We start from the raw sequence: 115,343 nt of genomic DNA, 5'->3' as shown, positions 1-115,343 counted from the left end.
ACAGATCGCTGGAGCCCGACAGGCGGTAGCCCATCTCCCGCACGTCCGGCAGCGCGTGCCGCCAGAAGTCCCGCACGGCGTTGCGGTACCGGTCGTTCCACTCCGTCCACAGCGGGGGGAACGCCCCCACCTGGTAGCCGCCCGACCCCACGTCCCACGGCTCGGCGATCAGTTTCACCCGGCGCAGCACCGGATCCTGGGCGATGACCGCCAGGAACGGGGAGAGCATGTCGACGTCGTGCATGGAGCGGGCCAGCGCCGCCGCCAGGTCGAAGCGGAAGCCGTCCACGCCCATCTCGGTGACCCAGTAGCGCAGCGAGTCGGTGATCAGGCGCAGCACGTGCGGCTGGACCACGTGCAGGGTGTTGCCGCAGCCGGTGTAGTCGGCGTAGCGCCGGGGGTCGTCCTGGAGGCGGTAGTAACCCCGGTTGTCGATGCCCTTCAGGGACAGCGTCGGACCGAGCTCGCCCGCCTCCGCGGTGTGGTTGTAGACGACGTCGAGGATGACCTCGATCCCTGCCGCGTGCAGGGCGCGCACCATCCGTTTGAACTCGCCGACCTGCTGCCCGGCCGTCCCCGAGGCCGCGTACCCGGCGTGCGGGGCGAAGTAGCCGATGGAGTTGTACCCCCAGTAGTTCCTGAGACCTCTGCGCAACAGGTGGTCCTCGTGCGCGAACTGGTGCACCGGCAGCAGCTCCACCGCCGTCACGCCCAGCCTGACCAGGTGCTCGATCGCCGCCGGGTGCGCGAGACCGGCGTAGGTGCCGCGCAGCTCCTCGGGTATGCCCGGGTGCAGCCGCGTGAAGCCCTTGACGTGCAGCTCGTAGATCACCGAGTCGGCCCACGGCGTCTTCGGGCGGCGGTCGTCCGCCCAGTCGTCGTCGTCCTGGACGACGACGCCCTTCGGCACGTACGGCGCCGAGTCGCGGTCGTCGCGCACGGTGTCGGCGACGTGCTGCTGCGGCCAGTCCCGGACGTGCCCGTACACCTCCGGCGGCAGACCGAAGTCCCCGTCCACGGCGCGGGCGTACGGGTCGAGCAGCAGCTTCGCCGGGTTCCAGCGGGCACCCGTCCAGGGGTCCCAGCGGCCGTGCACCCGGAAGCCGTAGCGCTGTCCGGGCAGCACGCCGGAAACGAAGCCGTGCCAGATCCCGTGGGTCAGCTCGGCGAGCCGGACCCGCGCCTCCTTGCCCGCCTCGTCGAACAGGCACAGCTCGACGCCCTCGGCCCCGCCCGCCCACAGCGCGAAGTTGGTGCCCGCGACCCCGCCCGGACCGACCCGGAACCGGGCGCCCAGCGGGGTCGGCGCGCCCGGCCACGCGGGCACGGTGGGCGGCGGCGCGGCCCTGCGCGCACCGTTCACGGCGGCGGCCTGGCGCCCGTTCCCGGTGGCCCGATGACCGGCCACCGCCTCCTGCTCGGCTGCGCTGGACACCTGTCAGCCTCCCACCGGCTCGTGGGACGACGGGGGACAGAGGGGTGCGGTCCTGTGCTGCGGCCCGGGTCGCGGCTCCCCTGCGCGTCGTCCTCCCCACTGTTCTGCCCAGAGCTTGGGTCGCACTCACGTTTCCCCGGGGGCGGGCATGGTCGTTTCCCGGGGACACGACCGGTCGTTGGGCACCGCGTGAGGCACGTACAAGGGCGCGCGCGGCGCGCGAGGGCCGCGCTGGCCGCCGTAGTGACATGGGCAGGACTCCTCGCCGGGGCCGCGGGGTGCACCTCGGAGGACGCGGACGGGATCACCGGGGCCCCCGGCGCGCCCCCGGCGCCCGAGGACGTCATCAAGGTCTCGCCCGGCGACGGCAGCAGGGGTGTGCGCCCCGACAGGGAGCTGCGGGTGCGCGTGCCCGACGGCCGGCTCGAGAAGGTGAAGGTCGTCAGGTCGCAGGACGCGCAGGAGACCCCGGTGCCCGGGCACCTCTCCGACGACGGCCTGACCTGGGAACCCGACGAGGAGCAGCTCGCACTGGCCGCCAAGTACACGGTCGACGCGGTGGCCGTGGACGGTGACGGGCGCCGCTCGGCCCGGCACACCACCTTCACCACCTACGTCCCCGAGGAACGCTTCATCGGCTACGTCGCCCCGGAGAACCGCTCCACGGTCGGCACCGGCATGATCGTCTCCCTGGAGTTCAGCCGCCCGATCGCCGACCGCGCCGCCGTCGAACGCGCGGTCCGGGTCACCGCCCGCCCGGCCGTCGAGGTCCGCCCGCACTGGTTCGGCAGGACCCGCCTCGACTTCCGCCCCGCGGACTACTGGAAACCCGGCACCCGGGTCACCGTCGCTCTGCGGCTGCGCGACGTCGAGGGCGCGCCCGGGGTCTACGGCCTGCAGCACAAGACGCTCTCCTTCACCGTCGGCCGCAGCCAGGTGTCCGTGGTCGACGCCGCCGCGCACTCCATGGAGGTCCGGCGCGACGGCGAGCCCCTGGCCACCGTGCCCGTCACGGCGGGCGCGCCGATGCACACCACGTACAACGGCAAGATGGTGGTCACGGAGATGCTCGACGTCACCCGGATGAACGGCGCCACCGTCGGTTTCAAGACGCGCGACGGCAAAGGCGAGTACGACATCCCCGACGTCCCCCACGCCATGCGCCTGACCGAATCCGGCACCTTCCTGCACGGCAACTACTGGGCGCACCACTCGGTGTTCGGCCGCACCAACGTCAGCCACGGCTGCATCGGACTGCGCGATGTGAAGGGTGGCAGTTCGGACACCCCGGCCGGCTGGTTCTTCGACCGCAGCCTCGTCGGGGACGTGGTGGAGGTCGTCAACAGCAATGACAAAAAGGTCTCTCCCGACAACGGGCTCGGAGGATGGAATATGAGCTGGAATGCATGGAAGGCGGGCAGTGCCGTGAAGTAACAGGACACTGGGGTGCGTTGGCCTGTGATCCGTTGGGACCGAACGGTGACATTCGCGGGCCGCCGGTGCCCGGTGCCATGTGGTTACTATGCGCCGACGCGCGGGGGACGCGCGGGGTGCGGGCCTGACCAGGCCCTGGGAGGGGAGAACCACGTGAACGGGCGACCGATATCGGGGGCGTCGGTTGGGCGCAGGAACGGAGTGCTCGCGTCGGCGATCGGCGTGCTGCTCCTCGCCGTCACGGCGTGCGGCGGCGGGGGAACCGGCTCCGGTTCCGGCGAGGGCGACAACAAGGGCAGGGACTCGGGCACCGCGCAGAGCAAGCAGTCCGAGGCGGTCGTCGGCATCACCCCTGAGGACGGGGCGAAGTCCGTCGACACGAGCGGTGCGCTGAAGGTCACCGCGGCGAAGGGGAAGCTGACCGAGGTCGAGGTCAAGGACGCCGAGGGCAGGAAGGTCGAGGGCGAGATATCCGGGGACGGCGCCAGCTGGACGCCGTCCACCCATCTGGCCGGTGCCACCAAGTACACGGTCCACGCGGTGGCCAAGGACTTTGAGGGCCGCACGGCCGCGGAGGACGCGGACTTCACCACGCTGACCCCGGAGAACACCTTCACCGGCACCTTCACCCCCGAGGACGGGTCGAAGGTCGGCGTCGGGATGCCGTTCTCCATCCGCTTCTCCCGGGGCATCACCGCACCGGAGGACGTCGAGAAGGCCATCCGCATCAAGACCGAGCCGGCCGTCGACGTCGAGGGCCACTGGTTCGGCAACGACCGCCTCGACTTCCGGCCGGAGAAGTACTGGAAGCCCGGCACCAAGGTGACCGTCGACCTGAACCTGGACGGCGTCGAGGGCCGCTCCGGCGTCTACGGTGAGCAGGACAAGACGGTGAAGTTCACCATCGGCCGCAACCAGGTCTCCGTGGTCGACGCCAAGAAGCTCACGATGAAGGTCATGCGGGACGGGAAGACCATCAAGACCATCCCCGTCACCACCGGCCAGCCCGGCATGGAGACCTGGAACGGCCAGATGGTCATCAGCGAGATGCTCACGGTCACCCGGATGAACGGCGAGACGGTCGGCTACGGCGGTGAGTACGACATCAAGGACGTCCCGCACGCCGTCCGCCTGACCACCTCCGGCACCTTCCTGCACGGCAACTACTGGGCGAGCGGCGCCTTCGGCAACTACAACGCCAGCCACGGCTGCATCGGCCTGCGCGACGTGCGCGGCGGCTGGGACAAGAAGGTGCCGGCCGCGTGGTTCTTCAACCACTCGATGATCGGTGACGTGGTGGTCGTCAAGAACTCCGAGGACCGGATCGTCGCCCCGGACAACGGGCTCAACGGCTGGAACATGTCCTGGGAGAAGTGGAAGAACTAGGTCTCATCCGCGTACGCCATGAGGGCCCCGGCCGGTGTGACCCACCGCACCGGGGCCAATCCTGTTAGCCCCCGTTAACCTGCTGCCATGACCGTCTCTCTCGAAGTCGCTGAAGGCGTCGGCACGATCCGTCTCGACCGCCCGCCCATGAACGCGCTGGACATCGCCACGCAGGACCGGCTGAAGGAACTCGCCGAGGAGGCCGCGCGGCGCGAGGACGTCCGGGCGGTGGTGCTCTACGGCGGGGAGAAGGTGTTCGCGGCCGGCGCGGACATCAAGGAGATGCAGGCGATGGACCACACCGCGATGGTGCTGCGCTCCCGCGCCCTGCAGGACTCGTTCACGGCGGTGGCCAGGATCCCCAAGCCGGTCGTCGCGGCCGTCACGGGCTACGCCCTGGGCGGCGGCTGCGAACTCGCCCTGTGCGCGGACTTCCGCATCGCCGGCGAGAACGCCAAGCTCGGCCAGCCGGAGATCCTGCTCGGCCTGATCCCCGGCGCCGGCGGCACCCAGCGCCTGGCCCGCCTGGTCGGGCCTTCCAAGGCCAAGGACCTCATCTTCACGGGCCGGATGGTGAAGGCCGACGAGGCCCGCGAGATCGGCCTGGTGGACCGGGTCGTCCCCGCCGACGAGGTGTACGCCCAGGCGCACGCCTGGGCCGCGAAGCTGGCCCAGGGCCCGGCGCTCGCGCTGCGGGCCGCGAAGGAGTCGATCGACACGGGTCTGGAGACGGACATCGACACGGGACTCGCGATCGAACGGAATTGGTTCGCGGGTCTGTTCGCCACCGAGGACCGCGAGCGCGGGATGCGCAGCTTCGTGGAGGAGGGGCCGGGCAAGGCGAAGTTCCTCTGACCTTCCCCCAGGGCTTGCAATTGACGTGGTGTCTGATCCGGGGTCCCTCGAAGGGGCGGTTTATGGGAGCCTTAAGGCAACCTTAAGCGTGCCGGAACGGGAGAGTCCGGCGATTACTCCGGAATTCCACGTTCCAGCAGGTCGGGCGGGGTGTCGATGGCTTCGAAATGCCCGCGGTATATGACGGATGATCGCCGGTTCGCCTTCTGTTCCCCGGGGCGTATTCCCCGGGAACGGCCCCGTCGGGCGCTGCGGGCGGCCATGATGGGGGCATGGCGGGGCTGGAGGGTACGGGACAGCCGCGGGGACACGCACATGCGGCCGCGGCGCGCTGGTCGCCGACCGTCGAGGACGAACACGCGCTCAAAGCGCTGGAGTTGTACGGCAACCCGACGGAGGCCGAGGTCCCGCTGCCCTCCCGCCCGGAGTCCGCTGCCACCGCGAGACGGCTCACCCAGGTCGTGATCCTGCGTCACTGGGGGCTCACCCCCAAGACCACCGAGGACGCGGTCCTGCTCGTCTCCGAACTGGTGGGCAACGCCGTACGCCACACCGGTGCCCGTGTCTTCGGGTTACGTCTGCACCGACGCCGCGGCTGGATCCGTGTCGAGGTTCGCGACCCCTCCCGCGGGCTGCCCTGCCTGATGCCCGTCCAGGAGATGGACATCAGTGGCCGTGGCCTTTTCCTCGTCGACAAGCTGGCCGACCGCTGGGGGGTCGACCTCCTGCCCAGGGGCAAGACCACCTGGTTCGAGATGCGGGTCACCGACCGCTGAGCACGCCCGATGCCTCACCCGGTCGCCGGACGGACGAATCACGCGTTTCCCTCCGGGACGCCCATTAAATGGTGCAATGCGCCCCCATCTCCTCAAGAGCACCCTGGTCGCGGGTGCCGTCCTCGCCGTCCTCGCCGCCTGTGGCACCACTGGTGGGGAACGGGCCCCCGAGGCACCCGGCACCAAGGCCGCCGTGCCCCTCCCGCCCGAGAAGAAGCCCGTGAACGGCCTGCCCGGCATGCCACCCGTCCTGGACCCCGAGGACGTGTACGCGGCCGACCGCCCGAACAAGCTGTCCCCGGTGGTCAGGGACTTCCCGTCCCGGGTCTACGTCCCCAACACCGAGTCCGACACGGTCACCGTCATCGACCCGAAGACGTACGAGGTCACCGAGACGATCCGGGTGGGCCGCCAGCCCCAGCACGTCGTGCCCTCCTGGGACCTGAAGACGCTGTGGGTCAACAACAACCGCGGCCACACCCTCACCCCGATCGACCCGAAGACCGGCAAGGCGGGCAAGGAGGTCGAGGTCCACGACCCGTACAACCTGTACTTCACGCCCAACGGCAGATACGCGGTCGTCATGGCCTCCCTCGACCGCGAGCTGGTCTTCCGCGACCCGCACACCATGGAGATCAGGAAGACCGTCCCGGTCTCCTGCTACGGCGTCAACCACGCCGACTTCTCCCTCGACGGCCGCTACTTCATCGTCTCCTGCGAGTTCAGCGGCGAGCTGCTGAAGGTCGACACCGAGAAGATGGAGGTCGTCGGTCAGCAGCGGCTGCCGTTCCAGGGCGCCATGCCGCAGGACGTGAAGGTCTCGCCCGACGGCAAGAGGTTCTACATCGCCGACATGATGGCCCACGGCATGTGGGTCCTGGACGGCGACAAGTTCACCGAGCCGACCCTGATGCCCACCGGCAAGGGCTGCCACGGCCTCTACGTCAGCCGCGACTCGCGCGAGATGTACGTGACCAACCGCGGCGAGGGCACGATCTCGATCTTCGACTTCACCCAGGGCAAGCTCACCAAGAAGTGGCAGCTGCCCGACGGCGGCAGCCCCGACATGGGCGGCGTCTCCGCCGACGGCAAGGTGCTGTGGCTGTCCGGCCGTTACGACGCCGAGGTGTACGCCGTCGACACCCGCACCGGCACCCAGCTGGCCCGCATCCCGGTGGGCAGCGGCCCGCACGGCCTCGCGGTCTACCCCCAGCCCGGCCGCTACTCCCTCGGCCACACGGGCGTCTTCCGGTGAGGAGCGTCCGGGCCTGTGCGGCCCGTGATCCGGCAGCGCATCGACGAACGCACCCGGGTCCCTGCCCGGTTGCTCGACCGGCTCGGTGACCTGCACGGCCGGACCCACCCGCCCGCAGTTCCGCTCGCCCGGTGCCGCCGCGCCGGAGGCGGCCACGGCCGGTTAACCTGACCACCGTCAGACCTGCGTCACGAGGACGCACAGCACGAGATGAGGGGCGGATCGGTGGCGGACATCGAGGAAGCACGCAAGCAGTTCGAGCGGATCGATACGGACGGTGACGGATTCATCACCGCTGCCGAGTTCAAGGCCGCCCTGGCCCGGTCGGGCGACTGGAACGTCACCGAGTCGGTCGCCGAGGTCGTCATCAAGACCCGTGACCTCGACGGTGACAAGCGGCTGAGCTTCGACGAGTTCTGGTCCTACCTGAACAAGTAGACGCACCGCTCGCGTGCTGTGAGCGAAGGGGCCCGGTCCACGATCTCGGACCGGGCCCCTCGCCGTACCCCGAACACCCCTTCACCTGCCCGGAATAGCCCGCACTCTCCGGCGGTTGACCCAGGTCACGAGAGTCCACCAGGCGCTGTTCATCCCCGGAAGGGCGAGGCGAGGACATGAAGATCGGCATCATCGGAGCGGGCAACATCGGCGGCAACCTGACCCGGCGGCTCACCGCCCTCGGTCACGACGTGTCCGTCGCCAACTCCCGCGGCCCCGAGACCCTCACGGCCCTGGCGGAGGAGACCGGCGCGACGCCCGTGACCGTCGGGGAGGCCGCCCGGGGCGCCGATATCGTCGTCGTCACCGTCCCGCTGAAGGCGGTGCCGGACCTTCCCTCCGGCCTGCTCGACGGCGCGGCGGACGGCGTCGCGGTCATCGACACCGGCAACTACTACCCCCGGCAGCGCGACGGCAGGATCGCCGGGATCGAGGACGACGGCCTCACCGAGAGCCGCTGGACGGAACGCCGGATCGGTCACCCGGTCGTCAAGGCCTTCAACGGCACCTACGCACAGGACATCCTGGACCGCCCCCTCCCCGCCGGCGACCCCGGCCGCATGGCCCTGCCGGTCGCCGGCGACGACGAGGCGGCCAAGCGCAAGGTGCGGGAGCTGATCGACGCGCTCGGCTTCGACACCGTGGACGCGGGCGGCATCGACGAATCCTGGCGCCAGCAGCCCGGCACCCCGGTCTACGGCCTGCGCGACGGCGTGGAGGCCGTCGGGAAGGCCCTCGCGGAGGCGTCCCCGCAGCGCACGCCGGAGTTCAGCGGCTGAGGCACCCCGCCGCTCAGGCGTCCGCGGCCCATCTCCGCAGCGCCGCCCTGCTGTCGAAGGCGGCCACGTTCTTGTCCAGCGGGTCGTCGGTGTACTGGTGGAAGCGCCACCTGGCCTTGATGCGGGGCTTGCCCGCGGCGACGTAGTCGGCGATCCACAGGCCGTCGCCCGCGTAGGAGGTCGTGTCGACGTTCAGCCAGAAGTCTCGGTTGGCGTAGAGGATGACCCGGTTGTCCGGCCGCAGTTCCTTCAGTTTCCGCAGGAACCGGTCCTTCTCGGCGTTGCTCGCGTGCGTCCCCTCACCGGTCCTCTCCCAGTCGACGGCGAGGATGTCGCCCGGCCGGTCCGGGGCCTTGCCGACGAAGTACTCGGCCTGGGCGGTGAGGTTGCCCGGCCACAGGAAGTGGTAGAAGCCGACGACCAGCCCGGCGTCCCGCGCACGCTTCGTCTGGGCGGCCAGTTTCGGGTTGACGTAGGACCGCCCCTCGGTCGCCTTGACGAAGACGAAGGAGAGACCGTCGGTGCTGTAGGAGGAGGACTGATAGGCGCTCACGTCGATGCCGCGCAGCATGGGGGCTCCCTTGGTGCAAGTGGGGCTGAAGTCCCAGCGGGCCGGGGGATGTTGTTATGCCCTGTGACGGTGGCCGTACGCCGGGCGCGAGGGGGCTCGCGCCCCGGCGGTGGTGAGCGCCGGTCGGTCCGAGGGGCGGTGTCAGGGGGTGGGGGAGCCCGCCGGAGCCCGGCTCGCGTCGGCGGCGGGGTCGGTCTCGCGGTCGTCCAGACAGACGTGCTTGGTCTCCTTGCCGAGCAGGAGCGCGATCAGCGTCAGCGCCGCCATCGCCGAGAGGTAGACGCCGACCAGCCAGGGCGAGCCGTCTCCCGCCTCCCACAGCGCCACGGCGATGAACGGGGCGACCGCCGCCCCGAGGATCGAGCTGACGTTGTACGCGATGCCGGAGCCGGTGTAGCGCACGCTGGTCGGGAAGAGCTCGGGCAGGAGCGCACCCATCGGTCCGAACGTCATGCCCATCAGGGTGAAGCCGAGGACGAGCCACAGCACCACGCCGAGCGTGCCGAGACCGATCAGCGGAACCCAGACCAGTCCGAAGACCATGATCGCGGCGGTGATCCAGACCAGCGTGGTGCGCCGCCCGTACCGGTCCGCGAGCGGGCCCGAGACCAGCGTGAACGCGGCGAAGAACAGCACACCGAAGATCATCATGAGCACGAACGTGGTGTAGTCGTACCCGAGTCCCGGCACGGCGGCGTCCTTCGCCGTACGTCCGTAGCTCAGCGAGAACGTGGTCATCAGGTAGAAGAGCACGTAGGTGGCCAGCATGATGAAGGTGCCCAGGACCAGTTGCCTGCCGTGGCTGCGCACCACCGTGACGAGCGGCAGCCGCCGCACCCCGCCCGCCTCGCGGGTCCTTGCGAAGACCGCCGACTCCACGAGCCGGGAGCGTACCCACAGGCCGATCGCGACCATCACCGCGGAGAACAGGAACGGCACGCGCCAGCCCCAGCTGACGAAGGCGTCCGAGGGCTGCGAGGGGTCGGCGCCGGCCGCGGACGGCAGCAGCGCGCCCATGACCAGGAACAGGCCGTTGCCGATGATGAAGCCGAGCGGGGCGCCCAGTTGCGGGAAGGTGCCGTACAGGGCGCGCTTGCCGCTGGGGGCGTTCTCGGTCGCGACCAGGGCGGCGCCGCTCCACTCACCGCCGAGCGCGAAGCCCTGCGCGAGCCGCATCAGCACGAGCAGCGCGGTGGCCGGCCACCCGGCCTGCGCGTACGTGGGCAGGACACCGATGAGGAAGGTGGCGATGCCCATGGTCAGCAGCGAGACGACGAGTGTCTTCTTGCGGCCGAGCCGGTCGCCGAGGTGCCCGAAGACGACGGCGCCGACCGGACGCGCCACCATCGCGGCGCCGAAGACCGCGAAGGACGACAGCAGCGCGGTGGTCGGGTCGCTGCTCGGGAAGAACAGCTGGGGGAAGACGAGCACCGCGGCGGTCGCGTAGATGTAGAAGTCGTAGAACTCGATCGTCGTGCCCATGAGGCTGGCGACGAGCACGCGGGACCGCGGGTTGACGTGCGTGCGGGCGGAATCGGTGGCTGGCATCGCTAGGTCTTTCACGTGTGAAGCATGGGTGATGCAACGATGTCAGCCGTCTTGTTTTCCGGTATCAACGTCTCGCATGCTGAGATGGTCAGCTGGGCAGCCACGCGTCGACGGCGGCCGCCAGTCCGTCCTGGCCGGTGAAGACGTGCCCGTCCATGCCGACGGCCTGCGCCGCGCGGACGTTCTCCTCGCGGTCGTCGATGAAGAGGAAGTCGGCGGGCGCGGCCCCCAGGGCGATGACGCAGTGCCGGAAGGCGGCCGGGTCGGGCTTGGCCGCACCGATCTTTCCGGAGAAGGCGACGTGGTCGAGGTCGTGCAGCCACGACTGGGCGGCGAGGAAGGCGTCCGCGTGGTCCGCGGGGATGTTCGACAGCAGGGCGACCCGGGCGCGCTCCCGCAGGTTCCGTACGTAGGTGACCATGCGCTCGTCGACGCGGGACCAGCTGTCGATGTCGGTGAGCCGCAGCTCTTCGATCGTGTCGGCGTCGGCGGGGCGGGACAGGGCGTGCAGGACGTCGGTCCAGTACGCGGACGCGGTGTGCCGGCCGGCGTCGTAGGGCGGGCGGTGGGTCCAGTAGGCCGTGGTGAAGGCGTCGAGGGCGGTGTGGCAGCGGGCGGCCATCTTCTCCAGGGCGCCCGGGCGTTGGTGGCGGGCTATGACCCCGAAGAGGTCGAAGAGCACGATGCGGCGGCGGTCGGTGGACATGTGGGTGCCGGTTCCCTTCCGGGCTCGGGGTGTTCGGGTCAGTGGCGGTGGGGCAGGGCGCGGGCGAGCGAGTCGAGTGCGGCCAGGGGGTCGGGACCCGCCGGAGCCAGGACGACGCTGGTCGCACCGGCCGCATGGCGGGCCTCGATCGCCTTGCGGGCCTGGGCGGGGGTGCCGGCGATGCTCAGCGCACGGCCCCAGTCGGCGGGCATCGTCCGGGCGAAGTGCCCGGCGTCGGGGCTCGATGCGCGGTGTGCGCGCAGTTCCTCGGCGAAGGGCAGGGGGTCGATGTGCGCGGCCCACTGCGGCTCGCCGACCGATTGCAGGGCTGTGCGGACGCGGGCCAGGGCGGCTTCCTCGTCGTCGTCCACGGCGGCGGCGTCGTAGACGACGATCTCCGGAGAGCCCGCGGAGGCAGCGGAGCCCAGGTTGCGCAGGGAGGCGGTGATGTAACCGGGTGCGGCGGGCTCGGCCAGGAGGAGCCCGTCGGCGACCTCACCCGCCACGGCCTGCGACTTGGGGCCGCGGACACCCAGGATCACCGGGGGGACGAGGTCCGGGATCTCGGTGAGGACCACGCCTTCGCAGCGCACGTACCGGCCGTTCTCGGGGCCGGGCTCACCGGCGATGAGCAGGCGCAGCGCTCTGGCGTACTCCTTGATCAGCGTCAGCGGGCTGGCGGGCCAGGACCCGGCCTGGCGCATCCAGCCGGGCATGCCGTGCCCGATGCCCGCGATGAGCCGGCCGGGATGGAGCTGGGCGAGGGTCGCCAGTTCCATCGCGGCGAAGGCCACGTTGCGTGCGCCGGCGGGCATGATCCCGATCCCGACGGTGAGGTTCGTGGTGGAGGCCAGGACGGTGGCGGCCTGGGCGACACCGCCGCGCCACCCGAGGTCCTCCACCACCCAGACCTGGTCGAACCCCAGTTCCTCGGCGCGCCGGACATACGGCAGCACCTCGCCGACGGGGAGATCGAGCGGCAGCATGACACCGACGCGGCCGGGGGCGGGGCGTGAGAGGGACTCGGGCATCGGGGACTCCTACGGTCGGCTGAGAGCGTGTTCGCCCCGGGCCTCGGGTGAGGCCCGGGGGAAAGAGAGCTTGTGCGGCACGGCTGTCAGGGACCGTGCCGCACAAGCGGTCAGTGGGTGCCGGCCGCCATCTCGGGCCGGCGGGTGCTGTCGTCGGATCCGGTGCGCAGGACTCCGGCGCCCGCGGCGGTGGTCACGCACAGCAGGGTCAACAGCACGAAGGAGTGGTTGAGGGCGACGACGTGGGTCAGCCAGCCGATCACGGCGGGGCCGGCGAGCATGCCGACGTAGCCGAGTCCGGCGACGCGGGAGACGTTGGCCCCGGCGGCGGCGGGATCGGCATGCCCGGCCGCGCTGAACAGCTGCGGGACGCAGCCGGACAGGCCCAGACCGAACAGCGCCCAGCCGGTGAACACGGCCCACATCCCCGGGCCGAGGACCACGAGGGTGATGCCGGCGGCGGCCATGAGGGCGCCGTGGCGCAGGATCGCAAGGGATCCGAACCGGGTGGCGAACCGGTCGGCCAGCAGGCGGCCGACGGTCATGGCCGCGGCGAAGGTGCCGTACGCGAAGGCCGCGGCACCGGCGGACGCGCCGAGCACGTCCTTCATGTGCAGGGCGCTCCAGTCGTTGGCGGCGCCTTCGCACAGCATCACCATCAGCGCCAGGACGGCCAGCAGCCAGACCCGGCCCGCTGTGCCGCCGCGCTCGACGGCCGGTGACGTCCCGGTCTCCTCCGCGAGGCCGGGGCTCTCGACGGCGGGAGCGGCGGGCAGCAGGGCACGTGCCGAGACCAGGGAGATCACCACGCCCACGGCCCCCGTGGCGGCCATGCCCAGGGCCGGGTGCAGTCCGGCGCTCGCCGCGCCCGCTCCGGCGAGGGCGGCCAGGACACCGCCGACGGAGAACGTGGCGTGGAAGCCGGACATGACGGGGCGGCCGTACGCCTTCTCCACGTGCACGGCGTGGGCGTTCATGCTCACGTCCAGGCAGCCGTTGCAGAGCCCGAAGACCAGCAGCGCACCGGCCAGCGTCCACGGGTCCTGGGCGAGACCGGGCAGGAACAGGGTCGCGCCGCAGAGCACGCCGCCGGCGGGCACCACGACGCGGGTGCCGAGACGGTCCGTCAGCGGACCCGCCACCTGCATGCCCACGAAGGCCCCGAGACCGAGCACCACCAGCAGGCCGCCGAGGGTGGCGTGGCTGATGCCGACGCGTTCCTCGATCGCGGGGATGTGCACCACCCAGGTGCCCAGCAAGGTGCCGTACAGGACGAAGTAGACATAGGTCGCCACACGGGCGGCTCGCAGGGAACGTTCCATACCGCCCAGCGTAACGAACATGTGTGATGTTCGGAAATCGTCTTAACGAACAAGTTTGTTGTTCATTTACGGGTGGTGTTCAATCGCGGTATGAGCAACGCAGACCGGCACGGGCTGATCGCGAAGGCCGTCAGGGACTCCGGGGGCGCGACGGTCCAGGAACTCGCGCAGCTGACCGGCGCCTCGGAGATGACCATCCGGCGCGACCTCGACACTCTTGCCGCCCAAGGCGTCCTGGAACGCGTCCGCGGAGGGGCGCGCACCCTGCTGCTCCGGGGCGAGGAGCCCCCCTTCGCGCTGCGCGCCCACGAGTCGATCGACGCCAAACGCCGGATCGCCGCCCGGATCTCCGCCCTCATCGCCGACGGCGAGAGCGTCCTGCTGGACAGCGGCACCACCTGCCTGGAGGTCGCCCGCCTCCTGCGCGAGCGGCCCGTCACCGTGATGCCCCTGTCCCTGCAGGCCATCCACCTGGTCGGTGAGACACCCGGCCCGGCCACCCTGGTGGTGCCCGGCGGACAGCCCCGGGCCGCCGAAGGAGCCCTCACCGGCCCCCTCACCCTGGCCTCCCTGGCCGCACTGCGCTTCGACACCGCCGTCATCGGCTGCTGCGGGCTGACCGCGGCCGACGGCCTGACCGCCTACGACCTCGACGACGCCGCGGTGAAGAAGGCGGGCATCGCCTCCGCCCGCCGCGTCGTCGCCGCCGCCGACGGCAGCAAGCTCGGCCACACCGCCTACGCCCACGTCGGTCCCGCGTCCCTCCTGCACACCCTCGTCACGGACACCACCGCGGCCGCCGGTGAGGTCGCCGCACTCGAGGACGGCGGCACCCTCGTCCAGACCGTCTGACGGACCGTCCGCTCCGCAGGCGCCCGCCGCCCGTGCGGCCGGAATCCCGGCTGCACGGGCGGCGGACGCCCACGGACGTGACGCCGTGTCAGAGGTGCTGCTCGGTGGCGCGGATGCGGTCGTACTCGTCCTGCCGTTCGTCGGTGATGTACGCCGGGATCGGGAAGTCCCACCAGCCGGGCACCCAGGGGCCCGCCGCGTCACGGTCCGTGGGGACCTCGACCAGGGCGGGCGCCCCGGACTGGACCGCCTTGCGCAGCGTCGGCTCCAGGGACGCGGCGTCGTTGACCTTCCACGACTCGATCCCGAAGGCCCGGCCCATGGCCGCGAAGTCGGGGCTGTACGGCGAGCCGTCGGGGTGGGAGAACTCGGTGCCGATGTGCCGCGAGGTCTGCTTGCGCTGGCCGCCGCGGATCGACATGTAGCCCGCGTTGTTCTGGACCACGAAGATCACCGGTGCGTCGGCGGTGACACTCAGGGCGATCTCCTGGGCGGTCATCAGGAAGTCGCCGTCGCCCAGGACGCACACCACGGGGCTGTCGGGCCGGGCGAGCTTGGCGCCGACGGCGGCCGGGACGGCCCAGCCCATGGAGGAGAAGCCACCGGAGGTGAGGTGGGTGCGCGGTGAGTAGACGGGGAAGGTCTGCTTGACCGCTCCCTGGGTGTTGCCCGAGCCCGCGACGATGATCGCGTCGCGCGGGAGCACGTTGCGCAGGGCGCCGAGCGGGCGCTGGGAGGTGAAGGGGAAGCGGTCGCTGTCGCGGCGGCCGGCGAGCTTGTCCTCCCAGTCCTGCTTCAGCTGTGCGAGTTCGGCGAGGTACTCGGAGCGGTCGGCGCCCTTGGAGGGGAGGGAGTCGACGATGGCCGCCACGGCGCGCTGCGCGTCCGCGACGATGCCCACCTCGGCGGGGTAGTTCTTGCCGATCTCGTGCGGGTCGATGTCGATGTGGATCAGCTTCGCGGGCGGGATGGAGAAGCTGACGCCCTTGGCGTAGCTGGAGGCGGACCAGTCGGTGAAGCGGCAGCCGACCGAGATCACGACGTCGGCGGAGCTCGCGATCGCGTTGCCCGTCATCGTGCCGGTCTGGCCGACGCTGCCGGCGAACAGCTCGTGGTCCTCGGGGAAGGCGCTCTTGCCGTTCCACGTGGTGACGACCGGGATCTGCCACTTCTCGGCGAGCGCGAGGACCTGGTCGGACGCCTCGGACGTGATCGCGCCGCCGCCGACCACGATGACCGGCCGGGTGGCCGCGCGCAGCACGTCCACGGCGCGGTCCACGGCCTCCGGGTCGGGATGCTGGCGGCCGACCGGGATGCGCCGCTCCAGGTCGTGGAGGTCCACGTTCGCGGCCTCGGCCTGTACGTCCATGGGGACTTCGAGGTGCACCGGGCCCGGGCGGCCGGTCAGCATGGAGTTGAAGCAGCGGTGCAGGACGAAGGGGAGCTCCTCGACCCGGGTGACGACCCAGTGCCGTTTGCTGACCGCCTCGGCCACCTTGGGGAAGTCGTTCGCCGTGTAGCGGTCGAGTTCCTGCAGCAGTCCGTGGCCGCGCATGTGGGTCGGCGGGCCGCCCGTGACGACGAGAACGCTGGTGGAGTCCGTGAACGCGGTGCCCATGCCGATGACGGTGTTGCTCGCGCCGGCGCCGATGGAGGTCACCGCGGCCTGCGGGCGGCCGGTGACGCGGTAGTAGCCGTCGGCGAGGTGGACGGCGCTCTGCTCGTGGAAGGTCTGGATGAAGGGGATCTTCGACTCGTCGTCGAGGAAGGCGTCGGTCAGTGACCAGATGCCGTGGCCGGGGATGCCGGCGACGACGTCGACCCCGTAGTTGCGCAGGGTCCGCGCGACGATCTGGCCTCCGGTGAGGACAGGCATGGTGTGCTCCCAATCAGCTCGGTTCGAAGGGGGGTCAGGCGTCCTGACGGGCGGCCCAGGCGAAGCCCTGGGTGCACAGGCGGGTGACGTCCGGGTTCTGGAGGTCGTCGAGGTCGTGTCCGACCGCGCTGTAGAAGACGCGGCCCCGTCCCCAGGTCCGGGTCCAGGCCTGGGGGATCGTCTTCCCCTCCAGCCACGGCAGGTGTTCGCCGGTGAAGGTGGACTCGGCCAGGACGTGGTTGTTGGGGTCGACCGACATGTAGTACTGCTCCGAGGCGACCCGGAAGTCCCTCACACCGGCGGTGATCGGGTGGCCGGTGTCGGTGAGGGTGACCTCGTAGGGGTACTTCACGCCTTCGCCGGCGGGGTGTTCGAGGAAGCTGCCGCCGATGAGCCAGTGGTACTTCAGGCTCGTGCGGAACGCGGCGGCCGCGCCGTGCCAGGCGGCGATCCCGGTGCCGCTTTCCACCGCCCCCAGCAGGTTCGACTCCTGGGCGGCGGTCAGGCCCTCGGACAGCAGGGCGTTGTTCCAGTTGAGGGCGATGAGGTCGTAGCCGGTGAGGTCGGCGTCGAGGGAGAAGATGTCGTTGGTCTCGTCGACGTCGAATCCGAGGCTCTTGAAGATCGGGAGGGCCCATTCCTCGGCCACCTGGTAGGGCTTGTGCCCCGGCCAGCCTCCGTACAGATACAGAACGCGGGTCATGCGGTGCTTCCTCCGGTCGTACGGGACAGGGCTGCGGCGCGGCTGCGCAGACGCTCGGCCACCTCCATGGCGTCGCCTTCCGGCGCGGTGGACTTCCGCTCCGGCTTCATGACCAGCAGGTACACCAGGCCCACGGCCGAGACGACGAGGAAGCCGACGAGTGCGATCCAGCGGTCCAGGAGCGGGGTCGAGGAGTCGCCGGTGGGCATGGCGAGCAGAACCATCCCGAGCACGCCGTAGACCAGGGCCGCCACGTTGACCAGGAAGCCCCAGCGGCCCAGCGTCCAGGCTCCGGCGGGACGCCAGCCCTTCAGGCGCATCCGCAGCGCGGCCAGTACGACCATCATGAACGCCGCGTATCCGGCCAGCATCTGGAACGCCGCGATCTTGGTGAGGGAGTCGGGCGAGTAGTAGACGAACACGAAGAGCAGCAGCGGAAGGACGTTCACGGCCAGCAGCGCGTTCAGGGGAACACGGTGCGTGCGGGAGATCTTCGAGAAGACGCGGGATCCCGGGAACATGTCGTCGCGGGCGAAGGAGAAGACGATCCGGCTCGCGGCGGCCTGCTGGCTCATCACACCCGCGATGAAGGACGTCATGATCACCGCGAGCACCACCTTCGTGCCTATGGTGCCGACCGAGCTCTGCAGGATCGAGGGAATCGGGTTCGTGTCCTTGCCCGAGAGGATCGAGGCGAGGTCCGGAGCCGCGAGGGCGTAGCCGACGAACGCGAGCAGCGCGGCCACTCCACCGACGGCCACGGTCAGCTGCATGGCCCGCGGGATGCTGCGGGAGGGGTTGGGAACCTCCTCCGCGATCTCGCCGCACGCCTCGAAGCCGTAGAAGAGGAAGAGGCCGACGAGCGAGGCGGCGATGAAGGCCATGACGTAGCTGTCATGGGTGGAGCTGCTGGCCTCGAAGAAGATCGAGACGGAGTTGTGCCGCTCGAAGACCAGCAGGTAGAGGCCCACGACGACGATGCCGATCAGTTCCGCTGCGAGTCCGATCTTGGAGATCAGGGCCAGTGTCCTGGTGCCGAAGCAGTTGCAGATCATGCAGACCACGGTCACGCCGATCGCGATCCACAGGCGCTGCGCGGGGGTGGAGCTGATGGCGGGCTCGGCAGCGGTTCCGGCGAAGAGGCTGGCAGCGAAGTCCGAGCTGAACAGTGCGGTGCTCGTGATGCCGATGGTGATGCAACAGATGTACGTCCACGCGTTGAACCAGGCATAGCGCCCGTTCCAGAGCCTTCGGACCCATTGGTAGAGCCCGCCCGCGAGCGGGAACTGCGAGACGACCTCTCCGAAGACCAGCGCGACCAGGAACTGCCCGGCCCCGACGATGCCGATCCAGAAGATGGACGGTCCGCCGGCGGTCGCCAGACCGATCGCGAAGAGGGCCACGACGCCCACGAGGGGCGAGAGGTACACGAAGCCCAGGGCGAAGTTCCCCCACAGGCTGACCTTGCGGTCGAACTTCTGCTCGTAGCCGAGTACGGCGAGCATTTCCGCGTCGGCGGCCGACGAGACGGGACTCGGGGCCCCGCCCGAGGGGCCGCCGGGGGTGGATGTGGGCGCCGCGTGCGCCTCGTTGTCCGTAGCTGACATGACGATCTCCGTGGGTCGAGGGGGAAATGCTCCTTGTCGAACGGCTGCCGTACCGCGTCCGCGGTCCGGCATAAGTCGCGATGGGTCATCGCGGTTCAGCTCTGCTCGAAGGTGTGGTCGGTCCAGTCCAGCCGGGCCGATCCGTAACGCGCGGCGCGGACGTCTCCCGAGCGCGCGTGTCCCTCGAAGTTCTCGATGCGCGAGGCCCTGCCACAGATCTCGCCGAGCCGGGCACTGGACCCGGAGTCCCTGATCTCCTGATAGGTCATGGTCTTGAGGTACTTGCCGACCCAGAGGCCGCCGGTGTAGCGGGCCGCCCCCAGGGTGGGGAGCACGTGGTTGGTGCCGATGACCTTGTCGCCGTACGCGACGCACGTCTTGTCCCCGAGGAACAGGGCGCCGTAGTTGCGCATCCGGTGCAGCGCCTCGCGGGGCTCGGCGGTGAGGATCTGGACGTGCTCGCTGGCGTACTCGTCGGCGAGGGCGTAGGCGGCGTCCAGCGTGGGGACCACGATCACCTCGCCGTGGTCGCGCCAGGCGGGCCCGGCGACGTCCCCGGTGGGCAGGTCGGGCAGCAGCTTGTCCACCCAGGCGATGGTCTGCCTGCCCACCTCCTCGGACGTCGTGATGAGAACCGTCGGGGAGTCGGGTCCGTGCTCGGCCTGGGACAGCAGGTCCGTCGCCACCACGAACGGGTCCGCGGTGTCGTCCGCGACGATCAGCACCTCCGTCGGTCCGGCGAAGAGGTCGATCCCGACCTCGCCGAAGAGCTGGCGCTTGGCCTCCGCCACGTAGGCGTTGCCGGGGCCGGCGAGCATGTCGACCGCGTCGATCGTCTCGGTGCCCAGCGCCAGGGCGGCCACGGCCTGGACACCGCCCATGACGTAGATCTCGTCGGCGCCGGCGAGGTGCATCGCGGCGATGCTGACGGGCGGCGGCGCGCCCCGGTCCGGCGGAGTCGTCGCGGCGACCCGCTCGACCCCTGCGACCTTGGCCGTCAGGACGGTCATGTGGGCCGACGCGGTGAGGGGGTAGCGACCGCCGGGCACGTAGGCGCCGGCCGCGCCGATGGGGATGTTGCGCTGCCCCAGGTACACGCCGGGCAGCGTCTCCACCTCGAAGTCGGTGAGGGAGTCCCGCTGCGCCTGGGCGAAGCCGCGGACCTGCTTCTGGACGAACCGCAGGTCGTCCAGGACCGTCTCGGGGACGGCGGAGACGACCGAGGCGATCCGGTCCGGACCGAGACGGTAGGACTCCGGGCTCCAGTCGTCGAACTTCTGCGACCAGCGGCGCACGGCGGCGTCGCCGTTGGCCCGTACGTCGGCGATCACGTCCGCGACGGTCTCGACGATTTCCGGACGGCTGGTCCGCGACGTCTTCACGGCGACAGGAGCCTTGATGGTCTTGTGTTGTGCTGACACTGCGCACTCCTTGCACGGGGTCGTGCCTGCGGGCTTGCCCTGAAGTCTGGGTAAACGCGAGGTAGGACGACAGGCACAGTGTGTGCAATATTGGCCGGGCATTCTGCACACACCGAGGTCGTGGATCATGGCTCAAGTCCTCACTGTTCGCGCCGCACTGCAGCTCGAGGTGTTCACGCGCACCGCCGTGCGTGTGTATGCCGGGGAAAGGAATCTGGACCGTCCTGTGCGCTGGGTGCACACCGGTGAGATCCCGGACATCCACCGCTTTCTCACGGGTCAGGAGATGCTGCTGACGGCCGGCCTCGGCATGGGCGCGACGCAGCTCGAGCAGCGTGCCTTCATCCGGCGGCTCGCGGACGCCCACGCGGCCGTCCTCGTCGTCGAACTGGCCGGGCGCATGTTCGACTCCATGCCGGAGGCGGTGATCGAGGAGGCGGAGGCGGTCGGCCTGCCCCTGGTGGGACTCGCCGACGAGATCCCCTTCGTCGAGACGTCGGCCCAGGTCCACGAGGTCCTGGTCGGGATGCGCGTCAAGCAGCTGATCGCCGAAGAGGCCACCAGCCAGGCGTTCATGGACCTCCTCCTGGCGGACGAGGACTACGTCGGCGTGGTCAGGGAACTGGCCCGTCGCACCGGGCACCCCGTGGTGCTGGAGGACGTCGCCCACCAGATGCTGGCGTACGGAGGCGCGACGCAGGAGGCCGACCGGATCGTGGACGAGTGGAGCGCGCACTCCAGGGCGATCCACGAACGCCACACCTCGCTCGCGGCGCAGCGCCCCGAGGTCCCGACCGCCTCGGCGGCGTCGTTCCGCGAGGTCGCGCCGTGCGCCCGTCAACCCGTGGTGCTCCGGGGCGAGTCGTGGGGGTGGCTGCACCTCCTGCACGGCGGGAGGCAGCCGAGCCCGCCCGAACTGCGCACGCTGGAACGAGCGGCCGCGGCCGTGGCGATCTCGCTGCTGAGCGAGCGGGAGAGCGGCGCCCGTGCGTCCCAGCGCCAGACGGCGCTGCTCAACCGGCTTCTCCTCGGCGACGTCACGGGAGAGCGGTTCGTCACCCTCGGCCTGGCGCTCGGCCAGGACCTGCGCGGGCGCGAGCTGATCGTCGTCACGGCATGGGCGGGGGACGAGGAGCCCACGAAGGACCACCTCCTCGCCCGCCTCCTGGAGGAGGCCGGCTGGCCCGCCGTCGTGGGCGACACCGGAGACTTCGACGTGGCGGTCGTGGGCCTGCCCACCCGCGCCGACGCCGGCCGGGTGCAGACCCTGCTGGCCGATCACGGGGTACGGGGCGGCATCAGCCGCATCGTGGAGCCGGCGGTGCTTCCCCTGGCGCTGCGCCAGAGCCGCAGCGCGGCGTCCGTCGCCGCGGCGGCCTCGACCACGGAAGTGCGTCACTTCGACGATCTGGGAGCCCTGCGCCTGCTGGTCGCCCTCTCCGAAGGCCCCGAGCTCAGGCGTTACGTCGAGGACGAACTCGGTCCGCTCCTGGAGCACGACGCACTGGCGAAGAACCCTCTGCTGCCCACCCTCCGCACGTTCCTCGACTGCGGTGGCAACAAGGCGCGGGCGGCGGAGGAACTCTTCATCCAGCGCCGCACCCTCTACCACCGCCTCGACAAACTCTCCGAGATCCTCGGCCTCGACCTCACACAGGTCAGCAATCAGCAGCGACTGCAATTGGCCGTGCGCGGAAACGACCTGCTGCGCAAGCCGACGCTGCGGCGGACCTGACCCGCGGCGGGCCGGGCCGCTGCGGCGTCAGTCCTTCGTCGCCCTGGCGAGGGACGGGGCGATGCGCAGGGCGTTCGCCCCGATCGTCAGGGCCGGGTTGAGCGCCGCGGAGGACGGGAAGAACGACGAGTCGGTCACCCAGAGGTTGTCGACGTCATGGCTGCGGCACAGAGGGTCCAGCACACTCTCCGCCGGGTCGTGACCCGCCACCGCGGTTCCGCACATGTGGGAGTTGGTCTCGATCCCCATGCGCTGGGTGAAGATCAGCGGATAGCCGGCCTTGCGGACCGCCCGGGTCACCCGGCGGACGAGTTCGTGGTGGGGCGCGAGGTTGGTCGGCGTCCAGTCGATGAGAATGCGGTCGCCGTCCACGCGTACGCGGTTGTTCCGGGACGGAAGGTCCTCGGTCGTCAGGTAGATGTCGAGGCTCCTGGCCGCCATGAACTTCAGGGCCCAGGTCGGTGCCCAGGGCCGCGCGGGCTTGAGCATGGGGGCCTGCAGCTTGCCCAGCATCTGGAGGTTGCCGAGCGGGAAGCGCGTGCCCGGTCCGGCTTCGTAGAAGTCGTTCAGACCGAGGGTCTTCTGCCACTGCGTGGGATTGGTCCGCAGCGGGTTGACCCCGACGAAGAACGTGCTGTTGTGGACCATGTAGTTGCGGCCCAGCAGTCCTGAGGAGTTGCCGAGACCCTCCGGGTGCGCGTCGTCGGCCGAACGCAGCAGCAGCGCGGCCGAGTTGACCGCGCCTCCGGCGAGGGCGAAGGTCCTGGCGTTGATCCGGACGGTACGGCCCGCGTGCCGGGCCTCGGCGGCGACGACCCTGCGGCCGTCGGGGGAGGTGATCAGGCGGGTGATCTGCGCACCCGTGAGGATCTTCACGCCGTCGCGCAGCGCGGGCAGGAGGAGCCGGTTCTCGGCGTCGGACTTCATGCCCGTCTCGTCCGGACAGCCGTCGGCGGCCGTCACGGCGGCACGGTCGGCCTGCGTGCTGATGTTCAGGGCGTTCGGGGTGTGGAACGGGTGCAGACCCTGTCCGCGCAGCGACCGGGAGAACCGCTCGATCTCCGGTTCGTGCTGAAGCGCCGGGTAGGGGTACGGCTTGGAGCGGGGCGGCTCGGTCGGGTCCTCGCCGGTCTGCCCGTGCACCTGGAGCAGCTGCTCCATGACGGTGTAGAAGGGCTCCAGGTCGTCGTAACCGAAAGGCCAGGCACGCGAGACGCCCTCGTGGTGTTCCACCTCGGTGAAGTCACTGCGCCGGAAACGGGGCAGCATGGCTCCGTAGAAACGGGTGTTTCCGCCCACCCAGTAATACACACCCGGTGCGAACGGCTTTCCGGTGCTGCCGTCGTACCAGTAGCCGGCGTTCTTGTACCGGCCCTTGATATACATCTCGGCCGGCTGCGAGTTCTCCGGTTCACGGGGAAGGAAATGGCCGCGTTCGGCGACGAGTACGTCGAGACCGGAGTCCTTCAGCGCCCAGGCCAGCGAGGATCCGCCCATGCCGGAGCCGATGATCAGGACATCGGTGCTGATCTCCTCGGCGGTGCCGACTGAAACGAGGGACTCGGGCCGGAGCTCCGGGGGAGTGTAATCCTGACGGACCGGGTGGGACATGAGTCGGAATCCCCTTGGGTGCTCGGGTACGGCGGAGGTTCGAGGAGAGCCTAAACAGCGGCATGAATGCAGCACATGCACGGAATGGGTAATGACTGCCGCCCCGGTTGCTCACTTCGTGCATGTGCTGAGCGGGCCCGGCGTCTCTAGCCTCTCCAGGAACCAGCTCCAGGGAGGCGCAATGGGCAGGGAATCGTATGACTACATCGTCGTCGGGGCCGGCTCGGCCGGCTGTGCGCTGGCGGCCCGGCTGTCCGAGGACCCCGATGTCACGGTCGCGCTGATCGAGGCGGGGCCGCCGGCCAAGGGCCGCCTCTTCGAGATACCCGCGCTGTTCTCGCAGCAGCTCAAGACGGCGTTCGACTGGGACTTCGAGACGGAACCCGAGCCGCGACTCGGCGGGCGCCGCGCCTACCTGCCCCGCGGCCGGGCGATCGGCGGCACCAGCTCGATGAACACGATGCTGTACGTCCGCGGCCACCGCTACGACTACGACACCTGGGAGCGGCTGGGGAACCCGGGCTGGGGGTACGACGACGTCCTGCCGTTCTTCAAGAAGTCCGAGGACAACGAGCGCGGCGCCGACGACTTCCACGGCGTCGGCGGCCCCCTCACCGTCAGCAACCCCCACTCCGTCCACCCCCTGCTGACGGCATGGGTCGAGGCGGCTCAGGACGCGGGCCACACGTACAACTCGGACTTCAACGGAGCCGAGCAGGAGGGCGTGGGCTACCACCAGGTCACGCAGCGGAACGGCCTGCGGTGCAGCAGCGCGATCGCGTTCCTGGAGCCGGCCGCGGGGCGACCGAACCTCACCGTGCTTCCCTCGACGACCGCTCTGCGCCTGAGCTTCGACGGCTCACGGGCCACCGGCCTGGAGGTCGATCACCTCGGCACCGTACGGACGATCCACGTCGACCGGGAGATCGTGCTGTCCCTCGGGGCCTACAACTCGCCCCACCTGCTCCTCCAGTCGGGCGTCGGGCCCGCCGACGAACTGACCGCGGGCGGCATCACCCCCCTGCACGACGTGCCGGACGTCGGCAGGAACATGCAGGACCACACCGGGTGCTTCATCAGCTTCTTCAGCGACACCCAGCCGCTCCTCGGACCGGACACCACCGCGGAGGAGCGGCTGCTGCGCGAGCAGGGCACCGGCCCGATGGCCTGGAACGAGACCGGCGGCTTCTTCAGCTCCGGCGACGACGTCCCGGCCCCGGACATCCAGGTGCACGCCGCGCTGGGCATCGTCCGTGACGAGGGTCTGGCCGCGCCGCTCGAGCCCGGAATGTCGTTCGGGCCTTACGTCGCACGGCCCGCAAGCCGGGGCTGGGTGCGGCTGCGGCACTCCCACCCGTACGCCAAGCCGCGCATCTTCCACAACTACCTGGACGACCCCGACGACCGCCGGCGGCTGCGCGAGGGCGTCCGCCTGTGCATGCGCATCGCCCGTGAGCAGCGGCTGACGTCCCTGCTGCGGTCGGACCTGCGCGGGGCGGCCGACGCCGGTCTCGCCCCGCTGTCGGACGGCGACCAGGCCATCGACGACTTCATCCGCACGCAGTCGTTCTCCTTCTACCACCCGTCGGGCACCTGCATGATGGGCAAGGTCGTCGACCACGAGCTCCGGGTCCGGGGGCTGGAGAACGTCCGGGTGGCGGACACGTCGATCATGCCGACCCTCGTCACCGGGAACACCAACGCCCCCGCCATCATGATCGGGGAGAAGGCCGCCTCGTTGATCCAGGCGTCGGCAGGCTGAGCCCGCCCCTCAGCACTCGATGATGTTCACCGCCAGCCCGCCCCGGGCCGTCTCCTTGTACTTGACGGACATGTCGGCGCCGGTGTCCTTCATCGTCTTGATGACCTTGTCCAGGGACACCTTGTGGGAGCCGTCACCGCGCATGGCCATGCGGGCGGCCGTGACGGCCTTGACCGCCGCCATGCCGTTGCGTTCGATGCAGGGGATCTGCACCAGGCCGCCGACCGGGTCGCAGGTGAGGCCGAGGTTGTGCTCCATGCCGATCTCGGCGGCGTTCTCGACCTGCTCGGGCGAGCCGCCGAGGACCTCGGCGAGGGCGCCGGCGGCCATCGAGCAGGCGGAGCCGACCTCGCCCTGGCAGCCGACCTCGGCGCCGGAGATGGAGGCGTTCTCCTTGAAGAGCATGCCGATCGCGCCCGCGGCGAGCAGGAAGCGGACCACCCCTTCCTCGTCGGCGCCCGGTACGAAGTTCACGTAGTAGTGCAGGACCGCCGGGATGATGCCGGCGGCGCCGTTCGTGGGCGCGGTGACGACCCGCCCGCCCGCGGCGTTCTCCTCGTTGACCGCCATGGCGTAGAGGGTGATCCACTCCATCGCCAGGGCCAGCGGGTCGCCCTCGGAGCGCAGCTTGCGCGCGGTGTTCGCGGCCCGGCGGCGCACCTTGAGACCGCCGGGCAGGATGCCCTCCTGGGACAGTCCGCGCGCCACGCAGTCCCGCATCACCTGCCAGATCTCCAGCAGGCCAGCGCGGATCTCCTCCTCGGAGCGCCAGGCCCGCTCGTTCTCCAGCATCAGCGCGGAGATGGACAGGCCGGTCTCCTCGGTCAGGCGCAGCAGCTCGTCACCCGTGCGGAAGGGGTACTTCAGGACGGTGTCGTCGAGCTTGATGCGGTCGGCGCCGACCGCGTCCTCGTCGACGACGAAGCCGCCGCCGACCGAGTAGTACGTCTTCGTCAGCAGCTCCGCGCCCGAGGCGTCATGCGCCCACAGCGTCATGCCGTTGGCGTGGTAGGGCAGGGCCTTGCGGCGGTGCAGGACCATGTCGTCGTCGAAGGAGAACGCGGTCTCGTGCTCGCCGAGCAGGTTCAGCCGGCCGCCCGACTTGATCGCCTCCACCCTCTCGTCGGCGCTCTCCACGTCGACCGTGCGCGGCGAGTCGCCCTCCAGGCCGAGCAGCACCGCCTTGGGCGTGCCGTGGCCGTGGCCGGTCGCACCGAGCGAGCCGTACAGCTCCGCGCGGACCGAGGCGACGGACCCGAGGAGCTCCTCGTTGCGCAGCCTCCGGACGAACAGGCCGGCCGCCCGCATCGGGCCGACGGTGTGGGAGCTGGACGGGCCGATGCCGATCGAGAACAGGTCGAAGACCGAGATGGCCACGGGGGAACTCCTGACTACGGGGGTGGTGCAGAGGGGGTGGGTGCCGGGCCCGCTTGTGGCGGGCCCGGCACCCGAAAGGTTTCTTCTTTACTTGTTCAGACCCGGGTACAGCGGGTGCTTGTCGGCCAGGGCCTTCACCCGGGCCTTGAGGGCATCCGCGTCGTAGGACGGCTTCAGCGCCTCGGCGATGACGTCCGCGACCTCGGCGAAGTCCTCGGTCTGGAACCCGCGGGTGGCCAGGGCCGGCGTGCCGATCCGCAGACCGGACGTCACCATCGGCGGACGCGGGTCGTTCGGGATGGCGTTCCGGTTGACGGTGATGCCCACCTCGTGGAGCCGGTCCTCGGCCTGCTGACCGTCCAGCTCCGAGTGGCGCAGGTCGACCAGGACGAGGTGCACGTCCGTGCCGCCGGACAGGACGTCCACGCCCACGGCCCGGACGTCGTCCTTCACCAGACGCTCGGCCAGGATGCGGGCACCGTCCAGCGTACGGCGCTGGCGCTCCTTGAAGTCCTCCGAGGCCGCGACCTTGAAGGCGACCGCCTTGGCGGCGATCACATGCTCCAGCGGGCCGCCCTGCTGACCGGGGAAGACGGCGGAGTTGATCTTCTTGGCCAGTTCGGCCGTGGAGAGGATCACACCGCCGCGCGGGCCGCCGAGGGTCTTGTGGGTCGTGGTGGTGACCACGTGCGCGTGCGGCACCGGGTTGGGGTGCAGCCCCGCCGCCACGAGCCCGGCGAAGTGTGCCATGTCGACCATCAGGTAGGCGCCGACCTCGTCCGCGATCCGCCGGAACTCCGCGAAGTCCAGCTGCCGCGGGTAGGCCGACCAGCCGGCGACGATCAGCTTCGGCCGGGACTCCTTGGCCAGCCGCTCCACCTCGGCCATGTCGACCCGGCCGTCGTCGCCCACGTGGTAGGCGACGACGTCGTAGAGCTTGCCGGAGAAGTTGATCTTCATGCCGTGGGTCAGGTGCCCGCCGTGCGCGAGGTTCAGGCCCATGATGGTGTCGCCCGGCTTGAGCAGCGCGAACATCGCCGCGGCGTTGGCCTGGGCGCCCGAGTGCGGCTGGACGTTGGCGTGCTCGGCGCCGAACAGTTCCTTGATGCGGTCGATCGCGATCTGCTCGACCACGTCGACGTGCTCGCAGCCGCCGTAGTAGCGGCGGCCCGGGTAGCCCTCGGCGTACTTGTTGGTGAGGACCGAGCCCTGCGCCTCCATCACGGCGACCGGGGCGAAGTTCTCCGAGGCGATCATCTCCAGCGTGGACTGCTGGCGGTGCAGCTCGGCGTCGACCGCCGCGGCGACGGCCGGGTCGAGCTCGTGCAGGGGTGTGTTCAGGACGGACATACGGCTCCCTCAGCCCGCGGAGAACGCGGTGTACTCGTCGGCGGAGAGCAGGTCGCCCGGCTCGTCCGTGACCCGCACCTTGAACAGCCAGCCGCCCTCGAAGGGGGCCGAGTTCACCAGCGACGGGTCGTTCACCACGTCCTCGTTGACCTCGGTGACCTCACCGGAGACGGGGGAGTACAGGTCGGACACCGACTTGGTCGACTCCAGCTCGCCGCAGGTCTCACCGGCGGACACGGAGTCACCGACCTCGGGAAGCTGGACGAACACGACATCGCCGAGCGCGTTGGCCGCGTGCTCCGTGATGCCGACCGTCGACACGCCGTCCTCGGCGGCCGACAGCCACTCGTGCTCCTTGCTGTAGCGCAGCTCGTTGGGGTTGCTCATGGCCTGGATTCTCCTGTACGCGCGGGAGTGCTGTGGAAGGGGGGACTGCTGGTGAGCTGGGACGACGGGCACGGGGTCACTGCCGCGGCCCTTCGGCCAGTGTCTACTTCTGGCGCTTGTAGAACGGCAGCGCCACGACCTCGTACGGCTCGTGACTGCCCCGGATGTCCACGCCCACGCCACTCGTGCCGGGCGCGGCGTGCGCGGCGTCGACGTAGGCCATCGCGATCGGCTTGCCGAGGGTGGGGGAGGGAGCGCCGGAGGTGACCTCGCCGATCACCTCGCCGCCGGCGACGACCGCGTACCCGGCCCGCGGGACGCGGCGGCCCTCGGCGACGAGCCCCACCAGGACGCGCGGCGGGTTCTGCTCGGCGCGGGCGGCGGCCTCGCGCAGGGCCTCGCGCCCCACGAAGTCGCCCTCCTTCTCGAACTTCACCACCCGCCCGAGCCCGGCGTCGAAGGGAGTGAGGGAGGTGGTCAGCTCGTGCCCGTACAGCGGCATGCCCGCCTCCAGGCGCAGCGTGTCGCGGCAGGAGAGACCGCACGGGACCAGGCCGACGCCCTCGCCGGCCTTGGTCAGGGCCTGCCACAGCTCGACGGCGTGCCCGGGCTTCACGAACAGCTCGAAGCCGTCCTCGCCGGTGTAGCCGGTCCGGGCGATCAGGGCCGGGACGCCCGCGACCGTGCCGGGCAGCCCGGCGTAGTACTTCAGGCCGTCGAGGTCGGCGTCGGTCAGGGACGCCAGGATCCCGGGCGACTCCGGGCCCTGGACGGCGATCAGCGCGTAGGCGTCCCGGTCGTCGCGCACCTCGGCGTCGAAACCGGCGGCGCGCTCGGTCAGCGCGTCCAGCACCACCTGGGCGTTGGAGGCGTTGGCGACGACCATGTACTCGGTCTCGCCCAGGCGGTAGACGATCAGGTCGTCCAGGATGCCGCCGTCGGCCCGGCAGATCATGGTGTAGCGGGCCCGGCCCGCCTTCACACCGCCGATGTTGCCCACCAGGGCGAAGTCCAGCAGGGCGGCGGCCTGCGGGCCGGTGACGGTGATCTCGCCCATGTGGGAGAGGTCGAAGAGGCCGGCCTTCGTGCGCACGGCGGTGTGCTCGTCGCGCTCGGAGCCGTAGCGCAGGGGCATGTCCCAGCCGGCGAAGTCGGTCATCGTCGCGCCGAGCGAACGATGCAGGGCATCGAGCGCGGTGTGACGGAGTTCTCCTGTACTGCTCACGGTCGGTCGTCTCCCAAGGCAAGGACGGGCGAGGTCGTTCCTCCCCATCTGTCATCGGAACCTGAGAGGTTCGCCATGACCGCGGGGGCCCTGACTTGCACCTTGGGTGGGGCCACGCCTCCGGTCGCACAGAGGGACGGCCCGCTTTTCAGATGTGCCTCGCCCGCGCGGTAACGGGGCCTGAGAGATTCAAGGGAGGGACTTGCTCCTTCGGCGCCCCAGCGACCACTGCTGCTGGGGACTCTCCCGCGCGGATTCAAACGGCCGGTATGCAGTTGGCGCGCACATCATTGCACGCATCCTTCCGGCGCGGCAGGGGGACCTTTTCCATGGAGTGCACGAGTCCCTCGCGCCGGACGCAGTGACCTGTAGCAGCCCTGTTGCAGGACGGGCACGTAAATGAGAGGCCTGCGGGATTACCTTCTCTTTACACTCGGCGGGGATGGGACTCCGTACCTGGCCCCAGGGGAGGACGATCACGGTGAACAGGACCACCGCGTACGCGACGACGGGCATCGCGCTGCCCGAGCAGCCGACCGCACCGGCCCGGGCGGTCCGCGCTCCGGCACCGGCGCCGGTCGTCCGCGATCTGCGCGACCGGGCCGGCCGGAGCCCGCAGGCGCTGCTGTTCGGCCCCCGCGACCTCGTCGTGGTCACGGGCCTGCCGGGCAGCGGCAAGTCCACCCTGATGCGGCGCGCCGTGCCGGGCCGGCGCATCGACTCCCAGGACACCCGCGACCGCTGGGCCCTCCGCATGCCGCGCGCCCTGCCGTACGCGCTCTACCGCCCGCTCGTCCGCCTCTCCCACTACGCCGGGCTGCGGCGCGCCCTGCGCACCGGCGAGGGCGTCGTCGTGCACGACTGCGGCACCCAGGCGTGGGTCCGCCGCTGGCTCGCCCGCGAGGCCCGCCGCCGGGGCGGCACGCTCCACCTGCTCCTCCTCGACGTCACCCCCGAGCAGGCCCTCGCCGGCCAGCGCGACCGCGGCCGCGGCGTCTCGCGCTACGCGTTCCTGCGCCACCGCGCGGCGAGCACCCGCCTGCTGCGCGCGGTGGAGCGCGGCGACCTCCCCGCCGGCTGCGCCTCGGCCGTCCTGGCCGACCGGGACGCGGCGAACAGCCTCCGCAGAATCGGCTTCACGGGCTGAGCCCGCGCGGTCGTCCACCGGACCGGCCTTCCTCCTGCCGCCCGGCGTCCGTCAGCCGTTAGCCTTTTGAGCCTCAGCAGTGGTTCCAGGCAGGCGGTAGGCAGATGGACATCCCGGCGGACTTCTCCGCGGACTTCCCGGCGCAGACGCAGATCCACCCGCACGGCGGCTGGCCCGGCAACGAGCTGGAGGAGGTGCTCTCGGCCTCCCTCGGCGCGGGACCGGCGGCCGGCGGGCGGATCGTCGAGGTGCTCGGCCGGAGCTTCGTGTGGATCCCGCTGCCCAACGGCGGCGGCCCGCACAGCGGCCCCCTCGACCTGCCCGGCATCGAGATCGACGGCCAGGCCTTCGTACCGGTGTTCAGCTCCGAGGAGCAGTTCCGCCAGGTCGCCGGTTCGCACATGTCGTACACCATCGCGCCCGCCGTGGAGTTCGCCCGCGGCCTGCCCCCGCACGCGGGGATAGCCGTCAACCCGGGCGGGGTGGTCGGCATCCCGCTGCCGCCGCCGGCCGTGGCCGAGCTGTGCCGGGCGGGCCGGACCCCGCTGGACGGCCCCGCGAGCGGCGGCCGGGTCCGCCTCTTCGAGCCCGACTGGCAGGACGACCCGGTGGACTTCCTCGCCGCCGCCTCCGCGGAGTTCGAGGCGACCGGCGTCGTCGTCACCGCCCGCCGCTGCCTCGCCGCGATCGAGACCGCCGACCCGGTGATGTTCGTCGGTGTCGAACTCTCCCAGTGGGAAGGCGACCTGCGCGTCCTCCCCCTGGACGCACTCACCCGCGCCGTCACCGCCGCCCCGGCCCCCTGGCCGGTGAACCTGGTGCTGCTGGACGTGACGGACGACCCGGTGGGCACCTGGATGCGGGACCGGGTCCGGCCGTTCTACCAGCGGTAGGGCAGCGCCTCAGGGGCGTGGGGAACTGCGCGACAAGCCAGAAACGGACCCGCACCCGCCGAACGAGGGCAACCCTCCACCCGGTGGGCGGGCTTAAGCTAGGGCACCGTCGAGGCGTTGTACGAAGGGGCGGTAAAGGTGAGCGCGAGCGGCACGGCCGCGGCCGGACAGGTCGAGCACATGCTGCGCCAGGTCACGCCCGGGCGTTACGACGCCTACGAGGCGCTCCTGCGCGCGCTCGCGACCCCGCACACCGGCCAGATCTGGATGCTCCTGTGGCACGGCCAGGCAGGCTCCCCCGACGCCCAGTACGGGAACATGGACGTCGACGGCCACGGCTACGCCCCCTGCGTGACCTCCGCCCAGGAGCTCTCCGCCAGCGGCTGGAACCGCTCGTACGAGGTGATCGACGGACTCGACGTGGCCCGCGCCCTCTACCCCGACCACTACGGCCTCTGGCTCAACCCGCACGCTCCCGGCGGCGGCGTCGGCATCCCGTGGCTCGACCTGCGCCGGATCGCCACAGGCCTGGACCGCCAGCCCGCCGGGCCCCTGCGCCTGTCCGAACCCGCCATCGAGGTCCCGCAGTTCTACGCCCTGCTCGCGCAGAACGCCCACCGCACCCCGGCCGTCCGCTCGCTGCGCCGGGCCTGGGTGCAACCCGCGCTCGGGGCGCCGTACCTCGCCGTCGGACTGGACGTGTACGACACCTCGCCCCCGGCCGTGGACTCGGTGCGCGCGATGATGCAGCAGTCCCTCGGCGCCGTACCGGACGGGCTGCCCGTGTCGACCGTCGCCATGTCCGACGAGCACGACCCGGTGGCGATGTGGCTGCGCGAGAACGCGCGCCCCTTCTACGACCGTGAGGCTCACGCCACCGCCCCGGTCCAGGCCTCGGGCTACGGCTACCCGCCGGTCCAGGGCCGGTACTGACGCTTTCGGTGCCGACCGTCGCTCTGCCGGCCGGTCGGTCGTGCGCGGATGACAGGCGGTATGGCGCGCACTATGTGCGTTTCAACGCCGTATCGTCCGGACCACGCGCCCGCGTGTCCGGATAACGGAATCCCCCAGTCGGCATCACGGTTGCGCATACTTTCTCCACCAGGCCTGGCGTGTGATCGTGAGCGCGTTGAAGACTCGCCTCTCAGGCGAAAGGCCGTCGATCCTGTGAGCGATACCGAGCTGAGGATCGACCTGACGGTGGCCGCATCATCTGCGGACGCCATGTCGAGAGCCACAGTGGATGAAGCCGCCGAAAACGGTGAGCAAGGGGGCCGGTGACCACCGGCGAGAAGGGGCAGGGCACTTGTGACGGCACCGATCGAGACCACCGGATCGCAGGCCGAGGCCCAGCCGGAGGCCGTGCTGGCGGGCGTGAAGTCCCAGCAGATCGAGGGCCGGTCCCTCGGGCAGATCGCCTGGACCCGTTTCAAGCGTGACAAGGTGGCCGTGGCCGGCGGCGTCGTGGTCGTGCTGCTCATCCTGACGGCCGCTCTCTCCCGCCCGCTGCAGTCGCTGCTGGGCCTCGACCCCAACGCCTTCCACCAGGACCTCATCGACCCCAACACCACGCTCCCCAAGGGCGACTTCGGCGGCATGAGCTGGGATCACCCGCTCGGTGTGGAGCCGAAGTTCGGGCGCGACATCCTCGCCCGCATCCTGGAGGGCTCCTGGGTCTCCCTCGTCGTCGCGTTCGGCGCGACGATGCTGTCCAATGTGATCGGCACCGTGCTCGGCCTGATCGCGGGCTACTACGGCGGGCGCGTCGACGCGGTCATCAGCCGGCTCATGGACACCTTCCTGGCCTTCCCGCTGCTGCTCTTCGCCATCGCCATCTCGGCGACGCTCCAGGGCGGCGCGTTCGGACTCGAGGGTCTCCCGCTGCACATCCTCGTGCTGATCTTCGTCATCGGCTTCTTCAACTGGCCTTACATGGGCCGCATCGTCCGCGGTCAGACGCTGGCGCTGCGTGAGCGGGAGTTCGTCGACGCCTCCCGGGGGATGGGCGCTTCCGGGCCGTACATCCTCTTCAAGGAGCTGCTGCCGAACCTGGTCGCACCGATCATCGTCTATTCGACGCTGCTCATCCCGACCAACATCCTCTTCGAAGCCTCCCTCAGCTTCCTCGGCGTGGGCATCCAGCCGCCGCAGGCGTCGTGGGGCGGCATGCTCAACCAGGCCGTCGACTTCTTCGAGGTCGATCCGCAGTACATGCTCGTCCCCGGTCTCGCCATCTTCATCACCGTACTGGCCTTCAACTTGCTCGGTGACGGCCTCCGGGACGCTCTCGACCCCCGCAGCCGCTGACGTCTGCGGTCGCGGCCGGTGCCGCGTCCAGCCCAAGTGTTCGACTTATGAAGGGGAATCCGACCATCATGCGAAGGTCAGCAATTGCCGTCGCCGCGGCCATCAGCAGCGCCAGCCTCGTGCTGGCGGGCTGCAGCAAGGCCGACGACAACGGCGACAACGACGGCAGCAAGGCCACCGCCGATGCCGCCACGAAGTCGGTCGTGAACGCCTCTACGGCAAAGGGCGGCACGGTCACCTACGCGATGTCCGACGTGCCGGACTCGTTCGACCCGGGCAACACGTACTACGCGTACATGTACAACTTCAGCCGCCTCTACGCGCGTCCGCTTCTCACCTTCAAGCCGGCCCCCGGCGAGAAGGGTAACGAGATCGTGCCCGACCTCGCGGAGTCCAAGGGCAAGTCGTCCGACGGCGGCAAGACCTGGACGTACAAGCTCCGCCAGGGCGTGAAGTACGAGGACGGCACCGAGGTCACCTCGGCGGACGTCAAGTACGCGGTGGAGCGCTCCAACTTCGCCCGTGACGTGCTCTCCCTCGGCCCGAACTACTTCGCCCAGTTCCTCGACGGCGGCGACAAGTACAAGGGCCCGTACAAGGACAAGAGCGACAAGGGCCTGGCGTCGATCGAGACGCCGGACAAGTACACGGTCACCTTCAAGCTCAAGCAGCCGTTCACGGACTTCGACTACCTGGTCACCGCCCCGCAGACGGCCCCTGTGCCGAAGGCCAAGGACACCGGCGTCGACTACACCAAGAAGATCGTCTCCTCCGGCTCGTACAAGTTCGAGAGCTACCAGGAGGGCAAGTCGGTCACCCTGGTGCGCAATCCCGAGTGGAGCGCCAAGACCGACCCGCTGCGCAAGCAGTACCCGGACAAGATCGTCGTCAACCTGAAGGTCAACCAGGCCACGATCGACAAGGACCTGATGGCCGGCACCACCACCGTGGACCTCGCGGGTCGCGGCGTGGACACGCAGACCCAGGCCCAGCTGCTCAACAACAAGGACCAGAAGGCCAACACGGACAACACCTACGGTGGCCGTCTCGTCTACGCGGCGCTCAACACCACGGTCAAGCCGTTCGACAACGTCGAGTGCCGCAAGGCCGTGCAGTACGCCATCGACAAGGTGGCCGTGCAGACCGCGCAGGGCGGCCCGGTCCGTGGTGACATCGCCTCCACGGTGCTGCCGCCCGACGTGATCGGCTACCAGAAGTTCGACGCGTACCCCACCCAGGGCAACAAGGGTGACGCCGCCAAGGCCAAGGAGCACCTGAGCGCCTGCAAGCAGCCGAAGGGCTTCAAGACCTACATCTCCGCGCGCAGCGACCGTCAGCAGGAGGTCGACGCGGCCACGGCGATCATCGACTCGCTCAAGAAGGTCGGCATCAACGCCGAGATGAAGCAGTACCCGTCCGGCAAGTACTTCACGGACTACGCCGGTGTGCCCGCATTCGCCAAGAAGCAGGGTATCGGCATCATCATGATGCAGTGGGGCGCCGACTGGCCCACCGGCTACGGCTACCTGAACCAGATCCTCAACGGCAAGGCCATCAGCGCCTCCGGTAACACCAACCTGTCGTCGTTCGACAACGCCGAGGTCAACAAGCTGCTCGACCAGGCCATCCAGAACCCCGACGAGTCGGCGCGCAACGCCTCCTACGCCGAGGCCGACAAGAAGACGATGGACGAGGCCGTCATCGTGCCGCTGACCTACTTCAAGGTCTTGCTGTACCGCTCGCCGAACGCCACCAACGTGGTCTCCTCGGCCGCCTGGAGCGGTCAGTACGACGTCCTCAACCTCGGTACGACGAAGAAGTAGCGCGAAGAGCAGCCCTGGAAGGCAGGTGAAGGCATTGGCGCCCGCGGGATTCACCCCTCGCGGGCGCCGGCGCCGGTCCCCGTGATCTCGTACATCATCCGCCGGTCGATCGCGGCAGTGATCCTGCTGCTGGTCGTCACCGCGGTCACCTTCGGCATCTTCTTCCTGCTGCCGAGACTCGCCGGGCAGAGTCCCGACCAACTGGCCGCCCAGTACATCGGAAAGAACCCCTCGCCCGAGGACATCCTGGCGGTCAAGCAGAACCTCGGGCTCGACAAGCCGGTCTACGAGCAGTACTGGGAGTTCATCAAGGGGATCGTCTCCGGCGCCACCTACAACCTCGGCCCGAGCACGGTCAAGTGTGAGCTGCCCTGCTTCGGCTACTCCTTCAAGAACCACATCGAAGTCTGGCCCCAGCTCGTGGACCGGCTGCCGGTGACCGTCTCCCTGGCCGCGGGCGCCGCCGTGCTGTGGCTGCTGTCGGGTGTCGCCGCCGGTGTGGTCTCCGCCCTCAAGCCGGGCTCGATCTTCGACCGCGCCGCGATGGGCGTGGCCCTCGCCGGTGTATCGCTCCCCATGTTCTTCACCGGCCAGCTGGCCCTGCTCGTCTTCAGCTATCAGCTGGACATCTTCGGGCGGACCTATGTGCCGTTCACCGAGAACCCGTCCCAGTGGGCCAACACCCTGTTCCTGCCGTGGTGTTCGCTGGCCCTGCTGTACTCCGCCATCTACGCGCGGCTCACCCGGTCCGGCATGCTCGAAACCATGAGCGAGGACTTCATCCGCACCGCACGGGCCAAGGGCCTGAAGGAGCGCAAGGTCGTCGTCAAACACGGCCTGAGGGCGGCGCTCACGCCGATCGTGACGGTCTTCGGCATGGACATCGGCCTGCTGCTCGGCGGCGCGGTGATCACCGAGTCGGTGTTCTCCCTGCCCGGCATCGGCCAGTACGCCGTCCAGGCCATCACCGACAACGACCTGCCGCCGATCCTGGGCGTGACCCTGCTGGCGGCCTTCTTCGTCGTGCTCTGCAACCTCGTGGTGGACGTGCTGTACGCCACCGTCGACCCGCGCGTGAGGCTCTCGTGACCGAACTGACCAAGACCGGAGCCGCTATGGGCGAGCCGACGCCCGGCGAGGAGGTCCCCCGGGCATTCCTCGATGTGCGCGACCTCAAGGTGCACTTCCCGACCGACGACGGCCTCGTCAAGTCCGTCGACGGGCTCTCCTTCCGGTTGGAGAAGGGCCAGACGCTCGGCATAGTGGGCGAGTCCGGCTCCGGCAAGTCGGTGACCTCGCTGGCCATCATGGGCCTGCACCGCCTCGGCAACCGCGGCAAGAACGTCCGGATGTCCGGCGAGATCTGGCTGGACGGCAAGGAACTCGTCTCGGCGAGCCCCGACGAGGTACGCCGGCTGCGCGGCCGCGACATGGCGATGATCTTCCAGGACCCGCTGTCCGCGATGCACCCGTACTACACGGTCGGCAACCAGATCGTCGAGGCGTACCGTGTCCACCACGACGTCGACAAGAAGACCGCCCGCAGGCGCGCTGTCGAACTCCTCGACCGCGTAGGCATCCCCGAGCCGGGCAAGCGGGTCGACAGCTACCCGCATGAGTTCTCCGGCGGTATGCGCCAGCGCGCCATGATCGCCATGGCGCTGGTCAACAACCCCGAGCTGCTGATCGCGGACGAGCCGACCACAGCGCTCGACGTGACCGTGCAGGCACAGATCCTCGACCTGATCCGGGACCTCCAGAAGGAGTTCGGCTCCGCGGTCATCATCATCACGCACGACCTCGGCGTGGTCGCCGAGATCGCCGACGACATCCTCGTGATGTACGGCGGGCGCTGCGTGGAACGCGGACCGGTCGACACGATCTTCTACCAGCCGCAGCACCCCTACACCTGGGGCCTGCTGGGCTCGATGCCGCGGATCGACCGTGAGCAGACCGACCGGCTCATCCCGGTCAAGGGCCAGCCGCCCAGCCTCATCAACGTCCCCTCGGGGTGCGCGTTCAACCCGCGCTGTCCGTATGCGGACGTCCCCAAGGGCGGGATCACCCGCACCGAGCGGCCCGAGCTGCGCGAGGTGGGTGGCAGGCACTTCACCGCCTGCCATCTGTCGCAGGAGGACCGCACCCGGATCTGGAACGAAGAGATTGCGCCGAAGCTGTGAGCGAGACCGACACCCCGGCAGGGACGACGGCCGTGACTGACGACGATGAGAAACCGCTGCTCAAGGTCGAGGGACTGGTCAAGCACTTCCCCGTCAAGAAGGGCCTGCTGCAGCGGCAGGCCGGGGCGGTCAAGGCCGTGGACGGCATCGACTTCGAAGTGCGCCGCGGTGAAACCCTCGGCGTCGTCGGCGAGTCCGGCTGCGGCAAGTCGACCATGGGCCGCCTCATCACCCGGCTTCTCGACCCCAGCGGCGGGAAGATCGAGTTCGACGGTACGGACATCACACACCTGGGCACGAGCGGCATGCGCCCGCTCCGCCGTGACGTGCAGATGATCTTCCAGGACCCGTACGGCTCGCTGAATCCCCGGCACACCATCGGCACCATCGTCTCGGCGCCGTTCAAACTGCAGGGCGTGGAGCCCGAGGGCGGCGTCAAACGGGAGGTCCAGCGCCTCCTGGAGCTGGTGGGCCTGAGCCCCGAGCACTACAACCGTTACCCGCACGAGTTCTCCGGCGGCCAGCGGCAGCGCATCGGCATCGCCCGCGCACTGGCCCTGAAGCCGCGGATGGTCGTGGCCGACGAGCCGGTCTCCGCGCTCGACGTGTCGATCCAGGCGCAGGTCGTGAACCTGATGGACGACCTCCAGGACGAGCTCGGCCTGACGTACGTGATCATCGCGCACGACCTGTCGGTGGTCCGGCACGTCTCGGACCGCATCGCGGTGATGTACCTCGGCAAAATCGTCGAGCTGGCCGACCGGGACTCGCTGTACGCCAGTCCGATGCACCCGTACACCAAGGCCCTGCTGTCGGCGGTGCCGGTCCCGGACCCGCGGCGCAGGGCGGCCAAGAGCGAGCGCATCCTGCTCAAGGGCGACGTGCCCTCGCCCATCGCCCCGCCGAGCGGCTGCCGCTTCCACACCCGGTGCTGGAAGGCGACGCAGATCTGCAAGACGACCGAGCCGCCGCTGGTGGAGCTGCGGGCCGGACAGCAGGTCGCCTGTCACCACCCGGAGAACTTCGAGGACCAGCAGCCGCAGGACACCCAACTGCTGTCGTCGGCCGCCGAGGTGGCCGCCGACAACGGCGTGGACAAGACCGCCGGCAACGGCACCGCACCCGCCGGGAAGTGAGCCCGGCCGAGCCCCCGCCCTCGCACATCAGGGCGGGGGCTCACTCGTAGGGGAAAATGCCCGTGTGCTCCAGCAACTCTTCAGCCCCTCCGTCCAGCACACGCTCGACCTGATCGGCATCTTCGTCTTCGCGATCTCCGGTGCCCTGCTGGCCGTGCGCAAGAACTTCGACGTGTTCGGCATGGCCGTCCTCGCGGAGGTCACCGCGCTGGGCGGCGGGCTGTTCCGCGACCTGGTCATCGGGGCCGTACCGCCGGCCGCCTTCACGGACCTGGGGTACTTCCTCACCCCGCTGCTCGCCACCCTCCTCGTGTTCTTCCTGCACCCCCAGGTGGAGCGCATCCAGATCGCGGTGAACGTCTTCGACGCGGCCGGTCTCGGTCTGTTCTGCGTCGCCGGCACGATCAAGGCGTACGAGTACGGGCTCGGCCTGACCGCGTCCGCCGGTCTGGGGCTGACCACCGCCGTGGGCGGCGGCGTGCTGCGGGACGTCCTCGCCAACGAGGTCCCCTCCCTGCTGCGCTGGGACCGAGACCTGTACGCGGTCCCGGCGATCGTCGGCTCCGCCCTGGTCGCCCTGTGCATCCGCTATGACGCCCTGAACCCGCTCACCAGCGGTGTCGCGGTGATCACCGCCTTCGTGCTGCGCCTGCTCGCGATGCGGTACCACTGGCGAGCTCCGCGGGCCTGGCACCGGCGGTCGACGGTGAGCGAGGAGGAACAGCCCGTCCTGCCATGACCCGGCCGATGCCCATCTGCTGGGTCAGCCAGCGGAACGCCGGGACCACCTGCGGCCGCCACAGCGCCATGTTGTGTCCGCCCGCGCTCTTCGGGATGTACACGACGTGCACGGTCGTAGGCGCCTTCGCGGCCCGTTGCATGGCCACGGCGTCCTCGTAGCCGTCGTGCGGCTGGCCGGAGAGGTACAGCGCGATCCGCGGCGGGACGGCCGACCTGCGCAGCATCAGGAGCGGGTTGTTGGCGGAACGCAGGGCCGGGCTCTGCGCGGTGAGCGAGTCGCGCTCGCCGCTCGGGTCGTTGTAGCCGGACATGCTGACGGCGGCCCGGTAGCGGTCGGGATGGGCGACGGCGAGCCTGGTCGCGCAGTGCGCCCCGGCCGAGTAGCCGGCGACGGCCCAGCCCTGCGGCGCGGGCTGGGCGCGGAAGTTGTCCATGACCATCCTGGGCACGTCGACGCTCAGCCAGGTGTCGGCGTCGACCGTGCCCGGGACGTTGGCGCAGCCGGTGTCCACCGCGGCCAGCAGGTTCGTGCGGGGCGCGACCAGGATGAACGGGGCCACCCGGCCGTCGCGCATCAGCGGCTGAAGCTGCTCGTGCGCGTCCAGCGAGCCGAACCACGCCTTCGCCGAGCCGGGGTAGCCGGGCAGCAGCTCCACGACCGGGAACCGGTGGTGCCGGTAGGCCGGTTCGCCGTACTGCGGCGGCAGCCAGACGTAGACCTCGGCGTTCACCCCCGACACCCGGCCCGCGAGCTGGGTCACCCGCACCCCGCCGGCCGCGCCCATCCCGGGTCCGGTGGCCGGCTCGAAGGTCTGGTGCACCTTGGGCAGCCGCGTGAGCGCGATGCCGCCGGTGCCGTCGGCGCCCAGATCCGCCGCCTGTTCCACGTGATCGCCGGTGCCGAGCAGGTCGGCCCAGTTGTCGTACAGGTTGTCGGCGTTGTTCACCAGGGTGAAGACCAGGGCCACGGCCGTCCCCTGCGCGAACAGCAGCATCAGCGCCCGGGCCGCGAGACGCACGGCCCGGTGCCCGCGGATGCGCGACCAGAGGACCAGGGGCAGCACCAGGGCGGCGACGGACAGGACGACCAGCGTGCAGAGGAACGGAGTTCCGGTGAGGCTCATGCCCCTACAGAGGAGCGAAGGCGTACGGGGGTTGACGGATGAGTCCGACACTTACCGAGAAATTGCCCGTGTCTCACCAAGGCGGGACCCGATCCGGGAGGGGAGCCCGTGTCCCGAGCGCCCGGTGAAAAGCTACCGCTTAGTAGTAAGTTCTTGTACTGTTCAGCCATGCCAGAAGCAGCCACCGCCCCGGCCGCCCGGGCCACGATCGGCGACAGCGAGTTCGACCGCGACACCGCGCTCACCCGCCGCGCGCCGGGCGTCTACGACATCGACCTCTCCGCCGGCTGGACGATCATCAGCGCCGTCAACGGCGGCTACCTGCTGGCCGTCCTGGGCCGCGCCCTCGCGGACGCCCTGCCGCACGCCGACCCCTTCACGATCTCGGCGCACTACCTGACCGCGTCCCAGCCCGGCCCGGCGGTCGTCCGCACGGACGTCGTCCGCACCGGTCGCACCCTGTCGACCGGCCAGGCCTCCCTCTTCCAGTACGACGAGGAGGGCCGCGAGATCGAACGCATCAGGGTCCTCGCCTCCTACGGCGACCTGGACACCCTGCCCGACGACGTGCGCACCACGGCCCGGCCGCCCGCGATCCCGCCGATGGAGCACTGCTTCGGCCCGGAGGACGGGCCCGCTCCCGTCGACGGCAGCTCGGCGATCACCGAGCGCCTGATGCTCAAGCTCGACCCGTCCACCCTCGGCTGGGCCCTCGGGCAGCCCTCCGGCAAGGGTGAGATGCGGGCCTGGTTCGGGCTCAGGGACGGGCGGGATCACGACCCGCTCTCGCTGCTGCTCGCGGTCGACGCCCTGCCGCCCACCGCCTTCGAGCTCGGCCTGAAGGGCTGGGTGCCGACCGTCGAGCTGACCGTGCACGTCCGGTGCCGCCCGGCGCCGGGCCCGCTGCGGGTGTCGATCACCACGCGCAACCTCGCCGGCGGCTTCCTCGAGGAGGACGCCGAGGTGTGGGACAGCGCGGACCGGCTGGTCGCGCAGTCCCGGCAGCTGGCGCGGGTCCGGCTGGGCTGAACTCCGCCTCGCCGGCATGCGGGCACCCGGGGGGGGGGAGAGAGAGCGGTAAGGCGCCACAGGCGCAGGAAGACGAGCCCGGCTCACCCGGGCACGGCGGGGGCGGCGCGTCCGGCGAACGGGCGCGCCGCCCCCGTCTGTCGTAAGGGTGTCAATCCAGCCAGTGGTGGCGGCCGAGGCCGATCAGCCGCATCTGGCGGGTCGCCAGCTGCGTGACGTGCCGGGTCCGGGCCGGGCGCTCCTCCTCCGGCCCCTCCAGGGCCTCCAGGAACAACGACGCCGTGCTCAGCATCTGGTCGACGTAGAGATGCGCGAGCATCAGCAGGTCGTCCTCGCTCCAGCCCTCCGAGACCGGGTCCTTGGCCAGCTCGTCCTTGACCTCCTGGGCGAACCGGGCCAGTTGGCCCCTTATCGCCTCCCGAACCGGCTGAACTCCGCCATGTCGTTCACGAGCGATGAAACGGACATGGGCGGGGTACCCGTCGACGTGACGGGCGATCAGGTCGATGGTGCGCACGATGCGTTCCTCGTGGTCGCCCGTCGTGGACACCGTCGTCCGGATCATCGGGTGCAGGCTGCCCAGCGCCTCCTCGACCAGGGCCACGCCCAGATCCGCCGTGGAGCGGAAGTGGCGGTAGAAGGCGGTCGGGGCGACACCGACGGCGCGGGTGACCTCGCGCAGTCCCAGGCTGCTGAGGCTCTGCTCCTCCAGCAGTCCGAGGGCCGCGTCGAGGAGTGCCTGCCGGGTCTTCTGCTTCTGGGCCTGCCGGATGCCGAGGGTGTGACTCATACCATGCAGTTAACAACTGTTCTCTGGAATTGGAAAGTCATGAGAGGCGTTAGACTGGGAAGTCAGTGAACAACTGTAACCACAATGGTTCACCGGAACCCTGGGGGTTGTTTCCCATGCTGTTCATCGTCGCCGCACTCCTGCTGCTGGGAGTCGTCCTGGGCACCGTGGCCCACGCGCCGCTCACCTTCTCCGTCGCCGTCGGCGCCGTCATCGCCGTCTGGCTCGGCATCTTCGCGCTCCGCGAGCGCGGCCGCCGACGCCACACGCAGGCCCACTGACGCCGCCCACCAGCCCTTCGATCCGACCTCGGGAGTCGTTCACCATGCAGCTCACCGCTCCGGCCTCGCGCCGCACCGGTATCCGCGACACCGACGGCATGGCCGTCGCGTCCTTCATCCTCGGCCTGCTCGGCCTCCTCGTGCTCAACCTCTTCCTCGGCCCGATCGCCATCGTGCTGGCGAGTGTCGCCCTGTGGCGCGGCACCGAGCGCCGCGGCCGCGCGCTGCTGGGTCTGGGCCTGGGCGTCGCCGACCTGCTGGTCCTCGCCGCCTTCATGGAGTTCGACAGCACCATCTCGTGGAGCTTCTGAGCCGCCGTCGGACGACCGTCCGCCGGCACGCCGCGGCCGGGCCCGGGGACGACGGGCCGTCGCCGCGCCGGAAAGCGGTTCACGATCGGCCGGGCTTGCTCTGAGACCGGTCGAAGGGGAGCCGTAGAATCGGGCTCACCATGGCTTACCTCGACCACGCCGCGACCACCCCGATGCTCCCGGAGGCGGTTGAGGCGTTCACCGCCCAGCTGGGTGCCACCGGCAACGCGTCCTCCCTCCACGCATCCGGCAGGCAGGCCCGCCGCACCGTCGAGGAGGCCCGCGAGACCCTCGCCGAAGCACTCGGCGCCCGCCCCAGCGAGGTCGTCTTCACCTCGGGCGGCACGGAGGCCGACAACCTCGCCGTCAAGGGCCTGTACTGGTCACGCCGCGACGCCGACCCGGCCCGCACCCGCGTCCTCGCCAGCCCCGTCGAGCACCACGCGGTCCTCGACGCCGTGCACTGGCTCGGCGAACACGAAGGCGCCACCGTCGAGTACCTGCCGGTCGACCCCCACGGCCGCGTCCATCCCGACGCCCTGCGCGAGGCGATCGCCCGCAACCCCGACGACGTGGCCCTCGCCACCGTCATGTGGGCGAACAACGAGATCGGGACGATCCTGCCGGTCCGTGAACTCGCCGAGGCGGCAGCCGAGTTCGGGGTTCCGCTGCACTCGGACGCCGTTCAGGCCTTCGGCCAGGTCCCGGTCGACTTCGCCGCCTCCGGCCTCGCCGCGATGACGGTCTCGGGCCACAAGATCGGCGGCCCCTACGGCATCGGCGCGCTGATCCTCGGCCGCGAACACACCCCCGTCCCCGTCCTGCACGGCGGCGGTCAGGAGCGGCACGTGCGCTCCGGCACCCTTGACGTGCCCGCCGTCGCCTCCTTCGCCGTCGCCGGACGTCTCGCCGCCGAGCAGCGCGAGTGGTTCGCCCGGGAGATCGGCGCCCTGCGCGACAGCCTCGTCACCGCGGTCCGCTCGGCCGTGCCGGACGCTATCCTGGGCGGCGACCCGGACCCGCACGGCCGCCTCCCCGCCAACGCGCACTTCACCTTCCCCGGCTGCGAGGGCGACTCCCTGCTGCTCCTGCTCGACGCCCAGGGCATCGAGTGCTCCACCGGCTCCGCCTGCACCGCCGGCGTCGCCCAGCCCAGCCACGTCCTCCTCGCCACCGGCACCGACCCCGACCTGGCCCGCGGCACCCTGCGCTTCTCCCTCGGCCACACCTCCACCGAGGCCGACGTCGAGGCCCTGGCCAAGGCCATCGGCCCGGCGGTGGAACGGGCCAGGGCGGCGGGACTCACCTAGGGACACGGCGCCGACGGGCCCCGGACTCAGGCCGGGCTCGTACGCGCCCGGCGTATCAGGCGCATGTACTTCTCCCAGTCCCAGTGCTGCCCCGGGTCCGTGTGGTCCGTGCCCGGGACCTCCACGTGGCCGATGATGTGCTCGCGGTCGACGGGTATGTCGTAGCGGGCGCAGATCCGGGCCGTGAGCCGGGCCGAGGCCTCGTACATCTCGTCCGTGAGGTCCTGCGGGCGGTCCACGAAACCCTCGTGCTCGATGCCGACACTGCGCTCGTTGTAGTCGCGGTTGCCCGCGTGGTACGCCACGTCCAGCTCGCGGATCATCTGCGCCACACGCCCGTCCTGCCCGACGATGTAGTGCGCGGCCGCCCTGTGCCCCGGGTCCTGGAAGGCCTTCACCGCGCTGTCGAAGCTGCCCTGGGTGACATGGACGACCACCATGTCGATGCCGTAGTCGTCCGGCCGGTCCGCACGGCGCCAGTTCGCCTCCGACGCCGCCACCCAGCGCGCGCCCGCGTAGTCGACCTCGCCCTCCTTGCGCGGCTTCTCCACGCCCGGAGTCCGCCACCACAGACGCGCCAGCTCGTCCCGGGCGAGCACGGCGGAGCCCGCCGCGGCCACCGTGCCGCCGATCAGCAGCGCGCGGCGGCCGACCTTCCGGTCGCCGTCCCTCGAAGCCTTCCGCTGTCCCATGTGATCGACAACGGATACCCGGCGGCCCCGGTTCCCGCGCCCCGTACCCTGGAAGGGTTATGACTGAGACCCCGCAGCGCCCCCGCACCCTCCGCGTCCTGGCCGCCATGTCCGGCGGAGTCGACTCCGCCGTCGCCGCCGCCCGCGCGGCCGAAGCGGGCCACGACGTGACCGGCGTCCACCTCGCGCTCTCCGCCAACCCCCAATCCTTCCGGACCGGCGCGCGGGGCTGCTGCACCATCGAGGACTCCCGCGACGCCCGCCGCGCCGCGGACGTCATCGGCATCCCGTTCTACGTCTGGGACCTCGCCGACCGCTTCCGCGAGGACGTCGTCGAGGACTTCGTCGCCGAGTACGAGGCCGGCCGTACCCCCAACCCCTGCCTGCGCTGCAACGAGAAGATCAAGTTCGCCGCGCTCCTCGACAAGGCGCTCGCGCTCGGCTTCGACGCCGTCTGCACGGGCCACTACGCCCAGGTGATCGTGCGCGAGGACGGCACCCGCGAGCTGCACCGCGCCTCCGACATGGCCAAGGACCAGTCCTACGTCCTCGGGGTGCTGGACGACCGGCAGCTCGCCCACGCGATGTTCCCGCTCGGCGACACCGTCACCACCAAGGACGAGATCCGCGCGGAGGCCGAGCGCAGGGGCCTGGCCGTGGCCAAGAAGCCCGACTCGCACGACATCTGCTTCATCGCCGACGGCGACACCCAGGGCTTCCTCGCGAACCGGCTCGGCCGCTCCGAGGGCGACATCGTCGACGAGTCCGGCACCAAGGTCGGCACCCACGAGGGCGCGTACGGATTCACCATCGGCCAGCGCAAGGGCCTGCGCATCGGCACCCCGGCCCCCGACGGCAAGCCGCGCTACGTCCTCGACATCTCGCCGGTCGACAACACGGTGACCGTCGGTCCGGCGTCCGCCCTGGACGTCAGCGCGCTCACCGCGATCAAGCCCCGCTGGTGCGGCGCCGCCCCCGCCGGCCCCGGCACCTACACGGCCCAGCTGCGTGCCCACGGCGGCGAGACCCAGGTGACCGCCGAGGTCGTGGACGGCTCCCTGGCGGTCACCTTCACCGAGCCCGTCCGCGGCGTGGCCCCCGGCCAGGCGATCGTGCTGTACGACGGCACGCGCGTGGTGGGCTCGGCGACGATCGCCTCGACCACCCGCGCGACGGCCGGCGTGGCCTGATCCGGTGCGCGGGGCCCGGGGGCCCCACGCACCCGTGCCCGTGCCCCTTCTCGTAGCGGGGGCGTGCCCCGCCTCCCCGTGCCGCACGGCTGGCGGGCGCGTGTCCCGCGTCCCGTGCCGAGTGCGGTGTCCCCGCGCCGCCCGGCTCAGTCCCGGCTGAAGAACTCGGTGAGCACCGGCGCCAGGACGTTCGGCTCGACCATGTGCGTCTGCCCCTGGAGTGCGCGGTAGGTGCCCTCGGGGACCGATTCCGCGATCGCCCGGGCCGCCTCGCGCAGCCACTCGGGGCTCGCGTCGCCCGCCACCGCCAGGACGGGGACCCCGACCGAGCCCAGCCGGGAGCGGGGGACGGTGCCGTCGCCCATCACGGCGTCGTCGTAGGCGAGGCTCGGGGCCATCGCCTCCATCCCGGCCCACATCGGCGACTGGCGGGCGCCCCGGATCATGCTCTCGGCGAGACCCGTCAGCCGCAGGAACAGTTCGACCGCGTCCCCGCGCCGGCCCTCGCCGAGCGCCTCCGTCAGCCGCCGGGTGTATTCGGCACGCTCCCTGGTGCCCTCTTCCGTCATCGCGAACGGCGTCTCGTACACGGCCACGCGCCGCACCGGCAGCCCGCTCGCCGCCGCCCGGAGCGCCAGCGCGCCGCCCGAGGAGATGCCGTAGAGCAGCGCCTCCCCGCCCACGGCCTCGATCACGGCGGCCAGGTCCTCGACCTCACGCTCCACGGCGTAGGGCGCGGTGTCACCGCTGGCGCCGCGGCCCCGCCGGTCGTACACCACGGCCTGGAAACGCTCCGACAGCGACACGGCCAGCGGCGCCAGGGTGCCGCCCGTCGACATCGCGCCGCTCACCAGGACGACCGCGGGGCCGCGTCCGGTGCTCTCGTAGGCGATGCGGGTGCCGTCGCGCGAAAGGATCTTCTTGTCCATGCTCACGCAGACTGCCGCACGGCGCGGTGTTCATCGGTGAAGCGGGCGGCGCGTCAGCCGATCAGAGCACTTCCACTTCGTAGAAGCACAGGTGGTCCTTGATCTCGGCGACGTCCGGCTTGGGGTCGGGATACGCCCAGACGAGGTCCGCCGCGTCCGGCAGCGACCAGTAGGACGCGGTGCCCTTGAACGGGCAGTGGGTCTGCGTGCCGGACGGTGTCAGCAGGTCCAGGCGCACGTCCTCGGCCGGGATGTAGTACCGCTCGGGACAGCCCGTCTCGCGCAGCACCAGCGACCGGTCGCTCTCGGCCAGCACCTGCCCGCCGTGCACCACGCGCACGCGCCCGCCGCTCCGCTCGACGGTGATGCGATGTCCTCGGGTCACGATCGCCCTCCTCGGGTAGCCGACTCCACCGGTACAGCGCAGGCTGAAGCGGAGTTCTTCCCTCGCCGCAGGAGGCACCCATGCGCGCCACGGAATCGGCCGGAAACCGCTCCCGCCTGCTCCACCAGGTCCGGTACGCCGTGCGCCACCCCGAGCGCGTGCCCGCGCACGCCCGGCGCGCGGTGCGGGACGCCTGGCTGCGGCTGCGCCACCCCGACCACATCGCGTACTACCGGGCCGTCATGGCCTCCGACGCGGCCCGCAGCCCCGAGGCGGCGGTGGGACACAACCCCTCGCGTGAACAGTGGGCGCGGATCGGCCGCATGCAGTTCGACTACCTGGTGGGCCACGGTCTCCGGCCGCACCACCGGATGCTGGAGATCGGCTGCGGCAACCTGCGCGCCGGGCGGCTGTTCATCGACCACCTCGACACCGGGCACTACTACGGCATCGACATCTCGCCGCACATCCTGCTCGCCGCCCAGGAGACCCTCGTGGCCGAGGGGCTCCAGCCCAAACTGCCCTACCTGGCGCTCGCCGGCGACCTCACCTTCGCCTTCCTGCCCGACGCCCACTTCGACGTCGTGCACGCGCACAGCGTCTTCTCGCACTCGCCGCTGCACGTCATCGAGGAGTGCTTCGCCCACGTCGGCCGGATCCTCGCGCCCGGCGGTTTCTTCGACTTCACCTTCGACCGCACCGAGGGCGAGGAACACCAGGTCCTGCACGAGGACTTCTACTACCGGACGCGGACCCTCACCGACCTCGCCGCCAGGAACGGGCTGGACGCCCGGTTCATGGACGACTGGGAGCGCCTGCCGCACCGGCAGTCGAAAATGCGGGTCACCGCGACGGGGGACCGGGCCCGTACGGTGGGCTCATGAACATCTGTGTCTTCCTGTCCGCCGCCGACCTCGACGAGCGCTACACCCGCCCCGCGCGGGAGTTCGCCGAACTGCTGGGCAAGGGCGGCCACACGCTCGTCTGGGGCGGCTCCGACGTCGGCCTCATGAAGGTGGTCGCCGACGGAGTGCAGGAGGCGGGCGGCCGGCTGGCCGGTGTCTCCGTTCAGTTCCTCGCGGCCAAGGCCCGCCCGGGCGTCGACGAGATGGTCGTCGCCAAGGACCTCGCCGAGCGCAAGAAGCTGCTGCTGGAGAAGGCCGACGCCGTGGTGATCATGGTCGGCGGTACGGGCACGCTCGACGAGGCGACCGAGATCCTGGAGCTGAAGAAGCACGGGCACACCGACAAGCCGGTGGTCCTGCTCAACACCGCGGGGTTCTACGACGGCCTGAAGGAGCAGTTCCGCCGCATGGACACCGAGGGCTTCCTGCCCCGGCCGCTCACCGACCTGGTGTTCTTCGCCGAGGAGCCGGTGGGGGCGCTGGCGTACCTGGAGGAGAGCCAGGGCATCGAATGAGCCGTCCGGGGTGCGCGCATCGCGGGCGGACCCGGGTGTCGCGTGAGTCGTCCGTGATGGGCGCAGGGCGGGGGCCCGGGTGTCGCGTGAGCCGTCCGGGGTGCGCGCATCGCGGGCGGACCCGGGTGCCGCGCGAGCCGTCCGTGACGGGCGCAGGGCGGGGGCCCGGGTGTCGCGTGAGCCGTCCGGGGTGCGCGCATCGCGGGCGGACCCGGGTGCCGCGTGAGCCGTCCGTGAGCGCGCACGGTGGGGGAGCCGGGGCACCGGGGAAGGCGGTGCCGATGCGAGCATGGCGGGCATGGCTACTCATGTGATCACCGGAGCCGGCTCCGGCATCGGCGCGGCCGTGGCCCGCCGCCTGCACGCGCGCGGGGACGAGCTCGTGCTGCACGCGCGTGACGCGGGCCGCGCCAAGGAACTGGCGGCCGAGTTCCCCGGGACCAGGACCCTGGTCGGAGACCTCGACGACCCGGACCGGCTCTCCTGGGCCTTCTCCCACCAGTCGCTGCCGGACCGCGTGGACTCGCTGCTGCACATCGCCGGCGTCGTCGACCTCGGCCCGGTCGGCGAGCTCACCCCGAAGACCTGGCGCCACCAGCTCAACGTCAACCTGATCGCCCCCGCCGAGCTGACCCGCCACTTCCTGCCCCAACTGCGCGCCGCCCGCGGCCATGTGCTCTTCGTCAACTCCGGCGCCGGCCTCAACGCCCACGCCGGCTGGTCCGCGTACGCCGCCTCCAAGCACGGCCTGAAGGCCCTTGCCGACTCCCTGCGCCACGAGGAGCACGGCAACGGCATCCGCGTCACCTCGGTCTACCCCGGCCGCACCGCCAGTCCCATGCAGGCCAAGGTCCACCAGCAGGAGGGCAAGGAGTACGACGCCTCGCGGTGGATCGACCCGGAGTCGGTCGCCACGACGATCGTCATGGCCCTGGACCTGCCGCGCGACGCGGAGGTCAACGACCTGACGGTGCGCCCGGGAGGCTGACCCCGGCGCAGGCGCTGCGTAGGCTTCTCCGGTGAGTGAAAACAGCCAGTTCAGGTTCGGCGGCGCCACCGGTGTGGGATCCATGCCGGGCGGCGCCCGTGAGGCCGCCAAGACCGTCACCGGCACCTTCGAGGACTTCCCCTTCCTGCCCGAACTGCCCGCCCGGGGACCCGGCGCGGACATGATCGGACGGACCGCCGGCCTGCTCGTCGAGCTGTACGCGCGCGTGGAGCCCAGCGGATGGCGGATCGGGGACCGGCCGGGGCGCGACACCAAGCGGGCCCGCTCCTGGCTCGGTGAGGACCTCGACGCGCTGGAGGAGTTCACGCAGGACTACGAGGGGCCGCTGAAGGTCCAGGCCGTCGGCCCCTGGACCCTCGCGGCCAACCTGGAGCTGCGGGGCGGGGAGGCGGCCCTCTCCGACCCCGGCGCCTGCCGCGACCTCGCCGCCTCCCTCGCCGAGGGACTGCGCGAGCACCTGGCCGAGGTGCGGCGGCGGATCCCCGGCGCGCAGCTCGTCCTCCAGCTCGACGAGCCGTCCCTCACCGCCGTGCTGCGCGGCCGGGTGAGGACCGCCAGCGGCTACCGCACCCACCGGGCCGTCGACCGGCAGGTCGTCGAGCAGACGCTGCGTGACCTCGCCGGGGTGCACGGGGCGGGGCCGGTCGTGGTCCACTCCTGCGCCCCGGACGTGCCGTTCGCCCTGCTGCGCCGGGCCGGAGCGGCCGCCGTCTCCTTCGACTTCTCGCTGCTCACCGAGCGTGACGACGATGCGATCGGGGAGGCTGTGGAGGCCGGGACCCGGCTCTTCACCGGTGTCGTCCCGGGCACCGAGGGTCCATTGTCAGACCCTGCCGGTAGCGTCATGGGTGTCAGGACGCTGTGGCGCAGGCTGGGGCTGTCTCCGGGGCTTCTCGCGGAGGCGGTCACGGTCACCCCGGCGTGCGGACTGGCGGGGGCCTCCCCGGGGTACGCGCGCACGGCTCTCGCGCACTGCGCCCGGGCGGCGAGATCCCTCGCGGACAACCCAGAGTAACGGGAGGACGACACGGTGGCCGGCGACAAGCAAGCGGAGACGACGACGGTGCCCGCCGAGGCACGGGAGAAGCACGCGCGCCTCGCGGAGCAGATCGAGGAGCACCGCTTCCGCTACTACGTGAAGGACGCTCCCGTCGTCAGCGACGCGGAGTTCGACCAGCTGCTGCGTTCACTGGAGGCGCTGGAGGAGGAGCACCCGGAGCTGCGCACCCCGGACTCGCCGACCCAGAAGGTCTCGGGGTCCTACGAGACGGAGTTCACGGCGGTCGAGCACCGCCAGCGCATGCTCTCCCTCGACAACACCTTCAACGACGAGGAGATGGCCGCCTGGACGGAGCGCATCGCCAGGGAACTGGGTGAGCAGGAGTACCACTTCCTGTGCGAGCTGAAGGTCGACGGCCTCGCCGTGAACCTCACCTATGAGCACGGCCGCCTCACCCGCGCGGCCACCCGCGGTGACGGCCGCACCGGCGAGGACATCACGCCGAACGTGCGGACGGTCGCGGAGATCCCCGACCGCCTCAAGGGCGACGACGTCCCCGACCTCGTGGAGATCCGCGGCGAGGTCTACTTCCCGATGGAGAAGTTCCAGGAGCTCAACGCCCGTCTGGTCGAGGCCGGTGACAAGCCCTTCGCCAACCCGCGCAACGCGGCGGCCGGTTCCCTGCGCCAGAAGGACCCGCGCGTCACCGCCACCCGGCCCCTGCACATGGTGGTCCACGGCATCGGCGCCCTGGAGGGCTTCACGGGCCTGACCCGCCTCTCCCAGGCCTACGACCTGCTCAAGACCTGGGGCCTGCCCACCTCCCGGCACAACAAGGTGGTCGACGGCCTGGCAGGCATCCGGGAGTTCATCGCCTACTTCGGCGAGAACCGCCACTCCGTGGAGCACGAGATCGACGGTGTGGTCGTCAAGCTGGACCAGATCCCCCTCCAGGGCCGCCTCGGCTCCACCTCGCGCGCCCCGCGCTGGGCCATCGCGTACAAGTACGCGCCGGAGGAGGTCAACACCAAGCTGGTCAACATCCGCGTGGGCGTGGGCCGCACCGGCCGTGTCACCCCGTACGCCCAGGTCGAGCCGGTCACGGTGGCCGGCTCCGAGGTCGAGTTCGCCACGCTGCACAACCAGGACGTGGTCAAGGCCAAGGGTGTCCTCATCGGGGATACGGTCGTGCTGCGCAAGGCCGGTGACGTCATCCCCGAGATCCTCGGCCCCGTCGCCGACCTGCGCGACGGCACCGAGCGCGAGTTCGTGATGCCGAGCGAGTGCCCCGAGTGCGGCACGGCGCTGCGGCCCATGAAGGAGGGCGACGTCGACCTGCGCTGCCCCAACGCCCGTACCTGTCCGGCCCAGTTGCGCGAGCGCCTGTTCTACCTCGCCGGTCGCAAGGCCCTGGACATCGAGCACTTCGGCTATGTCGCCGCGGCCGCCCTCACCGCCCCGCTGGAGCCCGAGACACCGCCGCTGGTCGACGAGGGCGACCTCTTCGACCTCACCATCGAGCAGCTGCTGCCCATCAAGGCGTACGTCCTCGACCCGGACAGCGGCCTGCCCAAGCGCGACCCGAAGACCGGTGAGGAGAAGATCGCCACGATCTTCGCGAACCAGCAGGGCGAGCCCCGCAAGAACGCGGTCGCCATGCTGGAGAACATCGCGGCGGCCAAGGAGCGCCCCCTGGCCCGCGTCATCACCAGCCTGTCGATCCGTCACGTCGGGCCCGTCGCCGCCGAGGCACTGGCCCGCGAGTTCCGCTCGATCGAGCGCATCGACCAGGCCACGGAGGAGGAGCTGGCGGTCACCGAGGGCGTCGGCCCGACCATCGCCGCCTCCCTCAAGCAGTGGTTCGCCGAGGACTGGCACCGCGACATCATCCGCAAGTGGAAGGCCGCCGGCGTCCGTATGGAGGCCGAGAGCACCGGCGAGGACGAGGGGCCGCGCCCGCTCGAAGGCCTCACCGTCGTCGTCACCGGCACGCTCGATCACTTCACGAGGGACGGCGCCAAGGAGGCGCTGCAGAGCCGCGGAGCGAAGGTGACCGGCTCGGTTTCGAAGAAGACGTCGTTCGTCGTGGTCGGTGACAGCCCCGGATCGAAGTACGACAAGGCGATGCAGCTGAAGGTGCCGGTCCTGAACGAGGAAGGGTTCGGCGTCCTGCTGGAGCAGGGACCGGACGCGGCGGCCGAAGTCGCTCTTTCGGCCGAGGAGTAGCGGTTGAAGGCCACCCGTTCGGCGCATACCAGATGCATACGGGTGGCCGGGGCGCATTCGGGCAACCGTCGGCGACCGCCGCCCGAGGAAGCCTTCTGCGGCCTAGTGTTGAGATGTGCGCCTGCCGTGCCCAGCTGCGGTCGGGGCATCTTCGTGCTCGCACGGAGCGCGGGGAGGAGTTTTCCGACGCGGGCCGCCCAAGGGTTGTCGGGCACCGGGCCGCGGGGCGTGGGGCACCGCCGGCTGTGAGAGGGACGGGAATGGAACCGACCGAGAGCGCCGCGCCGGGCTCACGGCCGCACCTGCGCCGCATGGCGGTCGCATGGCGTGCGGTCCGTGGGGCCGTGTGGTCGGCGGGGCGTCCGGGTGCGGAGGGGCGCGCCGTCGGACAGTACACCCCCGACGGGGGCGGCGGCGCGGGGCGCGCCGCGGACGGCCCCGGGGCACAGCCGACCGTCGAACACACCGCCGGATCTGCCGGCGCGGGTCCGGACGCGGACGGCGAGCGGCACCAGTCCTGGCCCGCGCTGCCCGCGGCCGTCGTCGCGGCGGCCGGGTTCGTCCTGGGCGCCGGCTTCTACCGGGCCTTCACCGGCGGCCACGCGCTCTTCCCGGCCGGCACGGCCGGCTGGTCGCTGGCCGTGCTCACCGGCATCATCGTCGGTCACCTCGTGATGCTGGGCCGCTCCCGCTGGTGGGGCGGCACCGGTTCGGGCGCCGCCCTCACTCTCGCCGTGCTGCTGCTCTACGGCTGGGTTCCGGCCGGCATGGTCAGTCTCACGGTCGTCGTGCTGGTCGGCACGGCCCGCCGCAACCGCTGGCGCCAGGGCGTGCTGCACGGCGCGGTCGACCTCCTCGGCATCGGCGCCGGCGCGCTCGTGCTGGGCGTCTTCGGCACCGTGCCGTCCGTCGAGTCCCCGGCGGAGCCCGCCGCCTGGACCCTCGCCACCGCACCCCAGGTCGTCCTGGTCGCCGTCGCCTACCTGATGGTCACCCGCGTCCTGCTCTGGTACCTGCACGCCCCGCGCCCCGGCCTGCCCACCGTCGCCCGCACCGCCCTGGTCCGGCAGGGCCTGGTCGCCGTAGCGCTGCTGGGTATCGCGCCGCTGCTCTGCGTGGTCGCCGTGGCCAAGCCCATCCTGCTGCCGTTGTTCTCCATCCCGCTGATCGCCCTGGACTCCACCCTGTGGATCGCCCGGGCCCGGGCGGAGGAGCAGCTGCGGGACCCGTTGACGGGGCTGCCCAACCGCCAGTGGCTGCTGGAGCGCATCTGGACCGCGCTGGACGACGCGGAGCGGATCGACGCCCGGGCCGCCCTGATGCTGATCGACCTCGACCGCTTCCGGTCGGTCAACGACACACTCGGTCATCTCGCCGGTGACCGGCTGCTGTTGCAGATCGCCGACCGGCTGCGGGTGGCGCTGCCGCGCGGGGCGGAGGCCGCCCGGCTCGGCGGGGACGAGTTCGCCGTCTTACTCCCGGTCGCCGACTCCACGACCTCCGCGACCCGGATCGCCCGCAGCCTCGTGGCCGCCCTCAGTTCTCCCCTCGACCTCGACGGCCTCACGCTCGTCCTGGAGGCCAGTGCCGGGGTCGCCGTCTTCCCCGACCACGCCCTGGACGCCGAAGGGCTGCTGCGCCGGGCCGACGTGGCGATGTACCAGGCGAAGCGGGACCGCACCGGCGTCGAGGTCTACGAGTCCAAGCGCGACTCCAACACCCCCGACCGCCTCGGCCTGCTGGGCGATCTGCGCCGCGCCCTCGACGCGCACGAGGTACATCTGCACTACCAGCCCAAGGTCCGCTTCGACGGGCAGGTCGCGGGCCTGGAGGCGCTGGTCCGCTGGGTGCACCCCGAGCGCGGCAAGGTGCCGCCGGACGAGTTCATAGCGATCGCCGAGTCCTCGGGCCTGATGCCCCACCTCACCGAGTACGTGCTGGAGACGGCGCTCGGCCAGGTCGCCCGCTGGCGGGACCAGGGCCTGTTCGTCCCCGTCGCGGTGAACGTCTCCCCGCGTGACGTGCACACCCCCGGCTTCGCCGGCTCCGTCGCGGCCCGGCTCGCCCGGCACGGCGTCCCGGCGGGAGCGCTCCAGCTGGAGATCACGGAGCACGTGCTCCTGGAGGACCCGCAGCGCGCCGCCGACACCCTCAACCAACTGACCGCGCACGGCGTGAAGATGTCGCTCGACGATTTCGGCACCGGCTACTCCTCGCTCGTGCACCTGCGCCGGCTGCCGGTGAGCGAGCTGAAGATCGACCGTTCGTTCGTGGCCCGGCTCGCGGTCGACGCCGAGGACGCGGAGATCGTGCGCTGCACGGTCGACCTCGCCCATTCCCTGGGCCTGCTCGTCGTGGCCGAGGGCGTCGAGGACGACGAGACCTGGGAACGTCTGCGCGACCTCGGCTGCGACGCGGTCCAGGGCTGGCTGGTCGCTGCGGCCATGCCCCCGGAGGAGACCACGGCGTGGCTGCGGGCGCGGGGCCCCCGCGGGTGGCAGCGGCCGCGCGCCGCGCTGCCCGCGGCGACGGCCGACGAGTAGGGCCGTACGTCCGCCGGTCCGCCGGCCCGCCCGTGCCACCGCCGGGCGGCACGGACGGCGGGCCCGCGGGGAACGCCGCCCAGGACCTGCCCGGCCCGGTTCCCCTCGGAAAAGCGCTCAGTTCCTGCCGGACGGCACGAAGTGGCCGATCAGCAGGGCCAGCCGTTGCTCATGAGCCTCCTCGGGCAGCCGGCCACTGCGCATCAGGGTGACCAGCCCGTGCAGCCCGGCCCAGTACGTCTCCGTCAGCAACCCCGTGTCCTCACCCTCGGCCGCGATCGGCCGGACGGCCTGCACCAGTTCGCCGAAGGCCTCCTGCAGGGCCGCCGGCGCCTCGGGGGTGGCGAAGGGCAGGTCGACGGCGAGCGTGAACATCGCGTCGTAGAGCGCGGGCCGCCGCCGGGCGAAAGCGGTGTACGCCCCGCCCACCGCCGCCAGTGCCTCGCGGGCGCTCCCGGCCGCCGTGCGCGCCGCACGCAGCTCGACGGCCATGTCCGCGCAGCCCTGCACGGCCACCGCCGCCATGATCGCGTCCTTGCCCTTGAAGTGGCTGTAGAGGACCGGCTGGCTGTACTCGATCCGGTCGGCGAGCCGGCGCGTGGTCACCGCGTCCCAGCCTTCCGCCTCCGCGAGTTCCCGTGCGGCCGTCACGATCAGCCGCTCGCGTTCCGCTCGTTCGCGCTCCCGGCGCGTCTGGATCGTCATGCCAGAAATCCTAGCACCGCTAGCGTTCCTGTCGAAGCTCTGCTAGCTTCGCTCTTGTTCCTAGCACCGCTAGGACCCGTTCGGCGGGGAATGGCCTGCCGGACGTCGCCTGCCGGACACCGCATGCCCGAATTCGAGGAGAGCCATGACCATCACCGCGTACACCCTGGCTGTCGTGCTCAACGTGTTCTGCCTGTTCCTGGGCTACCGGTTCCTGTTCCAGCCCGCCGCCGCGGCCGCGGGTTACGGCGTCCCGGCCGACCCCGGCGGCGACGCCGGCGCCTATCTGACGATCAAGGGCGTGCGGGACGGCACCTTCGGGCTGGTCGGTCTGGCGCTGCTCGCCTTCGCGGGGGCCCGGGCGGAGGCCTGGTTCATGCTCGCCGTGGCCCTCGTGCCGCTCGGCGACACGCTGATCGTGCTGCGCCACGGCGGCACGAAGGCGGTGGCCTTCGGGATCCACTTCGCCACCGCGGTCATCGTCCTCATCAGCGCCGGACTGCTCTTCGCGGTCTGAATGCGCCCCGGGAGCCCCCGGGGAGGCCAAACCGTTTCACGGGCACGGCCCCACGCCCCATAGGATTGGGCCACACCACATTCACTCACCCCAGAGGATCGCTGCATGCCTGGCATCACGCGCGAGGAGGTCGCCCACCTCGCACGGCTGGCGCGTCTGGAGCTGAAGCCCGAAGAGCTCGAGCACTTCGCAGGACAGCTGGACGACATCATCGGCGCGGTCGCACGCGTCAGTGAGGTCGCCGACCAAGACGTACCGCCGACCTCGCACCCGCTCCCGCTGACGAACGTCATGCGCGTGGACGAGGTCCGTCCGTCGCTCACCCCCGAGCAGGCGCTCTCCGGCGCCCCGGCCCAGGAGCAGCAGCGTTTCAAGGTGCCGCAGATCCTGGGGGAGGACTAACAGCCATGACGGACATCATCAAGCTCACGGCCGCCGAGACCGCGGCGAAGATCGCCTCGGGCGAGCTCACCGCGGTGCAGGTCACCGAGGCCCACCTCGCCCGCATCGAGGCCGTCGACGAGAAGGTGCACGCCTTCCTGCACGTCGACCGCGAGGGCGCCCTCGCCCAGGCCCGCGCCGTGGACGAGAAGCGCGAGCGCGGCGAGAAGCTCGGCCCGCTGGCCGGCGTCCCCCTCGCGCTCAAGGACATCTTCACCACCGAGGGCATCCCGACCACCGTCGGCTCGAAGATCCTCGAGGGCTGGATCCCGCCGTACGACGCGACCGTCACCCAGCGCCTGAAGGCCGCCGACGTCGTGATCCTCGGCAAGACCAACATGGACGAGTTCGCCATGGGCTCCTCCACCGAGAACAGCGCGTACGGCCCGACCGGCAACCCCTGGGACCTGACGAAGATCCCCGGCGGCTCCGGCGGCGGTTCCTCCGCAGCGCTCGCCGCGCACATGGCGCCCCTGGCCATCGGCACCGACACCGGCGGCTCCATCCGCCAGCCCGCCGCCGTCACCGGCACGGTCGGCGTGAAGCCGACGTACGGCGCGGTCTCCCGGTACGGCATGGTCGCCTTCTCCTCCTCCCTCGACCAGGGCGGCCCCTGCGCCCGCACGGTCCTGGACGCGGCCCTGCTGCACGAGGTCATCGCCGGGCACGACCCGCTCGACTCCACCTCCATCGACGAGCCCGTCCCGGCGGTCGTCGAAGCCGCACGCAACGGCAGCGTCGAGGGCATGCGCGTCGGCGTCGTCAAGCAGTTCCGCGGCGAGGGCTACCAGGCGGGTGTCATCCAGCGCTTCGACGAGTCCGTCGAACTGCTCAAGGAGCTGGGCGCCGAGATCGTCGAGCTGGACTGCCCGTCCTTCGACCTGGCGCTGTCGGCGTACTACCTGATCGCGCCCTCGGAGTGCTCCTCCAACCTCGCCCGCTTCGACGGCCTGCGCTACGGCCTGCGGACCGGCGACGACGGCGGCCACTCGGCCGAGGAGGTCACCTCCCTCACCCGTGAGGCCGGCTTCGGTCCCGAGGTCAAGCGCCGCATCATGCTCGGCACGTACGCCCTGTCGAGCGGCTACTACGACGCCTACTACGGCAGCGCCCAGAAGGTCCGCACGCTCATCAAGCGGGACTTCGACACGGCGTTCGAGCAGGTCGACGTGATCGTCTCCCCGACGACCCCGACCACCGCCTTCGCGATCGGCGAGCGCGCCGACGACCCGATGGCGATGTACCTCGCCGACCTGTGCACCATCCCGACCAACCTGGCGGGCAACGCGGCCATGTCGCTGCCGTGCGGCCTCGCTCCGGAGGACAACCTCCCGGTCGGCCTGCAGATCATCGCCCCCGTCATGAAGGACGACCGCCTGTACAAGGTGGGTGCCGCCGTCGAGGCCGCCTTCGTGGAAAAGTGGGGCCACCCGCTGATCGAGGAGGCTCCGTCGCTGTGAGCGCACTGTCCAAGGCCAAGGGCTTCAAGAAGTCCAGGTCCGGTCTGTACGTGTCGATGGCCACGTCGGCGTTCGGCGCCGTCGGTGTCTACAAGCAGATCAAGAAGGCCCGCGGAGACAACGACACGCTGCGGCTGCTCGACGCCGTCGTGACCGGAGCCGCCGTCGTCACCAACCTGGCCATTCTCTACCGCGAGCTGAAGCGGCTGGGCGACGACGACGTCCTGCTGGGCTGAGAGGGAAGTACTCACCGTGACCACCACGACCGACCTGGTGTCGTACGAGGAAGCACTCGCCTCGTACGACCCCGTCATGGGCCTCGAGGTCCATGTCGAACTCGGCACCAAGACCAAGATGTTCTGCGGCTGCTCGACCGCCCTCGGCCAGGACGCCAACACGCAGACCTGCCCGGTCTGCCTCGGCCTGCCCGGCGCGCTCCCGGTCGTCAACGCGACCGGCGTCGAGTCCGCGATCAAGATCGGCCTCGCGCTGAACTGCGAGATCGCCGAATGGTGCCGCTTCGCCCGGAAGAACTACTTCTATCCGGACATGCCGAAGAACTTCCAGACCTCCCAGTACGACGAACCGATCGCCTTCAACGGCTACCTCGACGTGCAGCTGGAGGACGGCGAGACCTTCCGCGTGGAGATCGAGCGCGCCCACATGGAGGAGGACACCGGCAAGTCGACGCACGTCGGCGGCGCCACCGGCCGTATCCACGGCGCGTCCCACTCCCTGCTCGACTACAACCGCGCAGGCATCCCGCTCATCGAGATCGTGACCAAGCCCATCGAGGGCGCCGGCGAGCGGGCCCCCGAGGTCGCCCGGGCCTACGTCCGTGAGCTGCGCGAGGTCATCAAGGCGCTCGGCGTCTCCGAGGCCCGGATGGAGATGGGCCAGATGCGCTGCGACGTGAACCTGTCGCTGCGCCCGAACGGCACCGAGAAGTTCGGCACCCGTTCGGAGACCAAGAACGTCAACTCGCTGCGGTCCGTGGAGCGCGCGGCCCGTTTCGAGATCCAGCGGCACGCGGCCGTGCTGTCCTCCGGCGGCACGATCATCCAGGAGACCCGGCACTTCCACGAGGACACGGGGTCGACGACCTCGGGCCGTGTGAAGGAGGAGGCCGAGGACTACCGGTACTTCCCGGAGCCCGACCTCGTCCCGGTGGCCCCGTCCCGTGAGTGGGTCGAGGAGATCCGGGCCGGGCTGCCCGAGCTGCCGCTGGTCCGCCGCAACCGGCTCCGCGAGGAGTGGGGCATCAGCGGCACCGACATGCAGGCGATCCTCAACGCCGGTGCGCTGGAGCCGATCGTCGCCACGATCGAGGCCGGGGCGGACGCCGCCTCCGCCCGCAAGTGGTGGATGGGAGAGCTGGCCCGCAGCGCCAACGAGTCGGGCACGGCGCTCGACGAGCTGGCGATCACGCCGCAGCAGGTGGCCCGGGTCACCGAGCTCGTCGCGAAGGGCGACCTGAACGACAAGCTGGCCCGCCAGGTCATCGAGGGCGTCCTCGCGGGCGAGGGCACCCCGGACGAGGTCGTCGACAAGCGCGGTCTGAAGGTCGTCTCCGACGAGGGCGCGCTGACGGCGGCCGTCGACGAGGCGATCGCCGGCAACCCGGGCGTCGCCGACAAGATCCGCGGTGGCAAGGTGGCCGCGGCCGGAGCGCTGGTCGGCGCGGTCATGAAGGCCACGCGCGGCCAGGCCGACGCGGCTCGCGTCAAGGAGCTGATCCTGCAGAAGCTGGGCGTCAGCGAGGGCTGACCTCCCGTGCACCCGAGGAGGGGGGGACGCACCGGACCCGGTGCGTCCCCCCCCTCGTCATGCACTCAGAGGCGGCATGCGCTCAGAGACCGTGCACTCACAGGCGGCGGCCGACGATCCGGACGAAGCCCAGCGTCTCGCCCCGGTCGAGGCGCAGCATCTCGGCGCACTGGCCGGCCATCCGGACGTGCCACTCGTCCGTGTGCTCCTCGGCCACGATCTCGCACCAGCGCAGCCAGTCGCGCCAGCCGTCCTCCAGCCAGTCGGCGGTCTCGACCTCCACGGCCCCGCTGCGCGTCCAGTGGCGTCGCCACCAGGCCGCGGTGTGGAAGCACCAGAAGTCGGGCTCCCAGTACGGCTTGAGGTGCTCCGGCGGCTCGACGCCGTCGATCTCCTCGCGCAGCGCCGGTACGACGACACCGATCCGCCCGCCGGGCTTGAGCAGCCGCGTCAGGTGGGGCAGGTACAGGTCGTCGGTGCCGAAGTAGTGGTAGGCGTCGACCGAGACGATCGTGTCGAAGCTGTTTTCGCCGAACGGCAGGTCGTGCGCCTCGGCGAACACAGGCAGGACGCGGTCGGCGACGCCCGCCTCGGCGATGCGCCCGGCGTTCTCGTCGGGCTTGATCCACAGGTCGGCGGCGGTGACCTGGGCGTCGTACTCCCTGGCGAGGAAGACCGACGTCATGGCGCGGCCGCAGCCCAGGTCGAGCACGCGGGAGCCGGGGCTCAGGGTGTCGAGCCCCAGGGCGGGGGCCAGCCACTCCAGCAGCCACAGTGCGTGCGGGCCCATCTGGTTGTCGATGGTCCAGCGGGCGTCGTAGCCGTTGCTGCGGGGGTAGCCGGGGTGGCTCACACGGTCAGTGAGGGGGTCGTTCGAGGTCCGGGAAGTGATGTCCGACATCGGTGGACGGGCTCCTTGAGTCCTTGAGGAGGAAAGGGGATGCGTAGGAGCTCGGTCGGACCGTCAAACAATGCACCTGCTTCGGCCGGGCGGCGGGAGGCCGCGGGCATTCCTCGGACGAGCGGACGCTAACAGCCGGCCTCCCGGCCCCGCATCCGGTTTTCCCCGGGGGCGCGCTACCGTCACGACCATGAGTGGACGCCCCGATTCCGACACCGATCCCGAGACGGCGGACTCGGAGGCGGCCGCCGGGCAGGGCGAGGCCGGTGATCCGGCGGAGAACGAGGAAGCCGCGCGCCGGGCCCGCTGGACGGCGGCCGCCACCGGTGCCGCGCTGACTCTCGCGGGGCTCGCCGCGGCCGTGCTCCGCCTCACCCGCCCGGCGCCGGCGCTCGTCCCGGCCGCCTACGCGAGCGGGGCCGCCGTGTGCGCTGCCGCCGCCGTGCTGGGCTCCCGCGGCCGCACCCGGCGGGCGCTGTGGCTGCTGATCGCGGGCGTGATGGTGATGGCGCTGGGGGACCAGTTCGACTGACACCGGCCGCTGTGAATAAGCCCACGAAACCGACAAATGATCTCGTCCGTTTGTAAGAGTGGCAGCGCATTGCTCATGCGTTCTTTGCTGGCTGTTCAGTTCATGCACGACTGTTCCCGGTCAAAGATCCACACAAGGCAACTCCGGGAGCACGTTCCGTGGCAGCCCTCGCACGCTGGTGTGTCCAGCGCCGTCTGCTAAGCGTCCTGCTGTGGCTCCTCGCTTTCGCGGGGGTCGCCGCGGGCGCCGCCGTCGCCGGCACCACGTACTCGAACGACTACCAGGTCCCCGGTACCGAGTCGGGCCGCGCCACCGAGCTGCTGCACGAGGGCTTCCCGCGGCTCGGCGGCGACAGCGACACCGTCGTCTGGCACACCACGTCCGGCAGCGTCCGCGCCGCCGACGTCGAGCAGACGATGACCCGCATCCTGGACCGGATCGAGAACCTCCCGGGCGTGGCGTCGGTCACCAGCCCCTACGACGGGCCGGGCACCGGCCGCATCAGCGAGGACGGCCGCACGGCGTACGCCTCGGTCATTTTCGACGACCGGGCCGAGGACATAGCCGAGGGGGAGGCACAGGCGGTCGTCGACACGGCGAAGAGCGCCGGGACCGACGGGCTCCAGGTGGAGCTGGGCGGCAGCGCCGTCGCACTCACCGAGTCCTCCGGCGGGCACCTCGCCGAGATCGTCGGCGTGCTCGTCGCCGCGGTGGTGCTGTTCCTCGCCTTCGGCTCGCTCGCCGCGTCCCTGCTGCCCATCGCCACCGCCCTGGTCGGCGTGGGCACCGCCTACGCCGGGATCGTGCTGCTCGGGCACGCCATGACCGTCGCCGACTTCGCACCCATGCTGGGCATGCTCGTCGGGCTGGGCGTCGGCATCGACTACGCGCTGTTCATCGTCACCCGGCACCGGCGCGGGCTGAAACGCGGGCTGTCCGTCACCGAGGCCGCCACGAACGCCGTCGCGACCACGGGACGGGCGGTCGTCTTCGCGGGTGCCACGGTGTGCATCGCGCTGCTCGGCATGCTGATCCTGCGGCTGAGCTTCCTCAACGGCGTCGCCATAGCGGCCAGCCTCACCGTGATCCTCACCGTCGCCGCCTCCGTGACCCTGCTGCCTGCCCTGCTGTCGTTCATCGGCATGCGCGCGCTCAGCCGCCGTGAGCGTCGCCGCCTCGCCGAGCACGGCCCGGAACCCGAGATGCCCACCGGCTTCGCGGCCCGCTGGTCGGCCTTCGTGGAGCGCCACCCCAAGGTGCTCGGCGCGGTCGCCCTGGTCGTCATGGCCGTCCTCGCGCTGCCCACCCTCTCGCTGCACCTGGGCACCTCCGACCAGGGCAACGGCCCGGAGACGGCCACCACCCGCCAGGCCTACGACCTGCTGGCCGAAGGATTCGGCCCCGGCGTGAACGGCCCGCTCACCCTCGTCACGAAGGTCGGCGGCGCCGACGACAAGCTCGCCCTGGACAACCTCGACGGCACCCTCCGCGGCACCGAGGGCGTCGCCTCGGTGACGCCGGTGACGTTCGACTCCGGCGGCCACACCGCCTACCTGACCGTCGTACCGGAGTCCTCCCCGCAGTCGAAGCGGACCAGCGACCTCGTCGACCGGCTGCGCGAGGAGGTGCTGCCGCGCGCGGAGGCGGGCACCTCCCTCGACGTGCAGGTGGGCGGCATGACGGCCGGCTACGACGACTTCGCCGACGTCATCGTCTCCAAGCTGCCGCTGTTCGTCGGGGTCGTCATCGGCCTGGGGTGTCTGCTGCTCCTGCTCGCCTTCCGGTCGATCGGTATCCCGCTGAAGGCCGCCGCGATGAACGTCGCCGCCGTGGCCTCCGCCTTCGGGGTGGTGGTCGCGATCTTCCAGTGGGGCTGGGGCAGCGAACTGCTCGGCCTCGGCAGCGCCGGGCCCATCGAGCCCTTCCTGCCCGTGATCATGGTGTCGGTGCTCTTCGGCCTCTCCATGGACTACCAGGTCTTCCTGGTCAGCCGGATGTACGAGGAGTGGCTGGAGACCGGCGACAACCGGCGTGCCGTGCGCGTCGGCCTCGCCGAGACCAGCCGGGTGATCAACTCGGCGGCCGTCATCATGATCTCCGTCTTCCTCGCCTTCGTGCTCAGCGGCGACCGGGTGATCGCCATGTTCGGCATCGCCCTGGCCGCCGCGGTCGCCCTGGACGCCTTCGTCCTGCGCACGCTCCTCGTCCCTGCCCTGATGCACCTGCTCGGCGGGGCCAACTGGTGGCTGCCCCGCTGGCTGGACAAGCGCATGCCGCGCATCAGCATCGAGCCGCCCGAGAGCCGTGCCGCCCATGAGAGGCTGGCCGCCGCGACGGACGCCGAGGTGGCGGACGTCCTGGCGGAGGAGGAGCGGCAGCGGGATGTACGCGATATCCCTGGGTGACGACGCCGAGCTGAGGCCCCTGGAACCCTGGCACGCCGGGGAGTTCCTGGCCCACCTGGAGCGGGGGCGGGAGTTCATCGGTCAGTACATCCCGTTCGGCACGACCGAGACGGACCTGACCTCGGCCCGCGCCAAGCTCCAGCGCTACGCGGACATGCGCGCCGCCGACACCGGCTCCCTGCACGGCCTGTGGCTGGAGGGGACCCTGGTGGGCGGGGTGCTGTTCCTGAACTTCGACGCGGCGACCGGCAACTGCGAGGTGGGCTGCTGGCTGGAGCCCGCCGCCACGGGCCGGGGTCTGGTCACGCGCGCGATGCGGGTCCTCATCGACTGGGCCGTCGAGCAGCGCGGCATCCACCGCGTCGAATGGGTCGCCGCCTCCCTCAATCAGCCCAGCCTGAACGTGGCGCGCCGACTCGGAATGACCCGCGACGGCGTACGACGCGAGGCCCACCCCTATGGTGGCGTACGGCACGATCTCGAAGTCTGGTCGGTGCTGGCGCCCGAGTGGCGCGCCGCACGCGCGCGTGCGGCTCACGGCGATCATTAAGAGACTTCTCAGACAGCGACCCTACGGTGCGAGACATGGCAACGAACGCAGTGGACGAGACCGAGGCCACGAAGGCCACGACCGATGAGAAGGCGGTGGACACCACCGAGTCCGACGAGGTGCCCCGGACCGAGGTCCCGGCCGCGGCCGATGACGCGCCCGCCAAGGAGGAGAACCCCTCCGGCGTCGGCCAGGGCGCTGCCGCCGTGGTCTCCGCCGCGCTGGGCGTCGTCTCGCTCACCGGCAGCTGGATCGGCACCGTCGCCTCCGCGCGCCAGAACCTCGTCGGCCAGCTGGAGACCGCGCAGAACGCGGGCGTGGCCCAGCAGATCCAGGCGGTCTACGGCGACGCCTGGCAGACCACCGCCCTGTGGGGCGGCCTGTTCGCGCTGATCGCGCTGGTCGTCGGCGTGGTGACGCTGGCCCGGCCCGCCTTCGGCACGCCGGGCAGGGTCCAGGCCCCCTGGATCAAGTCCGTCGCCTGGGCGGGAGTCGCGCTCGGCGTCATCGGCCTGTTCCTGGCCGTCCTCAAGTACACCGGCATCCTGCTCGGACTGCCGTCCGCGAGCTGAGCGCCCGAGCGCCCAGAGCCCGCAGGTCCTGAGGGGTCTTAGGCGGTTCCGTGAGTACCTTACGGAGCCCCTGAGGCCCTTCAGCCGCGTCTAAGGCCCCGTGCGCCGCCGAAGATGCGGAACTCTCCCGATGTGACGGCCCCGCCTGGGAGACGAGAGTGAGGTCATCGCGGAGAACCCTCCGTGACCGGCCTCTCCGAAGGGCACACCATGTACGAGTACGAGCTCCAGCAGCTGCGCGCCTCCGACCTCATCCGCCGGGCCGACCACGCCCGTCTGGTCCGCGAGGCCGCCCGGGCCCGCCGCGCGTCCCGCCACGAAGGAAGCGGAGACTCCGCCGAGCACGAGAGCCATAGCCGCCGCTTCCGCCGGCTCCGGTCCGCCCGGACGGCGTGAACGCCGGGGCGGCACCGGTCGCCGCCGTGACCGTCCGGGGAGCAGCGGCCGTCGTTCACACGGGAACGGCGGCCGCTGCTCCGGCCGTTCGACGGAAAACCGGTCCCACGCCGTCGGACCCGCATGCGATGCTCGGGCCTGTGGAAACCCAGTCCGTCAGCCCCGTGTTCGTCGGCCGTGCCGAGGAACTGGGCACCCTGTACGACGCCCTCGCCCGCGCCCGCGAAGGTGAACCGCAGGCGCTGCTCATCGGCGGTGAGGCCGGGGTCGGCAAGACCCGCCTCGTCGAGGAGTTCGCCGCCGCGGCCCGCCGGCGCGGGGCGGTCCTCGCACTGGGCGGGTGTGTCGAGATCGGTGCCGACGGACTGCCCTTCGCCCCGTTCTCCACCGCGCTGCGCGCCCTGCGCCGTGAACTCCCCGGCGAGCTGGCCGCCGCTTCGGCGGGCCAGGAGGAGGAGCTGGCCCGGCTGCTGCCGGAGCTGGGCGAGTCCCGGGCCGGGCGGCACGACGAGGACGGCACGGCCCGGCTCTTCGAGCTCACCGCACGCCTGCTGGAGCGCGTCGCCGCCGAGCACACCGTCGTCCTCGCCCTGGAGGACCTGCACTGGGCCGACGCCTCCACCCGCCATCTGCTCTCCTACCTCGTCCGTACCCTGCGCACCGGCCGCCTCGTCGTCGTGGCCACCTACCGCTCCGACGACATCCACCGCCGCCATCCGCTCAGGCCCCTGCTCGCCGAACTCGACCGGCTCCGCACGATCCGCCGCCTCGAACTCGCCCGCTTCACCCGCGACGAGGTCGGCCGCCAGGTGGCCGGCATCCTCGCCCACGAACCCGAGCCGGACCGGGTCGACGCGATCTTCCAGCGCTCGGACGGCAACGCCTTCTTCGTCGAGGAACTCGCCGTCGCCGCCCCCGAGGGCTGCCGGACCGGCCTGACCGACTCCCTGCGCGACCTGCTGCTCGTCCGCGTGGAAGGGCTGCCGGAGTCCGCCCAGCAGGTCGCCCGGATCGTCGCCGAGGGCGGCTCCACCGTCGAGTACCGGCTGCTGGCCGCCGTCGCCCGGCTCGCCGAGGACGACCTCATCGAGGCACTGCGGGCCGCCGTGAACGCGAGCATCCTCGCCCCCGCACCCGGCGGCGACGGCTACCGCTTCCGCCACTCCCTGGTCCGCGAGGCCGTCAGCGACGACCTGCTCCCCGGCGAACGCTCCCGCCTCAACCGCCGCTACGCCGATGCCCTGGAGGCCGACCCGTCCCTCGTGCCGGCCGACCAGCGGGCGACCCGCCTGGCCAGCTACTGGTATCACGCCCACGACGCCGCCAAGGCCCTGCCCGCCGTCCTCGAAGCCTCCGTCGAGGCCCGCCGCCGCCATGCCTACTCCGAGCAACTCCGGCTGCTGGAGCGGGCGATGGAACTGTGGGACTCCGCTCCGGAGGCCGTACGCGCCACCCTGCGCCCGGTCGACTACACCGAGGTCTACCCTCCCTGCGGCTGCGACCCGGCCACCACCGCGCTGCGCCACCTGGACCTGCTGGCCGAGGCGGCCGTCGCGGGACGGCTCTGCGGGGAGCGCGAACGCGCCCTGAAGATCACCAAGCGGGCACTGCGCCTGCTGGAGGACGAGGACGACCCCCTGCGCACCGCCTGGTTCTGGATCCAGCGCTCCCGGCTGGTCCAGCGGCTCGCCCGGGGCGACGGCTGGAAGGAGATCGCCACCGCGCAGGAGCTGGTCCGCGGCCTGCCGCCCTCCGAGGTGCACGCCGAGGTACTGGCCACGGCCGCCCACTGGTCGATGCTCCGCGAACCCGGTCCGGAGACCCTGACGGCCGCCGAGCGGGCCGTCGAGTACGCGCGCATGGTGGGCGCCGACGAGATCGAGTCCAACGCCCGCCTCACCCTCGGCGGGCTCATGGTCGAGGCCGGGCAGATCGAAGCCGGGCTGGCCCACATGTACGAGGTGCGGGACGACGTGGTGGCCCGCGGTCTCGCGGTCGTCGTGGGCCGCAGCCATGTGAACCTGCCCTCGATACTGGAGGGCATCGGCCGTTCCGAGGAGGCCGTCACCCTCCTGCGCGAGGGCCTGCGGCTCACCTCCAGGATGGGACTGACCGAGTCCGAGGGCTGGGTGCGGGGCAACCTCGCCGAGTCGCTCATCTCCCTGGGCCGCTGGGACGAGGCCGCCGAGGCGGCCGTCAGCGCCCAGCGGCTGGGGCAGACGGCAGGGCCGTACGGATCGGGCGCCCACAGCCAGGCGTTCCTCGCCCTGGCCCGCGGTCAGGTGTCCGAGGCCGCCCGCCACCTCGCCGAGGCCCGCGCCTCCTACGGCCCGCACGACCCCATGCCGCAGCACGACCTGCCGATCTCCTGCCTCACCCTGGCCGTCGCCGCCGCCGAGGGCCGCCTGGCCGACGCCCGCGCCGAACTGGCCCGCACTCTCGCCTCCGGCTTCCCGCTCGGAACCCAGCGCTACGCCTGGCCGCTGCTGCTCGAGGCGGCCGTCGCCGAGGCCGACGCCCGGGCCCTGCCCGCCGCCCACGACGGCCGCGAGCAGGTCCTGGGCGCCATCCTGTCCGCCGTCAAGCGCCTCACCACCCACGCCCCCGTCTGGCTCGCCCACGAGCGGTGGGTCCGCGCCGAACTCCTGCGCGCCGAGGGCCGGAGCACCCCGGACACCTGGTCGGACGTGGTCACCGCCTTCGAACCCCTGGGCCGGCCCTACGACCTCGCCCGCGTCCGGTACCGCCTGGCCGAGTCCCTCCTGACGGGCGGCGGCGAGGACGAGCGCGGCCGTGCCACGGAACTGCTGCGGCTCGCCCGCACCGTCGCCCGCCACCTCGGCGCCCGGCCGCTCGAGGACGCCGCCACCGCGCTCGCCCGGCGCGCCCGCCTCCCGCTCACGCCCGCCACGGAACCCGGCCCCGCACCGGCCGACCCCGCCGACGCGCTCGGCCTCACCACCCGGGAGCGGGACGTCCTGCGCCTGGTCGCCGCGGGGCACACCAACCGCCGCATAGCGGAGGAACTGTTCATCTCACCCAAGACCGCGAGCGTGCACGTCTCGAACATCCTGGGGAAGCTCGGCGTCTCCGGGCGGGGCGAGGCGGCGGCGGTGGCGCACCGGCTGGGGTTGTTCCCGGCCGAGATGGCCATGCCCGGTCCCACGGGCTGAGGCATACGCTGTAAGGGACGTCGCGGACTCCGCGGCCCCAGGGAGGTTCGGTTGTTCAACGTCTTCGAGGAACTGTTCTCACCCGGGCGCAAGCACAGCCGCGACGAGCAGAACCGCCTGGAACTGACCCGTCAGGACGTCGGGGACGGCGACCCCGGACGGGGACCGATAGATCTCGCGTCCGGGAAGGTCGTCGTCCGCCCGCCGCAGGAGCACGAGGACGACGAGGGCGCGGGGGAGTAGCCCGCGCTTCCTCGTCGTACGTCCGCCGCAGGAGACAGGGGGACGACGAGGTCGGGGCGGGGAACCGCCCTTCCGGTTCCCGCGGCTACGTCACCCGCAGTTCCAGGATCCGGTCGTCGCCGTCCTTCGGGCTGCCCCGGCCGTCCGTGTTGCTGGTGACGAGCCAGAGCCTGTCGCCGCCTGCCGCGACGACCGTGCGCAGCCGCCCGTACTCCTCCTCCAGGAACGCCTGCGGCTTCGCCGAGGCCGCCGTGCCGTCCAGCGGGATGCGCCACATCCGCTTGCCGCGCAGGCCCGCCATCCAGATCGACCCCTGGGCGTGGGCGATGCCGCTGGGAGAGGCCTCGGCCGTGCTCCACTGGTCGACGGGATCGCGGAACCCCTTGTCGCCGGACCGGCCCTCCGCATCCGGCCAGCCGTAATTACCGCCCGGCTCGATGGCGTTCAGCTCGTCCCAGGTGTCCTGCCCGAACTCCGAGGCGAACAGCCGCTGCTTGCCGTCCCAGGCCAGACCCTGCACATTGCGGTGGCCGTAGGAGTACACCGGCGAGTCCGGGAACGGGTTGCCCGGAGCCGGCTCGCCCTCCGGGGTCAGACGAAGGATCTTGCCGCCCACGGAGTCCTTGTCCTGGGACAGTCCCGTGTCGCCGCTCTCGCCCGTGCCCACGTAGAGCATCTTGTCCGGGCCGAACGCGATGCGCCCGCCGTTGTGGATGAAGCCCTTGGGGATGCCCTTGAATACCGTGTCGGGAGCGCCGAGCTGCTCGCCGGTGGGCTTCTGCCCGTCGTAGATCATGCGGACGATGCGGTTGTCGGACGCCGAGGTGAAGTACGCGTAGACCATGCGGTCGGATGCGTAGTCGGGGGACAGGGCGATCCCGAGCAGGCCGCCCTCCCCGGCCGCCGATACCCCGGGCACCTCGCCCAGCTCGGTCTTCCTGCCGGTCTTCCCGTCGACCCGGACGATCGTGCCGTCATCCCGCGAGGCGACCAGCAGCCCGCCGCCCGGCAGCGGGGCGAGACCCCAGGGGGAGTCCAGGCCCTTGGCGACGGTGCGCACCACCTTCACCGAGCCCTGGGCCGGGGGTGTCTCCTTGGCGGCCTGCCGCGGCGGTGGCGACGATCCCGGTGCCGTACGGCTCGGGGAGGCGTTGTCGTCCTTGCCCGACGGGCCTCCTTCGTCGGAGGAGCAACCGGCCGTCAGCAGGAGCACGGCGGCGGTCAGCACGGCCGGGACGGCTCGACGTCGCACGATCAGGGTCCCTTCGACGGGGCGGGTCCTTCTCCCTGTCATACACCGCTCGCGGCTCCAGAGTTCCCGATCACGGAACGCCGTAGCGAGAACACGGGGTTTGTCCGAAACGCACCCGGGCGCGAACCCGTCCTCAGTCCCACGACCCCTGGGCCGGCGGCAGCGCGGCCATCTCCCTGAGATCGTCCGGGGTCAGGCGCAACCGCGCCGCCGCCGTGTTCTCCGTGACCCAGCGCTCCTGCTTCGTGCCGGGGACCGGGACCACGTGCGGACCCTGTGCCAGCACCCACGCCAGGGCGACCTGGGCGGGCGTGACGCCCGTGCCGTGCCGGCGGGCCACACGGCGCAGAGCCGCGACGAACGGCTGGTTCGCGGCCATCATCTCGGCGGTGAAGCGCGGGTGCCGGGCGCGTGGATCGTCCGCCTCGAAGCCCGCGCCGGGGCGCAGCCTGCCGGTCAGGAAGCCGTTGCCCAGCGGCATCGCGGCGAGGAAGCCGACGCCTCGCGTCCGGCACCACGGCAGCAGGGCTTCCAGCGCCTCCGGCGACCACACCGACAGCTCCGCCTCCACCGCGCTCACCGGGAAGACCTGCTGCACCCGCTCCAGCTGCCGGATCGTTCCGTCGTGCAACCGGGCCCCGGCCCGGCGGGGGGCCCGTGCGCCCACCGCGCACAGGCCCAGCGCCCGTACCTTCCCGGCCTGGACGAGCTCCGCCATCGCGCCCCAGGTGTCCTCGACCGGCACCTCGGGATCGGCCCGGTGCAGCTGGTAGAGGTCGATGACGTCCGTCTGCAGCCGCCGCAGCGACGCGTCACAGGCCCGCTTCACGTACCCGGGGCGCCCGTTGGCGACGATGTGCTGGTCGCCCACGAGCAGTCCGACCTTCGTCGACACGAAGGCGTCGGACCGCCGTTCCTTCAACGCCCGCCCCACCAGCAGTTCGTTGGTGAACGGGCCGTACATGTCGGCCGTGTCCAGCAGGGACGCACCCAGGTCGAGCGCCCGGTGCACCGCCCTGAGCGACTCGTCGCCCCGCCGCCGCGACGCGCTGTAGGCCCAGCTCATCGGCATGCACCCGAGTCCGACGGCCCCCACCGCGAGCGCCGCCGCGCCGATCGTCCTGCGCTCCACCTGGTCGTGACCCTCCCTGTTCGAGCCACCCCAACCTAACCTCTGCCGTCACACGCTCCTGACATAGCCTCCAGAGCATGACTGCTGACGTGTGGCTGCCCATCCCGCCGGACGAGATCGACGGACTCCCCGAGGGCCCGGACTACCGATTCTGGAACGGCGAGGAGGACTTCCCCGCGGACCCGGCCGACTGCGCCTTCTACGTCGTCCCCTACATGAAGCCCAGTCCGCTGTGCGTGCGGCCCATGGGGCGGATGACCAACATCCGGGTCGTGCAGACCCTCTCCGCCGGGATCGACCACGTGGAGCCGGGGCTCGGGCACCTGCCCGCGGGTGTACGGCTGTGCAATGCGCGGGGCGTGCACGAGGCCAGCACCGGCGAGCTCACCCTCGCGCTGATCCTGGCCTCGCTGCGCGGGATCCCCGACTTCGTCCGCGCGCAGGACCGGGGGGAGTGGCTCGGCGGGTTCCGGCCGGCTCTGGCCGACAAGAACGTCCTCATCGTGGGATACGGCTCCATCGGCGAGGCCATCGAGGACCGGCTCGTTCCGTTCGAGGTGGCGCGTGTGGCGCGCGTCGCGCGCTCCGAGCGCACCACGGCGCGCGGTCCGGTGCATCCGCTCACCGACCTCCCCGCGCTGCTGCCCGAAGCGGACGTCGTGATCCTGTCCACCCCGCTCACGGAAGCCACCCGCGGCCTGGCCGGGGCCGACTTCCTGTCCCGGATGAAGGACGGCGCGCTCCTCGTCAACGTCGCGCGCGGCCCCGTCGTCGACACCAAGGCCCTGCTCGCCGAGCTGGAGACCGGCCGCATCACCGCCGCCCTCGACGTCACCGACCCGGAGCCGCTGGCGCGCGAACACCCCCTGTGGCGTGCGCCGGGGGTACTCATCAGCCCCCATGTCGGCGGACCCACCTCCGCGTTCCTTCCGCGCGCCAAGCGGCTCCTGGTGGACCAGTTGAACCGTTATGTGAACCGGGAGCCGCTCCGCAACGTGATCCTCACGACGGGTGCATCAACCGACTGAGAGAGCTTCGAGTACCGTCCGCAATCCCCCGGGTGCGGTGGGTACTCATATATCTGGTGATCGTCACGGAGCGTAGAGAACCTATGTCCCTGAGTGACGAGACTGGTGTATCGTCCCGACAGGGGCCGCGCCGGGGACTGTTCGGCGCCGGGGGACGGACACTTCGGACTGTGAGGGGGGCGACAGGCGATGCACGGCCTATGGACGAGCGATCCGACGGGGCGGGGCGGCCGGCGGCGACCCTGGCGGGCGGCCGCGAGCAGTCGCGGTCAGCACGCCGATCACGTCGGCCACCACACCCGCCACAGCGAGCACCGCACCGACCACCACACGGACCACAGTCATCGTCACCGCGGGTCCGGCGGGAGCGGAAGGCACACCCAGGCGGTCCGGCAGGGTCCGCGGGACCCGGGAGCCGCGCGGACCGGGAGGGCCCGGTGAGCGCGCCCCCCACCCCCACGCTGGACGGAGCGCTGCGGGCACAGCCTCCCTCCACGGGCGTGCTGCCGGCCCGCACGCCGGTCACCGGCCGCCGGCCGGGCCCGGCCCTCAAACTGGTCCTCGCCCTGGCCTGCGCGGGATACGCCGTCGGTGCGGCGTTCGGCTGGGGCTCTTACCAAGTCGCCCTCTTCATGGGCGACTTCGGGCTGAGCGCCGCGGCCGGCACCGCCGCGGTCTCGTGCTTCCTCTACGCCCGCAGCCGCCGCCCGCGCTTTCGACCCGCCTGGCTGCTGTTCGGCCTCTCCTCGGTCATGGCGTCCCTGGGCAATCTGGTCTGGGGGTGGTACGAGGTGGTCCTGGGACTGCCCGTGCCCAGTCCCAGCTACGCCGACCTGTTCTTCCTCTGCTTCGCGCCGCCCGCGATCGTCGGACTGCTCGTGCTCGCCAAACGCCCGGTGACCAAGGCCGGCTGGGTCTGCCTCGGGCTGGACGCCTGGCTCATCGGCGGCTCGCTGCTGACGCTGGCCTGGAGCCTCGCCCTCGCCCAGGCCGCGAAATCGGAAGGGCCCGGCGTGGCGCACATCGCGCTGTCCCTGGCGTACCCGCTGCTCGACATCGCCCTGGTCAGCATGGTCCTCGCCCTGCACTTCAGGCGGTCCGCGGTGAACCGCTCCGCGGTGAACACCGCCATCGGCGCCCTCGCCCTGACCGTGATGTGCGACGCCCTGTTCACCTCACCGCTCATGCACCACGACTACCGCTCGGGACAGCTGCTCGACGCGGGCTGGTTCGCCGGCTCGCTGCTCCTGGCCTACGCCCCGTGGGCCGGGACCCGCGCGGAGGGCGACCGGCACGGCGCCGCCGGGCACACCCGCGTGGTGCACGAGCATGTACCGGGGCAGCGCGGCGGCACCCACCACCAGGCGCCCCTGCCCGGCGCCGAGCACAGCCGGTACCCCGCCGCCCGGCCCATCGCCGGCTCCCTCGCCGCACTCACGCCCTATCTCGCGGCCGCCGTGTGCACCCTGGGGATCCTCTACAACGTCCTCAACGGCCGCAGCGTCGACCGCGTGGTCCTGCTGACCGGAGGCACCGTGGTGCTCGCGCTCGTCGTGCGCCAGGGCATCATGCTGCTCGACAACATCACCCTCACCCAGGAGCTGGCGCAGAAGGAGAACCACTTCCGCTCCCTGGTGCAGGGCTCCAGCGACGTCATCATGATCGCCGCACCCACCGGCATCCTGCGATACGTCTCCCCGGCAGCAGCCGGCGTGTACGGCCGCTCGGCGGAGGAACTGGTGGGTACGGAACTGGCCAACCTCATCCACCCCGAGGACCTGGGCTGCGTCGTGCACGAGGTGCGCCGGTTCCTCGCCGCCCACCCGGTCGAGGAACCCACCACACGGATCGAGTGCCGCTTCCGCTCGGGCGACGGCGGGTGGCTGAACGTCGAGTCGACCGTCAACCGTCATCACGGCGGCCTCATCTTCAACAGCCGTGACGTGACCGAAAGGGTGCGTCTGCAGGCGCAGTTGCAGCACAACGCCGAGCACGACCCGCTCACGGACCTGCCCAACCGCGCCCTGTTCACCAAACGCGTCCAGCACGCCCTCTCGGGCCGCCGCGCCTCCGACCGGGGCGTGGCCCTGCGGAACACGGCCGTGCTCTTCATCGACCTCGACGGCTTCAAGGCCGTCAACGACACGATCGGGCACCAGGCCGGGGACGCGCTGCTGGTCCAGGCCGCCCGCAGGCTCCAGGACTCCGTCCGGCACGGCGACACCGCCTCCCGGCTCGGCGGAGACGAGTTCGCGGCCCTGATCGCCGGGGACAACACCCGCGACCGGGACGCACGCGAGCGGCACATACTGGAGCTCGCCGACCGCCTCAGGGCGACGCTGTCCCAGCCCTACCTCATCGACGGCAACGATGTCCGGGTCAACGCCTCCATCGGCGTCGCCTTCGCGGAATCCGGCCTCGGCGCCGGGGAACTGCTGCGCAACGCCGACCTGGCCATGTACCGCGCCAAGGCCGCCGGCAAGGGCCGCGTCGAGCTGTACAAGCCGCAGATGCAGCAGGACGTCGTGCGCAAGGCCGAGCTCGCCACCCGGCTGCGGGCCGCGCTGCACGACGGGGAGTTCGCCCTGCTGCACCAGCCGGTGGTGTGCCTGGAGGACGGCCGGATCTCGTCGGTGTCCGCACAGGCGCGCTGGCGCTCCTCCCAAGGGGTGCTCTTCACCCCGGCGGAGTTCCTGCGCGTGGCCGAGGACGGCGGAAGGACCGCCGAACTGGGCCGGTGGATGATCGAGGAGGCCGTCGAGCAGGCCGCCGAGCGGCACGCGACCGGGCTGTCCGCGCCGGTCGTCGTGCGGATGAGCGCCCGCCGGCTGCTGGACCGGTCGATGCCGCTCGGCTCGATCGAGGCGCTGCTCACGCGGCACGGCCTGCCGCCGGGGTCGCTGATCATCGAGCTGTCGGACGCCGACCCGAGGGTGTCGCTGGACGAGCTGGAGCGGCGTCTGGGCGCCCTGCGGCGGGTCGGCGTACGGATCGCGCTCGACGGCTTCGGCAGCGGCTACGCGGCGATCACGGCCCTTCGGCGGCTCCCCGTCGACGTGCTGAAGCTCGACCGCGGTCTGGTCGAGGGCGTCGTCGAGTCCGCGCGCCTGCACAAGATCACCTCCGGGCTGCTGCGCATCGCGGGCGATCTCGGGCTGAAGTCCGTGGCGGAGGGGGTCGATCTGCCCGAGCAGGTCGTCGCCCTGCGCGCGATGGGCTGCACGCACGGGCAGGGCATGGCCTTCTCCGGGCCGCTCGACGAGTACCGGCTGCGCCGTGCGCTCGCCGCCGGTCACTACCCGGTGCCGAACGCACCGTCGGAACCGGCGTTCGCGGGCGGCACCGCGCGGGTGTACAACTCGGGTGTGTCCGCCGTCATCGGAGGCGGCACGGCCTTGCGCTCACATAATGAGACTCCCGTCCCACCTACTTGACAGTGAGTGCGTGCCGGGGGGAGGGTCAGTGCCATGCGCACCCGAATTCTCGTACTTGGAAAGCGCGTCGGCTGACGCTGAGCCTCGACCGCTCAGCGACCCCACCCGGCGCGCTCCCCTCGCTTGCCTTATGGCACGAGGGGTTTTTTGTTGCACAGGCACCCTCCGTGCAGCAGCCGAAAACCGCACAACTCTCGCAAAAAACCCTCAGCATCTGAGAAGAGAATGCCGATGACCGAGCAGGCCACCGGGGCCCACCACCCGCAGCCCCGGCCCCGATCCGGAGGACACTCCGCCCCCGAGCAGGTGACGGGCGCGCAGTCCCTCATCCGCTCTCTCGAGGAGGTCGGCGCCGACACGGTATTCGGCATTCCCGGCGGTGCGATCCTCCCGGCCTACGACCCGCTGATGGACTCGACCCGGGTGCGCCACGTCCTGGTCCGCCACGAGCAGGGCGCCGGTCACGCCGCCACCGGCTACGCGCAGGCCACCGGCAAGGTCGGTGTCTGCATGGCCACCTCCGGCCCCGGTGCCACCAACCTGGTCACCCCGATCGCCGACGCGCACATGGACTCCGTGCCGCTGGTCGCGATCACCGGCCAGGTGGCATCGAAGGCGATCGGCACGGACGCCTTCCAGGAGGCGGACATCGTCGGCATCACCATGCCGATCACCAAGCACAACTTCCTCGTCACCAAGGCCGAGGACATCCCGCGGATCATCGCCCAGGCGTTCCACATCGCCTCCACGGGCCGCCCCGGCCCGGTCCTGGTCGACATCGCCAAGGACGCCCTCCAGGCGAAGACCACCTTCTCCTGGCCGCCCGCCATGGACCTGCCCGGCTACCGCCCGGTGACCAAGCCGCACGCCAAGCAGATCCGCGAGGCGGCCAAGCTGATCACCCAGGCCAGGCGACCCGTGCTGTACGTCGGCGGCGGTGTCCTCAAGGCCCGGGCCACGGCCGAGCTGAAGGTCCTCGCCGAGCTCACCGGTGCCCCCGTCACCACCACGCTGATGGCGCTCGGGGCGTTCCCCGACAAGCACCCGCAGCACCTGGGCATGCCCGGCATGCACGGCTCGGTCGCCGCCGTCACCGGACTGCAGAAGGCCGACCTGATCGTCGCCCTCGGCGCCCGCTTCGACGACCGCGTCACCGGCAAGCTGGACAGCTTCGCCCCCTTCGCCAAGATCGTCCACGCGGACATCGACCCGGCCGAGATCGGCAAGAACCGCGCTGCCGACGTGCCGATCGTGGGCGACGCCCGGGAGGTCATCGCCGACCTCATCCAGGCCGTGCAGAAGGAGCACGGCGAGGGCCACCAGGGCGACTACAGCATGTGGTGGAACGACCTGAACCGCTGGCGCGACACCTACCCGCTCGGCTACGACCAGCCCGCCGACGGCTCGCTCTCACCGCAGCAGGTCATCGAGCGCATCGGGCAGCTGGCCCCGGAGGGCACGATCTTCGCGGCGGGCGTCGGCCAGCACCAGATGTGGTCCGCCCACTTCATCGAGTACGACAAGCCGGGCACCTGGCTGAACTCCGGCGGCGCCGGAACGATGGGCTACGCCGTCCCGGCCGCCATGGGAGCCAAGGCCGGAGCGCCCGAGCGTGCCGTGTGGGCCATCGACGGCGACGGCTGCTTCCAGATGACCAATCAGGAGCTGACCACCTGCGCCCTGAACAACATCCCGATCAAGGTCGCCGTCATCAACAACGGCGCCCTCGGGATGGTCCGCCAGTGGCAGACCCTCTTCTACAACCAGCGCTACTCCAACACCGTGCTGCACTCCGGCCCGGACGACGTCAACCCCGAGGCCCGCGGCACCCGCGTCCCCGACTTCGTGAAGCTGTCGGAGGCCATGGGCTGCCACGCCATCCGCTGCGAGTCCCCGGACGACCTCGACAAGGTCATCGAAGAGGCGAACTCGATCAACGACCGCCCGGTCGTCATCGACTTCATCGTCCACGAGGACGCGATGGTGTGGCCGATGGTCGCCGCCGGCACCTCCAACGACGAGATCATGGCCGCCCGGGACGTCCGCCCCGACTTCGGCGACAACGAAGACGACTGAGCGAGAGAGACCGAAGAGATCATGTCCAAGCACACGCTCTCCGTCCTGGTGGAGAACACCCCCGGCATCCTCGCCCGGATCGCCGCCCTCTTCTCCCGTCGCGGCTTCAACATCGACTCGCTCGCCGTCGGTGTCACCGAGCACCCCGACATCTCCCGCATCACCATCGTCGTCGGCGTGGAGGACCTGCCGCTGGAGCAGGTCACCAAGCAGCTCAACAAGCTCGTCAACGTGCTGAAGATCGTCGAGCTGGAGCCGTCGCAGGCGGTCCAGCGTGAACTCGTGCTGGTGAAGGTGCGCGCCGACAACGAGACGCGCTCCCAGATCGTCGAGATCGTCCAGCTGTTCCGCGCCAAGACCGTCGACGTCTCCCCGGAGGCCGTCACCATCGAGGCCACCGGCTCCGGCGAGAAGCTGACCGCGATGCTCAAGATGCTGGAGCCGTACGGCATCAAGGAGCTCGTCCAGTCCGGCACGATCGCCATCGGCCGCGGTGCCCGTTCCATCACGGACCGGTCGCTGCGCGCTCTGGACCGGTCGGCCTGAGACCTGTAACGGGCGGTCGGCGCGCCGTCGGCCGCCCGTATTCCGAGACCCGCAGACTTCCCTTCCGCCCCCCGTCATACGGTGGGACGCAACACCTGCACTCCCGAGGAGAGAACCCAAAGTGGCCGAGCTGTTCTACGACGCCGACGCCGACCTGTCCATCATCCAGGGCCGCAAGGTCGCGGTCATCGGGTACGGCAGCCAGGGCCACGCCCACGCGCTGTCGCTCCGTGACTCGGGTGTCGACGTCCGCGTCGGTCTGCACGAGGGCTCCAAGTCCAAGGCCAAGGCCGAGGAGCAGGGCCTGCGCGTGGTGAGCCCGTCGGAGGCCGCCGCCGAGGCCGACGTCATCATGATCCTCGTCCCGGACCCGATCCAGGCCCAGGTCTACGAGGAGCACATCGCCCCGAACCTGAACGACGGCGACGCCCTGTTCTTCGGCCACGGCCTGAACATCCGCTACGGCTTCATCAAGCCCCCGGCCGGCGTGGACGTCTGCATGGTCGCCCCGAAGGGCCCGGGCCACCTGGTGCGCCGCCAGTACGAGGAGGGCCGCGGCGTTCCCTGCATCGCCGCCGTCGAGCAGGACGCAACGGGCAACGCCTTCGCGCTGGCCCTGTCCTACGCGAAGGGCATCGGCGGCACCCGCGCCGGCGTCATCAAGACGACCTTCACCGAGGAGACCGAGACCGACCTGTTCGGTGAGCAGGCCGTCCTCTGCGGTGGCACCGCCGCGCTGGTCAAGGCCGGCTTCGAGACGCTGACCGAGGCGGGCTACCAGCCGGAGATCGCCTACTTCGAGTGCCTGCACGAGCTGAAGCTGATCGTGGACCTCATGTACGAGGGCGGCCTGGAGAAGATGCGCTGGTCGATCTCCGAGACCGCCGAGTGGGGCGACTACGTCACCGGCCCGCGCATCATCACGGACGCCACCAAGGCCGAGATGAAGAAGGTCCTCGCCGAGATCCAGGACGGCACCTTCGCGACGCAGTGGATGGACGAGTACCACGGCGGTCTGAAGAAGTACAACGAGTACAAGAAGCAGGACTCCGAGCACCTGCTGGAGACCACCGGCAAGGAGCTGCGCAAGCTCATGAGCTGGGTCGACGAAGAGGCGTGAGCCGACCGCCCGAGGGGCCGGAGCGAACCCGTTCCGGCCCCTTCGGCGAACCCCGGGTAACGTCGGTGGTACGGCGTTGTCCATCCCGTCCGGCCACGGACGGGTGATCCTTCCGCAGCGGCACCGGACGACGCCCCATGCGCCACTAGACTGCTGCACACATACGCGTCAGGCCCACAGCGTCGTGCGTCTTCCGCGGCTAGCCCCCCTCCACCGCCTGCGGCCGTCGGGACGGCCGTCCGCAGCACTGGACTTGTGAGGACTCACGTGAGCTCGAAACCCGTCGTACTCATCGCTGAAGAGCTGTCGCCCGCCACCGTCGACGCCCTGGGCCCGGACTTCGAGATCCGGCACTGCAACGGCGCGGACCGGGCCGACCTGCTCCCGGCCATCGCCGACGTGGACGCGATCCTGGTCCGTTCGGCCACCAAGGTCGACGCCGAGGCGATCGCCGCCGCGAACAAGCTCAAGGTCGTCGCACGAGCCGGCGTCGGCCTGGACAACGTGGACGTCTCCGCCGCCACCAAGGCCGGCGTGATGGTCGTCAACGCCCCCACCTCGAACATCGTGACCGCCGCCGAGCTGGCCTGCGGTCTCCTCGTCGCCACCGCCCGCCACATCCCGCAGGCCAACGCCGCGCTGAAGAACGGCGAGTGGAAGCGCAGCAAGTACACGGGCGTCGAGCTCGCCGAGAAGACCCTCGGTGTGGTGGGCCTGGGCCGTATCGGTGCGCTGGTCGCCCAGCGCATGTCCGGGTTCGGCATGAAGGTCGTCGCCTACGACCCCTACATCCAGCCCGCCCGCGCCGCCCAGATGGGCGTGAAGGTGCTCTCGCTGGACGAGCTGCTCGAGGTCTCCGACTTCATCACCGTGCACCTCCCCAAGACCCCCGAGACCGTCGGCCTCATCGGCGACGAGGCGCTGCGCAAGGTCAAGCCGAGCGTGCGCATCGTCAACGCCGCGCGCGGCGGGATCGTCGACGAGGAGGCCCTCTACTCCGCCCTCAAGGAGGGCCGGGTCGCCGGTGCCGGCCTCGACGTCTACGCGAAGGAGCCCTGCACGGACTCCCCGCTGTTCGAGTTCGACCAGGTCGTCTGCACCCCGCACCTCGGTGCCTCCACCGACGAGGCGCAGGAGAAGGCCGGTATCGCCGTCGCCCGCTCGGTGCGCCTCGCCCTCGCCGGTGAACTCGTGCCGGACGCGGTGAACGTGCAGGGCGGTGTCATCGCCGAGGACGTCAAGCCGGGTCTGCCGCTCGCCGAGCGCCTGGGCCGGATCTTCACCGCGCTCGCCGGTGAGGTCGCGGTCCGCCTCGACGTCGAGGTGTACGGCGAGATCACCCAGCACGACGTGAAGGTGCTGGAGCTGTCCGCGCTCAAGGGTGTCTTCGAGGACGTCGTCGACGAGACGGTCTCCTACGTCAACGCCCCGCTGTTCGCGCAGGAGCGCGGTGTCGAGGTGCGCCTCACCACCAGCTCCGAGGCCACCGAGCACCGCAACGTCGTCACGGTGCGCGGCACCCTCGCCGACGGTGAGGAGGTGTCGGTGTCCGGCACGCTGGCCGGTCCCAAGCACCTGCAGAAGATCGTCGCGGTCGGCGACTACGACGTCGACCTCGCGCTCGCCGACCACATGCTGGTCCTGAAGTACGAGGACCGCCCCGGCATCGTCGGCACGGTCGGCCGCATCCTCGGCGAGGCGGGCCTCAACATCGCCGGCATGCAGGTCTCGCGTGCGGTGGCCGGCGGCGAGGCGCTGGCGGTCCTGACCGTGGACGACACGGTGACGGCGAACGTCCTGGCCGAGGTGGCCGCGGAGATCGGGGCGACCTCGGCCCGCTCGGTGAACCTGGCCTGACCTTCCCGGGGGCTGTGCCCCCGGGCGTCCGTTCGTCCTGAACGGGAACGTCCCTCAGACGCCGGACGGGCTGAGCCGATCAGCCCGTCCGGCGTTTTTCCGTCCCCCCACCCGCCGCAGGGTCAGCACCGCCGCTGCCGCCGCACCGGCCAGCAGCACCGCGCCCGTGACGGCCGCCGCGTGCATGCCGCTGGTGAAGGCCTCGCGCGCCGCCGTCGCCAGGGCGTCCCCCGCGCGCCCCGGGAGCCGGTCGGCCGCGGCCAGGGCGCCGCCGAGGGTCTCGCGTGCCGCGGCGGGTGCCGAGGCCGGGATCTCGTGTCGGAAGACGGCCGTGCCGATGGAGCCGAGGAGCGCCATGCTCATCGCGCCGCCGAACTCCGTGCCCGTCTCCAGCAGGGACGACGCGGCGCCGGCCTTCTCCACGGGGGCGGCGCTCAGGGCCAGGTCCGCCACCTGCGACATGACGGCCACGCTGCCGCAGGCCAGGACGGCGCACGCGGCCAGCAGCAGCCACAGGGAGTTCGTGCCGGCCAGGGCCAGCATCACGTAGCCGCACGCGGCGACCGCGAAGCCTGCGCCGACGACGTGCGCGCGGGCAACGCCCCGCTGCACGAGCTGTGCGCAGACCGGGGCAGCGATCCCGATGGGCACCGACGGCAGCAGGCTCCACAGCGCCGCTTCGAGGGGCCCCTTGTCCAGGACCGACTGGATGTACTGGGTCGTGAAGTACGCCGAGCCCATCATGCCGAAGGCGGCGGCGAGGTTGAGGACGACGGCCGGGCTGAAGCCGCGGGCCCGGAACAGGTCCGGGGAGATCAACGGGGAGGCCGCCGTGCGCTGGCGGTGGACGAACAGCGCGGCGAAGAGCAGACCGACGGTCACCGACATCGCGTACCGCACGTTCCAGCCCTCGGCCGCGAGTTCCTTCAGGCCGTAGATCACGGGGAGCACCGCCGCCATCGACAGGGGGACGCTCAGCAGGTCGAAGCGGCCGGGGTCCGGCGTGCGCGACTCGGGCAGCAGAACCGGACCCAGGATCAGGAGCAGCAGCATCGCGGGCAGATTGACCAGGAAGACCGAGCCCCACCAGAAGTGCTCGACGAGCAACCCGCTCATCACCGAGCCGAGCGCGATGCCGGCCGTCATCACTCCCGACCACACACCGATCGCCTTGGTGCGCTGGGCGGGGTCGGTGAACATCGTGCGCACGAGCGCCATCGTGGACGGCATCAGGGTCGCGCCGCCGATGCCGAGGACCGCGCGGGCGGCAATCAGGGTCTCGGCGCTGTTCGCGTAGGCCGCGACCAGGGACGCCGTGCCGAAGGCGGCGGCGCCCATCAGCAGGAGCCTGCGGCGGCCGATGCGGTCGCCGAGCGAGCCCATCGTCATCAGCAGGCCGGCCAGCACGAAGCCGTAGATGTCGAAGATCCACAGCTGCTGGGTGGCGCTCGGCTCCAGGTCGGCGCTGATCGCGGGGATCGCGAAGTAGAGGACGGAGACGTCCATCGAGACCAGCAGCAGCGGGAGCATCAGCACGCCGAGGGCCGTCCATTCACGGCGGCCGGCGAGGACGGGAGGGGGCGGGTTGGTGGTCATGAGCAGGACTGTACGAGCGTATTAAACGGTTGTCTAGTACGGTTGTTTAATACGTCCGTCTGGATCTGGGGATAGGGTGGCGGCCCATGGGACACCGAGAGGATCTGCTGGAGGGCGCCAAGCGCTGCTTGCTGGCGAAGGGCTTCCTGCGTACGACCGCGCGCGACATCGTCAAGGAGTCGGGGACCAACCTGGCCTCGATCGGCTACCACTACGGCTCGAAGGACGCGCTGCTGGCGCAGGCGTACGTCGAGATGGTGGAGGGCATGTCCGACGCCTTCGAGGGGGGCGGTGAGCTGCGGGGCGAGCCGGGATCACTGGAGCGCTTCACCGACGTGTGGGCGAACATCATCGGGACCATGCGGGAGCCCGGCTCGATGTGGCGGCTCAGCATGGAGATCGTGGCCATGGGGGATCAGCTGCCGGAGGTGCGGGAGCATCTCGCGCGGGCCCAGCGCGAGGGCGCGCGCGGCATCGTGACGCTCTTCCTCGGCGGGCCCGAGGACGAGGTGACGGACGAGCGGGTGGACACCGTCGGGTACTTCTACCTGACCTTGATGATGGGCCTGATGGCGCAGTGGACCTTCGACCCGGAGAGCGCGCCGGAGGCCGAGCAGCTCGCAGCCGGGCTGCGCGGGGTGATCGAGGCGGCGGAGAGGAAGTGACGCTTCACCCGGGTGCGCCGACGACCGAGTCGATGGCGGACGCGGTGTCGGGGGCGGTGCGGGTGGGGGTGAGCGCCGTCCCGGCCCACGGACGGCCCGCCGACACCCACACGCTGCGGGCGCCGATGCCGGCCGCGCCGGCGATGTCGGCGTGCGGGGAGTCTCCGATGACCCAGGCGCCCTCCAGTGGGGCGCCGACGGCGGCGGCAGCGGCGTGGAAGATCTCCGGCGCGGGCTTCTTGTGGCCGACCGCCTCGGAGACGGCCCAGCCGTGGGTCAGCTCGTCGAGGCCGGTGACGCGGATCTTCCTCTCCTGCTGGGAGGTACGGCCGTTGGTGACGATGGCGAGGGTCCAGCCGGCGGCGGTGGCCTTCTCGAGGGCAGTGCGGACGGGCGCGGACAGCACGACACGGTCGGCCGCGCCCCGGTCGAGCAGGGCGCGCACCGCGTCACGCGGGACGCGGTCGCCGTACCGCCCGTGCATGGCCCGGGCGACCTCCGGGCGGGCCGTGTACCCACTGGCGTCGACGGTCATGAGCCAGTCGATGTCGCCCTCGGGCAGCCCGTGCTCGGCCAGGAAATCCAGCAGCATGGCGCGGTAGGCGGCGTCCCGGTCGATCAGGGTGTTGTCGAGGTCGAGCAGCAGCAGGGGCATGAACGGACCGTCCTCACAATCGGTGTGCCTTGAGGGCCATGTGCAGCAGCAGGCGGTCCTCGCCGTCGTCCAGGTCGAGGCCGGTGAGCTTCTCGATCCGGGACAGGCGGTAGTACAGGGTCTGGCGATGGATGCCCAGCTCGGCGGCGGCACGGGCGGCCTGGCCGGCGCAGTCGAGGTAGACCTCGGCGGTCCGGGCGAGTTCCTGGTGGACCGGGGCGAGCAGAGTGCGGGCGACGGGGTCGTGAGCGACCTCCGGGGGCAGGGCGGTGAGCAGCCGGAACGGCCCGATCGACGACCACTGCGCGACCGGCCCGAAGCGTGCCTCGGCCAGCGCCGCACGGGTCGCCGCCGAGGCCTCCCGCCAGGCGGTCGCCGACTCGGCGAGGCCGGAGCGGGGGGTGGCGATACCGGCGGCCCGTGCCGGTGCCGGGCCGCCACCAGCCGGCCCGCCTGCCCCGCGGGCCCGCTCCAGCAGCCGTCCCGCCGCCGTGGTCGCGGGAGTCAGGACGTCCGGGGAGCGCAGGCGGATCAGCACCGCCAGGCACTGGGCCGTCGACCCCCACGGCACGGTGCACAGCGCCGTCGCACCCGGGATCGCGCGCGCCGACGGAGCGTCGTCCGGGTCGGCCGAGGGCCAGGGGGCGACGCACACCAGGGCGTGGAGGCCGTCGGCTCGGGGGCCGAGGGCCGTACGGAGCTCGGCGACGGCCATGTCGCCCTGCCAGCCGGGCTCGGCGGTCAGGACGGCCCGGAGTTCGCGGCTGAGGTCGGCGCCGTGCTGCGCCTCGTCCGCGAGCAGGGCGCCTATGCGGGCCGTGACCCGCATGGCGGCGGACAGTTGCCGCTCGCTCGGGCCGGGATCGTCGTCCAGCAGCCAGACGTAGCCGTGCACCACACCCCGGTGGCGGACGGGGAGGCAGATCCGGCCCCGCAGGACCCCGGCCTCGGGCGTCGGCGGGATACGGACCGGTTCCGTCGCGCGGGTGATGCCGAAGCCCTCGAACCAGGCCCGGACCGCCGCCGTCGAACGGCGGGTGAGGATCGAGCGGGTGCGCACCGGGTCCAGGGCCGACGGATCGAGGTCGCCCTCGCTGTCGTAGGCCCCGAAGGCGATCAGCTCGAAGTCCCGGTTCTCCAGGGTCGCGGGCGCGCCGAGCAGCTCCGAGATCTCGTCGACCAGCTCCTCGTAGTCGCCCCTGTGTTCCGACGTCACCGGGGCATTGTCGCGCACTTCCCGGAACCCTTCATACATCTGTCTGAGATCTGCGGCACGGATGCGTGACAGCTGTCGATGGCCCACGATCGGAGGGATCCTTAGGTTTCACGGTGGTTCTCCGTGCCGTACCCGACGCGTCGTCCGCGAGGGGTCCGGCCTTCACGTTGCTGGTGCTTGGAGGTGCCCCGTGCTGGGTCCCGTGATTCTCGCCGCGTCTCGCAGCGACCGGATGCGACGCCTGATCTCGGCGGCCCCGGTGACCAAGCAGGTCGTCGACCGCTTCATCCCGGGCGAGGACGTCGACGACATCGTCCCCGTCGTCCGCAGCCTGACCGAGCAGGGGCTGGAGCTGACGATGGACGTCGTCGGCGAGGACATCACCAACCCCGCGCAGGCCGCCGCCGCCCGGGACGCCTACCTGGAGCTCGTCGACCGCCTCAAGCCGCTGGAGCTCGGCACCCGCGCCGAGATGTCGGTGAAGCTGTCGATGTTCGGGCAGGCACTGGACGACGGCCACGAACTGGCCCTGAAGAACGTCCGCCCGGTCGTCGAGGCCGCCGCCGAGATCGGCACCACGGTCACGCTGGACGCCGAGGACCACACCACCCTCGACTCGATGTTCGCCATCCACGAGGAGCTGCGGAAGGACTTCCCGCAGACCGGCTGCGTCATCCAGGCCTACCTGTTCCGCACCGAGGCCGACGCCCGCCGCCTCGCGGAGAACGGCAGCCGGGTCCGCCTGGTCAAGGGTGCGTACAAGGAGCCCGCCTCCGTGGCGTACCAGGACAAACACGAGACCGACCGGGCATACGTGCGCGTTCTGCGGACGTTGATGCAGGGGGAGGGCTACCCGATGATCGGGTCCCACGACCCGCGCCTGATCGCGATCGGCCAGGAACTCGCCCACCAGGCCGGGCGAAAGCCCGACGCGTACGAGTTCCAGATGCTCTACGGCATCCGCACCGAGGAGCACCTGCGGCTGGCCGCCGAGGGCCACCGGATGCGCGTCTACACCGCCTACGGCACCGACTGGTACGGCTACTTCATGCGCCGTCTCGCGGAGAAGCCGGCCAACCTGCGCTTCTTCGCCCGCAGCATGATCACCAAGGGCTGACAGCCCCACGAGGGCCGAGACCGGAAAACACCGCTCAGTAAGGAGTTACGGACACCATGGACGCTGTGACCCAGGTCCCCACCCCCGTCAACGAGCCGGTGCACGGCTATGCCCCCGGCTCGCCCGAGCGGGCCCGGCTGGAGGCCAAGCTGAAGGAGCTGGCCGACAACCCCGTCGACCTGCCCTGCACCATCGGCGGCGAGAAGCGGATGGGCGGCGGCGAGGCCTTCCAGGTCGTCCAGCCGCACAACCACAAGGCCGTGCTCGGCACCTACCGCAACGCCACGCAGGCGGACGCCCAGGGCGCCATCGACGCGGCCCTGGCCGCCGCCCCCGCCTGGCGCGCGCTGTCCTTCGACGACCGCGCGGCGATCATCCTGCGCGCCGCCGAGCTGCTGTCCGGACCGTGGCGCGAGACGCTTGCCGCCTCCACCATGCTCGGCCAGTCCAAGACCGCTCAGCAGGCCGAGATCGACACGCCCTGCGAGCTGATCGACTTCTGGCGCTTCAACGTCTCCTACGCCCGCGGCCTGCTGGCGGAGCAGCCGCCGGCCAACGCCCCGGGCGTGTGGAACCGGCTGGACCACCGCCCGCTGGAGGGCTTCGTCTACGCGGTCACGCCCTTCAACTTCACCGCGATCGCGGGCAACCTGCCGACGGCCCCGGCCCTGATGGGCAACGTCGTGGTCTGGAAGCCGTCCCCGACGCAGACGCACGCCGCCGTGCTGCTGATGCAGCTGCTGGAGGAGGCGGGCCTGCCCAAGGGCGTCATCAACCTCGTCACCGGCGACGGCATCGAGGTCTCCAAGGTCGCCCTGGAGCACCGCGACCTCGCCGGCATCCACTTCACCGGCTCGACCAGGACCTTCCAGTACCTGTGGAAGACGGTCGGCGCGAACATCGAGAAGTACCGCACCTATCCGCGCCTGGTCGGCGAGACCGGCGGCAAGGACTTCCTCGTCGCCCACCCGTCGGCCGACCCGGCGATCCTCAAGACGGCACTGACCCGGGGCGCCTTCGAGTACCAGGGCCAGAAGTGCAGCGCCACGTCCCGTGCGTACGTCCCCGCCTCGCTCTGGAACTCCGGCTTCAAGGAGGAGTTCGCGGCAGAGGTCGACGGCATTCGGATGGGTGACGTCACCGACCTGTCCAACTTCATCGGCGCCGTCATCGACGAGCGCGCCTTCGCCAAGAACAAGGCCGCCATCGACCGCGCCGAGAAGGACGCCTCCTGCACGATCGTCGCGGGCGGCACCTACGACGACTCCGAGGGCTACTTCGTCCGCCCGACCGTCATCGAGTGCACCGACCCGGAGAACGAGGTCTTCCGCACCGAGTACTTCGGGCCGATCCTCGCCGTGCACGTCTACGAGGACGACGAGTACGACGCGATGCTGACCCAGATGGAGTCCGTCTCCGACTACGCCCTCACCGGCTCGGTCATCGCGAACGACCGCGCGGCCGCCGCGTACACGGCGGACAGGCTCCGCTACGCGGCCGGCAACTTCTACATCAACGACAAGTCCACCGGCGCCGTCGTCGGCCAGCAGCCCTTCGGCGGCGGCCGCGCCTCCGGCACCAACGACAAGGCCGGCGCCCCGCAGAACCTGATGCGCTGGACCCTGACCCGCGCCATCAAGGAGACGCTGGTCCCGCCGACCGACTACACGTACCCGCACATGGGCTGACACACGCCGGCGCACCGACGGGCCAGGTCGAGAAGACCTGGCCCGTCGGCATGCCCGGGGGAAGACTGGGGCGGTGACCACCCGAGCGCGCACCGTCCACACCGCCGACCTGAGCCCCGCCGAACTCGACGCCGTGCGCCGCCTCCTGGACGCCTCTTTCGAGGGCGACTTCGGTGACGAGGACTGGGACCACGGCCTCGGCGGCATGCACGCCCTCGTCCACGACGGCTCGGGACTCGCCGCGCACGGCGCCGTCGTGATGCGCCGGGTGCGGCACCGCGGCCGGTGGCTGCGCACCGGGTACGTCGAGAACGTCGCCGTCCGCGCCGACGCGCGCCGCACCGGCCTCGGCGGGCTGGTCATGACGGAACTGGAACGGATCGTCGACCGCGCCTACGAGCTCGGTGCCCTCTCCGCGAGCGACGACGGAGCCCGGCTCTACGCCTCCCGGGGGTGGCGGCTCTGGAACGGCCAGGTGCACGCCCTCAGCCCGCGGGACGGCGTGGTCCGCCTGCCGGAGGAAGAGGACAGCACGTACGTGCGCCCCGCCCTCGCCGGTCCGCTCGACCCCGCGTACGAGCTGCTCTTCGATTGGCGCGACGGCGACGTGCTCTAGAGATCACCGCAGGTCAGGGCGGTGTGACGCAGTCCACCGTCTCAGATAGTAGGAAGTCCGAGTAATTGTGGAGACAGACGCTCCGCCCTCCCTTAGTTTTGTAGGAGCCGAACGTCTCGCTCGACCAAGCGAATGGCGGTCGTGAGCCGGGCCCCGTGCAGGCAATCCCTGCGGCACCGCTCCCCGCCCCTTCCGGCGTCTCGTAACCCTCCCTGTGCACTCCGTGCTGTCGAAGGAGTCGATTTCCCATGGCCGAGACGACCGTCCGCCGCCGAGTCCGTCACGTTTCCCGCACGACCGAGTCCGACCGCAAGAACGCCGCCGCAGCGCTCCAGCGCGCCCTCGACCGCAGGGACAACGGCGGATCCAGCGGCCACTGAGCCGCAGCCTCACCGCAGGACCGGGAGCCGCCCGCCGAGGCGCGGTGCGGGGCCTCACGCCCCGCGCCGCACCTCGAAGTGGTCGATGCGCTCACCGTCCGACGCCAGCGCCGACACCTTCAGCACCGGCCTGGCGCCGCTGACCGCCTCCACCGAGAGGAACGAGAAACCGCGGTAGCGCACCCGTGACCACTGCGCCGACTCCGCCTTCGTGCCCTGCGACTTGGTCCACCGGAACGTGGCGACCGGCTCGTGGTCGGAGGTGTTGCCCTCGTAACTCTCCTTCACGCCGTCGGGGAAGCCGTACAGCTCCTTGCCGCCGCCGCCCGCGGTGACGTACACGATCCCGTCCCGCCTCGGGTCCGTCGTCCCGCCGACCGGCACCGGCCGGCCCACCTCGCCGTTCCGGATGGCGTCCGTGCGTTCGTAGACATGGTTGTGCCCGTTGATCACCAGGTCCACCTCGTGCCGGGCGAACAGCGGAAGCCACTCGGCGCGCACCCCGCCGTCGGAGGCGTGCGTGGACGTCGAGTAGGCACAGTGGTGGAAGAAGACGACGATGAAGTCGACGTCCTTCGAGGAGCGCAGCTCGCCGAGCTTCCTGTCCAGCCACTTCGTCTGCCGCCCCTGCGTGTAGCCGAAGTTGGCGGGGATCTCGTACGACACGTCGTTGGCGTCCAGCGCGACCACACCGACGTTGCCGTACGTGAACGCGTACACGCCCGGTGCCCTGCGTGCGTCGAAGCCGCTGTCGGGCAGGGAGAACCGGGCGAGCTGGCCGCCGTAGCCGTCCGGTGAGTACCAGGCCTCCATGTCGTGGTTGCCGGTCGTCACCATCCACGGCACCGACCGGGCCACCGGCTCGGTCTGTTTGAGGAACCGGTCCCACTGGCTCGCGTCGAAGACGTCCGACTCCCTGCCCTTGCCGGTGGGGTCGGCGTAGCAGATGTCGCCGGCGTGCAGGTGGAAGGCCGGCTCACGGCGCAGCAGCGTACGGTCGTTGAGGGCCGCCTCGTCGCCCACGCCCTGGTCGCCGAACGCGGTGAACACGAACCGCCCGGGCGGGCTCGCCGGTGCCGTGCGGAAGGACGTGACGGTGCGCCGGTGCCGCGGGGAGGCCGGGTCGAAGCCCTCGTGGCCGACGCCGTAGTAGTAGGTGGTGTCCGGGCGCAGGCCCTCCAGCGCGGCGTGCAGGTAGTACTGGTCGACCGCCGCCCGTACGCCCTTGAGCTCCGGCGTGTGCAGGTCGCGCAGCTCCGCCTCGACCCTGCGGCCGAGGTCGTCGGGGCGCAGGCCCACCCGGACGTACGGCTTCTTCACCGCGAGCGGCACCTGCCAGGAGATCCTCATCTGGGTCTTCGGATCGGCGCCGAAGGCCAGATGGCGGCCGAAGGGGGTGATCAGGGAGCCGGGAGCCTTCGACGTGGCGGGGGACGGGCTGCCGGTCGCCGTGGCGCCGCCCTGCCCGGAACGGGAGCCGGTACCGGAGCCGCAGCCGGTCAGCAGTCCGCTCGCCACCGCGCCCGCGGTCACCAGGGTGCGCCGCCGCGACAGCCGCGTCCGCAGGTACTCGTGCTGCTCCGCCATGCTCATCCGGCGCGCGAGCTCGGGCGGGATGCCGAAGTGGGGGATCTCCATGGGAACCGAATGTCCCAGCACAGGCCGACGGCCGCACCACATATGGGTGAACGGCACCGGACGGACGCGTGCCGTCCCCCTGGGGGGCGCCCCCCAGGGTGTCCGCATCACGGACAGCGCGTGTCATCCCATGGGACGAGGAGTAGGGTGCCCGCATGTCTCGCAGCATCAATCTCGCAGTGATCCCCGGTGACGGCATCGGCCAGGAGGTCGTGGCCGAAGGCCTGAAGGTCCTCTCCGCCGTTCTTCCGCAGGATGTGAAGCTGGAGACCGAGGAGTACGACTTCGGCGCCCGGCGCTACCACGCCACCGGTGAGACCCTCACCGACGCCGACCTCGACGCCCTGAAGCGGCACGACGCCATCCTGCTCGGCGCGATCGGTGACCCGACCGTGCCCTCCGGCGTTCTGGAGCGCGGCTTCCTGCTCAAGCTCCGCTTCGCCTTCGACCACCACGTCAACCTGCGTCCCTCGAAGCTGCTGCCGGGTGTCGCCACCCCGCTCGCGGGCGAGCCGCAGATCGACTTCGTCGTGGTCCGCGAGGGCACCGAGGGTCCGTACACCGGCAACGGCGGCACCATCCGCAAGGGCACCGAGCACGAGGTCGCCACCGAGGTCTCCGTGAACACGGCCTTCGGTGTCGAGCGCGTGGTCCGCGACGCCTTCGCCCGCGCCCAGGCCCGCCCCCGCAAGAAGCTGGCGCTGATCCACAAGAACAACGTGCTGACCTTCGCCGGGCACCTGTGGACGAACATCTTCAACAAGGTGGCCGAGGAGTTCCCCGAGGTCACCACCGAGTACATGCACGTGGACGCGGCGACGATCTACCTCGTCACGCAGCCCGAGCGCTTCGACGTGATCGTCACGGACAACCTCTTCGGCGACATCGTCACCGACCTGGCCGCGGCCGTCTCCGGCGGCATCGGCGTCGCGGCCTCCGGCAACATCAACCCCTCCGGCGAGTTCCCGTCCATGTTCGAGCCCGTGCACGGCTCGGCCCCGGACATCGCCGGGCAGGGCAAGGCCGACCCGACCGCCACCGTGCTGTCCGTCGCTCTGCTGCTGCGCCATCTCGGCTACGAGGCCGAGGCCGCCCGCATCGACGAGGCGGTCGCCGCCGACCTCGGCGAGCGCACCGGCAAGCCCGCCCGCTCCACCTCGGAGATCGGCGACGCGCTCGCCGTACGCGTAGCCGGCTGACCCGCCGCTGCTTTCACGCAGGCCGCCGGGTCGCATCCGCGCCCGGCGGCTTTCGCATGTTCCCGCCGGGTGCCACCATCGACCACCGGGCCGCAGTCACCCCGTTCCTTCCGCCGCCGCCCCCGGGCGATAATCGAACGCGAGGCCGCGAAATGAGGGAATGCTCGGACGTCCTAGCACTGGTCACCATCAGAGCAGTACCGAGCGCGGCCCGTCACTACAACCGGTGAAGGACATCAACCCATGACGACGCCCACGATCGAGCTCAAGCCCTCCGCCAATCCGCTGTCCGCCGCCGAGCGCGAGCAGATCCTGGCCAACCCCGGGTTCGGCCGCCACTTCACCGACCACATGGTGACGATCAAGTGGACGGAAGGCCGCGGCTGGCACGACGGCCAGCTCGTGCCGTACGCGCCGATCTCCCTCGACCCCGCCACCACGGTCCTGCACTACGCGCAGGAGATCTTCGAGGGCCTGAAGGCCTACCGGCAGCCCGACGGGTCCGTCGCCACCTTCCGCCCCGAGAAGAACGCCGAGCGGTTCCAGCGCTCCGCCCGCCGGCTGGCGATGCCCGAGCTGCCCGTCGAGACGTTCATCGAGGCGTGTGACGTCCTGGTGCAGCAGGACAAGGCATGGGTGCCGGCGCACGGCGGCGAGGAGTCCCTCTACCTGCGTCCCTTCATGATCGCCACCGAGGTCGGGCTGGGTGTGAAGCCGGCCAACGAGTACCTGTTCCTGGTGATCGCCTCCCCGGCCGGGGCGTACTTCCCCGGCGGTGTGAAGCCGGTGTCCATCTGGGTCTCCGAGGACCGGGTCCGGGCCGTCCCCGGCGGCATGGGCGACGCGAAGACGGGCGGCAACTACGCGGCGTCCCTGCTCGCGCAGGCCGAGGCCGCGACGAAGGGCTGCGACCAGGTCTGCTACCTCGACGCCGTGGAGCACACGTGGGTCGAGGAACTGGGCGGCATGAACCTGTACTTCGTGTACGGGAACAAGATCGTCACGCCGTCCCTCACCGGGTCGATCCTGGAGGGTGTCACCCGGGACTCCCTGCTCGCCGTCGCCCGTGACCTCGGGTACGAGGCCGAGGAGGGCCGGGTCTCGGTCGACCAGTGGCAGCGGGACTCGGAGAACGGGTCGCTGACCGAGGTCTTCGCCTGCGGTACGGCCGCGGTGATCACTCCGGTCGGTACGGTGAAGCGGGCCACGGCGGAGTGGAAGCAGAGCGCGGGAGAGCCGGGCGAGGTCACGCTGCGGCTGCGCCAGGCGCTGCTGGACATCCAGCGGGGTACGGCCTCGGACGCGCACGGTTGGATGCACAAGCTGGGCTGAGTCCGCGTCCCCGGGGGCTCCGCCCCCGGACCCCGGCCTGTGCCCACCCGCCAGCCGCATCAGTCGGACAGAGAAGCCGGTGCAGGGGCCTCGGCCCCGGGTTCCGTCGAAACGGGCCCCGGGGCCGACACCGGAGACAGCAGCGGCCCCTCGTACGACGGCAGGGACACCGCCAGGAGGCTTACCGTCGCTCCGGCCGCCCAGGAGAGGGTCGCCGGGACGTTCCAGCCGGCGCGGTACCAGTACGGACCGCCCCTGGCGCCGCGGTTGAAGACCTGGAGGGCGTCCGCGTCCAGCCCCCGCCGCAGCGGGCGGAGCCGATGAGGGTGATGACCGCCCAGGGCGTGCCGATGGCGGTCAGCAGCAGCATGAAGGACGTCATCGCGACCTGCGCACCGGGTGCACCACCCTCGCCAGTCCGGACGCGCAGGGCGGCCCGAGCGACCAGAGCGTGTCCGCCCCGGCGATCGACCGCGACGGCCGCACCGTCGCCTTCGGCAGCTGCTCACCCGGCCTCGTCGCCGGCGACACGTACGACACCTCGCACCTCTCCGTCCGCCACCTGAGGTGACCGACCGCATCCTGAGACGGCGGTGAGCGGAGCGCGGGGGTGTGCCACACTTCCTCCGTGCTCTCGTTCGCCATGATTATTGGCAGCAGGCGCGCCGGTCCGCAGTGACCACACGTACGACCAGGTACGGGTGGACACCGTCGTCCTCGACCCGCGCGCAGACCTCTCGCACCCGCGAGAGGTTTTTCGCATTTCTGGCCCACCCACAGCCGGAGGCGAGAGCGCGAGGGAGTATGTGAGGGCGGTGGAGCCGGTCATTCCGGTACGACCGAGATCCCCTTCCCAGGAGCCTTGAGACCATGACCGAAACCAGCGAGCTCGACGATTCGTTCCACGTCTTCGACACCACCCTGCGCGACGGCGCCCAGCGGGAGGGCATCAACCTCACCGTGGCGGACAAGCTGGCCATCGCACGGCACCTGGACGACTTCGGCGTGGGCTTCATCGAGGGCGGCTGGCCGGGCGCCAACCCCCGGGACACCGAGTTCTTCGCCCGCGCCCGACAGGAGATCGACTTCCGGCACGCCCAGCTCGTCGCGTTCGGCTCCACCCGCCGCGCCGGCACCACCGCCGACCAGGACCCGCAGGTCAGGGCGCTCCTGGAGTCCGGTGCTCCGGTGATCACGCTGGTCGCCAAGTCGCACGACCGCCACGTCGAGCTCGCGCTGCGCACCACCCTGGACGAGAACCTGGCGATGGTCCGCGACACCGTGTCCTTCCTCAAGGAGCAGGGCCGCCGGGTCTTCATCGACTGCGAGCACTTCTTCGACGGCTACCGGGCCAACCCCGAGTACGCCAAGGCGGTCGTGCGTACGGCCTCGGAGGCCGGCGCGGACGTCGTCGTGCTCTGCGACACCAACGGCGGCATGCTCCCGGCCCAGATCCAGGCCGTCGTCGCCACGGTCCTCGCCGACACCGGCGCCCGGCTCGGCATCCACGCCCAGGACGACACGGGCTGCGCGGTCGCCAACACCCTGGCCGCCGTCGACGCCGGCGCGACGCACGTGCAGTGCACGGCCAACGGCTACGGCGAGCGCGTCGGCAACGCCAACCTCTTCCCGGTCGTGGCGGCCCTGGAGCTCAAGTACGGCAAGAAGGTCCTCCCCGAGGGCCGTCTGCGCGAGATGACCCGCATCTCGCACGCCATCGCCGAGGTCGTCAACCTCACCCCCTCCACGCACCAGCCCTACGTCGGCCTCTCGGCCTTCGCCCACAAGGCCGGACTGCACGCCTCGGCGATCAAGGTCGACCCGGACCTGTACCAGCACATCGACCCCGAGCTGGTCGGCAACACCATGCGGATGCTGGTCTCCGACATGGCCGGGCGGGCGTCCATCGAGCTCAAGGGCAAGGAGCTGGGCGTCGAGCTCGGCGGCGACCGAGAGCTGGTCGGCCGGGTGGTCGAGCGGGTGAAGGAGCGTGAACTCGCGGGCTACACCTACGAGGCCGCCGACGCGAGCTTCGAACTGCTGCTGCGCGCCGAGGTCCAGGGCAGGCCGCTGCGCTACTTCGAGGTCGAGTCCTGGCGGGCCATCGTCGAGGACCGGCCCGACGGCTCCCACGCCAACGAGGCCACGGTCAAGCTGTGGGCCAAGGGCGAGCGCATCGTCGCCACGGCCGAGGGCAACGGTCCCGTCAACGCACTCGACCGGTCCCTGCGCGTGGGCCTGGAGAAGATCTACCCGCAGCTCGCCAAGCTGGAGCTGGTGGACTACAAGGTCCGCATCCTGGAGGGCAGGCACGGCACCAACTCCGCCACCCGCGTGCTGATCTCCACGTCCGACGGTGCGGGCGAGTGGTCGACGGTAGGCGTCGCCGAGAACGTCATCGCCGCGAGCTGGCAGGCCCTGGAGGACGCGTACACCTACGGCCTGCTGCGTGCGGGAGTCGCTCCGGCGCAGTAGCCGCAGCTGCCCGGCCGGGCGGAGCGGAGGGCCTGCTCGACGACGCTGTCGTAGGCGTCGAGCAGGCCCTCCGCTCGCGTGTCACATCGCCGTGTCCCGGGACCGCGGTCCGGGAACCTCGCCGCCACGATCGCGGCCCGGGGTCCGGTCGAGGCGGAAGAGGCCCGCGGTGTGGGAGCGCTGGCCGGTGGCGTTGCTGGTGGAGCGGGTCAGTTCCTCGACGCCGTCGGCCAGATAGCCGACCCACGCCGTGCCCTCGTCCTCGATGATCCGCTGCGCGTCGGTCCGCAACCGCTCGATCACGCCGAGCAGGGCGGCCTGCTCCTTGTCGCTGGGGGAGTCGGTGGTCCTCAGGAACGCCTGCGCCCAGTCGGACTGCGCCTTCTTCAGGATCTGCTGCAGCGCCATCTCCGCGCGGATGTAGCGGGTCCAGGACGCCGAGAACCCGAAGATCCGGTCGAAGAGCACACACCCCGCCCCGCCGGCCAGGAACACGAAACCCCACTCGGGCTGCACGGTCGTGGGCGAGGCCGCGTGCACCAGCGGCGTTATCGTGCCGACGATGCCCAGCAGCGTGGCGAGCGCCCGCAGCGAACGCGACCACAGCGACGGCCCCCGGCGGCGGGCCAGATACCAGCCGATCGCCGACGTCACCTCCGCCTCGGCATGCCGGAACAGCTCCCACAGCAGGTCGGCGCGCGTCCGCGACCGGTCCAGCTCGGTCAGTTCGGACACCGTCATGTCCGCAGCCCTGCGTCGTCCGAACATGTTCCGCTCCCGCCCCTCTGGATGGCCAGGGGCATCCTAGGCGCAGCCGCGCCGGGAAATGCCTCCCTCGAGCAATAACCCTTTTTGCTCCCTTTCAGGTACTTTCGAACATATGAGGGCCGCACTGGTGCGTACCGTCGTACGTCTGCTGATCGTGCCGTTCGCCGCCGTACTGGCGGTGCTGCTGGCCGGTGCGCCGGGCGCGCACGCGGCCACCGACGTCTCCCAGGTCGCCCGGGAACTGCGGGAGAACCCCGTCTACGTCGATCCGGCCGCCTCCGGGCAGCTCGCGGAATCGGACGCCGAGGCGCTCGCCGACAAGATCAAGGACGCGGACAAGCCCGTCTTCGTGGCGGTCCTCCCGGCCGGCTACCCCACGCAGGACCTCTTCCGGAACCTGCGAACCCAGACCGGCATTACCGGCCTGTACGGCATCCACCTCGGCGACCGGTTCGACGCCCGCGCCGACAGCTCCGTGATGAGCAGGCAGGCGGTGTCCAACCTGGTCACGGCGGTACAGGACGCGGGTGACACCAAGGCCCAGCTGAACGACTTCGTCGACGACGCCCTGCGCAACGTGGGCGGTTCGGCGCCGAGCAGCTGGAGCGACGGCTCGGGCACGGACGTGCCGGTCGGCGGCCTGGTCACCATCGGAGCCCTGGTCGCGGCAGGCGGCGCGGGCGCCTATGCCGTGGTCCGCCGCAACCGGCGCCGCCACGAGGAGGAGCAGCGGGCCGCGCTGGAGAAGCTGCGGGTGGTCGTCGACGAGGACATCACCGCGTTCGGCGAGGAACTCGACCGGCTCGACTTCCACCCCGGGGAGCCGGGCGCCGACGACGCCATGCGCACCGACTACGAGCGTGCCCTGGACTCCTACGAACAGGCCAAGTCCCTCATGGCGGCCGCGACGAAACCGGAGGATGTCCGGGCCGTCACCCAGGCCGTGGAGGACGGCCGGTTCTCCCTGGCCCGGCTCGCGGCCCGCCGCGAAGGCGGGGCCCTGCCGGAGCGCCGCCCACCGTGCTTCTTCGACCCGCGCCACGGCCCCTCCGTCGCCGACGCCACCTGGACGCCCCCGGGCGGCGCAGCCCGCGAGGTCCCGGTCTGCGCGGCCGACGAGCGGCGCCTCGCCGAGGGCCGCGACCCGGAGATCCGCGAGGTCGACACCGACTACGGCCGCCGCCCCTACTGGGAGGCCGGACCGGCGTACGGCCCCTGGGCGGGCGGCTACTTCGGCGGCGGCCTCCTGCCCGGCCTCCTCGTCGGCACCATGCTCGGCAGCATGATGGCCGGACCCGCCTACGCGGCCGACTACGGCTCCGGCTACGGCGACTTCGGCGGCTACGAGGGCGGCGACGTCTCCGGCGCGGACTTCGACACCGGTGACTTCGGGGGCGGCTTCGGAGGCGGGGACTTCGGCGGCGGGGGAGACTTCGGTGGCGGAGGGGACTTCGGGGGCGGGTTCTGAGCGGGCCCGGCTCGGTACGAGCGACTGCGAGCCGATCGCTCCGACGCCGGGTGCAGAGCCCCGGGGATGAGGCGCGAGGGCGCGCCCTGCCGCTTGAGCTCAGGGCCGTATCGTCTCCTGTCCGACGGTCCGCTCCCGCTTGCGGGCCGCCACCCCGGCGGCCGCGAAGGCCGGCGCCACGAGACCCGCGCTGACCCACACCGGCGCCCGGTACCCGACCCCTGCTCCGATCACGCCCCTCCGGCCCAAGAGCCCACCGCGGTCAACAGCTGTCCTGCTTCCGCCCTACCGTGGTGCCATGACCAGTTCCGAGGACGCCGGCCCCCTGTCCTTCGAGGACGCGACCGACCTGGACTCCTGGCTCTGCGCCCACCCGGCGCCGTATCCCGGCCTCTGGGTCAGGATCGCGAAGAAGGGCTCGGGCATCCCCTCCGTGAGTGCCGCCGAGGTCAACGACCTGGCCTTGTGCCACGGGTGGATCACCGGGCAGCGCAAGGGGCTCGACGAGGCGTACTACCTGCAGCGGATCACGCCGAGGCGTCCGGGCAGTCTCTGGTCGCTGGTCAACGTCCGGCGGGTCGAGGAGCTGACCGCCGCCGGGCGGATGCGGCCCGGCGGGCTCGCGCAGGTGACGGCCGCGCGAGCGGACGGCCGGTGGGAGGCGGCGTACGCGTCGCAGAAGGAGGCCGGGGTTCCCGAGGACCTGGCGGCGGCGCTGGAGGGGAGCCCCCGGGCCGCCGCGGCGTTCGCGGCCCTCGGGCGGACGGACCGGTACCTGGCGATGCTCGGCGTCCTGCGGGCCAGGACGGAGCGGAGCCGGGCCGCGCAGGTGACGGCGGTGGTGCGGAAACTGGAGTCGGCGGGCCCGGACGGCTGAACCCCCGCCAGGCCGGACGGGCCCGGCACCCTCGGTGCCGGACCCGAAGCCGCGTGGCGAGGAGGCGACGCCGCCGAAGCGGGCTGCCGGGCCCCGAAGCCGCGTGTCAGAGGGTCGACGCCGCCGAGGCGATGGCGGAGGCGAAGGTCGAGACCTCCGTGTAGACGCCGGGAGCCTCGGGCCGGGCGCAGCCCTCACCCCAGCTCACGATGCCGACCTGGATGAAGTTGCCGGCGTTGTCCTTGCGGAACATCGGGCCGCCGGAGTCACCCTGGCAGGTGTCGACACCGCCCGCGTCGAATCCGGCACAGATCTCCTCGTTCGCCACGAGGCCGCTGTAGAGGCCGCCGTAGGCCTTGCACGCGGCGTCGCTGACGAACGGCACGGTCGCCTTGAGGAGGTAGCGCTGCTGGGAACCGCCCTCGCGGTTCGCGCCCCAGCCGGCGACGGTGAAGTCACCGGTGTTGTACTGCGTCGTGGTGGCGATCTTCAGGGTCGGCAGATTGATGGGCTGGGCGAGCTTGATGAGCGCCCAGTCCTTGCCGGTGCCGTTGTAGCCGGGAGCACGCAGCACCTTGGTGGAGCGGACCTGGATCCGGCCCGTGGTGGACTGCAGGTCGACGACCCCCGCGGTGGCGGTGATGCCGGTGTTGTTGCCGGAACTGCCGACGCAGTGCGCGGCCGTGAGCACGATCTGCTGGGTGTAGAGCGCGCCGCCGCAGCCCATGGAGAGCCGGACCATGAACGGGAATTCGCCCTGTGCGGCCCGGGTCCCGCCGACGACGGGCGACGGGGCGGCCTGTGCGGCGGAGACGGGCTGGAGACTGGCGATCGCGAGCGCGGCGGCGCCGAGGACCGCGCATCTCTTCAGGGCGGTGAGGAGTCTCTTCAACGTGATGCCTTCCGTGGGGGGTTGACTGGGGAGGTGCAACCGAAGCATCAGATTGACGAGTGCATGACAGCAGCGTGGGCAAAAAGAACGTCCATGTGCTGGCATGGACTGGTCAAAATAGTGCTGCTGGATTATCTGAACGCCGGGACTCTTCGCACAAGGGGCGGGAACCGGCCAGACCGGCCCGGCGGCGCTTCACCGGGCCGGCCCCACAGGGCTCACGCGTTCCTGATGGCCGAGATGTCGAAGTTCAGCCTGATCTTGTCGGAGACCAGGACGCCGCCGGTCTCCAGCGCGGCGTTCCAGGTCAGGCCCCACTCGGAGCGCAGGATCTCCGCCTTGCCCTCGAAGCCGACGCGCTCGTTGCCGAACGGGTCCTTCGCGGCGCCGTTGAACTCGAGGTCGATGGCGAGCGGGCGGGTGGTGCCGAGGATCGTCAGGTCGCCGGTGATCCGGTAGTCGTCACCGCCCAGGGCCTCCACGCCGGTGGAACGGAAGGTCATGGCCGGGAACTCGTCCGTCTTGAAGAAGTCCGCGCTCTTCAGGTGGCCGTCCCGGTCGGCGTTGCCCGTCTCGATGCTGTCCATCACCACGTCGAGGGAGGCCGTGGAGCGCGACGGATCGGTGCCGTCGAGGCGGAGCGTGCCGGTGAAGTCCTGGAAGCTGCCCTTGACGTTCGTGACCATGGCGTGCCGGGCGGTGAAGCCGATCGTCGAGTGCGCGGGGTCGATCGTGTAGTCGCCGGTCAGGGCGGCCAGCTCCGGGTTCACGGCGGTCGTGGCGGTGGCGGTGCGGGTGTCGGTACGGCTGAAGATGCTCATGGTGTACGCCTCCTGTGCGTGATGTTGAATGTTTAACTACTCCAACGCGACCCACCGTAGACCTATTCCGTTCAATGTTCAACATCTTTTGGGGAGCTCTTCGCCGGGTATCTGCCGCGCGCCTCTCGTTCCACCGCTTGGCGCAATCCCACGGCCCTCGAGGGTGGCCCCGCCGTGTGTGGTGCACGGCGGCCCGGCCCCGGGCGGCCCACGGGCCGAGTGCCCGTCGAGGCCGGAGCGCCTGGCCTGCGGCCGGCGCCCGGTGCGGTGGCGGCGTCCGGCGAGACGGGGTTCCGTGTCAAGGGAGCACAGGGAGACAGACGAGACCACGGCGGACGCCCAGCGCAGGGGAGAGCGACACGTGACACTCACCGGCTCCGGCTCGGCCTACGACCCGCCGGCGGATCCCGCTCCGCGCCGCTCCACGGCCCCCGTACCCGCCCGCGTTCACCAGTACGGGCCTCCGCGACGGCTCGACCGGCCCGTGGCCCTGGTGACCGGCGCGTCCTCCGGTATCGGAGCGGCCACGGCCCGGCGTTTCGCGATGGACGGCTGGCACGTGCTCCTCAGCGGCCGCGACCGGCGCCGCCTGGAGCAGACGGCGTCCGGAACGTCGGCCGTCGTGCTGCCCGCCGACCTCGCCGCGCCGGAGGGGCCACGTCTGCTGGCCCAGTCCGCGCTGCACGCCACCGGCCGGATCGACGTCCTGGTCGCCGGGGCGGGCATGGGCTGGGCGGGCTCCTTCGCCGCCATGCCGCACACCGACATCGACCGGGTGCTGACCCTCGACCTCAACGCCACGCTGCACCTCGTCCGTGAGGTGCTGCCCTCCATGATCGCCGCCGGGCGGGGCCGCGTGGTGCTGCTCGGTTCCGTCGCGGGGTGCGTGGGTCTGCGGGAAGAGGCGGTCTACTCCGCCGCCAAGGCGGGCCTCGCCGCCTTCGCCGAGGCGCTGCGCCAGGAACTGCGCGGCACGGGCGTGGGCGTCACCTTCGTCGTGCCCGGAGCCGTCGACACGGCCTTCCGCACCCGCCGCGGCAGGTCCCCCGACGGCACCCGCACCGGTCTCCTCTCGCCGGGCTGTGTGGCCGGCACGATCCGGGAGGCCGTCCGGCAGAACCGCGACGAGGCCTACGTCCCCACCTGGCTGGCCGTCCCGGGCCGCGTCCGCGGCCTCGCCCCGGGCCTCTATCGCCGCCTGCTGAACCGCTTCGGCTGAGCGCCGGACTCGTGGACGGGGGCTCTCCAGCCGCTTCCCGAGCGGCGTCGTCGGGTCCGTTCCGCTGCCACTCCGAGCGACGGGCTCCGGGCTCGCGACGCCTCCTGCCGAGAGGCTTCGGGCCCGACGCGCCGGTGAGCGGTGTGGCGGGCGGGGGCGCCGGGGGCCCTTCCCCCGTTCCGGTCACCCCGGCCACATCCATCGTTCAGGTGACCGGCTCCCCGTGGTAGGGCATGGGCATGACTCCCCAGCGTCGCGTCTTCCCCCGCCGTACGGCCGTGGCCACCGCCCTCCTCCGGCCCGGCCGCCGCGCCCTGCTGCTGGCGGCCGCAGCCCTCGCGGCGACCGGGGGCGCGGCGACCGTGCGCGGGGGCACCGACCTGCCCGGTGACCCGTACGACACCCTCCGCCGCCGCTGGCTCGGCATCTCCCTCGGCACCGGCTACGACCCGGCCGCCGAACCCTACGCGGCCCGGCTCGCGGAGACCGGCGCACTCGCCCGCGACCTGCACGCGAGCATGGCGCCGACGGCGCGTTCCCTCTGGCCCGGTCACCCCTTCGACCCCCCGGCCGGCATCACCCTCGGCTACGCCCGCCTGTGGACCATGACGCAGGCCTACGTCCAGCAGGGCACCGGCTCGACCGCGGACCCCGGCCTCCTCGCCGGCATCCTGCGCGGCCTCGACCACCTCTCCGCCACCGTCTACAACCCCTCCACCACCCGCTACGGAAACTGGTGGGAGTGGCAGATCGGCAGCCCCCGCCTGCTCACCGACATCACGGCCGCCCTGTACGAGGAGTTGGGGGAGGCCCGCGTCGGAGCCGCCTGCGCCGCCGTCGACCACTTCGTCCCCGCCGCCGCCCTCCGTGACTACAGCGGCACCTCCACCGGTGCCAACCGCGTCGACCTGTGCCGCTCGGTCGCCCTGCGCGGCGTCCTCGGCCGCGACCCCGCCAAGATCGCCCTCGCCCGGGACGCGCTCTCCCCGGTGTTCCCCTACGCCACCCGGGGCGACGGCCTCCACGCAGACGGCTCCTTCCTCCAGCACACCTGGGTCGCCTACTCGGGCACGTACGGCCAGGTCGTGCTCGACGGACTCGGCCGGCTCCTCGCGCTGCTCGCGGGATCCGAATGGGAGGTCACCGACCCGAACCGGAGCATCGTCCTCGACAGCGTCGAGCGGGCCTACGTGCCGCTCCTCCACGACGGACTGGTCATGGACAGCGTCAGCGGCCGGGCCATCAGCCGCGGTCACCTCACCGCCGACGACCGCAAGATCCTGCGCAGCGACCATTACCACGGCCACCGGCTCATCGCCGCCATCGCCCTCCTCTCGGCCGGCGCGAGCCCGGCGGAACGGGACCGCTGGCACGCCCGTATCAAGGGCTGGATCGAACGGGACACCGTGAGCCCGATCCTGACGGCGCCCCAGTTCGGTGTCGCCGACCTGGCCCGGCTGCGCACCATCGCCGCCTCACCCGTCCCGGCCGCGCCCGAACCCGCCGGGCACCGGCTCTTCCCCGCCATGGACCGTGCCGTCCACCGCGGCCCCGGCTTCACCGTGAACATCGCCATGGCCAGCGACCGCATCGCGCACTACGAGTGCGGCAACGGTGAGAACCCCCGCGGCTGGCACACCGGCGCGGGCATGGTCGCCTGGTGGTCCGGCGCGAGCGACCAGTACACCGACTGGTTCTGGCCGACCGTCGACTGGTACCGGCTGCCCGGCACCACCGTCTCCACCCAGCGGCTCGCCGACCGCGAAGGCGGCGAGTGGGGTGCGGCCCGCCCGGACGCCCGCTGGGTCGGCGGCACCACCGACGGCACGTACGCGGTCCTCGGCCAGCACCTCAAGGGCCTCGGCTCCACGCTTCAGGCCCGCAAGTCCTGGGTCTGCGTCGCGGACGCGGTGATCTGCCTGGGCGCCGGGATCACGTGCGCCGACGGCGTCCCGGTCGAGACGATCGTCGACAACCGCAACCTCGGCGCGTCCGGCACCCAGCGCTTCGTCACAGGCCCGCACTGGGCCCACCTGGAGGGCCACGGCGGCTGGCTCCTGCCCGGTCACGAGCCGAAGGCGCTGCGCGAGGACCGTACCGGCGCCTGGTCCGACATCAACACCGGCGGCACGCGGGAGCGGCGAACCCGCCGCTGGCAGACCCTCTGGCTCGACCACGGCACCGACCCCGAGGACGCCACGTACGCCTACGTCCTCATGCCCGGGGCCTCCCGCCGGGCGGTCGCGCGCCGGGCCGCCGACCGCCACTGGATGTCGGTGCTCGCCAACGACCGCGGCCGCCAGGCCGTCACCGTGCCCGCCCTCGGCTGCACGGCCGCGAACTTCTGGGAGGCCGGCACCGCCGGCCCCCTCACCGCATCCGCCGCCGCGAGTGTGCTGACCGTCGTCCGGGGCCGCACGGCTACCCTCTGTGTGAGCGAACCGCCCCGCACCGGCGAGCCACTGGAGATCGCCTGGGACCGCCCGGTCCGACGGGTCGGCCGGGTGGACGAGACCGTCGAGGTGCTGTCCGCCGACCGTGCGCTGCGTCTGCGTGTCACTCCGGGGACGGTATGCGCCACCCATGTGTGTGAGCTGACTCTCGCCTGACCGCTTTGTGCGACCCCTACAAGCGACACGCCCTCTGAGCAGTCAGAAAGGGTCAACCCCGTCAGAGTTCTGTTCAGGGGTACCAGGAAAACACGCCGGAGACTGTGAGGAGTCGACGGCCCGCATTCCTCGGTTGACTTCGTAAGGTCACTACATGACCGTTTTGGATGAGGCGCCGGGTGAGCCGACCGACGCGCGCGGACGCGTGGCCGAACTGCACGAGATCCGTGCGCAGGCGGTGGCCGGACCGAGCGAGAAGGCGACCAGCGCGCAGCACGCCAAGGGCAAGCTGACCGCGCGGGAGCGCATCGAACTCCTCCTCGACCCGGACTCCTTCCGGGAGGTCGAGCAGCTGCGCCGCCACCGGGCCACGGGCTTCGGCCTGGAGGCCAAGAAGCCCTACACCGACGGTGTGATCACCGGCTGGGGCACGGTGGAGGGCCGCACGGTCTTCGTCTACGCGCACGACTTCCGCATCTTCGGCGGCGCCCTGGGCGAGGCCCACGCCACGAAGATCCACAAGATCATGGACATGGCCATCGCGGCCGGTGCCCCGCTGGTCTCGCTGAACGACGGTGCCGGTGCCCGCATCCAGGAGGGCGTCTCGGCGCTCGCCGGGTACGGCGGCATCTTCCAGCGCAACACCAAGGCCTCGGGCGTGATCCCGCAGATCTCGGTGATGCTCGGCCCGTGCGCCGGCGGCGCGGCCTACAGCCCTGCCCTGACCGACTTCGTCTTCATGGTCCGCGAGACCTCGCAGATGTTCATCACCGGCCCGGACGTCGTCAAGGCGGTCACCGGCGAGGAGATCACGCAGAACGGCCTGGGCGGCGCCGACGTCCACGCCGAGACCTCCGGCGTGTGCCACTTCGCCTACGACGACGAAGAGACCTGCATCGCCGAGGTCCGCTACCTCCTGTCGCTGCTGCCGCAGAACAACCGCGAGAACCCGCCCCGCCACGAGTCCTCGGACGCGGCCGACCGCCGCTCGGACGTCCTGCTGGACCTGGTCCCGGCGGACGGCAACCGGCCGTACGACATGGCCAAGGTCATCGAGGAGATCGTCGACGACGGCGACTACCTGGAGGTCCACGAGCGCTGGGCCCGCAACATCATCTGCGCCCTGGGCCGGATGGACGGCCAGGTCGTCGGCATCGTCGCCAACCAGCCCCAGGCGCTGGCGGGCGTGCTGGACATCGAGGCCTCCGAGAAGGCGGCCCGCTTCGTTCAGATGTGCGACGCGTTCAACATCCCGATCATCACTCTTCTGGACGTCCCCGGCTTCCTCCCGGGCGTCGACCAGGAGCACGGTGGCATCATCCGCCACGGCGCGAAGCTCCTCTACGCCTACTGCAACGCGACCGTGCCCAGGATCTCCCTGATCCTGCGGAAGGCCTACGGAGGTGCGTACATCGTCATGGACAGCCAGTCCATCGGTGCCGACCTCACCTACGCCTGGCCGACGAACGAGATCGCCGTCATGGGCGCGGAGGGTGCGGCCAACGTCATCTTCCGCCGCCAGATCGCCGACGCCGAGGACCCCGAGGCCATGCGGGCCCGCATGGTCAAGGAGTACAAGTCCGAGCTGATGCACCCCTACTACGCGGCCGAACGCGGCCTGGTCGACGACGTCATCGACCCCGCCGAGACCCGCGAGGTGCTGATCAAGTCCCTCGCCATGCTCCAGACCAAGCACGCGGACCTGCCGTCCCGCAAGCACGGCAACCCGCCGCAGTAACCCGGCGGACATCTTCCTCACGGAGACTGACACCCATGGAATCGCCTGACATCCGCGTCGAGAAGGGCCACGCCGAGCCCGAGGAAGTCGCCGCCATCACGGCCATCCTCCTGGCCCGCGCCGCCGCCCGCCCCACCGACCCGACCCCGGCCCACCGCGGCCGCATCAAGGCCGGCTGGCGCCGCCTGGAACGCGAGCCGGGCTTCAGGGCCCCGCACAGCTGGCGCTGAGCACAGAACCAGAAAGCAGGCCCCTCATAGAGGGGCCTGCTTTTTTTGGGGGCGCGGGGCTGTATCGATATGCGGCTCCGCCGCGTGGCGCGACAAGCCCCACACCACCCGCACCCGGCAACGCAACAGCCCCCGGAAGCCCGAAGGCCACCGGGGGCTGTCCCACAGCAACGAAGAACTACCGCAGTCGAGCCATCAACGCGTGCTCGACCAGCGTGATCAGCGCAGACTTCGCATCGGCCCGGTGCCGCGCGTCCGTCGTGATGATCGGGGTGTCTGGCCCGATCTGCAGCGCCTCCCGGACCTCGTCCGGCGTGTACGGCTGCTGTCCGTCGAAGCCGTTCAGCGCGATGACGAAGGGCAGGCCGCTGTTCTCGAAGTAGTCGACGGCGGGGAAGCAGTCGGCGAGCCTCCTCGTGTCGACCAGCACGATCGCGCCGATGGCGCCGCGCACCAGGTCGTCCCACATGAACCAGAAGCGGTCCTGGCCCGGCGTACCGAACAGGTACAGGATCAGGTCCTGGTCCAGGGTGATACGGCCGAAGTCCATGGCCACCGTGGTGGTGGTCTTGTCCCCGGTGTGGGTGAGGTCGTCGATGCCCGCCGAAGCGGACGTCATGACGGCCTCGGTGCGCAGCGGGTTGATCTCCGAGACGGCACCCACGAACGTGGTCTTGCCCACGCCGAAGCCGCCAGCCACCACGATCTTCGCGGACGTGGTGGAGCGGGAAGGCCCTCCGCTAGAGCTTGCGAAGTCCACTGAGCACCCTTTCGAGCAGTGTCACGTCTGGCTGGCCGCCGGCGTTCTCGTCGCCGCCGGGCTGATGGATGGCGACCAGTCCCGCCTCCGCCAAGTCGGCGACGAGGATCCTGGCCACGCCGAGAGGGATCGTGAGGAGCGCCGAGATCTCGGCGACCGACTTGATTTCCCGGCAGAGGTTGCAGATCCGCTGATGCTCGGGCAACTGGCCCTGCATCTGGTGCGGCTGCGCAGTGGTGTGCACCAGCGCCTCGATGGCGAGCTGGTAGCGGGGGCGGGTCCGGCCGCCGGTCATGGCGTACGGACGCACCAGGGGGTTGTTCGACGCCCCGGCGGGCGCCGGCTCGGGGGTGCGGCGCTGCGGCTGCACAGGCTGGATACGCGGGGCCGGCGGCTGGTCGTACGGCGACGGGCCGGGGCCCTGCGGCGCGTACGGCTGCCGGTGGCTCGGTGCGGAGGGGAAGTTGTAACGGTTCGGGCTCTGACCACCGTCGCCCTGGCCCTGGGCAGGGCCGTACGACCAGTTGCCCGAAGACGAACCGCCTGGGGGTGTTGCCACTTTCTCCTCCTCCGACTGTGCCTGGCACCCATCGCTGTGGAGCCGCGTCCCGAAACCTTACGGCCCCGGGACGCCAAAACGCACCGTCCGTCTACTAGTTGAGCAGGCTCCCCTGGAGCTCTGCACGAAGGTCCGGTGTCAGGACCGTACCGGCTCGGTCCACCAGCAGCGCCATCTCGTACCCGATGAGGCCGATGTCCGCCTCCGGATGAGCGAGCACGGCCAGCGACGAGCCGTCGGATACGGACATGATGAAGAGGAAACCCCGCTCCATCTCCACAACCGTCTGGTTCACCGCGCCTCCCTCGAAGATCCGGGAGGCGCCTGCCGTCAGAGACGTCAGACCGGAGGCGACGGCCGCGAGCTGGTCGGCGCGGTCGCGGGGAAAGCCTTCGGACATCGCCAGAAGGAGTCCGTCGGCGGAGACCACCACCGTGTGGGACACCCCCGGGGTGTTGTCCACGAAGTTGGTGATCAACCAGTTCAGGTTCTGTGCCGCCTGGCTCATCGGGCTCACACTAACGCTCCTGGTTGTAGGTGCTGTCAGGACCGAAGCCCTGGCCGTTCGTTTCACTGCCTGCGCTGCGTCCGCGCTGGACGCCCCGACGCAGGTTGCTCAGCCTGCCCCGGACGTCCTCCGGGGCGCGGGAGACCTGTGGGCCTCCCTGGGGGGTGCTCTCGGCGGCACCCTCGATCAGGTTGGCCTTGGGTACCCGCCTCGGCAGGCCGGAGGAGGTGACCCCGCCCGCCTTGGGCTTCCGGAGCTGCGAGGCCTGCTGCCACCGCTCGTCGTTGGCCGAGCGCCAGTTGTCGCCGTTGCTCTCCGGAGCGGAGGCCGGCGGCTCCTGGCTCACGTGCCGTGCGCCACCCGTACCGTTCGCACCGCTCGCGGCGGGTCCACGGCGGGGAAGCCCGGCGTCGGTCATCGTGTGAGCGGCGGAGGGGCTCGATCCCGGACGGTCGAAGCCTACGCGGTCCTGCTCACTTGCGTCAGCGGCCTGCGCAGATTCCGTTTCCTGGGCCTGAGAAGGGTACTGGTTCGGATAGCCGTTCTGGTAACCGTCCTGCTGGGGCCAGTCGTCCTGGTGACGCCGCTGCTCGAACGCGGCGAAACCGCCCGCTTGGCCCGCACCCTGCCCCGAGGGCTCCTCCTGGGCCGGCTCCGCATAGGAGGGCTCCGGGTAGCCGCCGTTCGGCGAGAAGGTGTCGTTCTGCGGCGCGCTGCCGTTCGGCGCGTAGTACTGCTCGTCGTAAGCAGAGCGCTGCGGCTCCTCGTACGCCGTGTGCCGCTGCTCGTCGTACGACTGCTGCTGCTGCTCGTACGGCGCCTGGCGGTCGTACGCGGACGGCTGCTGCTCCGGGTAGCCGCTCTGGCCGGTGTCGTAGGCCTGCGGGGCGTCGTAGCCCTGCTGCTGTCCGTTGTACTCGTCTCGGTAGCCGGTCGCCTGGCCGGAATCCTGGCTGCTCTGGCCGGGCAGCGCGGGCTGCTCGTGCGACTGGGACTCCAGGGCCGCCCGGCGCTCCTCGCGCATCAGGGAGCGGCCGACGGGGTCCAGCTCCCGTATGTCGTCGGGGACGTCGGAGTAGCGGCTGTCGTCGAAGCCGAGTTCCGCGGCCGTGCGCATGGGCTGCTGGTTGAAGTTCTCGCCGCCGCCGCCGAAGTTCTGCTCCGGGATGATCTGCGAGACGGTGAACTCGTCGCGGTCCGCGTGCTGCTCGCCGCCGCCACCGTGGGTGATCGCGTCCGGCAGCATGACCAGCGAGGTGGTGCCGGCCTGCTCGCCCGAGGGGCGCAGCTGGACACGGATGCCGTGCCGGTCGGACAGCCGGCCGACCACGAACAGACCCATGCGCTGCGAGATCGCGGCGTCGACGGTCGGCGGGTTGGCCAGCTTGTGGTTGATGTCCGCGAAGTCCTCGGCGGTGAGGCCGATGCCCTTGTCGTGGATCTCGATCATGACGCGGCCGTCGGGAAGACGGGTCGCGGTCACGCGGACCTTGGTCTGCGGCGAGGAGAACGTCGTCGCGTTCTCCAGCAGCTCGGCGAGCAGGTGCACGAGGTCGGTCACGGCGCGGCCGTGGATCTCGGCCTCCGGGACGCCGGAGAGCTCGATGCGCTCGTACTGCTCCACCTCGGAGGAGGCGGCGCGCAGCACGTCGACCAGCGGCACCGGCTGGTCCCAGCGGCGGCCGGGCTCCTCGCCGGCGAGGACGAGGAGGTTCTCGCCGTTGCGGCGCATACGGGTCGCGAGGTGGTCCAGGCGGAAGAGGTTCTCCAGCTGGTCCGGGTCGGCCTCGTTGTTCTCCAGGTCGGTGATCAGGGTCAGCTGGCCCTCGATCAGCGACTGGTTGCGGCGCGAGAGGTTGGTGAAGATCGCGTTGATGTTGCCCCGCAGCAGGGCCTGCTCGGCGGCGAGCCGGACGGCCTCGCGGTGGACCTGGTCGAAGGCCCGGGCGACCTCGCCGATCTCGTCCGTGGTGGCGATCGGGATGGGCGCCACGCGGGTGTCGACCCGGCCCGGGTCGGTGCGCGAGAGCTGGTCGACCAGCATCGGCAGACGCTGCTCGGCGATGCCGAAGGCGGCGTTGCGCAGCTGGCGCATCGAGCGGCTCATCTGGCGGGCGACCGCGCCGGCCAGGATGAAGGCCAGCAGCAGGGCGACCACGACGGCGGCACCGGTGATGTAGGCGTCACGCTGGGCGTCGCTGGCGATGTCGGAGGCCTCGCTCACCGCGCGGTCGGCGAGCTCGGTCTCGATCTTGTCGTACGCGTTGTACTTCAGGGTCGTGACGGCCCACCAGTTCTGCGCGGTGATGCCTCGCTGGGCGAGGGCGGCACGCTCGCTCGGGTCCGTGGAGGGCAGCGACGCGATCCTGGCCACCATCGTGGTGGGGCTGGCGGGCGGCGGTACGTAGTCCGGGTCCTTGGCCTTGGCCTCGGCGGCCATCCGCGCGCCGTCGGCCTTGATCTGCTTCTCCGCGGCCGTCAGCTTGGCGAAGTCCGCCTCGGTGCCGCCGCTCTCGTACTCCTGGATGGCGATGCGCTCCAGGTAGGCGTACGAGGACAGAGCGATGCGCTGGCTGGCCAGGTTGCCGCCGTCCGGGCCGGGCTTGATCAGGATGTGCATGCCGATCGAGCGCTGGAGGGAGAGTGCGCCCTTGGTCAGCGAGATGGCGTAGACGGTACGGCCGTAGCTGGTGATGTTGCCGGTGCCCAGGCCCAGTTCGTTGGCGAACTCCAGCAGCCTGTGCTCGACCTCGACGTAGCCCTCTTCGGTCTGCACGCCCTTGAGCTGGCTGGTGTAGGCGGCCGCTCGCAGCTGCGCCAGCTCCGGCTCCGCCTCACGGAAGCGATCCAGGCGCCGCTGGAGGCCCGGCCGGTCGGGCATGTTCTTGACGGCCTCGTCGAAGGCGTCCGCCGCCTTGTCGGTGTTCGCACGGGCCTTGACGACCGTCGGGTCCTTCGCGCCCTTGCCCTGCAGCAGGGGCGCGGCGGTCACGTCACGTTCGGTGAGCAGCTCGTTGCCGTAGGCCAGGGCGGCGCGGACCAGGCGCGCGGTGTTCTCCGCGTCCTCGGCCTCCTGCCAGGTGTCGATCGAGCTCTTCACCTGGAAGCCGCCCATGACGAGGCCGACCACCACGGGTATGAGCAGGATCGCGTTCAGCCTGGTCGCCACACGCCAGTTGCGCGGGGAGAGACGGCCGCCGCTCTCGGCGGGCGCGGCCGTCGGTTCCGAACCGGGCACGGGGGCGGGCGCCGCTGTGCGCGGCGGCGGGGTGAAGTTGCCCCGGGCCGACGGCTCGGGACTGTTCTTGCTTCGCCTCACTCGACCAACAACCTCTCGGCGGTCGGCACCAACGTTGTGCCGCAGTGTTCAGAGCCCAAGACGCCAGCGACGGACGAGGGCGTCATTGACTATTGGGCAGTTCAGGCATTCCAGCACGACGACCAGCGCTCTTCCAAACAGTCCGAGGCGGGGAATCGGTGGGATGTAAGCCCCAGATAAAACGGTCATAAAGAGCGAGCCCCGCCAAAAGGCGGGGCGATTGTGCGCGCAGCGAGACCGGATGTGCGCGACGCGTGGCCGTACCACCCGATTCCTCTGCCGAAACGTTATGAACACCGTGGCCGACCGTGTCAAAGGACACAGTCGGCTCCGGTGTATCTACGACAACTGCCGTATTGCGCTTCTGAATTGGGTGCTACCTCAGCCGTGCCATCAGCGCGTGCTCGACCAGCGTGATCAGGGCACTCTTCGCATCGGCCCGGTGCCGGGCGTCCGTCGTGATGATCGGGGTGTCCGGTCCGATCTGGAGCGCTTCCCGGACCTCTTCGGGCTGGTAGGGCTGCTGTCCGTCGAAGCCGTTGAGCGCGACGACGAAGGGCAGGCCGCTGTTCTCGAAGTAGTCGACGGCCGGGAAGCAGTCGGCCAGGCGCCGGGTGTCCACGAGCACCACCGCGCCGATGGCGCCGCGCACCAGGTCGTCCCACATGAACCAGAAGCGGTCCTGGCCCGGCGTACCGAACAGGTACAGGATCAGGTCCTGGTCCAGGGTGATGCGGCCGAAGTCCATGGCCACCGTGGTGGTGGTCTTGTCCCCGGTGTGGGTGAGGTCGTCGATGCCCGCCGAAGCGGACGTCATGACGGCCTCGGTGCGCAGCGGGTTGATCTCCGAGACGGCACCCACGAACGTGGTCTTGCCCACGCCGAAGCCACCGGCCACCACTATCTTCGCGGAGGTGGTGGACCGTCCCGCGTCAGAGCTTGCGAAGTCCACTGAGCACCCTTTCGAGCAGTGTCACGTCCGGCGCGCCGGTGGCGTCGTCGCCGCCCGGCTGGTGGATCGCGACGAGACCGGCCTCGGCGAGGTCCGCGACCAGGATCCGGGCCACGCCCAGCGGCATGTTGAGCAGTGCGGACACCTCGGCCACCGACTTGACCTCACGGCACAGGTGGCAGATCCGCTGGTGCTCCGGGAGCAGTCCCATGAGCGCGGCGGGGTCCGCGGTCGTACTGATGAGTGCCTCGATCGCCAGCTGGTAGCGCGGCCGGGTCCGGCCGCCGGTCATGGCGTAAGGCCGGACCAGCGGCTGGTCGCCCTCGTCCTCGTACGGCTCCGCGTACGGATCATGAGAGGCGGTGGGCGGGGTCATGGGTCCTCCGGGCGGGACAGCAAGTCGGTCAGCAAGCCGTCTGACGGGGCCTGTGTGGGGTGTGTGGCAGCCGGACGGTGATGTGGTGAGACGGGGTGGTGCCGGGGCCGATCAGTGGAGCAGACTGCCTTGGAGCTCAGCCCTGAGGTCGGGCGTGAGGACCGCGCCCGCGCGGTCGACCAGGAGCGCCATCTCGTAGCCGACGAGGCCGATGTCGCACTCGGGGTGGGCGAGTACCGCGAGGGACGAGCCGTCCGAGACGGACATGAGGAAGAGGAATCCCCGCTCCATCTCCACGACCGTCTGCGCCACCTCACCACCCTCGAAGATCCGGGAAGCGCCTGCCGTCAGGGACGTCAGACCCGAGGCGACGGCCGCGAGCTGGTCGGCGCGGTCGCGCGGAAAGCCCTCCGACAGCGCCAGGAGGAGACCGTCGGCGGACACGACGACGGTGTGGGACACCCCGGGGGTGTTGTCCACGAAGTTGGTGATCAACCAGTTGAGATTCTGTGCCGCCTGGCTCATCGGACTCAACTAACGCTCCTGCTGGTGAGTGGGCCGTGGGTGGCTGCCGGTCTGGGTGGACCCGGCCTGACGACCCTGTGCGATTCCCCGACGGAGATTGGTCAGCCGGCCGCGCACGTCATCGGGCGCACGCGAGACCTGAGGACCGCTCTGGTGGGTTTGCTGCTGCGCCGTACCCGGGACGAGGTTGGCCCGGGGCACCCGGCGCGGCAGGCCGGAGGTGGTGACACCACCCGCGGCGGGCTGACGGACTCGCTCGGCCTGGCGGACGAGGTCGTCGTTCGGCGAGGTGCGCCAGCCGGCGGGGGCGGACCGCTGTGGGCCGGTGGGTCCCTGCGGTTGCTGCGATTGCTGCGGGGCGGCAGGGGCGGAGCCGTTGTTCTGCGGCTGCTGCTGCTCCTGCTGGCCGTGGAACCAGTTGGTTTCCAGCGTGTCGTACAGCGGCGTGCGACCGTCGCCAGGGCCGGGCGCCGGCGGCAGGGCCTCGGGCTCCTGCCGGACCGGCCGGGCCTGCGGGGCGGGCGGACGCGGGGCACCGAAGTCGGCCTGACCCGGCAGGGTGGGCCGCCCGGAGCCGTTGTCCTGGCGGGGCGCGGGGTACTGGCCGGTGGAGCCGTTGTCCTGACGCGGGGCCGGGTACTGGTTGCCGTTGTCCTGGCGGGGCGCGGCGTACTGGCCGGTGGAGCCGTTGTCCTGACGCGGGGCCGGGTACTGGCTGCCGTTGTCCTGGCGGGGCGCGGGGTACTGACCCGTCGAGCCGTTGTCGTAGGACTGCGGCGCCGGGTACTGGTCCGACGCGGACGAGCTGTCGTGGCGACCACCGGGTGTGCCGAAGACGTCCGGGCGGACGAACTGGCCCTGGCCCTGCGAGGTGTTCGCGCCGGGGCCGAACGGGTCCGCCTGCTGGGGAGCTCCGAAGTCACTCGGCGACCCGAAGCCCTGCCGGTCGTCGTCCCGCGGCACGGCCGGCATCTGTGCCGTCGCGCCGACGCCCTGCCGCGTTGGAGAGTGCCCGGGCCTCCATGGCCCAGTAATTCGCCATGGCACGCGGGGTTGCCCGGCCCTTGGCA

Annotated in this window: 100 protein-coding genes, 3 pseudogenes and 1 riboswitch (1 of these 104 running past the window's edge); of the genes and pseudogenes, 62 read left to right on the top strand and 41 right to left on the bottom strand. The window is 71.1% G+C overall.

The genetic code is table 11. The features are described 5' to 3' along the window. Positions 1-1,435, bottom strand: partial view of a glycogen debranching protein GlgX gene (glgX, locus tag AB0F04_RS26950; protein ID WP_362045468.1) — the 5' portion only. The gene continues 818 nt to the left of window position 1, outside the view; only the first 1,435 of its 2,253 coding nucleotides appear in the window; its start codon is at positions 1,433-1,435; the stop codon falls past the left edge of the window. Between the two features lie 189 nt (positions 1,436-1,624). Between glgX and AB0F04_RS26945 the strand changes: the two genes are divergently transcribed. The 7 genes and pseudogenes from AB0F04_RS26945 to AB0F04_RS26915 form a co-directional block, all read left to right on the top strand. Next, positions 1,625-2,869, top strand: coding sequence for an Ig-like domain-containing protein (locus tag AB0F04_RS26945; protein WP_362045465.1), 1,245 nt, complete (start codon positions 1,625-1,627; stop codon positions 2,867-2,869). 201 nt (positions 2,870-3,070) lie between these two features. Beyond that, positions 3,071-4,255 (top strand): Ig-like domain-containing protein, encoded by a 1,185-nt coding sequence (locus AB0F04_RS26940; protein WP_362045462.1) that lies wholly within the window; start codon positions 3,071-3,073, stop codon positions 4,253-4,255. 87 nt (positions 4,256-4,342) lie between these two features. Beyond that, positions 4,343-5,110, top strand: a complete 768-nt coding sequence (locus tag AB0F04_RS26935; protein ID WP_362045459.1) for an enoyl-CoA hydratase-related protein — start codon at positions 4,343-4,345, stop codon at positions 5,108-5,110. Between the two features lie 206 nt (positions 5,111-5,316). Then, complete coding sequence (locus AB0F04_RS26930) at positions 5,317-5,886, top strand: ATP-binding protein (protein ID WP_362045536.1); 570 nt, start codon at positions 5,317-5,319, stop codon at positions 5,884-5,886. 76 nt (positions 5,887-5,962) lie between these two features. After that, entirely contained in the window at positions 5,963-7,141 is a 1,179-nt protein-coding gene (locus AB0F04_RS26925; RefSeq protein WP_362045456.1) for a YncE family protein, read from the top strand. A gap of 225 nt (positions 7,142-7,366) precedes the next feature. Then, the gene (locus AB0F04_RS26920; protein ID WP_362045453.1) at positions 7,367-7,579 is read left to right on the top strand and encodes an EF-hand domain-containing protein; all 213 of its coding nucleotides are present in this window, start codon (positions 7,367-7,369) and stop codon (positions 7,577-7,579) included. A gap of 164 nt (positions 7,580-7,743) precedes the next feature. Beyond that, positions 7,744-8,418 (top strand): annotated as a pseudogene (locus tag AB0F04_RS26915) (NAD(P)-binding domain-containing protein); the annotation flags it as partial. 13 nt (positions 8,419-8,431) lie between these two features. On the opposite strand, the gene AB0F04_RS26910 reads toward AB0F04_RS26915, so the two are convergent. From AB0F04_RS26910 to AB0F04_RS26890, 5 genes are all read right to left on the bottom strand, one after another. Further along, entirely contained in the window at positions 8,432-8,989 is a 558-nt protein-coding gene (locus AB0F04_RS26910) for a glycoside hydrolase family 25 protein (protein WP_362045450.1), read from the bottom strand. Positions 8,990-9,130: 141 nt separating this feature from the next. Beyond that, on the bottom strand, positions 9,131-10,537 hold the full coding sequence (locus AB0F04_RS26905) for an MFS transporter (RefSeq protein ID WP_362045447.1): 1,407 nt from the start codon (positions 10,535-10,537) through the stop codon (positions 9,131-9,133). 88 nt (positions 10,538-10,625) lie between these two features. Further along, complete coding sequence (locus tag AB0F04_RS26900; RefSeq protein WP_362045444.1) at positions 10,626-11,243, bottom strand: HAD family phosphatase; 618 nt, start codon at positions 11,241-11,243, stop codon at positions 10,626-10,628. Positions 11,244-11,281: 38 nt separating this feature from the next. Further along, positions 11,282-12,274, bottom strand: a complete 993-nt coding sequence (locus AB0F04_RS26895; protein ID WP_362045441.1) for an LLM class flavin-dependent oxidoreductase — start codon at positions 12,272-12,274, stop codon at positions 11,282-11,284. A 110-nt stretch (positions 12,275-12,384) separates the two neighbouring features. Further along, positions 12,385-13,596, bottom strand: a complete 1,212-nt coding sequence (locus AB0F04_RS26890; protein ID WP_362045439.1) for an MFS transporter — start codon at positions 13,594-13,596, stop codon at positions 12,385-12,387. 90 nt (positions 13,597-13,686) lie between these two features. Here AB0F04_RS26890 and AB0F04_RS26885 point away from each other — a divergent pair, with 90 nt between their 5' ends. After that, complete coding sequence (locus AB0F04_RS26885; protein WP_362045436.1) at positions 13,687-14,448, top strand: DeoR/GlpR family DNA-binding transcription regulator; 762 nt, start codon at positions 13,687-13,689, stop codon at positions 14,446-14,448. Positions 14,449-14,536: 88 nt separating this feature from the next. On the opposite strand, the gene AB0F04_RS26880 is transcribed toward AB0F04_RS26885, so the two are convergent. The 4 genes from AB0F04_RS26880 to hisD all read right to left on the bottom strand — a co-directional run bounded on the left by AB0F04_RS26880 (position 14,537) and on the right by hisD (position 20,055). Then, complete coding sequence (locus AB0F04_RS26880) at positions 14,537-16,324, bottom strand: thiamine pyrophosphate-binding protein (protein ID WP_362045433.1); 1,788 nt, start codon at positions 16,322-16,324, stop codon at positions 14,537-14,539. Between the two features lie 34 nt (positions 16,325-16,358). Continuing rightward, complete coding sequence (locus tag AB0F04_RS26875; protein WP_362045430.1) at positions 16,359-17,027, bottom strand: ThuA domain-containing protein; 669 nt, start codon at positions 17,025-17,027, stop codon at positions 16,359-16,361. Beyond that, on the bottom strand, positions 17,024-18,634 hold the full coding sequence (locus AB0F04_RS26870; protein WP_362045427.1) for an amino acid permease: 1,611 nt from the start codon (positions 18,632-18,634) through the stop codon (positions 17,024-17,026). Before AB0F04_RS26870 ends, AB0F04_RS26875 begins: the two co-directional genes overlap by 4 nt. 95 nt (positions 18,635-18,729) lie before the next feature. Next, entirely contained in the window at positions 18,730-20,055 is a 1,326-nt protein-coding gene (gene hisD, locus AB0F04_RS26865; RefSeq protein WP_362045424.1) for a histidinol dehydrogenase, read from the bottom strand. Positions 20,056-20,182: 127 nt separating this feature from the next. Here hisD and AB0F04_RS26860 point away from each other — a divergent pair, with 127 nt between their 5' ends. Next, the gene (locus AB0F04_RS26860; protein WP_362045421.1) at positions 20,183-21,790 is read left to right on the top strand and encodes a PucR family transcriptional regulator; all 1,608 of its coding nucleotides are present in this window, start codon (positions 20,183-20,185) and stop codon (positions 21,788-21,790) included. 27 nt (positions 21,791-21,817) lie between these two features. Here AB0F04_RS26860 and AB0F04_RS26855 read toward each other — a convergent pair whose 3' ends face one another. Beyond that, positions 21,818-23,401 (bottom strand): GMC oxidoreductase, encoded by a 1,584-nt coding sequence (locus AB0F04_RS26855; RefSeq protein ID WP_362045418.1) that lies wholly within the window; start codon positions 23,399-23,401, stop codon positions 21,818-21,820. A gap of 181 nt (positions 23,402-23,582) precedes the next feature. Here AB0F04_RS26855 and AB0F04_RS26850 point away from each other — a divergent pair, with 181 nt between their 5' ends. Then, a complete protein-coding gene (locus tag AB0F04_RS26850) occupies positions 23,583-25,163 on the top strand; it encodes a GMC family oxidoreductase N-terminal domain-containing protein (RefSeq protein WP_362045415.1) in 1,581 nt (526 codons plus the stop codon). A gap of 9 nt (positions 25,164-25,172) precedes the next feature. On the opposite strand, the gene AB0F04_RS26845 is transcribed toward AB0F04_RS26850, so the two are convergent. The 4 genes from AB0F04_RS26845 to gcvT all read right to left on the bottom strand — a co-directional run bounded on the left by AB0F04_RS26845 (position 25,173) and on the right by gcvT (position 29,502). Continuing rightward, positions 25,173-26,540 (bottom strand): L-serine ammonia-lyase, encoded by a 1,368-nt coding sequence (locus AB0F04_RS26845; protein ID WP_362045412.1) that lies wholly within the window; start codon positions 26,538-26,540, stop codon positions 25,173-25,175. 87 nt (positions 26,541-26,627) lie between these two features. Beyond that, a complete protein-coding gene (gene glyA / locus AB0F04_RS26840) occupies positions 26,628-27,890 on the bottom strand; it encodes a serine hydroxymethyltransferase (RefSeq protein WP_362045409.1) in 1,263 nt (420 codons plus the stop codon). 9 nt (positions 27,891-27,899) lie between these two features. Further along, positions 27,900-28,277, bottom strand: a complete 378-nt coding sequence (gcvH, locus tag AB0F04_RS26835) for a glycine cleavage system protein GcvH (protein ID WP_234845364.1) — start codon at positions 28,275-28,277, stop codon at positions 27,900-27,902. Positions 28,278-28,380: 103 nt separating this feature from the next. Continuing rightward, on the bottom strand, positions 28,381-29,502 hold the full coding sequence (gene gcvT / locus AB0F04_RS26830; protein WP_362045405.1) for a glycine cleavage system aminomethyltransferase GcvT: 1,122 nt from the start codon (positions 29,500-29,502) through the stop codon (positions 28,381-28,383). 158 nt (positions 29,503-29,660) lie between these two features. After that, positions 29,661-29,761: riboswitch (glycine riboswitch) on the bottom strand. 222 nt (positions 29,762-29,983) lie between these two features. On the opposite strand from gcvT, the gene AB0F04_RS26825 reads away from it, so the two are divergent. The 9 genes from AB0F04_RS26825 (at position 29,984) to AB0F04_RS26785 (ending at position 39,727) form a co-directional block, all read left to right on the top strand. Further along, a complete protein-coding gene (locus tag AB0F04_RS26825) occupies positions 29,984-30,649 on the top strand; it encodes an AAA family ATPase (RefSeq protein ID WP_362045402.1) in 666 nt (221 codons plus the stop codon). Between the two features lie 104 nt (positions 30,650-30,753). Beyond that, on the top strand, positions 30,754-31,542 hold the full coding sequence (locus AB0F04_RS26820) for an enhanced serine sensitivity protein SseB (RefSeq protein WP_362045399.1): 789 nt from the start codon (positions 30,754-30,756) through the stop codon (positions 31,540-31,542). Positions 31,543-31,680: 138 nt separating this feature from the next. Next, on the top strand, positions 31,681-32,475 hold the full coding sequence (locus AB0F04_RS26815) for an enhanced serine sensitivity protein SseB C-terminal domain-containing protein (protein ID WP_362045397.1): 795 nt from the start codon (positions 31,681-31,683) through the stop codon (positions 32,473-32,475). 375 nt (positions 32,476-32,850) lie between these two features. Beyond that, on the top strand, positions 32,851-33,849 hold the full coding sequence (locus AB0F04_RS26810; RefSeq protein WP_362045394.1) for an ABC transporter permease: 999 nt from the start codon (positions 32,851-32,853) through the stop codon (positions 33,847-33,849). Positions 33,850-33,917: 68 nt separating this feature from the next. Further along, positions 33,918-35,672: an ABC transporter substrate-binding protein gene (locus tag AB0F04_RS26805; RefSeq protein ID WP_362045391.1), complete on the top strand. Its 1,755-nt coding sequence runs from the start codon at positions 33,918-33,920 to the stop codon at positions 35,670-35,672. 81 nt (positions 35,673-35,753) lie between these two features. Continuing rightward, positions 35,754-36,761: an ABC transporter permease gene (locus tag AB0F04_RS26800; RefSeq protein WP_362045388.1), complete on the top strand. Its 1,008-nt coding sequence runs from the start codon at positions 35,754-35,756 to the stop codon at positions 36,759-36,761. Beyond that, the gene (locus AB0F04_RS26795; RefSeq protein WP_362045385.1) at positions 36,758-37,852 is read left to right on the top strand and encodes an ABC transporter ATP-binding protein; all 1,095 of its coding nucleotides are present in this window, start codon (positions 36,758-36,760) and stop codon (positions 37,850-37,852) included. Before AB0F04_RS26800 ends, AB0F04_RS26795 begins: the two co-directional genes overlap by 4 nt. A gap of 32 nt (positions 37,853-37,884) precedes the next feature. Beyond that, positions 37,885-38,988, top strand: a complete 1,104-nt coding sequence (locus AB0F04_RS26790; RefSeq protein ID WP_362045382.1) for a dipeptide ABC transporter ATP-binding protein — start codon at positions 37,885-37,887, stop codon at positions 38,986-38,988. A gap of 64 nt (positions 38,989-39,052) precedes the next feature. Then, the gene (locus AB0F04_RS26785) at positions 39,053-39,727 is read left to right on the top strand and encodes a trimeric intracellular cation channel family protein (protein ID WP_362045379.1); all 675 of its coding nucleotides are present in this window, start codon (positions 39,053-39,055) and stop codon (positions 39,725-39,727) included. On the opposite strand, the gene AB0F04_RS26780 is transcribed toward AB0F04_RS26785, so the two are convergent. Further along, the gene (locus AB0F04_RS26780; RefSeq protein WP_362045376.1) at positions 39,618-40,853 is read right to left on the bottom strand and encodes an alpha/beta hydrolase-fold protein; all 1,236 of its coding nucleotides are present in this window, start codon (positions 40,851-40,853) and stop codon (positions 39,618-39,620) included. The genes AB0F04_RS26785 and AB0F04_RS26780 overlap by 110 nt on opposite strands. Before the next feature lie 168 nt (positions 40,854-41,021). On the opposite strand from AB0F04_RS26780, the gene AB0F04_RS26775 reads away from it, so the two are divergent. Further along, complete coding sequence (locus AB0F04_RS26775; RefSeq protein ID WP_362045373.1) at positions 41,022-41,882, top strand: thioesterase family protein; 861 nt, start codon at positions 41,022-41,024, stop codon at positions 41,880-41,882. A gap of 151 nt (positions 41,883-42,033) precedes the next feature. Here the strand turns inward: AB0F04_RS26775 and AB0F04_RS26770 are convergent, their stop codons facing one another. Beyond that, a complete protein-coding gene (locus tag AB0F04_RS26770) occupies positions 42,034-42,672 on the bottom strand; it encodes a TetR family transcriptional regulator (RefSeq protein WP_362045370.1) in 639 nt (212 codons plus the stop codon). Between the two features lie 116 nt (positions 42,673-42,788). On the opposite strand from AB0F04_RS26770, the gene AB0F04_RS26765 reads away from it, so the two are divergent. The 3 genes from AB0F04_RS26765 (at position 42,789) to AB0F04_RS26755 (ending at position 44,574) form a co-directional block, all read left to right on the top strand. After that, positions 42,789-42,953 (top strand): hypothetical protein, encoded by a 165-nt coding sequence (locus AB0F04_RS26765; RefSeq protein WP_031103608.1) that lies wholly within the window; start codon positions 42,789-42,791, stop codon positions 42,951-42,953. A 44-nt stretch (positions 42,954-42,997) separates the two neighbouring features. Further along, positions 42,998-43,264, top strand: coding sequence for a hypothetical protein (locus AB0F04_RS26760; protein WP_031103607.1), 267 nt, complete (start codon positions 42,998-43,000; stop codon positions 43,262-43,264). Between the two features lie 140 nt (positions 43,265-43,404). Continuing rightward, positions 43,405-44,574 carry a cysteine desulfurase family protein gene (locus tag AB0F04_RS26755; protein WP_362045366.1) on the top strand — a complete coding sequence of 390 codons (1,170 nt, stop codon included), beginning with the start codon at positions 43,405-43,407 and terminating at the stop codon, positions 44,572-44,574. Between the two features lie 26 nt (positions 44,575-44,600). Here the strand turns inward: AB0F04_RS26755 and AB0F04_RS26750 are convergent, their stop codons facing one another. Continuing rightward, positions 44,601-45,266 carry a peptidoglycan recognition family protein gene (locus AB0F04_RS26750; RefSeq protein ID WP_362045363.1) on the bottom strand — a complete coding sequence of 222 codons (666 nt, stop codon included), beginning with the start codon at positions 45,264-45,266 and terminating at the stop codon, positions 44,601-44,603. A gap of 59 nt (positions 45,267-45,325) precedes the next feature. Between AB0F04_RS26750 and mnmA the strand changes: the two genes are divergently transcribed. After that, positions 45,326-46,456: a tRNA 2-thiouridine(34) synthase MnmA gene (gene mnmA / locus AB0F04_RS26745; RefSeq protein ID WP_362045361.1), complete on the top strand. Its 1,131-nt coding sequence runs from the start codon at positions 45,326-45,328 to the stop codon at positions 46,454-46,456. Positions 46,457-46,602: 146 nt separating this feature from the next. Here the strand turns inward: mnmA and AB0F04_RS26740 are convergent, their stop codons facing one another. Together AB0F04_RS26740 and AB0F04_RS26735 are read right to left on the bottom strand one after the other, a co-directional pair. Further along, the gene (locus AB0F04_RS26740; RefSeq protein ID WP_362045358.1) at positions 46,603-47,385 is read right to left on the bottom strand and encodes an alpha/beta fold hydrolase; all 783 of its coding nucleotides are present in this window, start codon (positions 47,383-47,385) and stop codon (positions 46,603-46,605) included. Positions 47,386-47,446: 61 nt separating this feature from the next. Then, positions 47,447-47,770 carry a DUF427 domain-containing protein gene (locus tag AB0F04_RS26735; protein WP_362045355.1) on the bottom strand — a complete coding sequence of 108 codons (324 nt, stop codon included), beginning with the start codon at positions 47,768-47,770 and terminating at the stop codon, positions 47,447-47,449. Positions 47,771-47,850: 80 nt separating this feature from the next. On the opposite strand from AB0F04_RS26735, the gene AB0F04_RS26730 reads away from it, so the two are divergent. The 6 genes from AB0F04_RS26730 to AB0F04_RS26705 all read left to right on the top strand — a co-directional run bounded on the left by AB0F04_RS26730 (position 47,851) and on the right by AB0F04_RS26705 (position 55,968). Then, a complete protein-coding gene (locus AB0F04_RS26730; RefSeq protein ID WP_362045352.1) occupies positions 47,851-48,654 on the top strand; it encodes a class I SAM-dependent methyltransferase in 804 nt (267 codons plus the stop codon). After that, positions 48,651-49,190 (top strand): TIGR00730 family Rossman fold protein, encoded by a 540-nt coding sequence (locus AB0F04_RS26725; RefSeq protein WP_362045349.1) that lies wholly within the window; start codon positions 48,651-48,653, stop codon positions 49,188-49,190. The genes AB0F04_RS26730 and AB0F04_RS26725 overlap by 4 nt, the downstream gene beginning before the upstream one ends. Positions 49,191-49,479: 289 nt before the next feature. Further along, a complete protein-coding gene (locus AB0F04_RS26720; RefSeq protein WP_362045346.1) occupies positions 49,480-50,178 on the top strand; it encodes an SDR family oxidoreductase in 699 nt (232 codons plus the stop codon). 31 nt (positions 50,179-50,209) lie between these two features. Then, positions 50,210-51,214 carry a methionine synthase gene (locus AB0F04_RS26715; protein WP_362045344.1) on the top strand — a complete coding sequence of 335 codons (1,005 nt, stop codon included), beginning with the start codon at positions 50,210-50,212 and terminating at the stop codon, positions 51,212-51,214. Positions 51,215-51,229: 15 nt separating this feature from the next. Continuing rightward, complete coding sequence (gene ligA, locus AB0F04_RS26710; RefSeq protein ID WP_362045341.1) at positions 51,230-53,425, top strand: NAD-dependent DNA ligase LigA; 2,196 nt, start codon at positions 51,230-51,232, stop codon at positions 53,423-53,425. A gap of 260 nt (positions 53,426-53,685) precedes the next feature. After that, positions 53,686-55,968, top strand: coding sequence for a bifunctional diguanylate cyclase/phosphodiesterase (locus AB0F04_RS26705; RefSeq protein ID WP_362045338.1), 2,283 nt, complete (start codon positions 53,686-53,688; stop codon positions 55,966-55,968). Positions 55,969-56,085: 117 nt separating this feature from the next. On the opposite strand, the gene AB0F04_RS26700 is transcribed toward AB0F04_RS26705, so the two are convergent. Then, positions 56,086-56,673, bottom strand: a complete 588-nt coding sequence (locus AB0F04_RS26700; RefSeq protein ID WP_362045335.1) for a TetR/AcrR family transcriptional regulator — start codon at positions 56,671-56,673, stop codon at positions 56,086-56,088. A 145-nt stretch (positions 56,674-56,818) separates the two neighbouring features. Here AB0F04_RS26700 and AB0F04_RS26695 point away from each other — a divergent pair, with 145 nt between their 5' ends. The 5 genes from AB0F04_RS26695 (at position 56,819) to gatB (ending at position 60,858) form a co-directional block, all read left to right on the top strand. Further along, positions 56,819-57,190 carry a DUF4267 domain-containing protein gene (locus tag AB0F04_RS26695; protein ID WP_362045332.1) on the top strand — a complete coding sequence of 124 codons (372 nt, stop codon included), beginning with the start codon at positions 56,819-56,821 and terminating at the stop codon, positions 57,188-57,190. Between the two features lie 105 nt (positions 57,191-57,295). Next, positions 57,296-57,592, top strand: coding sequence for an Asp-tRNA(Asn)/Glu-tRNA(Gln) amidotransferase subunit GatC (gene gatC / locus AB0F04_RS26690; RefSeq protein WP_031485327.1), 297 nt, complete (start codon positions 57,296-57,298; stop codon positions 57,590-57,592). 5 nt (positions 57,593-57,597) lie between these two features. After that, positions 57,598-59,091 (top strand): Asp-tRNA(Asn)/Glu-tRNA(Gln) amidotransferase subunit GatA, encoded by a 1,494-nt coding sequence (gatA, locus tag AB0F04_RS26685; protein WP_362045329.1) that lies wholly within the window; start codon positions 57,598-57,600, stop codon positions 59,089-59,091. Then, complete coding sequence (locus AB0F04_RS26680) at positions 59,088-59,327, top strand: hypothetical protein (RefSeq protein WP_093723316.1); 240 nt, start codon at positions 59,088-59,090, stop codon at positions 59,325-59,327. Before gatA ends, AB0F04_RS26680 begins: the two co-directional genes overlap by 4 nt. A 16-nt stretch (positions 59,328-59,343) precedes the next feature. Continuing rightward, on the top strand, positions 59,344-60,858 hold the full coding sequence (gene gatB, locus AB0F04_RS26675; protein WP_362045326.1) for an Asp-tRNA(Asn)/Glu-tRNA(Gln) amidotransferase subunit GatB: 1,515 nt from the start codon (positions 59,344-59,346) through the stop codon (positions 60,856-60,858). Positions 60,859-60,955: 97 nt separating this feature from the next. Here the strand turns inward: gatB and AB0F04_RS26670 are convergent, their stop codons facing one another. Continuing rightward, positions 60,956-61,759 (bottom strand): methyltransferase domain-containing protein, encoded by an 804-nt coding sequence (locus AB0F04_RS26670; RefSeq protein WP_362045323.1) that lies wholly within the window; start codon positions 61,757-61,759, stop codon positions 60,956-60,958. Between the two features lie 190 nt (positions 61,760-61,949). On the opposite strand from AB0F04_RS26670, the gene AB0F04_RS26665 reads away from it, so the two are divergent. The 7 genes from AB0F04_RS26665 to AB0F04_RS26635 all read left to right on the top strand — a co-directional run bounded on the left by AB0F04_RS26665 (position 61,950) and on the right by AB0F04_RS26635 (position 69,630). Further along, on the top strand, positions 61,950-62,291 hold the full coding sequence (locus AB0F04_RS26665; RefSeq protein ID WP_362045321.1) for a hypothetical protein: 342 nt from the start codon (positions 61,950-61,952) through the stop codon (positions 62,289-62,291). 158 nt (positions 62,292-62,449) lie between these two features. Continuing rightward, positions 62,450-64,696 carry an MMPL family transporter gene (locus AB0F04_RS26660; RefSeq protein WP_362045318.1) on the top strand — a complete coding sequence of 749 codons (2,247 nt, stop codon included), beginning with the start codon at positions 62,450-62,452 and terminating at the stop codon, positions 64,694-64,696. Next, positions 64,674-65,246 carry a GNAT family protein gene (locus AB0F04_RS26655; protein WP_362045315.1) on the top strand — a complete coding sequence of 191 codons (573 nt, stop codon included), beginning with the start codon at positions 64,674-64,676 and terminating at the stop codon, positions 65,244-65,246. The genes AB0F04_RS26660 and AB0F04_RS26655 overlap by 23 nt, the downstream gene beginning before the upstream one ends. A gap of 35 nt (positions 65,247-65,281) precedes the next feature. After that, positions 65,282-65,818, top strand: coding sequence for a hypothetical protein (locus AB0F04_RS26650; RefSeq protein WP_362045312.1), 537 nt, complete (start codon positions 65,282-65,284; stop codon positions 65,816-65,818). Positions 65,819-66,028: 210 nt separating this feature from the next. Beyond that, entirely contained in the window at positions 66,029-66,214 is a 186-nt protein-coding gene (locus AB0F04_RS26645) for a hypothetical protein (protein WP_362045533.1), read from the top strand. Between the two features lie 128 nt (positions 66,215-66,342). Then, positions 66,343-69,387 carry an AAA family ATPase gene (locus tag AB0F04_RS26640; protein ID WP_362045310.1) on the top strand — a complete coding sequence of 1,015 codons (3,045 nt, stop codon included), beginning with the start codon at positions 66,343-66,345 and terminating at the stop codon, positions 69,385-69,387. 51 nt (positions 69,388-69,438) lie between these two features. Continuing rightward, the gene (locus tag AB0F04_RS26635) at positions 69,439-69,630 is read left to right on the top strand and encodes a DUF6191 domain-containing protein (protein WP_362045307.1); all 192 of its coding nucleotides are present in this window, start codon (positions 69,439-69,441) and stop codon (positions 69,628-69,630) included. Positions 69,631-69,715: 85 nt separating this feature from the next. Here AB0F04_RS26635 and AB0F04_RS26630 read toward each other — a convergent pair whose 3' ends face one another. Further along, on the bottom strand, positions 69,716-70,924 hold the full coding sequence (locus tag AB0F04_RS26630; protein WP_362045304.1) for a PQQ-dependent sugar dehydrogenase: 1,209 nt from the start codon (positions 70,922-70,924) through the stop codon (positions 69,716-69,718). A gap of 91 nt (positions 70,925-71,015) precedes the next feature. Further along, positions 71,016-72,014: an aldo/keto reductase gene (locus AB0F04_RS26625; RefSeq protein ID WP_362045301.1), complete on the bottom strand. Its 999-nt coding sequence runs from the start codon at positions 72,012-72,014 to the stop codon at positions 71,016-71,018. Positions 72,015-72,091: 77 nt separating this feature from the next. Here AB0F04_RS26625 and AB0F04_RS26620 point away from each other — a divergent pair, with 77 nt between their 5' ends. The 6 genes from AB0F04_RS26620 (at position 72,092) to serA (ending at position 82,075) form a co-directional block, all read left to right on the top strand. Continuing rightward, positions 72,092-73,042, top strand: a complete 951-nt coding sequence (locus tag AB0F04_RS26620; RefSeq protein ID WP_362045298.1) for a 2-hydroxyacid dehydrogenase — start codon at positions 72,092-72,094, stop codon at positions 73,040-73,042. Positions 73,043-73,479: 437 nt separating this feature from the next. After that, complete coding sequence (locus tag AB0F04_RS26615) at positions 73,480-76,476, top strand: EAL domain-containing protein (protein WP_362045295.1); 2,997 nt, start codon at positions 73,480-73,482, stop codon at positions 76,474-76,476. A 231-nt stretch (positions 76,477-76,707) separates the two neighbouring features. Next, positions 76,708-78,552, top strand: coding sequence for an acetolactate synthase large subunit (locus tag AB0F04_RS26610; RefSeq protein WP_362045293.1), 1,845 nt, complete (start codon positions 76,708-76,710; stop codon positions 78,550-78,552). 21 nt (positions 78,553-78,573) lie between these two features. Continuing rightward, positions 78,574-79,098, top strand: a complete 525-nt coding sequence (gene ilvN / locus AB0F04_RS26605; RefSeq protein WP_003993148.1) for an acetolactate synthase small subunit — start codon at positions 78,574-78,576, stop codon at positions 79,096-79,098. Positions 79,099-79,219: 121 nt separating this feature from the next. Further along, positions 79,220-80,218, top strand: coding sequence for a ketol-acid reductoisomerase (ilvC, locus tag AB0F04_RS26600; RefSeq protein ID WP_053668807.1), 999 nt, complete (start codon positions 79,220-79,222; stop codon positions 80,216-80,218). Positions 80,219-80,485: 267 nt separating this feature from the next. After that, positions 80,486-82,075, top strand: a complete 1,590-nt coding sequence (serA, locus tag AB0F04_RS26595; RefSeq protein WP_362045289.1) for a phosphoglycerate dehydrogenase — start codon at positions 80,486-80,488, stop codon at positions 82,073-82,075. Between the two features lie 54 nt (positions 82,076-82,129). On the opposite strand, the gene AB0F04_RS26590 is transcribed toward serA, so the two are convergent. Next, on the bottom strand, positions 82,130-83,671 hold the full coding sequence (locus AB0F04_RS26590; protein WP_362045286.1) for an MFS transporter: 1,542 nt from the start codon (positions 83,669-83,671) through the stop codon (positions 82,130-82,132). 86 nt (positions 83,672-83,757) lie between these two features. Here AB0F04_RS26590 and AB0F04_RS26585 point away from each other — a divergent pair, with 86 nt between their 5' ends. Then, positions 83,758-84,336, top strand: a complete 579-nt coding sequence (locus AB0F04_RS26585; protein ID WP_362045283.1) for a TetR/AcrR family transcriptional regulator — start codon at positions 83,758-83,760, stop codon at positions 84,334-84,336. A gap of 4 nt (positions 84,337-84,340) precedes the next feature. Here AB0F04_RS26585 and AB0F04_RS26580 read toward each other — a convergent pair whose 3' ends face one another. After that, positions 84,341-84,991, bottom strand: coding sequence for an HAD family hydrolase (locus AB0F04_RS26580; protein WP_362045281.1), 651 nt, complete (start codon positions 84,989-84,991; stop codon positions 84,341-84,343). A gap of 13 nt (positions 84,992-85,004) precedes the next feature. After that, complete coding sequence (locus tag AB0F04_RS26575) at positions 85,005-86,246, bottom strand: helix-turn-helix domain-containing protein (protein ID WP_362045278.1); 1,242 nt, start codon at positions 86,244-86,246, stop codon at positions 85,005-85,007. 151 nt (positions 86,247-86,397) lie between these two features. On the opposite strand from AB0F04_RS26575, the gene AB0F04_RS26570 reads away from it, so the two are divergent. From AB0F04_RS26570 to AB0F04_RS26555, 4 genes are all read left to right on the top strand, one after another. Then, complete coding sequence (locus tag AB0F04_RS26570) at positions 86,398-87,324, top strand: proline dehydrogenase family protein (RefSeq protein WP_362045276.1); 927 nt, start codon at positions 86,398-86,400, stop codon at positions 87,322-87,324. Positions 87,325-87,380: 56 nt separating this feature from the next. Then, positions 87,381-89,012: an L-glutamate gamma-semialdehyde dehydrogenase gene (pruA, locus tag AB0F04_RS26565; RefSeq protein WP_362045273.1), complete on the top strand. Its 1,632-nt coding sequence runs from the start codon at positions 87,381-87,383 to the stop codon at positions 89,010-89,012. Between the two features lie 73 nt (positions 89,013-89,085). Then, on the top strand, positions 89,086-89,628 hold the full coding sequence (locus AB0F04_RS26560) for a GNAT family N-acetyltransferase (RefSeq protein ID WP_362045270.1): 543 nt from the start codon (positions 89,086-89,088) through the stop codon (positions 89,626-89,628). Positions 89,629-89,876: 248 nt separating this feature from the next. Further along, positions 89,877-90,008, top strand: a complete 132-nt coding sequence (locus AB0F04_RS26555) for a hypothetical protein (RefSeq protein WP_104781486.1) — start codon at positions 89,877-89,879, stop codon at positions 90,006-90,008. Positions 90,009-90,062: 54 nt separating this feature from the next. Here AB0F04_RS26555 and AB0F04_RS26550 read toward each other — a convergent pair whose 3' ends face one another. Beyond that, entirely contained in the window at positions 90,063-91,646 is a 1,584-nt protein-coding gene (locus AB0F04_RS26550; protein ID WP_362045267.1) for a metallophosphoesterase family protein, read from the bottom strand. Between the two features lie 155 nt (positions 91,647-91,801). On the opposite strand from AB0F04_RS26550, the gene AB0F04_RS26545 reads away from it, so the two are divergent. Then, positions 91,802-92,845, top strand: coding sequence for a 3-isopropylmalate dehydrogenase (locus AB0F04_RS26545; RefSeq protein ID WP_362045264.1), 1,044 nt, complete (start codon positions 91,802-91,804; stop codon positions 92,843-92,845). Between the two features lie 243 nt (positions 92,846-93,088). Next, positions 93,089-94,177, top strand: a complete 1,089-nt coding sequence (locus AB0F04_RS26540) for a branched-chain amino acid aminotransferase (RefSeq protein ID WP_362045261.1) — start codon at positions 93,089-93,091, stop codon at positions 94,175-94,177. A 134-nt stretch (positions 94,178-94,311) separates the two neighbouring features. Here AB0F04_RS26540 and AB0F04_RS26535 read toward each other — a convergent pair. Further along, positions 94,312-94,571: pseudogene (locus AB0F04_RS26535) on the bottom strand (cytosine permease); the annotation flags it as partial. 476 nt (positions 94,572-95,047) lie between these two features. Here AB0F04_RS26535 and cimA point away from each other — a divergent pair. After that, positions 95,048-96,652, top strand: coding sequence for a citramalate synthase (gene cimA / locus AB0F04_RS26530; RefSeq protein ID WP_362045258.1), 1,605 nt, complete (start codon positions 95,048-95,050; stop codon positions 96,650-96,652). 81 nt (positions 96,653-96,733) lie between these two features. Here cimA and AB0F04_RS26525 read toward each other — a convergent pair whose 3' ends face one another. Then, positions 96,734-97,420 carry an SLATT domain-containing protein gene (locus AB0F04_RS26525; RefSeq protein ID WP_362045255.1) on the bottom strand — a complete coding sequence of 229 codons (687 nt, stop codon included), beginning with the start codon at positions 97,418-97,420 and terminating at the stop codon, positions 96,734-96,736. A 112-nt stretch (positions 97,421-97,532) separates the two neighbouring features. Between AB0F04_RS26525 and AB0F04_RS26520 the strand changes: the two genes are divergently transcribed. Next, positions 97,533-98,888 (top strand): hypothetical protein, encoded by a 1,356-nt coding sequence (locus AB0F04_RS26520; protein WP_362045251.1) that lies wholly within the window; start codon positions 97,533-97,535, stop codon positions 98,886-98,888. A 99-nt stretch (positions 98,889-98,987) separates the two neighbouring features. On the opposite strand, the gene AB0F04_RS26515 is transcribed toward AB0F04_RS26520, so the two are convergent. Beyond that, positions 98,988-99,122, bottom strand: a complete 135-nt coding sequence (locus AB0F04_RS26515; RefSeq protein ID WP_362045248.1) for a hypothetical protein — start codon at positions 99,120-99,122, stop codon at positions 98,988-98,990. A 64-nt stretch (positions 99,123-99,186) separates the two neighbouring features. Between AB0F04_RS26515 and AB0F04_RS26510 the strand changes: the two genes are divergently transcribed. Beyond that, the gene (locus tag AB0F04_RS26510) at positions 99,187-99,765 is read left to right on the top strand and encodes a YdeI/OmpD-associated family protein (protein WP_362045245.1); all 579 of its coding nucleotides are present in this window, start codon (positions 99,187-99,189) and stop codon (positions 99,763-99,765) included. 106 nt (positions 99,766-99,871) lie between these two features. Here AB0F04_RS26510 and AB0F04_RS26505 read toward each other — a convergent pair whose 3' ends face one another. Together AB0F04_RS26505 and AB0F04_RS26500 are read right to left on the bottom strand one after the other, a co-directional pair. Then, a complete protein-coding gene (locus AB0F04_RS26505) occupies positions 99,872-100,657 on the bottom strand; it encodes a serine protease (RefSeq protein ID WP_362045242.1) in 786 nt (261 codons plus the stop codon). A 218-nt stretch (positions 100,658-100,875) separates the two neighbouring features. Next, on the bottom strand, positions 100,876-101,478 hold the full coding sequence (locus AB0F04_RS26500) for a YceI family protein (RefSeq protein ID WP_362045239.1): 603 nt from the start codon (positions 101,476-101,478) through the stop codon (positions 100,876-100,878). Between the two features lie 361 nt (positions 101,479-101,839). Here AB0F04_RS26500 and AB0F04_RS26495 point away from each other — a divergent pair, with 361 nt between their 5' ends. The 4 genes from AB0F04_RS26495 (at position 101,840) to AB0F04_RS26480 (ending at position 107,274) form a co-directional block, all read left to right on the top strand. Continuing rightward, on the top strand, positions 101,840-102,697 hold the full coding sequence (locus AB0F04_RS26495; protein ID WP_362045236.1) for an SDR family NAD(P)-dependent oxidoreductase: 858 nt from the start codon (positions 101,840-101,842) through the stop codon (positions 102,695-102,697). 239 nt (positions 102,698-102,936) lie between these two features. Continuing rightward, positions 102,937-105,306 (top strand): polysaccharide lyase 8 family protein, encoded by a 2,370-nt coding sequence (locus AB0F04_RS26490; protein WP_362045233.1) that lies wholly within the window; start codon positions 102,937-102,939, stop codon positions 105,304-105,306. Between the two features lie 154 nt (positions 105,307-105,460). Further along, positions 105,461-107,044 carry an acyl-CoA carboxylase subunit beta gene (locus AB0F04_RS26485; RefSeq protein WP_362045231.1) on the top strand — a complete coding sequence of 528 codons (1,584 nt, stop codon included), beginning with the start codon at positions 105,461-105,463 and terminating at the stop codon, positions 107,042-107,044. Between the two features lie 35 nt (positions 107,045-107,079). Next, complete coding sequence (locus tag AB0F04_RS26480) at positions 107,080-107,274, top strand: acyl-CoA carboxylase subunit epsilon (RefSeq protein ID WP_030851540.1); 195 nt, start codon at positions 107,080-107,082, stop codon at positions 107,272-107,274. Between the two features lie 178 nt (positions 107,275-107,452). Here the strand turns inward: AB0F04_RS26480 and AB0F04_RS26475 are convergent, their stop codons facing one another. From AB0F04_RS26475 to AB0F04_RS26440, 8 genes and pseudogenes are all read right to left on the bottom strand, one after another. Then, on the bottom strand, positions 107,453-108,034 hold the full coding sequence (locus AB0F04_RS26475; RefSeq protein WP_014675207.1) for an ATP/GTP-binding protein: 582 nt from the start codon (positions 108,032-108,034) through the stop codon (positions 107,453-107,455). After that, complete coding sequence (locus tag AB0F04_RS26470) at positions 108,015-108,593, bottom strand: DUF742 domain-containing protein (protein ID WP_362045228.1); 579 nt, start codon at positions 108,591-108,593, stop codon at positions 108,015-108,017. Before AB0F04_RS26470 ends, AB0F04_RS26475 begins: the two co-directional genes overlap by 20 nt. A 94-nt stretch (positions 108,594-108,687) precedes the next feature. Then, positions 108,688-109,101 carry a roadblock/LC7 domain-containing protein gene (locus tag AB0F04_RS26465; RefSeq protein ID WP_003993185.1) on the bottom strand — a complete coding sequence of 138 codons (414 nt, stop codon included), beginning with the start codon at positions 109,099-109,101 and terminating at the stop codon, positions 108,688-108,690. A gap of 10 nt (positions 109,102-109,111) precedes the next feature. Then, positions 109,112-112,420, bottom strand: coding sequence for a nitrate- and nitrite sensing domain-containing protein (locus AB0F04_RS26460; RefSeq protein WP_362045225.1), 3,309 nt, complete (start codon positions 112,418-112,420; stop codon positions 109,112-109,114). A gap of 376 nt (positions 112,421-112,796) precedes the next feature. Continuing rightward, complete coding sequence (locus AB0F04_RS26455; RefSeq protein ID WP_104781463.1) at positions 112,797-113,372, bottom strand: ATP/GTP-binding protein; 576 nt, start codon at positions 113,370-113,372, stop codon at positions 112,797-112,799. Beyond that, on the bottom strand, positions 113,353-113,748 hold the full coding sequence (locus AB0F04_RS26450) for a DUF742 domain-containing protein (protein WP_030851927.1): 396 nt from the start codon (positions 113,746-113,748) through the stop codon (positions 113,353-113,355). Before AB0F04_RS26450 ends, AB0F04_RS26455 begins: the two co-directional genes overlap by 20 nt. 111 nt (positions 113,749-113,859) lie before the next feature. After that, the gene (locus AB0F04_RS26445; protein WP_031138073.1) at positions 113,860-114,273 is read right to left on the bottom strand and encodes a roadblock/LC7 domain-containing protein; all 414 of its coding nucleotides are present in this window, start codon (positions 114,271-114,273) and stop codon (positions 113,860-113,862) included. 9 nt (positions 114,274-114,282) lie between these two features. Beyond that, positions 114,283-115,343 (bottom strand): annotated as a pseudogene (locus AB0F04_RS26440) (hypothetical protein); the annotation flags it as partial.

Origin of the sequence: Streptomyces sp. NPDC029041 (genome assembly GCF_040637515.1) — a bacterium.
Classification (GTDB): domain Bacteria; phylum Actinomycetota; class Actinomycetes; order Streptomycetales; family Streptomycetaceae; genus Streptomyces.
This window is presented reverse-complemented; position numbering and strand designations above follow the sequence as displayed.

Coding starts and splice junctions, on each gene's coding strand:
- AB0F04_RS26580 (WP_362045281.1), bottom strand. CDS start 84,991: ATGCCCCTGCTGCTGCTCGACCTCGACAACACCCTGATCGACCGGGAC.
- AB0F04_RS26700 (WP_362045335.1), bottom strand. CDS start 56,673: ATGACGATCCAGACGCGCCGGGAGCGCGAACGAGCGGAACGCGAGCGG.
- AB0F04_RS26725 (WP_362045349.1), top strand. CDS start 48,651: ATGAACATCTGTGTCTTCCTGTCCGCCGCCGACCTCGACGAGCGCTAC.
- AB0F04_RS26705 (WP_362045338.1), top strand. CDS start 53,686: ATGGAACCGACCGAGAGCGCCGCGCCGGGCTCACGGCCGCACCTGCGC.
- AB0F04_RS26900 (WP_362045444.1), bottom strand. CDS start 11,243: ATGTCCACCGACCGCCGCCGCATCGTGCTCTTCGACCTCTTCGGGGTC.
- AB0F04_RS26885 (WP_362045436.1), top strand. CDS start 13,687: ATGAGCAACGCAGACCGGCACGGGCTGATCGCGAAGGCCGTCAGGGAC.
- AB0F04_RS26780 (WP_362045376.1), bottom strand. CDS start 40,853: ATGAGCCTCACCGGAACTCCGTTCCTCTGCACGCTGGTCGTCCTGTCC.
- AB0F04_RS26550 (WP_362045267.1), bottom strand. CDS start 91,646: ATGGAGATCCCCCACTTCGGCATCCCGCCCGAGCTCGCGCGCCGGATG.
- AB0F04_RS26650 (WP_362045312.1), top strand. CDS start 65,282: ATGGCAACGAACGCAGTGGACGAGACCGAGGCCACGAAGGCCACGACC.
- AB0F04_RS26665 (WP_362045321.1), top strand. CDS start 61,950: ATGAGTGGACGCCCCGATTCCGACACCGATCCCGAGACGGCGGACTCG.
- AB0F04_RS26755 (WP_362045366.1), top strand. CDS start 43,405: ATGGCTTACCTCGACCACGCCGCGACCACCCCGATGCTCCCGGAGGCG.
- ilvN (WP_003993148.1), top strand. CDS start 78,574: ATGTCCAAGCACACGCTCTCCGTCCTGGTGGAGAACACCCCCGGCATC.
- AB0F04_RS26575 (WP_362045278.1), bottom strand. CDS start 86,246: ATGTATGAAGGGTTCCGGGAAGTGCGCGACAATGCCCCGGTGACGTCG.
- AB0F04_RS26750 (WP_362045363.1), bottom strand. CDS start 45,266: ATGGGACAGCGGAAGGCTTCGAGGGACGGCGACCGGAAGGTCGGCCGC.
- AB0F04_RS26610 (WP_362045293.1), top strand. CDS start 76,708: ATGACCGAGCAGGCCACCGGGGCCCACCACCCGCAGCCCCGGCCCCGA.
- AB0F04_RS26545 (WP_362045264.1), top strand. CDS start 91,802: ATGTCTCGCAGCATCAATCTCGCAGTGATCCCCGGTGACGGCATCGGC.
- AB0F04_RS26805 (WP_362045391.1), top strand. CDS start 33,918: ATGCGAAGGTCAGCAATTGCCGTCGCCGCGGCCATCAGCAGCGCCAGC.
- AB0F04_RS26620 (WP_362045298.1), top strand. CDS start 72,092: ATGACTGCTGACGTGTGGCTGCCCATCCCGCCGGACGAGATCGACGGA.
- AB0F04_RS26820 (WP_362045399.1), top strand. CDS start 30,754: ATGGACATCCCGGCGGACTTCTCCGCGGACTTCCCGGCGCAGACGCAG.
- AB0F04_RS26905 (WP_362045447.1), bottom strand. CDS start 10,537: ATGCCAGCCACCGATTCCGCCCGCACGCACGTCAACCCGCGGTCCCGC.
- AB0F04_RS26695 (WP_362045332.1), top strand. CDS start 56,819: ATGACCATCACCGCGTACACCCTGGCTGTCGTGCTCAACGTGTTCTGC.
- AB0F04_RS26585 (WP_362045283.1), top strand. CDS start 83,758: ATGGGACACCGAGAGGATCTGCTGGAGGGCGCCAAGCGCTGCTTGCTG.
- AB0F04_RS26895 (WP_362045441.1), bottom strand. CDS start 12,274: ATGCCCGAGTCCCTCTCACGCCCCGCCCCCGGCCGCGTCGGTGTCATG.
- AB0F04_RS26590 (WP_362045286.1), bottom strand. CDS start 83,671: ATGACCACCAACCCGCCCCCTCCCGTCCTCGCCGGCCGCCGTGAATGG.
- AB0F04_RS26670 (WP_362045323.1), bottom strand. CDS start 61,759: ATGTCGGACATCACTTCCCGGACCTCGAACGACCCCCTCACTGACCGT.
- gatC (WP_031485327.1), top strand. CDS start 57,296: ATGCCTGGCATCACGCGCGAGGAGGTCGCCCACCTCGCACGGCTGGCG.
- AB0F04_RS26855 (WP_362045418.1), bottom strand. CDS start 23,401: ATGTCCCACCCGGTCCGTCAGGATTACACTCCCCCGGAGCTCCGGCCC.
- AB0F04_RS26875 (WP_362045430.1), bottom strand. CDS start 17,027: ATGACCCGCGTTCTGTATCTGTACGGAGGCTGGCCGGGGCACAAGCCC.
- AB0F04_RS26880 (WP_362045433.1), bottom strand. CDS start 16,324: ATGCCTGTCCTCACCGGAGGCCAGATCGTCGCGCGGACCCTGCGCAAC.
- gatA (WP_362045329.1), top strand. CDS start 57,598: ATGACGGACATCATCAAGCTCACGGCCGCCGAGACCGCGGCGAAGATC.
- AB0F04_RS26770 (WP_362045370.1), bottom strand. CDS start 42,672: ATGAGTCACACCCTCGGCATCCGGCAGGCCCAGAAGCAGAAGACCCGG.
- glyA (WP_362045409.1), bottom strand. CDS start 27,890: ATGTCCGTCCTGAACACACCCCTGCACGAGCTCGACCCGGCCGTCGCC.
- cimA (WP_362045258.1), top strand. CDS start 95,048: ATGACCGAAACCAGCGAGCTCGACGATTCGTTCCACGTCTTCGACACC.
- AB0F04_RS26890 (WP_362045439.1), bottom strand. CDS start 13,596: ATGGAACGTTCCCTGCGAGCCGCCCGTGTGGCGACCTATGTCTACTTC.
- AB0F04_RS26760 (WP_031103607.1), top strand. CDS start 42,998: ATGCAGCTCACCGCTCCGGCCTCGCGCCGCACCGGTATCCGCGACACC.
- AB0F04_RS26645 (WP_362045533.1), top strand. CDS start 66,029: ATGTACGAGTACGAGCTCCAGCAGCTGCGCGCCTCCGACCTCATCCGC.
- AB0F04_RS26740 (WP_362045358.1), bottom strand. CDS start 47,385: ATGGACAAGAAGATCCTTTCGCGCGACGGCACCCGCATCGCCTACGAG.
- AB0F04_RS26450 (WP_030851927.1), bottom strand. CDS start 113,748: ATGACCCCGCCCACCGCCTCTCATGATCCGTACGCGGAGCCGTACGAG.
- AB0F04_RS26860 (WP_362045421.1), top strand. CDS start 20,183: ATGGCTCAAGTCCTCACTGTTCGCGCCGCACTGCAGCTCGAGGTGTTC.
- AB0F04_RS26910 (WP_362045450.1), bottom strand. CDS start 8,989: ATGCTGCGCGGCATCGACGTGAGCGCCTATCAGTCCTCCTCCTACAGC.
- AB0F04_RS26465 (WP_003993185.1), bottom strand. CDS start 109,101: ATGAGCCAGGCGGCACAGAACCTGAACTGGTTGATCACCAACTTCGTG.
- AB0F04_RS26445 (WP_031138073.1), bottom strand. CDS start 114,273: ATGAGCCAGGCGGCACAGAATCTCAACTGGTTGATCACCAACTTCGTG.
- AB0F04_RS26730 (WP_362045352.1), top strand. CDS start 47,851: ATGCGCGCCACGGAATCGGCCGGAAACCGCTCCCGCCTGCTCCACCAG.
- AB0F04_RS26925 (WP_362045456.1), top strand. CDS start 5,963: ATGCGCCCCCATCTCCTCAAGAGCACCCTGGTCGCGGGTGCCGTCCTC.
- AB0F04_RS26655 (WP_362045315.1), top strand. CDS start 64,674: ATGTACGCGATATCCCTGGGTGACGACGCCGAGCTGAGGCCCCTGGAA.
- AB0F04_RS26640 (WP_362045310.1), top strand. CDS start 66,343: ATGCTCGGGCCTGTGGAAACCCAGTCCGTCAGCCCCGTGTTCGTCGGC.
- gcvH (WP_234845364.1), bottom strand. CDS start 28,277: ATGAGCAACCCCAACGAGCTGCGCTACAGCAAGGAGCACGAGTGGCTG.
- AB0F04_RS26500 (WP_362045239.1), bottom strand. CDS start 101,478: ATGAGCATCTTCAGCCGTACCGACACCCGCACCGCCACCGCCACGACC.
- AB0F04_RS26510 (WP_362045245.1), top strand. CDS start 99,187: ATGACCAGTTCCGAGGACGCCGGCCCCCTGTCCTTCGAGGACGCGACC.
- AB0F04_RS26630 (WP_362045304.1), bottom strand. CDS start 70,924: ATGACAGGGAGAAGGACCCGCCCCGTCGAAGGGACCCTGATCGTGCGA.
- AB0F04_RS26870 (WP_362045427.1), bottom strand. CDS start 18,634: ATGTCAGCTACGGACAACGAGGCGCACGCGGCGCCCACATCCACCCCC.
- AB0F04_RS26540 (WP_362045261.1), top strand. CDS start 93,089: ATGACGACGCCCACGATCGAGCTCAAGCCCTCCGCCAATCCGCTGTCC.
- AB0F04_RS26850 (WP_362045415.1), top strand. CDS start 23,583: ATGGGCAGGGAATCGTATGACTACATCGTCGTCGGGGCCGGCTCGGCC.
- AB0F04_RS26775 (WP_362045373.1), top strand. CDS start 41,022: ATGCCAGAAGCAGCCACCGCCCCGGCCGCCCGGGCCACGATCGGCGAC.
- AB0F04_RS26555 (WP_104781486.1), top strand. CDS start 89,877: ATGGCCGAGACGACCGTCCGCCGCCGAGTCCGTCACGTTTCCCGCACG.
- AB0F04_RS26520 (WP_362045251.1), top strand. CDS start 97,533: ATGAGGGCCGCACTGGTGCGTACCGTCGTACGTCTGCTGATCGTGCCG.
- AB0F04_RS26720 (WP_362045346.1), top strand. CDS start 49,480: ATGGCGGGCATGGCTACTCATGTGATCACCGGAGCCGGCTCCGGCATC.
- AB0F04_RS26485 (WP_362045231.1), top strand. CDS start 105,461: ATGACCGTTTTGGATGAGGCGCCGGGTGAGCCGACCGACGCGCGCGGA.
- AB0F04_RS26490 (WP_362045233.1), top strand. CDS start 102,937: ATGACTCCCCAGCGTCGCGTCTTCCCCCGCCGTACGGCCGTGGCCACC.
- AB0F04_RS26480 (WP_030851540.1), top strand. CDS start 107,080: ATGGAATCGCCTGACATCCGCGTCGAGAAGGGCCACGCCGAGCCCGAG.
- AB0F04_RS26935 (WP_362045459.1), top strand. CDS start 4,343: ATGACCGTCTCTCTCGAAGTCGCTGAAGGCGTCGGCACGATCCGTCTC.
- pruA (WP_362045273.1), top strand. CDS start 87,381: ATGGACGCTGTGACCCAGGTCCCCACCCCCGTCAACGAGCCGGTGCAC.
- AB0F04_RS26525 (WP_362045255.1), bottom strand. CDS start 97,420: ATGTTCGGACGACGCAGGGCTGCGGACATGACGGTGTCCGAACTGACC.
- mnmA (WP_362045361.1), top strand. CDS start 45,326: ATGACTGAGACCCCGCAGCGCCCCCGCACCCTCCGCGTCCTGGCCGCC.
- AB0F04_RS26765 (WP_031103608.1), top strand. CDS start 42,789: ATGCTGTTCATCGTCGCCGCACTCCTGCTGCTGGGAGTCGTCCTGGGC.